Genomic DNA, 84532 nt, shown 5'->3' with positions numbered 1-84532 from the left:
AGAGCCGGCCGTCCGGCGAGAAGATGGTGATACCGCGGTCGTACGCCTGCTGTTGGGATTGTCCCTGCATGGTCTTGGTGTGTGTTGGGTCGGTCGTCTCCGGGGAGTGCCGCGAGAGGGTCGCAGCCGCCCCGGCAGCGGTCAGTCGGGGCCGGGGTAGTCGAGCTCCGTCGCGCCCGCGCAGCCGTCCGCCAGTTCGATGTCGACCCGCCGGCCACGGGCCGACGCCGGGCGGTCGGCCCCGGCGAACGCGACTGTTCGTTCCTCAACTACTCCGCGCGGCGGATTCAAATACTTTTCTTCACAGGCACGGACGGTGCCACTCACGCCACGCACCCGCGTCCGCACCGGCGTCCCGTCGACGCGAGTCACGCAGGCCAGCGCCGCCCGGCCGCGGGTCACCTCGTCGCGGCGCACCCGTACGATGGCGGTCGCCTCGGCGCCGGCGCTGCCCGTCCGCACGTCCGCGCCGTCCCCGCCCTCGCCCCCCGAGGACCCGTCGGGGTGTCGGAACCGAAGCACCGAGAGGTCCGCGTCGGCGCTCCCGGGATCCCCGAGCAGGTTGCCGGCCGCGTACCAGCACGCGCGCTGGAACGCCTCGCGGTCGAACGCGGCGTCGGGCGGTGATTCGACCGCGACCGCGAGATACCGCCATCGCGGCTGGAGATGCTTCGGCAGGTGCTTCACGGTCAGTCCTCGTTCATGCCGACGGGCTCGTCAGCGTACCCCTCGCCGCCCTCGTCGTCGGGGTCGAACCGGTCGGCGACGAGCACGCCGACCTGCTCGTGGACCATCTCGACGGCGGTGAGGGCAAAGCCCGCGTCGGTGACGGCGTCGGCCAGCACCCCGACGGTGGCGGGGTCGTCGACCTCGGGGCTGTAGAACGGCTCCGCGGGGTCCGGTTCGTCGAAGAACATCACGTCGCCCAGCACGACCCGGCGTGGCTCGAGGGCGGCGATGGTGTCGATGGCGTCGCGCTTCTCGTCGTCGGCGAGATGGTGCATCGCGAAGTTGGAGGTCACCAGGTCGACGGGGCCGTCGTAGGAGGGTTCGCGGAACGTGCCGTTGCCGAAGTCGGTGTTCTCGTGGCCCGCCGCGGTCGCCTTCTGGCGGGCCCGTTCGAGCATCCCGTCGCTGACGTCGCGGCCCACCACGCGCCCGGCCTCGCCGGCCAGTGCGAGCGCGATGGCCCCGGTGCCACAGCCCAGGTCCAGCACCACGTCGTCGGGGCGGAGCCGCCGGGGCCGCGGGGTGTTCGAGCGCACCTCGTCGGACCCGCGGGCGTGTGCGACGACGAGTCCCGCGCAGGCCTCGTACTCGGCCGATTTGTCCTCGTCGTAGGAGTCGGCGGCCGCGTCGAACCGCGCGGCGTGCTCGTCAATCGACTTTTTCATACCGTCCACTCTGCACCCCGGGCGCAATGAAATCCTCGCCCAGTCGGGTCCGGTTCCGCCGCGCGAGCCGGCCCCATTCGGCCAGCCCGGCCGACACGTCCCCCGGTGGCAGCCCGACCACCTCGCCGACCGCCCGGAGGGCCCGTGGGGCCCGCAGCCCGAGATAGGAGTCCGTGTCGACGCTCACGACGAACGGCGCGTCGTAGTACGAGACGATCTCCCGCAGCTTGCGGAGGTCCCGAAGCGCCTGCACCCGCTCGCCGCCGGTCCGCGCGAGCACCCGCGAGAGGTCGAACTCCAGCCGCACGCCGTTGTGCGCGGCGGCCTTCACGACCACGTGGTTCACGTCGCCCGCCCCGCGCATCGGGTGTGCCAGCACGTCGACTCGCGGGTCCTCGACGGCCCAGCGGTTCAGCGGACCGCCGTGGACGCAGACGAGGGCCCGCTCCTCCCGGTAGCGCGACAGCAGCCCGGCCGCCTGCCCGCGGTCGTCCGTCCGGATCTCGACCGCCGGTACCACGTCGACGTCGTACGCGTCGGCGACCCGCTCGGGGACGTACGCGCCGTCGGCCGGGTCCTCCCGTGACGACGGCCCGTCCTCGGCATCGGTACCGTCGTTCCCGGCCGGGAGCGGCTCCGCGTCGGCGTCACCGTGGTTCCGGACGACGAGCCCCTCGTACCCCATCTCGACGGCGGTCAGCGCCAGCCGGGCGACCGTGGCGTCGCCCTCCGGGCGGGCGTGGACGGCGGCGTACGGTCCCGGGTCCTCGTCGTTGCCGGACTGGTCGCTCATCGCCGGCATCTCGGCGCCCCCGGGCATGTGCGTGTCGGTGACGGCCGGCGGCCGGGCGCTTATGCTGACACCGACCCTGATTCGGATATGGCGACAGAGGAGGGCGACGCGAGGGGCCGGACCGAGCGGCTCGGCTTCCACTCCGTCGACCGCGAGTACGACACGACGCTACCGGTCCACGGGACGCTACCCGGATGGCTGGCGGGGACACTGCTCCGGAACGGCCCCGGCCGGTTCGCGTTCGCCGAGGGGGCCGTCGACCACTGGTTCGACGGGCTGGCGATGCTCCGCCGGTTCGAACTCCGCGACGGCGAGGTCCGCTACCGCACGCGGTTCCTCGACACAGAGGCCTACGAGGCGGCGGCGAACGGGGCCTACGCCGGGTTCGGGACGGCCCCGGACGCCGGGCTGCTCCGCCGGGTGTGGAACCGCCTCTCCCCGCCCGACGCGACCGACAACACCTCGGTCAACGTCTGGCGCTACGGCGACGAGACGGTGGCCCTGACCGAGACGACCGCCCTGACGGCGTTCGACCCGGAGACGCTGGACACCCGCCGCCGGACGGACTACCCCGACGCCGTCGACGGGCAGACGACGACCGCCCACCCGCACCACGACCGCGAGCGCGGCGAGACGGTCAACGTCGCGACCCGGTTCGGCCGTCAGTCCTCGTACCAGGTGTACCGGGTCCCCGACGGGAGCTGGGACGTCGAGTCGATCGCGCGGGTCTCGACCGACCGTCCCTCGTATCTCCACAGTTTCGGCCTCACCGAGCGGTACGTCGTCCTCGCGGAGTTCCCGCTGGTGGTCGCGCCCTGGCGGCTGCTCGCGCCGACCGATGAGTCGTTCATCGAGCGGTTCAACTGGCGCCCCGAGCGGGGCACCCGATACCACGTCCTCGACCGCGGGACCGGCGACCGCGTCGCCCGCATCGAGGGCGACCCGCTGTTCTGCTTCCACCACGTCAACGCGTACGAGGGGGGTGCGGAAGGGGTATCGGCGGCCGACCCGTCGACGCTCGTCGTCGACATGATCACGTTCAGCGACGCCGCGGCCATCGGCTCGCTCTACCTGGAGGACCTCGTCGGCGAGGACGACCCGGTCGAGGGCGGGTCGCTGACCCGCGTCCGCCTCGACCTCGACGCCGGTCGCGCCAGCGCCGAGACGCTCCACCCGGGTGGCATCGGGCTGCCCCGAATCGCCCCCGCGGCGCGTCGACGGCCCTACCGCTACGTCTACGGGCAGGACACGGGCGGACAGCCGGTCACCGGCCTCCCGGGTGGCGTAATGAAGGTGGACGTCCGGACGGGGGAGGCGACCCGGTATCGCCGCCCGGAGTGTGCCTTCCACGAGCCGGTGTTCGTGCCGAACCCGTACGCCCGTGACGGTGCAACGGGGGGTGCCGCGGCGGGCGGCGCCCCCGAGGACGCCGGCGTCGTCCTGACACTGTGCCTCGACCGTGCGGCGGGGCGGTCGGAGTTCCTCGTGCTCGACGCCAGGGATCTGACGGAGCTCGCGCGGGCGCCGCTCCCGCACGCGCTCCCGCTCGACTTCCACGGCCAGTTCCTGCCGGCGTGGCGCCACGACTGACGGCCCGGTATCGACGGTCGTGACCGTCGAACCCGCCGGTCACGGAGCCGGACGGGGCCGAGGTAGCCGAAGCCTATAGAACGGTCCGAGCCCCGCCGACTGGTATGCGACGGCTCACGGTGGCCCTGTTCGTGACGTTGGGACTCGTGGCGGCCGGTGTCGCCGGCCAGGCGGGCGCCGTCGGGCTGCTCGCGGTCCCCGCGCCGCTGCTGACCGTGGTCGAAACCGTCCCGCTGCCGGTGGCCGCGCCCGCCGCGGTGTCGCTCGGGATGTCAGGGTTCACGATGCTCGTACTCCGGCGGGAGACCGACCTGCCCCTGACAATCAGCGGGATGATCGTCCCCGTCGTGGTGTTCACGGGGTTCGGCATCGCCGTCCTCGTCCACCGGTACACGACGTTCTCGCTCGTCGAGTCCGCGCTCGGGCTGGGGCTGGTGCTGTTCTCGCTCGTCTTCGCAAAGCGGATGATCGCGCCGGAGCCGTAGCCGCGGGCGACCCCGTCAGTCCCCGAGCAGTGACCCGCCGTAGAACTGCTCGACGAACAGTAGCCCGACGAGACCGAGGATGAGGATGGTGTAGGCCACGGCCGCCAGGAGCGCGTCCATCTCGGTCGGGTACTCGCCGGTCCGGAAGATGATGGCCTTCCGCACCATCGCGATGACGCCGGTGTAGATGACCAGCCGGACGATACGGCGGGTATCGTTCTCCTGGACGTACGCCAGGACGGTCTGGTACACCTCGACGATGATGAGCAGCAGCAGCCCCGTGTCGATAAAGCCGATGACGACCAGTGGGTCGGTGATGGCGCCGCTCCGGACGGCATCGATGATCTGCAGCGACAGGTCGACGACGCCGATGGCGAAGAGGACGGCGAACACCGTCGCCGCCGCCATCTCGACACCGTGGACGAACATCCCCATCACCTCGGCGTACCGGTCGACCAGCGGCATCCCGTCGGCCGCGGGGATGGGCCCTGCCTCCTCCGCGCCGCCGTCCGGGGTCGGTGTTCCGGAGTTCGCCGCCCCGGCGCCAGCGGTACCGGCGGTCTCGTCCGAACCGCCGCTCCCGTCGGGGGATGGCACCATCACCACTCCCCCCGGTGGCCGGACGCTCGCACGGTGTACATACACCCCGCTAGCGTGCCGAGACACTAAACGGCGTTCCCCATCACCCCCCGTCGTCGCCGCGCAGCGTCTCGTGGACCCCCACGACGAACGCCGGGACGACCAGCATGAACAGGTGCTCCTCTATCGGGATGCCGAGCAGCTCGACGCCCGTCCGCAGCGGGATGGCGAACACGCCGACCGTCAGGGTGTACCAGTCCCAGAGGTAGGCCAGCGGGTAGCAGACGGCGACGGTGCGGGCGGCACCCGCCCACGCGCCGGCCCGCCACAGCAACAGGAGCGCGCCCGTCCCGAACGCGACCTCCGTCGCGAGGTACGTGTACCCCCCGAGGGCGCCGATGTCCGGCAGCGACACGGCCGCGAACGGTTGCAGCCACACCGCGGCCACCAGCACCGCGAGGAACAGGTACGCCCCCCGGATGAGCAGCATCGTCGCGAGCTCCGGGTCGGCGCGCGTCGCCAGCGCCGCGACCGCGACGAACGGGACCGCTGCCAGCGCGGCACTCGGCGGCAACAGCCCGTCGACCGCCAGCGCGACCACGAGGAACATCCCGACGCTCATCAGCCCGAACGCGACCTCGCGGGCCCGTCGGGGCCCCAGCGCGACCGCGACGGTCCGCTTCCCGATGGACCCGTCGTAGGCCACGTCCGTCGTGTCGTCGACCACCTTCACGCCCGAGAGCGCGACCAGGAACACCGCCGCCAGGCCGACGATGGCCGGCGCGAACGTCCCCGCCTGGACGTAGAACCCGCCGACCAGCGCCAGCGCCACGCCCGCGGGGTAGCCGCCCGTCACCGCCACCGGGTTGGTGTCGAACTGCGGCGCGTGGAGGTAGCCGATGACCCACCCCGGCAGCGTCACCACCCCCGCGACGGGGCCGGCGACGGCGACGACCGCCGCGAGCGCGATGACGAAGCCGACGGTCGCCCCGGCGAGCGCCAGCCGGCAGCCCCGCGCCGTGAGCGAGTGGTCCTCGTCCTCGTCCCGGACGTGGAAGTCGACGTAGCCGTCCTTCAGATGGGCCGTGTAGAGGCCGAAGAAGACCGCGACCAGATGGCAGGCCAGCCCGACCGGGGCGAACGCCACGTCGCCTCCGAACCGTGGCGAGACGGCCAACACCGCGCCGAACGCGCTGGCGGCCACCGGCGGCAGCATGAACACCGGATGGACCTGCGACCCCAGCGCCCGGAGGTCCGCGGCCGGCCCGGCGCCGTGGCGGGCGAGCGACATGTAACCTGTCTTCATGCGACAGCGACAAAAGCGTACCCCGGTGGGCGGACCGGGAGCCGACATCGGGCCGAGACTGTTTCCGTCCCGAATCCGGACCTGTCGGAATATACCGGATTCGCCCGGACTGTGCTCCGTGTAAGCTAACCCACGGCTAAAACCGTGGGCTTTCAGCGTGGACTCCCGCTCTGGCCGAATCATCGGCAGGAGGTTCATACTCTCCGTTCGCGTTCAGCGTCCCGCTGTTCAAGCGCACGCCTACGGGTGCGCCTCCACCGGAGCCAGTTTGGTTCCGGCGGAGATACCGCAATCCAATATTCTTCGCGGCGTTGTAATCCGCGTGGTTTTCATAGCCGCACTTCAGGCAGTTGAACGAATCACTCTCGCGGTTCTCCGGGTGCGTGAACCCACACTCAGAGCAACGCCGTGAGGTATTCTCCGGGTCAACCTGTTCTACTGTGATACCATACTCGGCGGCCTTGTATTCGACGTACTCGTAGAGGCGGTTGAACGCCCACTTATGGCCCCACGATGCACCAGTGCGGTCACGGATGTCCATCAAGTCCTCGAACGCTATCACCGAACAGCCGTGGTCGCAGGCCTCCTCGATCAACTCGTTCGCCATCCGGTGAAGCGTCATTTTGAATCGATCTTCCTCTTTGCGACCGACCGCCTGCATATTCTTGTGTGCCCACCGCGTGCCACACGCTTGCAGGTCGCCACGCCGGGTTTCGTATTCCCGTCGCCAGTGTTCGAACTCGTCACCCGTCCAGAACGTGCCCGTCGAAGTCACGGCGAGGTTGTTCACGCCGAGGTCAACCCCGAGAACCGTTCCGTTCTCGGTGGTCGCCTGTTCCGGCGTGTCAGACTCCACGTCCCGTTTGCAGTGAATGTGGAGCATCCAGTTGTCGTTCGAGTAGTGTAGCTCCGCCCCTGTGGTTTCGTACTCGTCGGAGAAGAAGTATTCCGCGTGGGGCGTGTCTCGCTCATCGTCGGGCAGCATGTAATCGGCTTCGATACGACCGTCAACAGTTGCCAGAGACACGTACTCGTCGTGGAACGTGGCGGTACGATGGTCGTAGACGACGTGTGGACTGGTAAAGTGGGGCATCGACGCTTTCTTGCCCCGCTTCCACTTCTCAACCACGCTCTTGCAGGCTTCAGCGGCCTTGTTGCGAGCGGCTTGGACGTGGTTGCTGTGCAACGCCGTCTCGTCGCGCACGTCCTCGTAGGTGTCGTCGTTGAGCGTGGTTTTGCTCGTCGTGACGTATTCGCCGTCGAAGGCGTGACGTGTCACGTAGTTAGCGGCCCACAGAAATTCGTCTACGGTATCACGGAGAAGTGCGGCGTCGTCACTATCCATGTCGAGTTTCACGGGGACAGTGCGCCGCTTCTCCATACATCATACGTATGCTTAGTGGTTCAAAAGCGTCGGGGAGTCGGCCCTGTCGTCGTCGGTGGATTGTTGCACGGAGCTTACGCGCTTCCTCCCACCCGTGAACGGGTGGGTTTCCGCGCTGCTACCCTTATGATAGATGCGAAATCGTGGTAACTGGCCCGAACTGTATTTGAACCGAAACGACGTGGCCCTCCCGGTCGCACGTGGCAGGGCTCGACTCCGATCGAACGCGGCCACGTCCCCCACGCTCGTTCAAACCGGTCCTGCTCTTCGCTCGGTCGCTACGCTCCCTCGCTCAGTGCGCGGGACCGGATTCGAACCGGAGCAAGACGGACCTGCTCGCTCCGCTCGCAGGTTGCGACTTGCAGGGTTGCAGATCCGGCCGTGCGCAGACACGTCTCTCACGTCCGTTCGAGACGGTCATGCGCGGGACCGGATTTGAACCGGAGCCACTTCGCTCCCTCCGGTCGCTCGTAGCAGGGTTCAAATCGGTCCTGCTCTTCGCTCACTGCGTTCGCTCATGCGCGGGACCGGATTTGAACCGGCGGACTCCTACGAGACAGCGTCCTAAGCGCTGCGCCGTTTCCTGGCTTGGCTACCCGCGCGCATCCACGTCTCGGCCGGAGGACGGCAAGAACCTGACGCCTTCACTCCACCCGCCGTTCGGTGTTCTCGGCGGCCCGTTCGCGCATGGCCCGCGCGATGCTGGCCGGCTCCGGGTTCGCCGGCTCTGAGCCCCGGAACTCGTCGCCGACGGACAGCTCGCCCCCCTCGACGACGTCCGCACAGATACCGCCCCGGCCCTCCGTCAGCGCCTCCATCACGCCCTCCTCGTCGGCGACCCGCTCGACGTGGACGCAGGGCGGACGTGGGCGGGTCCCCTCGAACGTCACCTCGCCGACCCGGAACCGGTGGTCGAGCAGGTCGTGGAGGTCCACGCCCCGGGTGACGACGTTCCGGCGGTGGCGCCCGTCGGTCAGGTCGATGTCGTACGCCTCGCGGATGTGGGCCAGCGCCTCGCCAGCGACGAAGGTCACCTCGCAGACGTCGTACGGGGAGTAGTAGCCGGTCCCCTCGTAGTAGCGGTCGCCGACGAGGCCACCGGGGCGGGCCGTGACGGCGCCGACGGCCTCCATCGGCGCGGAGTCCTCGGTCGCGATACGGATGCGTTGCACGTGTCCCTCCATGGGCGAGCGAGGGCGAGCGACGGCAAAAGCGTTCGCCGGGGGCGACTCAGTCCCGGAGCGACGCGGCGTACGCGCCGACCGCGTCGTCGCCCGCCAGCGCCTCGACGACTGCCGCCTGGTCGACGGTCAGGTCGTAGCCCGGGCGCCCCTTCCCGACGGGCGAGGAGACCTCCGTCTCGGTCAGGAGGCCCGCATCGGCGAGTGCCTCCAGCGCCTGCAGCACGGCGGCGCGCTCGACGCCACCCTCCGCACAGGCCACGTCGGTCGTGCGGTCCACGCAGCGCTCGCGGACGTCGAACGAGTGGAACGGTGCGTCGTCGTGCATCGCCAGGTCGGCGGCCGCCAGCAGGACGAACCGCTGGAACGGGCGGTCGGGCAGGTCGTGCATATCCATACGGGACCGTCGTGGGCCGGCAGGAAAAACACCCCGGGGATTCGGTCGCCCCGGCACCCCCTCGGGCGGAGGTTGAAGTGCGCTCGCGACGGACGGATACCCGTGTACCGGGCGTCCGACGAGGTGGACAACGAGGAGTGGCTGGCCGAGCTGGAGTCCGCAGCGGACCGGCTCGGCCTCGGCACGGACGCGCGGTCCCGGGCGGCGGACCTGTTCCTGAGCGCGAACCCGGAGACCGACCGGTCGAAGCGGGCGGTGCTCGGCGCGGCGGTGTACGCGGGCGCGCTGATGGCCGGGGACCGCCGCTCACAGTCCGACGTCGCCGAGGCCGTGGGCTGCTCGCGACTCACCGTCCAGGGACGGTGGAAGGAACTCGTCGAGGCGGCGGGGTTGGAACCGCCCGGCTGGTGAGCGGGCCCCGAGCCGGGCCGCCTACTCCGACCCCGCGTCGGCGGGGGGCGCTCGCCCGTCGCGGTCCGGCGTGAGGTTGCCGTGCTCGTCGATCTCGCCCTTCACCACCCGCGTCGAGGAGATGTGGTCGCCGTCCTCCGCGGGGACGTGGTCGACGACCTCGATGTCCAGCGGCTCCAGCCCGCGTTCCTCGCGGATCTCGTTGACGCGCTGACCGCCGTCCTCGGTCTCGGGGGAGACGATGAGGACGTCGAAGCCCGGCTCCGTGGCGACACCGGTCGGCTCGGTCAGCTCCCGGACGGTGTACTCCCGGTCGTAGCGCTCGGCGAAGGCCGCGAGTTCGGCCGCGAGGTCCGCGCGCCGGTCGCCCCACGGGCGGACGTAGCGGTCCTCCGAGCGCGTCGCCGGCGCGAGGTCGTCGCCCGTCAGCCCGACCGTCACGTCGCCGAGTTCGAACGCCCGCTCGAACAGCGCCCGGTGGCCGTCGTGGATGGGGTCGAACGTGCCGCCCAGCACCACCTGCATGTCCCGGGCGAAGCGTGCCGTGGGTTTAGTCGTTCCCCACCGCGGGCGGCGGTCAGTCGTCGTCCGCGCCGGCGTCGTCCTCGACCTCGACGTTGATACTGACGGGCTCCCCGTCCTCGCTCTCGGCCCGTCCCAGGTGCCGGTCCAGGTTGAACACGGTGTTGAGCTCGTCCTGGACACCGTCGACGATGCTCGTGACGAGCTCCGCGGGTGCCTGGGAGGTGTACTCGTACGGGTTGTTGCCGGCGCCGCTGGCCTCACGCTTCCGGCGCTGGACCTTCCCCTCCTCGTGGAGTTCGGCCAGCGCCTCGCGCACGGTCGAGGGGTAGAGGCCGGTTCCGGTGGCGATCTCCTCGGACGTGCTGTCCGGATGCTGGCGGAGGAAGAGGTAGATGCGGGCGCGGGTCTCCGTGTCCAGCACCCACGACAGGAGGTCGACGATGCCCTCGTCGAACGACTCGGGGGCCTCGTCGGCTACGCGCTCGCGGATCGCCATCTCATCTCCCTCCTCGGAGATTTCGGCATCGTCGGAGCTGTCTTCGGCAGACATCTCGTATCTATCGCGAGCGGAGGGAATGGGGGGACAAAAAGCCAACGTCTCCCGGAAACGCCCGTGAAACCCCCGCATCACGTCGGATTCGACGCCGGCTCGGCGTCGAATCGACGACCGGCGGCTGCCCGACTACTCCGACCGGAGGACGAGCGACTCACAGAGCGCGTCGAGCCCCTCCGCCTCGCGGAGCCGACGCTGCCGGGCCGATCCACTCTCCGCGTCGTACACCGCCCGGATGCCCTCGACCCCGAGACGGTCGGCCAAGCGGTCGGTGGCCTCCCCGAGGTCGACGGTTCCCCCGCCGTCGCGGCCGATGAGCGAGGCGTCGTGCCCGTGGCGGATGGCCCGCCACTTGTTCTCGTCGAGCGTCTCGCGGCGGTGCCCCGGCGCCTCGTCGCTTACGCCCACGCCGCCGGCGTCGCCAGTCTGCCCGCCGCCACGGTAGTCCGCCCAGGGGTCGGCCCGGTCGACGTACCGCTCGGCGAGATCGAGCACCAGGGCGTGGACGGCCTCCGCGAACGCCATGACCCGTTCGGGGTCGGCCTGGCCGTCCGGCGTCCGGACCTCGACGGTGCCGTGGGCCGAGTGCGGCCGCACGTCGTACCAGAGTTCGCCGCGGTCCTCGATGCTGTCGAGCTCGACCATCCGCCGCTCCAGGTCGAGGTACTCGTCGAAGCTCCCGAACGCGGTCGGGATACCGGTGTTCGGCAGCGCCTCGAAGACCTTTGCGCGGGCCGAGGCGAGCCCGGTGTCGAACCCGTTCCAGAACGGCGAGTTCGACGACAGCGCCAGCAGTACCGGCAGGTACCACCGGAGCTTGTTGGCGACCCACGTGGCCTTGTCCGCGTCGTCCACGCCGACGTGGACGTGCAGTCCGGCGGTCGTGTTCCGGTGCTGTGGGTACTGGATGCGGTCCAGCTGGGACCGGTAGCGGGGCTTGGTCGCGTGCTCGAGTTCGCGCCATTTCGCCGCGGGGTGGAGCCCGGCGGCGGCGATGCGGTAGCCGTTGCGTTCGGCGTGGTCGACCAGCGCACCCCGGACGGCCCGGAGCTGCTCGCCGGCCTCCGCGAGCGACTCGCAGGTCGGGGTCTGCGTCTCGATGACGCATTTGAACAGCTCGTGGTCGAGACGCCCGTCGAGGATCGCCGGCGGCTCCGCCTCGTAGACCAGTCGGTCCGTCCCCGAGGTCGGACGGCCGTCGTCGTCGACGATGTAGAACTCCTCCTCGATGCCGAGCGTCCCGAGCCGGTCGAACGCGTCGGCCGACCCCGTCGCTCCCGACTCGGCATCCGCCGCGGCGTCGTCGCCCGTCTCCATCGGCCAACACGAGAGCACCCGGAGGGTTAAATCTCACCGTCGGCGCGTCCGTTCGGCGGGGCTCGTGCTCCGTCCCCGCCACCGCGGTCGCCGGTGCGCCGTCGGCTGTCGCCCGAACCCCGGCTCGAGCGGCCGGTATCCGTAGGCATTTCCGGTCGTCGCCCCTCGGTTGGTCCATGCGAACCGTCGACGCTGCAGGCCTCGCCATCGGCGACGACCACCCCACCCGTATCATGGGCGTGCTGAACGTCTCCAAGGAGTCGCCGTACAAGCCGAGCGTCTACGACGACCCCGCGGCCGCCGCCGGGTACGTGGACGAGGAGCTCATCGGCGAGGGTGCGGACATCGTGGACGTCGGACTCGAGTCGGCGAACAAGGACCTGGACGTGCTCTCCGCGGCGGCGGAGCTGGACCGGCTGGACACCGCCATCGAGACCATCGAGTCCGTCTCCGGCGACGCCGTCTTCTCCATCGAGACCCGCTACCACGAGGTCGCCGAGGCCGCCCTGGACCGGGGCTTCGACATGGTGAACGACATCTGTGGCTTCGCGGACCCGGAGATGCCCCGCGTCTGCGAGGAGTACGACGTGGCCGTCGGCAAGATGGCCTCGCCGCCGGACCTGGAGCGGCCGGGCGCCGTCGAGGACCCGGACGACATCTACGACGCGCTCGCGATGAACGGCTTCACCGAGAAGACCATCATCGACCCGGCGTTCGGCGGCTGGTCGGCGGCGAAGACCCTGGCCGACGACCGCGAGACGTTCCGGCGGCTCCGCGAGTTCCGCGGCTACGGCCGGCCGATGCTCGTCTCGATCAACCGGAAGAACTTCCTCCGCGACCTCGCGGGCCGGGACACCGAGGGCGCGCTGCCGGTGTCGCTGGCGGCGACCGCGATGGCCATCGAGCGCGGCGCACACGTCGTCCGTACGCACGACGTGGCCGAGACGCGCGACGCCGCCGTCATCGGCGACGCGTTCACGCCCGACCGGCTGCGGGCGACCGAGGCGGGCGCCGAGGAGCTGGACGCCCGAACGCCGGCCGAGGTCCGGCGCCATCTGGACCGGCTGGGCGCGCCCGCCGACCTCGACCACGCCGCCCGGGCCGCGACCCGGGTGTTCGAGCTGACGGGCCTGACCGAACGCGACCGCGCGACGCTTTCGGCGCCGCCGGTCGGTGCCGGCTTCGCCCCCGGCGCCGCCGAGGGAAGCGGCGTGCTGTACGGGACCCCGGCGGCGCTGCGGTCGGTCATCGAGGAGACCGACGGCTCCGACCGGCTCACGGCGGCGCTGGAGCGGGTCGAGGACACGCTGGACGCGAGCGGATAACCCGGAACGGCTACCGTTTCGCCCGGTATCCGGGCAGTAGCTCCGGAGGACCGGACAGTACCGGCGAACGCGCTGTCCAGTCGCGGAACCGGCTCACCCGACCAGCAGTCGGAGGTTGTACGCCGTCGCGAAGGCGCCGACGACGGCGAGGAAGACGGGCGGCGTGTAGTAGAGCAGCCGGTCGTCCTCCCGGGTCGCGTAGCAGCTGACGCTGATACCGAACAGCATGGCGGCCAGCTTCAGCCCCATCAGCCCGGCCCCGCCGAAGGCGTCGACGGCCGCGGCCATCGCGGCGTTCCCCTCGGTGACCGTGGCAGAGTGGTTGATGATGGCCAGGGTGGTGACGCTGTCGCCGACGACGTACGTCGCCGTCGCGACGAGCCAGAGCTGTGCGAACTCCTCGGCGGAGAACCGTCCGAGCGTCAGTGCCCGCGACAGTCGGTCGACCAGTTCCCGCCCACCTTCCGTCTCGACACCCGGGCTCATTCACTCACCCGTTGCAGGCCGGTACTTGAAACACCCCCGGCCGTTCTCCGGGCGTGAAAACGCCCGTCAGACACGGGTCCGACAACTGACAGCCGATTCAGCGCGGTCCGACGAGAAAGCTTATGACACGTCCACCGCAATCCGCGAGCGGATGCTGAAGGGCCCACCGGGTAGGGGTACCTTGGTGCCCTTCGGCCCGCATCTATCACCGGGAGTCACATCACTCCCCAGCCACGGCCATCAGTATGGAGTTCACCGACTGGACCCCCGTCTACGAGCGGGTGCTCGCCGACCTGGGCTACGAGCGCGGCGCCGACGAGCGCGCCCGCGACCGGCTCGCAGCCCTCACGGAGCCGTTCGACCTCGGGCCGCTCTGCGAGCTGGTCGACGGCGCCACGGTCGCGGTCGCCGGCGGGGCCGACTGTCTCGCGGCCGAACTGCCACTCGCCCGCGACGCCGACGTCGTCATCGCGGCCTCGGTCGCCGCCGACACCTGCCGGGCGAACGATATCGCCGTGGACTGCATGGTCACCGACCTCGACAAGAACCCCGGGACGGCCCGCGCGCTGACCCACGAGGGGACCCCCGTCGCCGCCCACGCCCACGGCGACAACGTCGACCTCGTGCGGGACGTGGTCCCCGACTGTGCGACCGACGCCGTCCTCCCGACCACGCAGGCCGCGCCGGCCGGCCCGGTGCGGAACTTCGGCGGTTTCACCGACGGCGACCGGGCCGCCTTCCTCGCCGACCAGCTCGGCGCGGGGACGCTTCGCTTCCCGGGCTGGGAGCTGGTCGACCCGGACGTCACCCCGGAGAAACGAACCAAGCTCGACTGGGCCGCCCGGCTGCTCCGGTGGCTGGAGCGACGCCGCGAGGAGCGGTTCGGCCCACTTGAGGGCCGGCGCGCCGCCCTCGACGAGGACCCGCTCACGCCACCGTACGGGGACTGAGGCCGGGCGCGTCCGCTCGGCTGCCCACTCCGGTGAACGATCCCGTCTCCACGAGACGCATAGCTTAACAACGGTAACCCCGAAGCAGGGCTGACGTCGATGGTCGAACAGGGTGGCGACGTGGATGGGACGCCGGACGCGCCCACCGCAGGGTCCGGCCCCGATAGGGGGGATAGCGGCGACCACTCGGTCAGAACCGTCGCGGTCGCGGTCACGGGCGGGGTCTTCCTCGGCGGCGTCGCCACCGGGGTCGCCTTCCCGACGCTCCCCCTGCTAGACCAGGTCCTCGGCATCTCCGCGGTGATGCTGGGCGTCATCCTCGCGGCCAACCGCATCGCCCGCCTCATCATGAACACGCCCGCCGGGCAGGTCATCGACGAGCGCGGTGCCCGCACGCCGATGATCGCCGGCCTGTTCGTCCAGGGGCTGGCCCCCTTCGGCTACGTTGTCGGGCTGTACACGCCCGCGGTCGACCTGACGACGCTGCCGGTCGTCGGCACGGTGTCGGCGCCCGGGCTCGTCTTCGTCCTATCGCGGGCGTTCTGGGGCGTCGGCTCCGCGTTCGTCTTCGTCGGCGCGTTCGCCATCATCACCGGCGTCACCACGGAGTCGACCCGCGGGAAGTGGACCGGCTACATGCGCGGGGGCCAGTCGCTCGGGTTCCCGGCCGGCCTGGTCGTCGGTGGCGTCCTCACGGACGTCTACGACGTCCAGACCGCCTTCCTCGTCGCGGGGACGCTCGCTCTCCTGGCGGGGGTGGTCGCCGTCGTCGTGCTGCCGGACGTCCGAGCGAGCGCCGGCGCGCGGGTCCCGTTGCGCGAGCTGCCCGCGCTCGCCCGCTCGACGCCCGGCGTCGTCCCCATCGGCGTCGCCAACGGGACCATCCGGCTCCTGTTCGGCGGCGTGCTCCTCACGACGGCGGTCAAGTACGCCGCCGAGCTGGAGCTGACGGCCGGGTCGCTCACCGCGGCCGGCGTGAGCGGCCTGATGATGGGCGGCGGCGTCGTCGTCGCGTCGGTCGCGACGGTCGTGAGCGGCCGGCTCTCGGACCGCGTCGACCGCCGGGCCCTCGTCACGCTGCCGGCGTTCGCGCTGCTTGCGGTCGGCTTCGCCGCGCTCGCCTTCGTCCCCTCCTTCCTCGGCGTCGCCGCCGGGGTCGCCCTCGTCGGCGCCGGGACCGGCGGCTCCGGGCCCGCCCTGCTGGCCACGCTCGGCGACATCGCCCCGGCCGGCGAGACCGGGAAGTTCGGCGGCCTCTACAACGTCTTCGGCGATATCGGCCTCTCCATCGGCCCGCTGATCGCCTTCCCCGCCGTGGCCGCCGTCGGCTACGGTGCCACCTACCTCGCCTGTGCCGGGCTGGCCGTCGGCTGCCTGCTGCTGGTGAACGCCACGCTACTGGGTACCGGCACCGATGGCGACCCGACCCTCGACGCGGACGCCCCCGGCCCGGCCGCGACGACCCCCGACCCCGACCCGAACACCGACGATGACTGACCACCCCACCCCACCGGACGGGACCGACCGCGACGACCAGCGCGCAGAGCCAGGCGACGGCGCGACCGGCCCGCCGGTCCACCGCATCGAATGCACGGTCGACTGGCCGCCGGGTCACGTCGCCTGTTACCTCGTCGACGCCGCCGAACCCGTCCTGGTCGACGCCGGCGCGCCCGACGAGCGCGGCGAGACGGAGCTCCGCGAGGGCCTCGCCGACCACGGGCTCACCCCCGCCGACATCGAGCACGTCCTCGTTACCCACCCGCACACGGACCACGACGGGCAGGTGTCGACCCTCCTCGACGTGGGCGACCCGACCGTCTACGCCCCGGACGCGGCGATCACGCGGCTGGAGCGCGATCCCGACGAACTGGAGGCCGTCGTCGAGTCGAACGCCGAAGTCGTCGGCGTCCCGGAAGCGTTCCGGTCGTACGTCGTCTCCCAGGCCGTCGAATCGCTGAAGCGCAACGCCCGCTACTGCCCGCCCGATGCGGTCGACGTCCGGCTGGCCGCGGGCGAGGCGTTCGACGCCGGCGGCGTCACCTTCGAGGGCGTCCACTGCCCCGGGCACCAGGCCGACCAGTTCGCGTTCGCCGCGACGCTGGGCGACGAGCGCGTCCTCTTCTCCGCGGACGCGGTCATCGAGCCGTTCCGCGCGGCCGCGCTCCACGCCGGCCTCGACAGCGGCACCTTCGACTCCGTCGGGGCCTCCTACCGCTGCTACGGCGCGCTGGAGGCGTACGACTTCGACCGCGTCTACCCCGGCCACGGCCCCGTGTTCACGGACTACGTCGGCGCCGTCGAGCGGTCCATCGAGAGCCTCGACGACCTGCTGGACGACGCCGAGGCGACGCTCGCGGAACTCGGGTCCGCGCCCGCCTTCGAGGTGGCGAGCACGCGGGCGGACATCACCGAGCAGCCGTACGTCCTGTTCGAGACGATCGGGGCCTGTGCCGAACTGGTCGAGCGCGGCCGTGCGACCGACCGGATGGCCGACGGCGTGCGACTGTTCTCGGTCTGAGCGGGCTACTGTGACCGCCACGGCCACCGGAGCACGCCGGGTCGTTTTCAGAACCGTTTTGCGTACCCGTAGCACACGGGATGGTAATGACGACGAAGGTTGGCATCCTCGGCGCGACCGGCGCTGTGGGCCAGCGCCTCATCCAGCTGCTCGAACCGCACCCCGACTTCGAGATCGCCGCGCTCACGGCGTCGGCGTCCTCGGCCGGCGAGACCTACCGGGACGCCGCCAAGTGGCGCGTCGACTCGCCCATCCCGGCCTCCGTCGCCGACAGCACCGTCCGCGAGACCGCGCCGGACGCCGTCCCGGACGACGTCGCGCTCGTCTTCTCCTCGTTGCCCTCGGACGTCGGCGCGGAGGTCGAGCCGGCGTTCTGCGAGGACGGCTACGTCGTCTCCTCGAACTCCTCGAACGCCCGGATGGCCGAGGACGTCCCGCTGATCATTCCGGAGGTCAACGGCGACCACGTCGGCCTGCTGGAGGTCCAGCGTGACGCCCGCGGCTGGGACGGCGCGCTCCTGAAGAACCCCAACTGCTCGACCATCACGATGGTCCCGACGCTCGCGGCGCTCGACCGGTTCGGCCTCGAATCCGTGCGGGTTTCGACGCTCCAGGCCGTCTCTGGCGCCGGCTACTCCGGGGTCACCTCGATGGAGATCATCGACAACGTGCTGCCCCACATCGGCGGCGAGGAGGCGAAGATGGAGACGGAGACGACGAAGCTGCTCGGGAGCTTCGATGGCAGCACCGTCGAGACCCACGATGTCGACGTGCAGGCCTCCTGCAACCGCGTCCCCACGCTGGACGGCCACCTGGAGAACGTCTGGGCCGACACGACCGAGGACGTGACGGCCGAGGCGGCCGCCGAGGCGATGGCGGCCATGGAGGGCGCGGACCTACCATCCTCCCCGGAGCGGATGGTCCGGGTGTTCGAGGAGCCCGACCGCCCCCAGCCCCGTCTCGACCGGATGCTCGACAGCGGGATGGCCGTCTCGGCCGGCGGAATCAAGGAGACCTCGACCGGCATCCAGTACGACTGCCTCGCGCACAACACGATGCGGGGCGCCGCCGGCGCGAGCGTGCTCAACGGCGAACTGCTCCGGTCCGAGGGCTACCTGTAGACCCGCGGAGCACCTCCCCCGGCGATCGTCGCGACCGTCAGCGGGGACAGTGGCCGACGACGCCGGCCGCGCAGGTCTCGACCGCCTCCGGGGTCCCCGCCGAGGTGGTGGTGAACGCGAGGCCGTCGCTGACGGCGACACTACCGGTGGTTCCGGACCCGTACCGGTCCGTGACGAACCCGACGGAGTCGCCGCTGGCGGCGTCCAGCGCGACGACCCCGTCATCAAGCACCGAGCAGTAGACCGCCCCGTCCGCATACGCGGGGGCGAACGTCCAGCCCCGCTCGTCGGCCGGCACCTCGTAGCGCCAGCGTTCGTCACCTGAGCCGGTATCTAGGGCGGAGAGCCCCTCGACCGCGTCCGTATTGGCTCGCCGTCGGGGCGAACACGGTCCCATCGACGACCACCGGATGGCCCGTCGAGAGGATGCTGTTCGAGGGGGCACCGCCGAGCGACCGGTGCCAGCGCTCGCTCCCCTCCGGGGGGAGGGCGTGGACACCGTCGAACGCGAGGGCGTAGACCCCTCCGTCGGCCTACACCAGCGAGTCCCAGACGACCGCACCGCTGGTGGACGGACGCGGGTCACGACCGTGTCGCGCTCGACGCGGCCGCTCGCCGGGTCCAGCCGGAGGAGCCGTATCGGTATCAGGTCGTCACCGCCGTCTACGTCCGGCGCTGTGAGGACGTGCACGCCACCATCCACGAGCACCGGCGAGAGCTCGTTGCCGGTCCGCGGGATCTCTGTCGACCACCGCCGGGTCAGCGCCGGTCCCGGGCCGTCCCGCTCGCGGCCGCACCCGGCCCGTTGCCGGTCGCAGGCGCTCCGGTACCACTCCCCAGTCAGGTCGACGGGGCGCCGGACGCCGGCGACACGTGCCGCGCCGATACCGCCGACGACGCCGGCCGTGCCGAGGGCCGCGAGAGCCGTGCGTCCGGAGGGCACCATCCCGAGGTCCGACCGATGGGTAACACTCTCCTCCCTTCCCCCGCCGTGCCGGCACGCTATCATCTCGGAAATGAAGGTTTTTCTGCTGGAAATTGCGGTGTTATTCGATGAACTGGGTTCTGTCTCGTCTATCCGCGGCGTAGCCCGCGTAACTCCCCAACAACGCGATCGCCGTCCCGCCCGCGAGTGCAAGGGCGCCCGCGGCCCGGCCGGGGTACCGCGCGATGAGGGAGACGTCGCCGGCGCTGTACGCGAACGTCAGTTTCGCGGCGTAGAAGGCGCCGCCACGGCCCAGCGGCGTGACGGTGTTGAATCGGGCGACGGAGACGATATGCCAGAACGCCGCCACGAACACCAGTCCCGTCAGCGCGCCCGCGGCCAGTCCGTAGCGGGTGCTCTCGGCGGGCCCGCCGGGCGACAGGCGGCCGGCGGCCGCGCCCGCGAGCGGACCCGCCCCGAGCGCGAGCGGCACCGCGACGACACCGACGGCCTCCAGCGACGGCAGCAGGTAGCAGCAGGCGAGATAGCCCACGCCCCACGCGACGCCGGCGACGACCGCTCGCCAGTACATACGCCGCGGTTGGCGGGTGAGCGGCTTGGCTCCTCCGACATCGGACGCCGCCGGGACCCGAGGGCCCGACCGACACGGATTTGCCCGCGCCGCCCACCGGCTTCGGTGATGGCGATACTTCACACCTGCCTGAACGTGACCGACGCCGAGCGCGCGGTCGAGTGGTACGAGACGAACCTCGGCTTCGAGGAGAGCTGGGGGTTCGAGAGCGGCGACACGACCAACCTGTACGTGGCCGACGAGGACGGCGTCGAACTCCAGCTCTCGGAGACCGAGGGGGTCGAGCCCGACACCGCGGGCGACCTCTGGGACCACCTCGCCGTCGGGGTCGAGGACGTGGACGCGGCGTTCGCCGAGGTCGACCACCACGGCGTCGTCCAGGAGCCGAGCGACCAGCCCGCCGCCGGCGCCCGGACGGCGTTCGTGAAGGACCCCGACGGCCACGTGGTCGAGCTCATCGAGCCCCTGGAGGACTGACGCCCGCGGCCGCCGCCGCTACTTCGGCACGACGAACACCGGTCCCTCGACGTTGTTGAGCACGGTCCGGGTCGTCGTGCCGATGGTGCCGAACCCCTCCCCACCCCCGCGACGCGGCCCGATGATGACCTCGTCGATGTCGTGCTCGCGGACGAAGGCGAGGATCTCCGGGGCGGGCGAGCCCTCGCGTCGGACCGTCCGGACCGTCGCGATGCCGGCGAACCGTTCCTGTGCGTCCGAGAGCGCCGCCCGGTCGACGTCGACCCCTTCCTCCTCGACGGTCAGCACGTACACCTCGTCGTCCGCGTCCAGCTTCGGTGCCAGATAGTCGGCCGCGGCCGCCGTCGTCTCGGTGGTCGCGGTCGCCACGAGGTACCGGGTCATCCATCGGCCACTTCGACGGCACCCGGATAAACGTATGTGACGCTCCACCACGGCCGGTCGTGGTCCGGCGCCGTCACGCGGGGTCCGATTCGAGCGCGTCCAGAGGGACGACGACCGCGGGGACGGGCGAGCGGGCCAGTACCGACCGGGCTGTCGACCCGAGGTCGGCCGTGGCGCCGGGCGCGCCGGACCGCGGGCCGAGCACCAGCACGTCCGGGGCGAGGTCGTCGACGGTCTCCAACACCGACGCCGCGGGGTCGCCGCCGCGCGTGGCCGTCTCGACCGTCGCGCCGCCGACGAGGCGAGCGCGCGCGACGTTCGCTGCGTCGTCGGCGTCCCGGCCCACCGCATCGCCGGCATCGCGCCCGTCCGGGGCCGTGACCGTGAGGAGGGTGACGGTGTCGGCCGCGGGGCCGTCCAGCCGGTTCTCGAGGTAGTCACAGGCCGCCGCCGTCGTGTGGACCGACGCGGTCGCGACGAGGTAGTGCATGGGCCACGGTGGGCGCTCCGAGGGCCTGAACCCACCGGTCGGCGGTGTCCGACCCCCTCGTCCGAGGGGGAACCGCGGCGCTCAAGTCCCGCGCTCACCTCCGCGGGGACGTGTTCCGGTCGGACCGTTCCCAGTGGCTGCTGCTCGCGACGGCCGCGGTCTCGCGCTTCGGCGGCGGCGTCCTGATGGGGACCGCGATGGCCGTCTACGTCGGGCGCGAGGGCTCGCCGCTGGCGGTGAGCGCCGTCGCGACCGCCTACTTCGCCGGGCTGATGCTCGCCTCCCCGGTCTGGGGTGCGGTCGCGGACGTGACGGGTCGTGGCCGCGCGGTGATGATCGTCACGGGGACCCTCGCGACGCTGGCGGCCGCGCCCCTGGCGGTCGCCGACGGCGTCTGGCTCCCGGTCGGCCTGCGCGGGCTGTACGCCGTCTTCGCCGCCGGGTTCGCCCCGGTCGCGCTCGCCATCGCCAGCGAGCGCGGCGGCGAATCCGGCCGCGGCCGGTCGCTGGGGACGTTCAACTCCGCTCGGTCTGGCGGGTTCGCCGGCGGGCAGTTCGCCGCCGGCATTCTCCTCGGGGCCGTGGCCCGGCCGGAGCTCTACCTCGTTGTCGCCGGACTGTCGGCGGTCTCGACGGTCGCCGCCGCCGCGCTCGTCGACCCGGGCCCGCCCGGCGGGACCGAGGGCGCGGTCGTGGCCGACGGCGGTGCGGGCCCGGCCGATGCCGACGACCGACCGACGCGGACGGAACTCGCCCGCGAGGTCCGCGCCCGGCTGTTCCCGGCGGCCGGCGACCGCGGCCACTACCGGACGAACGGGCTGCGCTGGCTCTACGTCGCGCTCGCGGTGCGGAACGTCACCGTCCTCGGCGTGATGGCGCTGATGGCCCCGTATCTCGTCGACATCGTCGGCGTCGCGGAGGCCGTCATGGGTGCACTGCTGGCCGTCAACCACGGGACACAGGTGGCGGCGATGTACCTGCTCGGCGTCGCTGCCGACCGGGTCGGCCGGAAGCCGCTCATCGTCGCCGGGATGACCGGGAGCGGCGCGTTCGCCGTCCTCACGGCCGCCGCGACCGTCCCGGGGGCCACCGTGGGCGTCCTCGGCGTCGCCGGCCCCACCTGGCTCGGGACCGGCCTCGCCCGCGTCCTCGCCGCCGGCGGGGCGCTGTTCGTCCTCGGGGTCTCCTTCTCCGCGATGACGACCGGCGCCGTCGCCTTCATCGGGGACGTGGCCCCCGCCGGCCGGGAGTCCGAGCTGATGGGGCTTCGCTCGACCGCGAAGGGGCTCGGCGGCGTCGTCGGCCCGACGCTCGTCGGCGGCGTCGCGACGCTGGCGGGCTACCCCGCGGCGTTCGCCCTCGCCAGCACGCTCGCGTTCGCGGCCGCCGGCCTGGCGGGACTGGCGCTCGTCGAGAGCCGCCCGACCGGCGCGTCGGGCGTGCCGGCAGACGACTGAGCTGCAGGGCCGGCCCGACGAGCTACGCCCCCTCGAACTCCGCGTCGCCCTCCCCCATGAACGACTCCAGCCCGCGGGCGAAGTCCTCGCTCGCGGTGAGTTCGGCGATGGTCTCGGCCTCCGTCGCGAGCTGTTCGTTCAGCGACCGGTCGAACGAGCCGCGCAGCAGCCCCTTCGTCGCCGCATGGGCGAGCGTCGGCCCCTCTGCCAGCCGGGCGGCCTCCTCGGCCAGGCGCGCCTCGAACTCGTCGTCCCCGACCGTCTCGGTCGCCAGCCCCAGGTCGACGGCCTCGGCCGCGTCGATCGGCTCGTCCCGGAAGGCGATACGCTGGGCCTCGCGGAGCCCAACCAGTCGCGGCAGGAAGTACGAGGAGCCCCCATCGGCCGAGAGGCCGATACGGGGGTAGGCGAACTCGAAGCGTGCGGACTCCGTCGCGATGACGATGTCACCACAGAGTGCCGGCCCGACGCCGCCGCCGGCCGCGACGCCGTTGACCCCGCAGACGACCGGCTTCGGCGCCCGGGCGAGCTGGCTCACCAGCCCGTGCAGATCGCCCGCCACCCGCCGGATGATCGCCGCGTCCGTCCCATCGCCCGAGAGCATCGTCAGGTCGGCGCCGGTGTTGAACGCTCCCTCGGTCCCCGTCAGGACGATACAGCGGACCGTCTCGTCCTCCACGAGGTCGATGGCGGCCCCGTGCAGCTCGTCGGCCGCTTGCCGGTTCATCGAGTTGTTCCGCTCCGGGCGGTCGAACGTGAGCCGCCCGACCGCGCCGTCGGCCGCGTGGGTCACCGTGACGTGTTCGTGCGTGGGCATACGCGGAATCACACGCGGCTCCGATATATGGCTGCGGGTGTCCCCGTGACGGGGGACGACAGGGCTTTGACCGCGGCGGCCGCAGCCGGACCGATGACAGCCGGGCCGCCGACCGCCTTCCTGCTCGCCGCCGGGGCCCTCGTGCTCGCGCCGGGGCCGGACACGTTCTACGTCCTCGACCGCGGGCTCGGCGGCGCCCGCCGGCGGGTCGGGCTGGCGGCGGCCGCGGGGGTCACCACGGGTATCCTGGTCCACACCGCCGGCGTGGTGCTGGGGCTGGCGGCCCTGCTCCGGGCCTCGCCAGCGGCCTACGACCTGCTCCGCTACGTCGGGGCCGCCTACCTCCTCGCGCTCGGCGCCCACACGCTCTGGCGGCTCGCCGCCCGTGGCCCCGAGGCCGTCGTCGCCGACCGACCCGACGCCGCCCGTGACGGGGAGTCCACGGGCGCCGTCCCCGCCTACCTCGAGGGGGTCGCGGTGAACGTGCTCAACCCGAAGGTAGCGGTGTTCTTCCTGGCCTTCCTCCCGCAGTTCGCCGGGCCCGCGGCGGCCGACCTCGCCGTCCACGGGGGCTGGTACGCCGTCCTCACGATGACCTACCTCGGCGCCGTGGCGCTCTCGACCCACCGGGCCCGCGCGCTCCTGACGGGCCGGCCGCGTGTCGCCGGCGGCCTCCGGGCACTCTCGGGGCTCGTCCTCGCTGGCTTCGGTGTCGAGTTGGCCCTGCTCGGCGTACTCTGACTCAGTCCACGTCGTCCAGTTTCGTCCACTTCTTCTCGATCTCCGCGTTGCCCCGGACCATCGTGTCCCCACCGATGGTGATGCGGGTCTTCCGGAGCTCGATCCGCTTGACCTCGCCCACGGTACCGCCCACGTCGACGCGGTCGCCCGGCGCGAAGTCGGGGTCGCGCAGCAGGTCGACCCCGGCGACGGCGTCGGCCAGCATCTCCGAGAGCGCGTAGGAGACACCCAGCGCGAGGAAGCCGGTGGCGGTGCCGAGCGACGCGGCGATAGCCGGGAGGCCGACGATGGAGAGGAAGCTGAGCGCGACGCCGAAACAGAGGACGGCGAACACGATGGTGGCGACGAACTGGCGGTAGACCGCCTGTGACTCGGGGACGCTGCGCCGCAGCGCGAACCGGACGACCGCCATCATGACCTTGACCAGCACCGCCGCGATGGCGAGGAACACCAGCCCGGTCAGCAGGTCCGGCAGGGCCGTCGCCACCCCGTCGACGAACTCGTTCACCGCGGTACTGACGATGGAACCCTGGATAGGGACGGATACGGGCACGGCTCCGCGAACGCGGCCCCCCGGGTTAACTCCACGTCCCCGATTCCCGACCCCCGGACTGCGCGACGGTGGACCGCCCGATACGGATACCCGGGATAGTCGTGGTTCTCATGGCCGGAACGGCCTACAAGAGTGATACCACGGCGATAGTGGCTCAGACCGACCGGTAGGCCCCGAGCCGGGTTCCGTCGAGCAGGTACGCCTCCCCGTCGGCGAGCCCGCCGGGGAGGAACGGCGAGAGGAACTCCTGCTCCTCGTTGACCCAGGTCCCGCCGGTGAGGTCGTTGAACGCCGGAAAGACGACGAGGTCGCCGTCGACCGTCGGCGGCTCGATGCCGGCGTCACCGGCGTGGCCCTCGAACGGGCCCGGGGCGAGTCGCCCGCGAAGCCACGCGCGCTCGGCGCGGTGGCCGCCGACCTCGTCCTCCAGCCGGACGACGGGATGCTCGTGGGCGGTGCAGACGACGGGCGCCTCGACCACCGCGGGCGCGGGCCAGGTGTGCCCGTGCGCGAAGCCGACGCCGCCGATGCGGGTGCCGGCGGCGTTGCTGACGGTCACGGGGTTGGGCCCCTCGTCGTGGCCGAGCGCCGCGACGACGTCGGCGAGTCCGCCGTCGTGATTGCCCGGGGTCACCGTCACGGGGACGCGCTCTGTCAGCGCGTCGAACAGTTCGTCCAGCTCCCGGCGCTCGGTCTCGCCGGGGTCGCCGATGGCGTTGGCCACGTCGCCGAGCAGGACGACGCGGTCCGCGCCGCTCTCGGCCAGGAGGCGGAGGGCGGCCTCGCGGCGGTCGTCGGCCCGGTTGCCGAGTTCGACGCCGTCGCGCCGGAGCGCAACCTCCAGCCCGGCGTGGTAGTCGGCCAGCACCAGGACACGTCCGGCGCCGGTGTCGGCGACGGCCGCCGGCTCGCCGGGGAGCGGTTCGACACTCGGCCGCCCGCCTGACGGATCACGCGCCACCGGTCAGATGGGCTTGAGCCGGCCGTCCTCGGGCTCGTAGCACTGTCCGCCCATCAGCGCGTCCTGGACGGCCCCGTCGACCGCGTCGGGCGTCGCGCCCGTGCGGTCGACCACGCGCTCGACGACGGCGTCGGTCGGGGCCCCGTCCCCCTCATCGAGCGCCCGCATCGCGTCCATCACGGCCTCGGAGAGGTCCACGTCCTCGTCCGCGGGCTCGTCCCCCTCGTCGACCGCCTCCGTCGACTCGGCGGGTTCCGGCTCGGTCTCGCCTCCGGATCCGGCCGTCTCGTCGGCCTCCTCGGCCTCCGGTTCGAGGTCGGGTTCGGGCTCCACCTCGGTCCCGGTCGAGAACTCCGTGCCGTACTCCTCCTCGACCTGCTCGCGGACGTCGTCGCCGAGCGGGTCCGCCTCGGGGTCCTCGTCGAACTCGCCGGGCTCGAACTCGCCGAGGTCGTCGCCTGACCCCTCGGTGGGCGCTGCCGCCGTCTCGGCGGTGGTGCCCCCGACCTCACCGCTCGCTTCGGCGGTCGCCGGCTCCGACGGTTCCCCGGTCATCGGCGCCTCGGCGGCCGACTCCGCCGCGCCGGCCGCCTCGCTCGTCGGGTTCGTATCCGACTCCGTGCTCGCGTCGGAGTCCACGGCGCTGGAGACGTCGGTGGTGGTCGACGGGGACTCGGCGGCACCGGTCGGCTCTGCCCCGGTGTCCTCCGTCCCAGTCGTCGCCTCGACGGACACGTCCTCGGTCGCCGCCTCCGCCGTCTCGCCGGCGGTCGTGGCCCCGGCCGAGCCGTCGGCCGTCCCGGCGACCGCCGGGCCGGCGGCCTGCAGCGCGTCCAGATCAGCCGGTCCCCCCTCGTCGGGTGCGAGGTCCAGCGTGCCGGCCTCGTCGCGCTCGTCGGCGACGACGCGGGTCGCGTCCAGCGCGAGGTCCCGCAGCGCGCCGAGGTACGCGGGCGTCGTCCCGTAATGATCGCGGGCGAGCGTAACCCCCTGCGCGAGGGCGGGGTCGACCCCCTCGGACTCGAGGTGCTCGCGGAGACGCACACCGGACAGCCCCCTCTCGATGGCCGCGGCCATCGTGCCGACCCGGTCGAGTGTCTGCTCGGCGGTCGCGACGACCCACCGGTCCCGGGTCCCGGCGTCGACCTCGCTGATGCTCTCCGGGCGGACGGAGGAGTAGACCACGTCGGTGTCGTCGGGCTGGTAGGTCCGGGCTTTCCCGGTCACGGCGAGGAACGCCGGTGGGTCCGTCCGCTCGAGGAAGGAGAGCGCCTCGGGCTGGTACTGCCCGGCGTACACCACGAACGCGCCCGTCGGGTCCACGATGCGCGCCCGCAGCATCGACTCGTTTACCTGCTCGAGTTCGGTGAGGACGCCGACGAGGAACAGCCGGTTGACCCGGCCGCCGGTCGGCGTGATGACGAAGTTGGGGGCGCGCTCCTCGTCGCTCTCGGAGAACTGGAAGTCGCAGTCGTCGAACTCGGCGGCGAACAGCCGGTAGGCGACCTCCCGCGTGCCCGGGCCGCTGTCGCCGTCGTCGCCGTCGGTGCTCACGCCTCACCACCCGGCTCGCCGGCGGCGGACTGCAACAGTGCGCGCGCCCGCTCGGTGGGGTCGTCGTCGACGGCCTCGAACGCCGTGGCGTCCAGGTTCGCGCCGTACTCGTCGACGGAGAGCGTCCCCCGCACCCGGAACTCCCGGCCGACGAGGTCCGCCGCGATGTCCTCGGCCACGACCTCCCGGTCCATCGCGTCGCGGGCGGCCTCCAGCGCGTCCTCCAGCGTGCCGCCGTAGATCGCCTCGGTCATCTCCCGGTCCAGCACCGCCGTCGCCGTCCCGGTGCCGTCGTCGAGGATGGCCTTCACCCGCATGTCGTCCTCGGCGTCGACCTGGCCGTGCGAGCGACACTGACCGTTCTGGACCACGCGCCCACAGTCGGGACAGCGCTGGATGAGACCGGAACCGTCCCGGACCTCGATGACGTTGCCGACGAGTTCGACGTCGAACGCGCCGCCCCCGTCGACGGCCTCGCCGATGGGGAGCCGCCGGGCCTCCTCGTTGGCGGCCACCTCGCGGTCCAGCGGGGCGACCAGCGAGAACTCCGAGACGTTCACCGACGGGACGCCGCGGAACTCGCGGACGTAGACGTCCTCGATGCGGACGGAGCCGCCCTCCTGCAGTTCGGGGTGCGGGTCCCAGTCCGTGAACGGGAGCCGGGTCGACTCGTCGGCCAGCACGCCGCTGAGGATCTCCGTCTCCCCATCGCGGCCGTCGATGACCTTCGACTCGACCTCCATCACCCGGACATCGACGTTGCGCCCGCGGTCGCCGGGGGCGAGGTCCGCGAGGGCACGGTCGCCGCCGACCTCGTACGGCACGTCGAGCGGCTCGTCCTCGAACGCGAGCGTGGTCGACTCCCCGAGGTTGAGCTCGGCCTCGCCCTCCCACTCGCGGACGCCGGCGTTGCCCGCGCGGACGATGTCGCCCTCTGCGAGGCCGAACTCCTGCCACGCGGTGAAGTCGATGACGCCGGTCCCGTCGGCCAGCTCGCCCTCGCGGATGACCTGGTCCTCGCCGTCGTAGCGGATGGACCGCTTGCCCACGGTGAGGACGCGTCCGGTGACGGTGACGTTGCCCGAGTCCGGGGTCACGTCGGCGATGTCGGTGGCGGTCGGCTCGCTGCCGCCCCCGTCGCCGCCGTACTTCCGCCGGAGCGAGCTCCTGGCCTCGTCCACCGGCACGCTGTACTGTACCAACCGCTCGAGATCCTCGAGGACCTCCGCTCTGTCGACGCCGAGGTCGGAGGCGAGCTCCTCGGCATGGTCGTCTAGCTCCATCGGTCGCCGGTTGGGCGCAATCGAACAAAAGAGTGCGCCCTGTCGCGAGCTCCCGTCGCCGAACGCTTAACCCGACCCCGCCCGCGGCCCTGGACATGACGGACGACACCGAAGGCGTCGCGGTCCTCGGCGCCGGCACGATGGGACGTGGTATCGCCCACGCGGCCGCCGTCGTCGGGCACGACGTGACGATGCGGGACGTGGACGAGTCGGTACTGGACGAGGCCGCCGCCGCGGTCGACGGAACCATCTCCGGTGCCATCGAGCGCGGCAAGCTCGACGCCGACGCGGCCGACGCCGCCCGCGACCGCGTCCGGACCACGACCGACCTGGGCGACTGCGCCGACGCGACGGTCGTCATCGAGGCCGTGCCCGAGGATCTGGACCTGAAGACGAGCGTCCTGGGCGAGGCCGAGGCGGTCCTGAACGGGGATGCCTTGCTCACCTCGAACACCTCCTCGCTCCCCGTGACCGAACTCGCCGCGTCGCTGGACGAGCCCGGGCGGTTCTGCGGTCTCCACTTCTTCAACCCGGCCTACGTGATGGGGCTCGTCGAGGTCGTGACCGCCGAGCAGACGGCCGAGGGCGCCCGCGAGCACGCCGTCGGCTTCGTCGAGTCCCTGCGGAAGGAGGCGGTGGTCGTCCGGGACGCGCCCGGGTTCGCCTCCTCACGGCTGGGCGTGACGCTGGGCGCCGAGGCGATGCGGATGCTGGAGACCGGGGCCGCCAAAACGGCGGACATCGACGCCGCGATGGAACTGGGCTACCGGCACCCGATGGGCCCGCTGCAGCTCTCGGACGTCGTCGGGCTCGACGTCCGGCTGGACATCCTCGAACACCTCCGCGAGGATCTCGGCGAGCGGTTCCGCCCGCCCGAGGTCCTCCGCCGGAAGGTCCGCGCGGGCCACCTCGGCCGGAAGTCCGGACGGGGCTTCTACGTCTGGGAGGACGACGAGGCGGTCCGGCCCGTGGACGGGGAATGAACGAACAGTGCGAGGCGGTTACTAGAACAGGCATACAATAGAATTAGCCACTCACCATTCGGAAAATCGGAGATATTAACGGATTATTGGCATCCACGCGAGCGAAGCGATCGCGGTTCGGGCAGTTGCATACCGCGCCGCAGGCGCGGTTTCACTCGTCCGAGGCGAGTGGTGAGTCGGCCGAAGGCCGACGAACCCGAGCCGAGGACGAGCCCTCTTTCTGAACTTTTTGCTGCGAGTGATTTCTCGGCTCCGCCGAGAAATGGATAGCGGGCCGGCGGAGCCGGCCCGCCGGTTCCCGCGGCGCTCGCCTGTGGCGAGCGCGAGGAAACCCGAGCGGCAAAACGCTCGACTGAAAGCTCTCGTCAGTCGTCGGCCGGCGCGGCCGCGAACCCGACGTCGATCTCGCCGGCGTCGAGTTCCGCCTCCACCTCGCGGACGGCCTGGACCATGTTCCTCGTCTTCCCGTACGCGACGTCGCGCGGCAGGAGCTTCAGGCCGCAGTCCGGCGAGATGGTGAGCCGTTCCGGTGGGACGATCTCGAAGCCCTTCTTGATGTTCTCCTTGATCACCTCGACCGGTTCGACCTCGGCGGTGTGGGCGTCGACGACGCCGAGCGCGAGGTCCTTGGTGAACTCGGGGTCCTGGAACACCGGCACCTGCTCGTACTCCCCGTTGGCGAGTTCGAGGTCGAACTCGTGGACGGGGAAGTCGAGCACCTCGGGGTAGATGCGGGAGTAGTCGCCGTAGCAGACGTGCAGGCCCAGCCGGACGTCCGCGGGCACGTCCTCGACGATGCGTTCGAGGCACTCGCCGACGATGGCGTGGTCGTCGGGGGTCGTCGCGAGCGCGGGCTCGTCGATCTGGATGTAGCGCGCGCCGGCCTCGACCAGCGCCTCGACCTCCTCGTTGACGAGGTCGGCCAGCTCGTAGGCCAGCGTCTCCTCGTCGTCGTAGTGCTCGTTGAATGACCAGTTCGCGAGCGTGTACGGCCCCGTGATGGGCACCTTCACGGGGTGCGAGGCGACGCCGTCGGTGAACTCGAACTCCTCGACCAGCCACTGCTCGCCGTAGGAAACCTCGTCCACGACGGAGGGCTTGTCGAAGTAGTTGTGGCCCCAGACCTTGACGGGGCCGTTGAACTCGTAGCCGTCGATGCGGTGGGCGAAGTACTCCACCATCTCGTTGCGCCGCATCTCGCCGTCGACCACGACGTCCAGCCCCGCGCGCTCGTGCTCCCTGGTGATGAGCCGGGCGGCGTCGTCGTGAGCCTCCGTCAGGTGGTCCTCGCCGAAGTCGTACTCGTCGTCCTCGACGAGCTCCTCCGCGCGGTTGAGCCACTTGGGCTTGGGGTACGACCCCACGACCGTCGTCAGGAGGAAGTGGTCGTTGGAGTGGTCGTCGGGGCGGAACTGCTCGCGCACGTCGGCGCCGCCGTCGGCGGCGGTCCGGCGCGTCCCGCCGTCGCCGACCTCGGGCCAGCCGTCGGTCATGCCGTCACCTCCTCCTCGCCTGCGGCGGCACGCGCGAGCACGGCCAGCTTCTCGCGGGCCCGGTTCACGGGCAGGTAGAACAGCTCCGTGTTCGCGGTCAGATACGTCGTGTCGAACGACTGGGCGGGAATCTGCTCCCCGACCCACTCCACGCGCTCCCGGACGGTTTCGACGCCCTCGACGCGGGTGTTCTGGCCGTCGACCAGCCCCAGCGCGATGTCGTCGGTAGTGCCGTACTCCGTGATGTTGTACAGGTTGGCCTCGTGGTCGCTGACGAAGTCGAACCCGACCGCGTCGAGGTCGGCGTCCATCAGGTGCGCGTACGGCTTCTCCGGAACGGCGCCCCAGTAGGTGTGGCAGACGACGTCGGCCTCGGTTGCGGTCGCGACCCGGTCGATGGCCGCGCCCGCGCGCTCGTCGATGCCCGCCTCGGGCGGGTTCTCGACCAGCGATGGCTCCAGCAGGAACAGGGTCGCCACGTCGGGGAACTGCTCGACCTCGTCGACGAGGAAGTCGGCGACGGCGTCGAGGAACGCCGCCTCGTCGCCGTACTGCTCGTCGGTCGCGAGGTCGGCCAGCGAGTACGGCCCCGGGAGGACGGCCTGCAGGTCGCCGGCCCCGTCGTCGAGCGCCTCGGCCGTGGCGTCGAGTTCGGCGGCCACGTCGCCGGTCGCGGTCAGTTCCCCGACGACCACCGGCTCGCGGTAGAAGTTGTTGTTGTCGTAGTAGCGGACGATGCCACGGGTGTCGACGGCGTCGGCCATGGACAGCGGGTGGGCGATGTTGTCGTCCCAGCGGGCCTGCCCCCCGACCACGCGGTCGAGGCCGGCCTCGGTCTGCCAGTCGAGTTCCTCCGCGCGGACGCGGTCGTACGCCTCCGTCACCGCCTCACCCTCCGTCCCGTCGATGAGGTCGGACTTCTGGTGTCCCTTCAGGTCCGAGAGCTCCCCCTTCGCCCAGTCGGGCAGCGGCAGGAGTCCCGGTGTCGTCGCGACGAGTTCGGTCATCAGTCGGCGTTACGTGACCACTCGGAATAATATTTGCTAATCGTCCTGATGCCCAACGGTAATTCAACGCGGGCCTCGCCCGCCCGTCGGGACCAGCTCCAGGACGACCAGTCGCTCCGAGGGGTAGCTCTCGTCGGCGGCCTCCTCCGTGACGAGCCCCGCCGCGCGGGCCGTGTCCCGGACCGTGTCCAGCCCGGTGAGCGAGGAGACGAGCAGCAGCGCCCGGCCGCCGGGGGCCAGGACGCGCCGGACCGACGCCAGGAACGGGTCCACGACGGCACGGCCGTCCGCACCGCCTGATAGCGCCCGCTCCATCCAGTCGTCCCACTCCTGATCCTCGGGCGTGGGGAGGTACGGCGGGTTGAACAGGACCCAGTCGAAGCTCCCGCCCCGGAACGGCGCGACCATGTCCGCCCGGACGGCCTCCAGCCCCGCATCGCGGGCCCGGCGACAGGCGTGTGGGTTCAGGTCCGAGGCGACCACGCGGGCGCCACAGGCCTCGTCGACCGCGCGGCCGACGTGGCCGGAGCCGGTCCCCAGGTCGAGCACGCGGTCGCCCCGGCCGACGCGGCTCACGGCGGTCGTGGCGAGCAGCTGCGAGTCCTCCGCCGCGCGATAGACGTTCGGCTCGCCCCGGAGGTCGGCCAGCCGCGGTCGGTCGCGGTCAGTCATCGTCGTGGTCCATCGGTTCGACCGGGTCCGAGAGGTCGTACGCCGACTCGACGCGCTCGACCGCGGGGATGTACTCCCCCTCGACACTGCGGGGCTGTGTGTCCCCGGTCTGGCCGGACTCGATCGCGACCGTCGGGTCCGTCACCGCCGTCGCGGGCGTGCCACGGTCCGCCTCCGCCCCGTCGACGCGGCGAACGGCCCGCTCCACGTCGTCGTTCCCGTTGTCGGCGGCCCGGGCGCCACGCCCCTCGCCGGCGAGGCGGAAGCCGTCCGCCTCCTCGCGGGCCATCAGCTCGCGCTGCGGGAAGGGAATCTTCACCGCCTCGCGCTCGAAGGCACTCTTCACGGCGTCGATAACGGCGTTCTGTGCGGCCCACTTGCGCTCGACCGTCGGGTCCGGGATCCAGAACCGCAGCGTCAGCACCACCGATGAGGTGCCGAACTCGTCGATGACGACGTCCGGGGCCGGGTCGCCGAGCACCTCGTCCAGCGCGTACATCGCCTCGCGGGCCAGCTCCATCGCCTTCGCGACCTCCACGTCGTAGTCAACGCCGACGTCGACCTGGATACGGAGCTTCCCGTTCCGCGAGCGGTTGATGATCTCGTCGTCCGTGATGCGGTCGTTCGGGATGACGACGACCTCGTTGTCGAAGGTCCGGATCTCCGTATTGAACATGGAGATATCCGTGACGATTCCCTCCTGCTCGTCGACGATGACCCACTCGTTCACCTCGAACGGCCGCGAGAGGAGCAGCACGAACCCGGTGACGATGGCGCCCAGGGTCTGTCGGGCGGCGAGCCCGACGATGAGCCCCGCCGCGCTCGCGCCCAGCAGCAGACTCTGTGGGTTCACCCCGTACAGGGCGAGCGAGAACAGCCCCGCCGGCGCGAACACGAGGAACTGGACGATATGGTGGGCCACTTCCTTCTGATGGGCCGTGATGGCGTCGGCCTCGGACCCCCGGCGTATCACCCGCTTCGTGATGCGGGTGACGGTGAACGCCGTCCCGAACACCGCCGCCAACACGAGCACCCGGACGCCGTCCGTCGGCCCGACCCTGATGAAGGTGAACGCCTCCGACAGCTCGGCCCGGAGCCGCCAGACCACGACGATACCGAATGTGATGGCCAGCCCCATCAGCGTGAGCAGCAGCGACTGGATGGCCTCGACCGCCTCGTCGTCCCCGACGCGCCGCTTGAGCGGGCGCCCGAGCGCGTAGACGACCCCCGCCACGACGGCGAAGAGCGCGAACAGCCCGATGCTGATGAGATACTGCTCCGTCCGCGTGAGCGTCCAGGTCCACGGGTTCAGCACGGGCTCCGTCTGGAGCAGCCACGCCGCGGCCGGCGCCCCGGTCACGGCGGGGTCACCTCCGTCGTTTCGGTCGCGAGCCGGGCGAGTTCGGCGAACTCGGCGGGCCTCACGTCGCCGGCACGCCGCCCCATCAGCTCCTCGTCGGCCGCGTCGACCACGGCGTCCGCGTCGGCGATGCCGCTGATGTGGACGGTGTTCCGGACGGCGTTGCGCATCGTCTTCCGGCGCTGCGTGAACACGCCCCGGACGAGGGCCATGAACACCGCCTCGTCGACCTCGTACGAGGGTGCCCGTGGCAGGCACCGGACCACCGCGCTCTGGACGGCGGGCTCCGGGTCGAACGCGGCCGGCGGGACCGTCTCGACCACCTCCACATCGGCGTAGTGGCCGGCAGTGACCGAGAGGCGGCCGTAGTCGTCCGTACCCGGGTCGGCGGCCATCCGCTCGGCGAACTCCCGCTGGAGCATCAGGACCAGCGGCACCCCACGCGGCAGGAGCCGGAAACAGAACTCGCTGGACGCCCCGTACGGGAGGTTCGAGACGGACCCGGTGAACCCCGGGAGGTCGCACTCCAGCGCGTCACCCTCGATGACCTCGAGACGTCCAGTCTCGATGGCCGCGGCGAACTCCTCGCGGAGGAACCCCGCGAGGTCCGGGTCACGTTCGATGACGGTGACGTGCCCGTCCGTATCCGTGAGGAGGCGGTCGGTCAGCCCGCCGGTCCCGCCGCCGATCTCCAGTACGTGGTCGGCGGCGTCGGTGGGGAGGTAGCCGGGGAGACGGTTCAGTACCCGGTCATCGACGAGGAAATGCTGGTCGCGCCCTGGGTCGCCGCGGACCCCGGCCCGACGGCGGAGGGCGTCCGGGTCCCGTCGTGTCATACGTTCTATCTCATGGTCGACGCTGTGGTGATAAAGCGTTGGCGCCCCGCTCCGGCGGACGACCCGCTCACTCGCCCGGGTCCCGGGCCGTGAAGATGCGGTACTTCATCTCCTCCTCCCTGATCTCCTCGACGATACGGTCGATGAGCGCCCCTCGCGGGTCGTGGAGACCGGAGACGCGGTCCGTCAGGTCGTCGAACGACTCGAACGGCTGGCGCTTGCGCTGGTCGAGGACGTTGTTCCGGAGCTTCTTGCCGATGCCGGGGAGCAGATTCAGCGCGTGGAGCCGGGTCGTGATGGCCTGGGCGTCGTTGAAGAAGTCGACGAACCGCCGCTCCTCGCTGTCGACGATATCGCCCACCCCGTACTCCAGTTCCGACTGTGCGGCCCCGGGGAGGTCGTCGTGGTCGATCCGCTGGACCCGACTCACCGCCTCCCCGCGCGGGTCGATATCGACGCGGTCGCCGACGTCCATGTCCGTGTCGGCCTCGAACCGGACCAGATAGCACCGGAAGTCCTCGAGTCCCAGCGCGTAGGCGACCGGAGTCGTCGTGCGCTGCTCGTCCGGGACCCCGGTCGGCAGGTAGTCGAGCACCACCGCCTCGCGCGGGGCGTCCGAGTCGCCGGACCCACCCGTCTCGTCGCCGGCGTCAGTCATACCCCGAAGCTAACGGGAGGCGATATTTAAAATGCGCCCACGGCGCGGCTGGTCACGGCGGCCCCGTCGGCCACGGCGCAGGCTGGCGAGCGGGCGGGGCCGCTCCCGGCACCGGACCGTGGCACCGCGCTCGCGGAACCGATCGGACGGTGGCGTGCCGCCCGGCCGGGTCGGCGGTCCGGCGACGACGTGTCAGGTCACACGACCGGGTGCCCGCGGCATCGCAGTTGAACCTCAGTGCTGGCGGCCCCCTGCCTCGTTCTCGTGCTATCCGTGCGCACAGTTCGGACGTGAGACGCGGCTATATTCCGGGGGAGGCGAGGAGAAACCGAGAGGGGGACGAACTACCGGGGCGCTCTCAGTAGGAGCGGACCTTCGGCTCGTAGGCCTTCTCGGCGCCCTCGAGGATGACGTCCGTGTAGTAGATCTCGGGGCTGCCGTCCGACCACTGGACCATCGTGTGCTTGAGCCACTCGTCGTCCTTGCGCTTCTGGTGCTCCTTGCGCCAGTGGGCGCCGCGGAACTCGTTGCGGGCGAGCGCGCTGAGGGTCATGGTCTCGGCCACGTCGATGAGGTTCCGCGTCTCGATGGTGTGGATGAGGTCCGTGTTGTAGGTGCTGGAGGGGTCGGAGACGGCGACGTTCCGGTACTCCTCGCGGCACTCCTTGATGACCTCCAGGGCCTTCTTCAGACCCTCCTCCTCGCGGAAGACGTTGACCCAGCGGGTCATGGCCTTCTGGAGCTTCTGCCGGATCTCGGCGTGGTTGCGACCCTCGCGGCTCTTCAGCTCCTCGACGCGCTGGCGACAGCGCTCGGCGGTCCGCTCGACGGTCGCGGACGGGTTGAGCAGCTCCCCGCCGTCCGGGGCCGCCTCCCCGCCGTCGGCCGCCACGTCCTCGTCCGCAGGCCCCAGCGCGCCCGGCTCGACCGGGGCGCCGAGGTCGTCCTCGTGCTCGATGGCCACGGAGGGACCGGTCTCGACGAGCGCCTCGCCGTAGTCACGCCCGGCGGCGTGGTAGCCGGCGCGGGCGCCGAAGACGATGAGCTCGGGCAGCGCGTTCCCGCCCAGGCGGTTGGAGCCGTGGACGGAGACGCAGGCACATTCCCCGGCGGCGTAGAGCCCGGAGACGCAGGTCTCGCCGTGCTCGTTCGTCTCGATGCCGCCCATATGGTAGTGCTGCCCGGGCTTGACCGGCATCGGCTCGGTGAGCCCGTCGACGCCCTCGAAGTCCTCCGCGAGGTGGAGGATGTTCTCCAGGCGGTCGGTGATGCGCTCCTCGCCGAGGTGGCGCATGTCGAGGTAGACGTACTCGTCCTCGACGCCGCGCCCCTCGTTGACCTCCGTCAGCTCGGCGCGGGAGACGACGTCACGCGAGGCGAGCTCGCCGGCGTTGTTGGCGTACCCGCCCTCGAACATGAACCGCTCGCCCTCGGCGTTGTAGAGGATGCCCCCCTCGCCACGAACCCCCTCGGAGATGAGCACCCCCGTGGAGGGGAGCGTGGTCGGGTGGAACTGGACGAACTCCATGTCCTCGACCGGGGCGCCCGCGCGGTAGGCCATCGCGGGGCCGTCGCCGGTGTTGGCGACTGCGTTGGTGGTGTGGTCGAACGCCTGTCCGTCGCCACCGGTCGCGAGAACGACGCCGTTCGTGGCCTCGAAGCCGACGACATCGCCGCTCTTGATGTCGTAGGCGACGCAGCCGTGACACTCCCGGTCCTCGGGGTCCGGCTCGTCGGTGACGGCGAGGTCCATCACGTAGAACTCGTCGTACACCTTGATGCCCCGTTTGACGACCTGCTCGTACATGGTGTGGAGCAGGTGGTGGCCAGTCTCGGCGCCGGCGTAGGTGGTCCGTGGGAAGCTCAGGCCGCCGAAGGGCCGCTGGGAGACGCGCCCGTCGTCCTCGCGGCTGAAGGGCATCCCCCAGTGCTCGAGCTGAATGACCTCCTCGGGGGAGGTCTCACAGAGGGTCTCGATGGCCGGGGCGTCCCCCAGGTAGTCCGAGCCCTTCATCGTGTCGTATGCGTGGTCGGTCCAGTCGTCGCCGTCCCGCAGCGCGGCGTTGATGCCGCCCTCGGCCGCGCCCGTGTGGGAGCGAACGGGATGGAGCTTCGAGACGAGCGCCACGTCGGCGCCCTCCTCGTGTGCTGCGATGGCCGCTCGGAGGCCGGCGCCGCCGGCGCCGACCACGATGACGTCGTGTTCGTACATTGTGTGTGAAAGGGTCGCTGTGTTCTAAATCCGTGTTGGAGTTCGACTGACTTGATGCTGTCGTGCGATAGCGCCCGCAAGCGCCCGGATCCGGCAGAACATGCCGGGTCCGAGCGCTCCGGGAGCGCCGACCGAGGCTCACCAGAACTTCAGGTTGTTCTTGACGGCCTCGCGCTTGAGCTCCTGGATGTGCTCGGTGAGCGGGATGTCCTTCGGGCAGACCTCCGTGCAGGAGAACTGGGTCTGACACCGCCAGACGCCGTGCTCCTGCTCGATGATCTCCAGTCGTTCCTGCTTGCGGTTCTCGCCCTCCCGCTCGTCCATCGCGAACTTGTAGGCCTTGTTGATCGCCGCGGGACCGAGGTACTCGTTGTTCCCGGCGGCCACGTTGCAGGAGGACATGCAGGCGCCACACCAGATACAGCGCGAGGACATCTTGATTTTCTCGCGGTTCTCCCGGGTCTGGCGCTGCTCCTCCATCCCGTCGGGGAGCTCGTCGGCGTCGAAGTACGGCTCGACGGCCTCCATCTGGTCGTAGAAGTGCTCCATATCCACGACGAGGTCCTTGACGACCTCCTGATGGGGGAGCGGTTCGACGCGGATCTCGCCGGGGACGCCGCCGTCGTCGCCCAGGTCGACCACCTGGGTCTTGCAACCCAGATGCTGGGTGCCGTTGACGAACAGCGCGTCCGAGCCACAGACGGCCTGCCGACAGGAGTGCCGGAAGGTGAGCGAGGAGTCGTAGTGGTCCCGGGCGTACATCAGCGAGTCCAGGACGGTCATCCCCTTCGTGAACGGCACCTCGAACGTGTCGAAGCGGGGCTCCTCCTTCTCGGGGATCTCCGGGTCGTAGCGGAACACCTTCAGCGTGAACGTGGTGTCCGCCTCGTCGAGGTCGTTCTCGGCCCGCTCGCGCATCCGGTCGCGGCTCGCGGCCCGCTCGGCCTTCTCCTCCAGGCGGCGGCGCTGGTGGCTGGACTGCTCTTCGGTCTCGGTCTCCTGTTCGGTGACTTGTGTGCTCATTATGCTGCGGGTCCGATGATGAAGCCGGCCATCGCCATCGCGACGCGGATGCCCTGTGCGACCAGGAGCACGCTCGCGAGGATCAGCCCGTACTTGACGACGGTCTTCGGGGTGCCGTCGAGCCCCTGGTTGACGAGTGCGTTGTAGACCCCGTTGACGCCGTGGAAGGTGGCGGTCACGAGGAAGGCGACCATCGTGAGGAAGTAGCCCGGCTGGCTCATCCGCAGGTTGGTCTGCATGAAGGTCACCTCGGCGGCGTGGTTGACGAAATGCAGCAGCATGAAGTGGAACGCCAGCACCACCACGAGGAACGCCGCGGTGAGCCGCTGGAGCAGCCAGCGCGTCCCCTTCGGCTCGAACGAGGAGTAGTAGTCCGCCATCACACCGCCCCCGCGAGGAAGGTCGGGACGCTCGCCACCACGATGGCGCCCGTGAGGGCGAGCGACGCGTAGAAGCTCTTGTCCTGTGCCTCCAGTCCGACCCCGAGGTCGACGAACAGCAGTCGCAGTCCGTTGAGGATGTGGAAGACCGCGACCGCCAGCAGGCCGACCTCCAGGAACCGGATGACCAGCAGGCTCTCCAGGCCCACGATAGTCTGGGTGTAGGCCTCGGCGCTGATGGTGGCCGTGCTCAGCACGGCGATATGCGTGAACAGGTAGCCGACGAGCACCCAGCCGGTGAACTTGTGGAACACCCAGGCCCACATGCCGGCGGAGAACTCCCGCCACCGCCCGAAGTCCTCCACCAGGCCCCGGTCGTACGATTGACTCATTACGGGAACGTGTGGGAACCGGTCGCGTATAGAAGTTGCCTTTGCGCGCCAGCGGACTGCCACGAGGCGGCTCTCTCCGGGCGGTTCCCGACCGGGCACCGGGCCGGTCGACCCGGCGCCATCTGCCGGCAGTTCGACGGCCTCGAACGGCGGGCGCTCAGTCGACCAGCGAGGCGATGACGGCCCGCGCGGCCGCGACCTCGTCCGCGTTCACCGTGTGGCCCATCCCCTCGTAGAGCCGCATGTCCACGTCGGCGCCCATCGCTTCGAGGGCGTCCCGCGTCGCGACCACCCGCTCCTCGGGGATATGCGGGTCCACGTCCGAACAGCCCAGGAAGACCGGTGTCCCCGCCAGATCCCCGGGATACGTCCCGTCCAGTTCCTCGCCGATGAGACCGCCGCTGAACGCGATGACCCCCCCGTACCGGCGCGGGTTGCGCGCGACGTACTCCGCCGCGAGGCAGGCGCCCTGCGAGAACCCGCCGAGGACGATGCGCTCGTGCGGGATGCCGGCCTCGACCGCCCGGCCAACGGCGTCGTCCAGCGCCCGCAGCCCCGAGGACCGGCCGGGTTCGTTCGCCTCGACCGGCGCCAGGAAGGAGTTGGGGTACCACTCGTTGCGCGCGGCCTGCGGGGCGAGATAGGCTACGCCCTCGACCGCGAACTCATCGGCCATGCCGAGGATGCCCCGCGCCGAGGCGCCCCGGCCGTGAGCGAGGACGACCGCGGCGGGCGCGTCCGCCAGGTCCGCTCCCGCGGTCGTGATGCCCTGCCCCTGATGTGGCCCGACCTCGTCGTCGGTGCGGTCGCCGCTCATCGGCCGTCCTCCGCTCGCCGTTCGACCAGTAGTGTCACCATGTCACCTGAGTTCGTCCCCGAACCTACTTATGCGTTCCCTGACAACGATGGCGGTAGGTGACGAAGATGTCCTCTGGTACGGATAACCCGACAGCGGAGACGGTCGCCGACGACGGCCCCTGTGCCGTGGTCGACTCGCTCGAACAGATCGGCTCACAGTGGCGGCTCATCGTCCTGCACGACCTGCAGGACGGCGAGAAGCGTTTCAACGAGCTGAAACGGTCGACCGACGCCTCCTCGCGGACGCTCTCGCGGGTCCTCGACGACCTCCAGGAGATGGGCTTCGTCGACCGCCGGATGGAGGAGGACGCCCCCGTTGCGACCTACTACTCGCTGACGCGGAAGGGGGAGTCGCTCTGCCCCGTCTTCGACGAGATCGAGCGGTGGGCCGACGAGTGGCTCCAGCCCCCGGCGGGCGAACCGGACGTCGCCGCCGAGTCCGCGGACTGAGCCGTGGACCGGCTCTGTGTCTACTGTGGTTCCAGCCCCGGCCACGACCCCTCGTACCGCAAGGCCGCCCGCGCGCTGGGCGGGGAACTGCTCGCCCGCGACCTGGGACTGGTCTACGGCGGCGCCAGCGTCGGTCTGATGGGCACCATCGCCGATACCGTCATCGAGGGTGGCGGCGAGGTCATCGGGGTCATCCCCGAGGCGCTACAGGACCGGGAGGTCGCCCACGCCGGGCTGACCGACCTCCAGGTCGTGGACTCGATGCACGACCGCAAACGGCGGATGGTCGACCTGGCCGACGGCTTCGTCGCCCTGCCCGGCGGGCTGGGCACGCTGGAGGAACTGTTCGAGGTGCTGACGTGGGCCCAGCTCGGCCTCCACGACGACCCATGTGGGCTCCTCAACGTCGAGGGGTTCTACGACGGGGTCGTCGCGCATCTGGACGGCGCGACCGATGCCGGCTTCGTCTCGGCGGCCCACCGCGACCTCGCGCGGGTCGAGCGCGACCCGGCCGCCCTGCTCGACGCGTTCGAGGCGTACGAGCCGCCGACCGAGCCCAAGGTCGGCCCCGACGACGTGTAGCTCAGAGGGCCAGCAGGTCGCGGGCCTCGTCCGGGGTGGCCGGCTCGCGCCCGAGCGTTCGGGCCACGCCCGCCACGCGCTCGACCAGCTGGGCGTTGCTCTCCGCCAGCTCCCCCCGTTCGGAGTAGACGTTGTCCTCCAGTCCGACGCGGACGTGGCCGCCGAGTATCGTCCCCAGCGTCGCGAACGGGAGCTGGTGGGGCCCGAACCCGAGCGTGTTGAACGTCGCGCCGTCGGGCAGGTTCCGGACCGCGTTCAGCAGGTTCCGCGGCCGCGCCGGCGTCAGCGTGCCCCCGCCGAACACCAGCGTCGTGTGGTACGGCGGCGCGAGGTCGCGCCGTTCTAAGAGCCCGTGGATCTCGTTGACGTGGCCGTCGTTGAACGCCTCTAACTCCGGCTTGATGCCGCGGTCGTCCATCTCGTCGTAGAGCGCGTCGACCATGGCGCGCGGGTTCTCGCTCGTCAGGTGCCGGTAGCGGTTGAGCGGACCCATGTCGAGGCTCGCCATCTCCGGGGCGGGGTCGGTCCGCAGCGGCTGGCGCCGAGCCTCCAGTGGCGCGCCCGTCCCGCCGGTCGAGTGCTGGATGACGAGGTCGGTCGTCTCGCGGACCGCCTCGGTCAGCTCCTGGAACCGCTCCGCCGAGAACGACCGCTCCCCGTTGGGCTGTCGGGCGTGCAGGTGAGCGACGCTCGCGCCCGCGGCCTCCGCGTCGGCCGCGGCCGCCGCCACCTCCGCCGGCGTCTCGGGCAGGTTCGGGTTCGCCTCCTTCCCGTGGACCCCCCCGGTCAACGCGACCGTGATGACGACGGGTTCGCCCGAAAGGTACTCCTCGTACCCCGTCACGGGTCGGCCTCCCCGGCGTCCAGGCCCTCGGCCTCCCGGTAGAACTCGCAGTGGGCGGCGTGCGAGAGTTCGAACCGGTCGTTGCAGATGTCAGCGCGCATCGGCTCGGCGAACTCCTCGAGGACGGTGCAGTAGGCACGCTCGGTCGCGGCGTGGTCGCCGTCGCGGTAGTCCAGGTGGGGACAGCTCATGGACGCAGCTTCTGGACCCGTCGTGTTAACCGTTCGCGGGCATCCGTGTCGGGTGGTGACACCGGTGTCCGCCGGTCGGTCTCCGGGTGATAACGCGGATACGTTCGGCTCCCGAGCGGAACGCGGACGTCCCGGCCCGAGACTACGATATTAGTCAGTTATGACTCGTTATCCTCGGATCCCAGCCCGACGCCGAGCCCGAGGGTCTCCGTCGCCGCGTCCAGTCGGGTCAGATTGTCGGTGATGGCCGCCCGGGCGGCGTCGCCGATGCCGGGGTGGAAGCCGACGACGACGGTGCCCTCGTAGTCGTGTGCCTCCAGCTGCGAACGGGCCTCGAAATGGCGCCCGTAGCCGTCCGACCCCCACTCGACGTCGCTGTCGAACACCTTCTCGCGGAAGCCGGTCCCGTAGTTGGCGCGAGCCTTGGTGTCGAGGGTGTCGAGCCGCTGGGCGGCGGCCGACCCGTCGCGCCGGAGCGCCAGCAGCAGGTCCGTCACCGGGTACGGGGGGTCGGCGTCCAGCGCCGGCGCGTACGCACCCGGGACCCGGTCGAGGTCGCCGTCCGACTCGACCGTGTAGGCCAGCAACCGCGGGACGCCGTCCTCGTGGAGGTGGGCGATATGCGAGGCGTCGAGGCCCCCGCCGAGCGGCGGCCGGTCGCCGAGGTGGATGACGGCGGTGAGGGTCATACCGTCGATACGGGCGGGCGGCCCCTGAACGTTCGGCCGGGCGGTTGTGTGCGGCGGGCGACGCCACCGCACGCGCTTGGCCGCCCGAGCACGGACGGATGGGCACGACCGGCGGTCGCGGCCACAGGGACGAAGCCGGCGCGGGCGGTGGCAGTCACCGGGGGTTCCCCCGTGCGGGCGCCGTCGTCCCCGACCCGCGGCTCCCGGCTCGGACGCCGGTCCTCGGGGTCGCGACCGAGGGCGCGGCGGTCGCCTACCCACAGGGCTACGTCACCGGGAGCGAGGTTATCAACGACCGCGTCGGCGACCCGGCGGGGACGTTCGCCTCCGACCGCCGACTCGACGGTCGGCCGCTGACGCTCGGGGCCACCGCGACGGCGGCCGGTGACGTGTTGCTGGCCGACGGTTCGCGCTGGTCGGTCACCACCGGCCGCGCGCTCGGCGGGCCACACGGGGGGCGCCGCCCGGAGGCGGTCCCGGGGACCGCCGAACTGTACTGGTTCGCCTGGTCCCCGTTCCACCCGGGGACCCGCGTCTGGCGGCCCTGACGCGAACCGGGCCGCGCCCTTCAGAGCAGCGCGCCCGGGTTCATGATGCCCTCGGGGTCCAGTGTCCGCTTCATCGACCGGAGCGCGTCGAGGTACGACTCCGGCACCTCCTCGTGGTAGTGGTCGCGGTGGACCCGCCCGACGGCGTGGTGGTGGGTGATGGTCGCGCCGAACTCCATCAGGGTGTCCGAGGCCGCCTCCTTGATCCCGCGCCACTGCTCCAGCTCGCGGCCGACCGTCGCCGGCGCGAGCAGGGTGTAGTACGGGGCGGGACCGTCCTCGTACGCGTGGGTGAACCGACAGGAGAGGAAGCCGGCGCCGCATTCCTCCTCCATCGCGTCGGTGACGCGCTCCCGGATCGCACGATGCAACGCCGGGAACTGGTCCCAGGTGACGGCCGTCTCGAACGTGTCGACGAGGACGCCCATGCTCACGAGCGAGTTGAACATGTACGGTGCCTCGACGAAGGCGTCACGCCACTCCCCCGAGTCGCCGCCGTCGTCCTCGGTCATCCCCTCGGTCCCGTCGCTGCCGTCCTCGGCCGTCCGGTCCTCGGTGGTCGGCCCCTCCGACACCCGGCCGCCGTGTGACTCGGCGATCTCGACCGCGCGGTCCAGATCGGCCGCGATGGGCGGGAGGCTGTCGGTCGACTCGAAGCCGAGCAGCAGCACCGAGGAGCCGTCGAACGCGACCTCGTTCAGCATCGCCTCGTTCGCGTCGAGCAGGCGGCAGTTCGCGGGCGTCAACCGGGCCTGAACCACCTCGCGGCAGGCCGCGACGGCGTCCCAGTAGTCGTCGAACCGGACCGTCGCCCTCGCGCGGTACGGCGGCCGCGGCTGGACCCGCGCCCACCCCTCCGTGACGACGCCGAAGGCGCCCTCGCTGCCCAACAGGAACCGGTTCGGGTCCGGGCCGGCGCCAGAGGCGGGGAGCCGCCGCGTCTTCAGGCTGCCCGCGGGCGTCACCGCCCGGACGCTCTCGATGAAGTCGTCGATGCGTGTGTAGCGGGTGGCGAAGTGGCCGCCGGCACGGGTAGCGACCCAGCCGCCGAACGTGGAGAACTCGTAGCTCTGCGGGTAATGCCGGAGCTGGAGGTCGTGGTCGGCGAGCTGTGCCTGTATCTCCGGGCCGGTCGCGCCCGCCTGGATGCGGGCTGACCGGGAGTGCTCGTCCACCTCGACGACGTCGTCCATCCGGCCCATGTCCAGCGAGCAGACGCCGGCGAACCCGGTCCCCTCGCACTCGACGCCGCCGACGACGCTGGTGCCGCCGCCGAAGGGGACCACGGCCACCTTCGCCGCCTCGGCCCACGACAGCACGGCGGCCACCTCGGACTCGTCCTCCGGGTAGGCCACGACGTCGGGCGCGTCATCGAAGCGGCCGTGGAACCCCCGGACGAGGTCCCGGTAGGCGCTCCCGTAGCTGTGGGTGACGCGGTCGCGCTTGGCCGTCGTCGCCTCGCACGAGAGGTCGGCGGGCGGCTCGACGGCCGGCGGCGGCAGCTCGATGTCGGCCAGCTCCGGCAGGTCGAGCAGCGGGCGCTCCGGGAAGCCGAGCATCCCCTCGATGCGACCCTTCAGTTCGCGCCGCTCCGCATCGGTCGGGAGCCGGTCCGCCCAGCCCCAGGCCCAGAACGACTCCCGGCGCTCCTCGGCGCCGTCGTCGCTCGCCGCGTCGGTGCTCATGCCCTCCCAACCGGCAGGGGATACAAAGTAGTACCGGGCGCCCGGGACCCCGCCTGTCGGCGCCAGGCAGGGTCGGCTTCGGTTCCTTTTAAACAGCACGTCATGCGCCGGGACAGCTTTTTTAACAATTGGTCACATGCACCGCGGGAGCACGGATGTCGGCCGATAGCTACAAACTCATCGACCAGCGCGTCGGCCTCTGGGGCGCGGTCGCGCTGCTCGTCGGAACGGCACTCGGGATGAGCATCTTCATCGTCCCGACGCAGATGGCTGCCGCTGCGGGGCCGAGCATCACGCTCGCCATCGTCGTCTCCATCGTCCCGATGGTGCTCGGCGTCCTGCTGCTCCTGCAGCTCGGCGGCGCGATACCGGTCGCCGGGGGTATCTACGTCTACGGCTCCAGACTGGTGGGGCCGTTCTGGGGCGTTCTTGGCGTCTCGGTCCCGATATTGGCGGTCTGGTCGTACCTGCTGTTCGCGGCGATCGGGTTCGCCGACTACCTCAACGGGCTGCTGGACACGCTCGCGGGCGCCTCGGTCCCGACGGTCGTCGCCGCCTGGGTGCTGTTGGGCTCGTTCCTCGTGCTCAACTACGTCGGCGTCCGCATCGTGGCGAAGGTCCAGCTCGCGTTCGTCGGGCTGCTCGTTATGGGGATGCTGGCGTTCGTCCTCGGCGGTATCCCGCATATCGACGCCGCGAACTTCACGCCGCTGTTCCCCGCGGACGAGGGCGAGCCCTTCGCGGACGGGTTCGCACCGTTCCTGCTGGCGGTCGTCACGCTGTACATCCCGTTCCAGGGGTTCGGGATGATAATCGAGATCGGCGAGGAGCTGGAGAACCCGGTCGAGAACATCCCGCGGGTGCTCGGTATCGGGATGACCATCGTGACGCTGCTGACACTTGCCATCGTCTTCACGCTGGTCGGGGCCATCCCCATCGAGAACATGACCGTCTCCGGCCGGCTCGGCGGCGAGCCGGTCGAGGGCGGACTGGCCGCGGTCGGTGCCGGGGTGCTGCCGGACCCGCTACTGCTCGTCATCGGCGTGGCCGCGCTCGTGGCGGCGGCGACGACGGTCAACACGCTCTACACCTCCTACTCCCGAACGGTGATGCGGGCGGCCCGCGACGACGTCCTGCCGGACGTGTTCGCGGCGGTCCACGACGACTACCGCACCCCCCACCGCGCGGTCCTGCTGTTCGGCGTCCCGCCGATACTCGCGGCGCCGTTCATCGGCCAGCTCGATGCCGTCACCGGCCCGGCGGCGCTGGACTGGCTCGTCACCGTGGTCGTCACCGGTATCTTCGTCGCCTTCCTCATCGGCGGCGTCGCGCTGTGGAACCTGCCGAAGGTGTTCCCGCAGCGCTACGAGCACTCCATCTACAAGCTCCCGATGCCGGTGCTGAAGACCGTCGCCGTCGGGAACGTCATCGTCTCGGCGGTGTTCACGCTGCTGGTCGTCCGGAGCGCCCCCTCCGCGTTCGGCGTCGTTCTGGCGTGGATCGTCCTCTCGGCGGGGCTCTACTGGTACCGCGTCCGTGCCTACGACCGGAAGGGCGTCGACCTGCGGTCGCGGATGGCCGCGCTTCACGCCCACGAGCAGGGCGGCGAGGCCGACGACTGACCCGGCCGGGTCATTCTAGCAGGTCCTCACGCGAGAGCTCCGTACCGTCACCATCGTCGAGTCCGTCGAGCCCCCAGCCGACGAACGACTCCTCGGGTCCGACCGCCAGCGCGTCGAGGAAGCGCGCGAGACCGGTGTAGACCGCGGCCAGCAGCGTCACGCCCACGACGGTCCGGTCGTCGACCCGCTCGACCAGCGCCCGGTGGAGGGCGTCGTCGACCGAGGCGGTCGCGACGGCGGCGGCGTAGCTCGTCAGCGCCTCCCGGCGGCTCCCGAGGTCGCCGTACCGGCCCTCGCGGACCGCCCGCACGTCCGCCTCCGGGAGCCCCGCGTCGAGCGCGAGCGGGACGTGCTGGTGCCACTCGTAGTCGGCGTGGGTCTGCCGGGCGACCGTCAGCGCGACGAGTTCGCGTTCCGGTTCGTCGAGGCCGCACTCGTCCCAGCAGGTCCGGGCGAAGTCGACGAACGCGTCGAGCAGCGGCGGGTTGTTCGCCAGGGCGCCGTACAGATTGGTGGCGCCCGCCCGGTTCCGGTCGAACACCGCGCCGTACGCCTCGGGGACGTCCTCGCCGTCGAGATACGGGACGCGTGCCATATCCCCCGGCTGGCGTGGCGACGGGTTAAGCGGCCGGTTCGCGGTCGGGGCTACTCCCCGCCCCAGGCCCCTCGCGTGTCGCTCCCACCGGTCTTGAACGTCCCCCGGCCCAGCGCGACCGTCTCGCCGTCGCCCTCGCGCTCGACGAGCACGTCGACGGTCCCGACGCTCGTCCCGTTCCTGACGACCTCCGCCTCGCCGACGAGGTCGTCGGTCCCCGGCGCGAGGTAGTCCAGCCGGAGGTCGACGGTCGGCGTGAGGCCGCCGCCGTTGGCGCTGCTGACGGCCCAGTAGCCCACGGAGTCCGCGAGCGACGCGACCGCGCCGCCGTGGGCCACTTCGGTCCCGGGCGCCGCGCTGTGCTGCTCGGTCACCGCCATCCGCCCGGCGGCGTAGCCGTCCGCGACCGTCTCGATATCGATGCCCAGCAGGTCGTAGTACGGGACCCAGGCGTCCTCGGCGTCCATATGCCTCCCCGCGGGCGCCTCCGGCAAAGCCTTCGGGGCGATTCCCCCGTCGTGACGGCCCCCACCCCGGACCCGGGAGTTATGTCGCCGGGCGCCGACACCGGAGGCATGGCTGTAACCGAGTTCGAGGCCGAGACGGTCGCCCTGGACTGGAACGATGCCGGCACGGTCGCCACGCTCACCATCGACCGCCCGGACAAGTTGAACGCGCTCAACGCCGCCACCCTGGAGGCGATCCCGGAGGCGCTCGACGCCGCGCGCGAGGACGCCCGGGCGGTCGTCGTCACCGGCGCCGGGGAGAAGGCGTTCGTCGCCGGGGCCGACATCGCACACATGTCCGACCTGTCGGTGGCCGAGGCGTACGACTACTGCGAGCTGGGCCACGCCATGACCGACGCCGTCGAGTCGTTCCCGGTCCCGGTGGTGGCGGCGGTCGACGGCTACGCGTTCGGCGGCGGCTGCGAGCTCGCGCTCGCCGCCGACATCCGGGTCGCAAGCGAGGACGCCCTCATCGGGCAGACGGAGATCGACCTCGGCATCGTCCCCGGCTGGGGCGGCACCCAGCGTCTCTCCCGGCTGGTCGATGACGAGACCGCCCGCCGGATGGTGTTCCTCGGCGACCGCCTGGACGCCGCGGCCGCCGAGGAGGCCGGCATCGTCGGCGAGACCTGTCCCCACGAGGAGACGGTCGAGCGCGCCCACGAACTGGCCGAGCGCATCGCCGAGAAACCCCGCTTCGCGCTCCGGGGCGCCAAATCCGCGCTCAACCAGGTCCACGAGGGCCCGCAGTCGGCCGGCCTGGAGTACGAGAAGCGCGTCTGGAGTGGCCTGTTCGGTACTCCCGACCAGCGCGAGGGGATGGCGGCCTTCCTCGAGGACCGCGACCCCGAGTTCGAGGCGTAGGCTCGGACAGGTCGACCCGGATTTTTATCGACGTGTCCCGCGGATAGGTGAGCGACTCGGTAGTCCCTCGTCTCCTGCGGAAGGGACGTCGGAAACGCGCTCATCCCACCGAGCTCACAGCTCGGACTGGTCGACGCGGAGGACGGCCACACCGCCCTCACCCCCCGACTGGTGGACCACCGTCACGGCCGAGTGACCTCGGAGCTGCCCGACGGTCGGGCGGTCGTACTTGTTCCGCTCGGCGGGGCCGTAGTAGATGTACTCCACGTCGTACTCGTCGAGCAGCCGCAGCTGCTCGGACCGCTCGCCGGTGTAGATAGTCCGCACGTCCGAAACCCGTTCCTGGTAGGGTTCGTCCCCGCGATAGCCGATCTCGTGGAACCAGCCGGCCACGGTCGGGACGCCGGTCAGCGAGGCGGGCGCGGCGGCGCCGTCCCCGTTGCTGGGGGTCCAGCGGTAGCCGGCCGGCGCCGCGGTGACGATGGTGGGCTGGCCCTCCAGGTCGTCGATGTAGCCGATGGCGCTGGCCTCCTCGGGGTGCGAGTCGGCGACGAAGGCGGTCCCGTCGAGCGTGGCCGCCCCGCCGGCGCCGAACTGCGCGGGGAGGGCGAACCCGCCGTAGAGCGCCGTCAGGAAGACCAGCCCGGCGGCGAGGCCACGCCCAGCCGTCCGCCAGGTCGCGGCGTTGGGGGCGTCGAACGAGGAGCGACCGGCGTCGACGAGCCGGGCCAGCGCGACGCCGGCCGCCGGCGCCCAGAGCACCCACACCTGCGCGTAGGTCTTGAAGACGGTATTGAACCGCTCGGGTCCCGCCTGCTCGACGACGTAGACGAACTCGACGAGCAGCGTCAGGCCCAGCCCCGCGACCACGAGGACGGTCTCGTAGCCCACTTCGCGACCGGTCCGGAGGCAGACCCAACCCGCGGCCAGCAGCGGGCCGAACAGGGCCAGCGCCGCGAACCCCATCGCGTACGCGAGGACGACGAGATACGGGGCGAACAGGACGCCCCGCGAGAGCCCCTCGAACGGCTCCAGCCGGGTCGCGCCGGCCAGTGCGACGCCGAGGACGACGAAGGAGAGCGGCAGCCCCGCGTTCGCCGGGAGCGGGATGACGTACAGTGGAACCGACAGTGCGGCCAGTGAGAACAGCGTCGAGACGAGCGCCGTCAGCGCCGGCTGCTCGACGGCCCGGAGTCCGTAGCCGACCCGTCGGCCGAGGTAGGCGCCGAAGACGAGCACGAACGCGCCGTGGACCAGCAGCAGGCCACCGAGCGAACTCCGCCCGGGCAGGACGCCGATCGACCGCCCGCTCGCAGTGCCGAGCCAGAACGGGAGCGCCCAGACGACACCGACGACGAGCATGGCGGCGGCGAGCCCCAGGGCGACACCCGACCGGAGCGCCTCCTCGCGGAGCCGGTCGCCGAGCGGCGGTGTCTCGTGGGGGCCGGACTGGCCCGGCCCGGTGACCGTGCCGCCGTCGGAGCGACGGTCGCCGGCCTCCGGTGCCGGTTCACCACCGTCGGGGTGGGCGAGGTCCGGGAGCCGCCGCCGGGCCTCGTCCGGCAGCAGGGTCGTCGGGCGCGCGGGGGCGAAGGTGAGCGCCAGGAAGGCCAGCCCCGCCGCGGTCGGGAACGACCAGGTGTTGACGACGGCGATGAAGCCGGCCAACGGCGGCAGCAGGCCGAAGACGAGCAGTCGGCGCCGCGTCAGCTCCGCCTCCGGCGTCCGCCAGTAGGCGAACAGGATCGCCGCCAGCAGCAGCATAAAGAGCGTGCTCATCATGTGTGCGTGGAGGTCGCCGTTGAGCCACGCGAACAGGGGGAACTCGTTGATGGTGCCGGGGATGACCCGCGAGGCCGTCCAGTAGGAGAACTCGGCGGGCGTCCAGTTCAGGAGGTCGCCCGGGAGCCCGGCGGCGGCCACGACGGCCCGCGAGAGCCCGTCGGGGAGGAGCCAGAGGCCGACGATGGCGGCGGTCTGGAGGTTGGCGGCGACCCCGGTGAAGAAGGCGCCGAGCGCCGCCCCGAGCCGGCGGGGCGCGCCGTAGCTGGCCGCGACGTTCCCGGCCAGGCCCCAGGCGGCGACGACGAGCGCGCCGAAGAAGCCCGCCAGGGCGAGGTTGTAGGCGAACCGTGCCGCCGTGCTCGTCAGCGTGGTCAACAGCGCAGCGAGCAGGTGACCGCCGTAGTAGTACTGCACCGGCTCGCCGGCGAACCACATGTCCTCCGGCGGGAGCGGCGCGAGCGCGCTCCCCGTCCGGAGCAGCGACTGCAACAGCCCGAAGTCGAGGAACTTCTCGCCGCCGATGGGGTGGACGGCCGGGTCGACTGCCCGGATGCCGACGAGGAGGAGGAAGCCGGCGGTGAAGACGGCGGCAGCCTCGACGGTGGCTCCGCGGTCGATCTCCACGTCGCCCGCGAGGTAGGAGGCGCCGACCAGCGCGAGGAGCCCGGCGACGAGCGCCGGCCAGCCGAAGGCGAACTGGCCGACGAGATAGCCGACGACGCCGAGGACCGCCAGCGCAAGCGGGAGGGCGAAGGCGGCGCCGCGGTCGGCGAACCGGGGGAACAGCGCCGCCGCCGCGGGCAGCGCCGCCAGCCCCAGCGCCAGATACGTCACCAGCCAGACGACGACCAGCAGGTACTCCATCCGACCGTGGGACGGGAGGCGGTGATTATACGTCTTTCCCACCGGCTCCGACCGTTCGTACCGTTGTAACGGCGACGTATCCGCGGTGAACGGTTCGAACTAGTGCATCGGGTTATACCAGCGCCCCCCTCGACCCTGACATGACAACCGGCCGTCCCCCGATGGCTCCCGGCGGCCCCGGGCTCGCGTTCAGAACAGGTGGTCCGACCCGGCCCGCGGACGAACTCCCGGCGGACGTCGACCACACGGTCGTCGATGCGGCCGCCGCCGCGGACGTGCTCGTAGTGGACCGCCGGCGGGAGGGCGTCCGGACCGCGGCTCCCGGTCGCGCGGAGATCGCCGGCCGGCAGGTGGTCGTGGTCCCCAGACGCCCGGGGGCCCGCCCGAGCGTCGCGTGCTACAGTCGCGACGCTCCGGGGACGGACCCCGCGGTCGAACTGGTCCGTCGTACCGTCGCACTCGATGCGACGGTTGCCGCTCATTACGACCTGGCCGCGGCCCTCGCGGTCGCGGGTGGCGACGGGACCGGCGAGTCCGAGGGGTCGTTCGACGACCTCTTGGACGGCGGGGCGGGCGGTGAACCGGCCACCGACGACGCCGACTGGACCCGGACGCCGACCGACAGCCGGCTGGCCGACGGCGGGCGGTCGGTGGATGCCGCGGACGGGAGCGTCTCGCCCTCGGCCGCGGAGCTCTCCGCGCGGCGTGATTCGGTCGACACCGCGACCCACCGGGTGCTCGAGGGCGCCCCGGAGACGGCCGCGCCGCTCGCGTTCTGCGGGCTGGCCGGCGTCGTCGAGCCCATCGCCGACGCATCGCCGTAGCGAACCCCTTTTGCCCCCCGGCTTCTCACCGGTGAGCGATGGCCGACCGGTCGCTGGGGCTCGTCGTGCCCGCCTACCAGCCGGACGTGGACCGACTGGTGTCGTACGTCCGCTCCTGTCGGGCCCGGCTCGACCCCGCGACGGTCCGTATCGAACTCGACGCCCCCGACCCGGGTGTCACCGAACGGCTCCGCGAGGCGCTGCCCGAGGCTGTCGTCGCCGTCGCCCACGAACGCCGGGGGAAGGGAGCCGCCATAACGGCCGGCTTCGAGGCGCTCGCATGTGGTCGGGACACCGCCACGACCCCGCCGGGCGGCGACGCCGACTCGCGTGACGGGGTCGGCCTCCTGGCGTTCGTCGACGCCGACGGCTCCACGCCGTCCGAGAGTCTCGCGGCGATCATCGCGCCGGTCGCCGACGGCCGGGCGGACCTCGCGGTCGGGTCGCGGCGCCATCCGGACGCCGAGGTCGCCGGCCACCAGACGCTCGCCCGACGCCGGCTGGGCGACGCCTTCGCCTGGCTCGCCCGCCGACTGCTGTCCGCGGACTGCTACGACTACCAGTGCGGCGCCAAGGCCGTCTCGGCCGACGCCTGGCGGACGGTCCGACCGCATCTCTACGAGGCCGGCTTCGCGTGGGACGTCGAGCTCATCGCCATGACCGCCGCGCTGGGGTTGCGCGTCGAGGAGGTCCCCATCGAGTGGGAGGACCAGCCCGGGTCGACGGTCGACCCGGTCGACACCGCCGTCTCGCTGGGGACCGCGCTGCTCGTCGCGCGCCACCGCGCCAAGCGCCTGCAGGACAGCCGGCTGCACGACGCCATCGCGCGAACCCGTGCGGACGAGACCGCCCTCGTGAACCGCGGGGCCGACCCCGGCGAGCGCCGCCGATGAGCGTCGCCGACCTCCTGCGGGCCCGACTGCGGGCACTCGCGTCGGCCGGCCGCATCGGCCAGTTCGTCTCCGTCGGCGTCGCCGGTGCCTCGGTGGAGACCGTCCTCGTCGCGCTGCTGACCGCTGGCTTCGTCCTCGACCCGCCGTTCGCGGGCCGGCCGCTGCTCGCGAAGGCCGTCGGCGCCGAGGCCAGCATCACGCTGATGTTCCTACTGAACGACAGCTGGACGTTCGCCGACCACGGTGGCGCGGGGCCGGCCGCGCTGGTCCGCCGCTGGGTGACGTCCCACCTCGTCCGCTCGGTCGGGCTCGCGGTCGCCTTCGGGACGCTGTTCGTCCTCACCTCGTGGACGGACGTGCGCCTGGTCGTCGCGGGCGGCAACGTCTGGCCCACCATCGCCAACGGCATCGGCATCGGCGTCGGGCTGAGCATCAACTACGTCGCGGAGAGCCTCGTCACCTGGCGCGTCCAGGACGACTGAGGTAACGTCGGCCCTGCGCCCTGTACGAGTTCGCTCCGTGACGGGAGCGATAGCACAACCCTTAACCGGGGTAGTGGATTACGAAGGGGTAGCGGGATGGGATAGCCAGGAGATTCCGCCGGGCTCATAACCCGGAGATCGGACGTTCAAATCGTCCTCCCGCTACTCCTCGCGTGTCTCCGACGTTCCACTCCTGAGTCGACTCTCCGCCCGAAATCGGTGGAATACTCCTCGAAGAGTTCCGATATCCGCGTTGTGTGCGTCGCGCGGTTCAGTCGTCGCCGTCCTCGTCCACGACGACGACCTCGCCGTCGACCACGTCGACGTTGATGAGCGTCTTGGCCTCGTAGGCCGTGGTCTCCAGTTCGTTCTCGCCGCCCACCTTCTTGATCACCGCGACCACGTCGGCGATCTCGGCGCCGATCTCGTCGAGGGCGCCCGTGATGGCGGTGAGCGTGCCGCCGGTCGAGAGCACGTCGTCCAGCACCAGCACGCGGTCGCCGGGCTCCACGTCGTTGATGTACATCTCGGACTCGGAGTAGCCGGTGACCTGCGAGAGCGGGACCTCCCCTTCGAGGCCGTACTTGCGCTTGCGGACGACGACCAGCGGGATGTCCGTCATCAGGGAGACGGCCGTGGAGATGTGGATGCCCATCGCCGCGGGCGTGACGATCTTATCGACGTCGAGGTCGGCCTTCCTGATGATGCTGATGACGATCTCGCGCAGCAGCTCCGGGCGCAGCATCGGGACCCCGTCGCTGATGGGATGGACGAAGTAGTGGTAGCCGTCCTTCTCGATGATCGGCGCGTCCAGCAGGGACTGACGGAGCCGGTCCATGACGCGGGTTCCGCGGGGTCGAACGAAAACCTGGCGAAGCCGCTCGCCACGGGTTCCGACCGGGGAGCCTACTGTTCACCGACGGATACGGGCGCGACCGCCACGCGACGGAACGATGGGGTGTCATCCCCTGCCCCCCGCTGCACTCCGGTCGGGGCCAGCTACGCCCCATCACCGGCCACGCGCCCCGGGTAGATATTTCTGAGGCCCTGATCGTCGATCAATACCGGATCTACCGCTGTAGGCGTCGGCTAGTCGCCGACGCGAACCGTCACGGTCGACTCGTGGACGAACTCGGTACCGCGGTCGCTCCGGGTGATGACGCTGAGTTCGCCGACGTAGCTGTCGTTCCCGACCCGGTCGGCCTCGATCTCGGTGGGTTCGAGCGTCGCACTGAACCGTCCCTCCTGGGCGCTGCTCAGGACGTGGGCGGTCACGCGGGTGTGGCCGACCTCGGCGATCTGGAGTCTGTAGGTGAGTGCGGGCCGGCCGGTGACGTTCGCGATGTCGACCGTCACCGCCGGGACCAGCAGCCGGTAGTAGTCGGTTCCGTTCTCCTGTACCCGGTCCAGCCGGACGGTGTCCGGCGTCTCGAGCACGGTGGCCTCCATCGACCCGGTGGCGTAGGCGTCGGTCCCCCCCTCGGCCGCCAGCGAGCGGATATCGGCGCCGTACGGGCCGGCCGCGAGTGCGACGCCGAAACAGGCCGCGAGGACGAGGGCGGCGGCGACGTGACTGCGCTCCATCCGACGCTGATGCGGGCCGGACGGGGATACGTGTTCGGTGGCTCAGCGGCTCGACACGAGGGGCACAGGCACCAAGCGAGCCGGACCACGACGCTCCCGGGGAGAACCAGCCAACGCCGTCGTCCGTACGGCCCCTCCGAACTGGAATCGGCCGCGAGGCGCTCACTGGCTGGTAGATGGAGGGCAGTTCCACGACAGCCCGAGTGGGGAAGCCGGACAACTGATGCTTCCTATCCCGACGGCACCCCGCCCGACCACCGCGTACCCCCACTGTCGCCATCGTTCGCCGGGGTTACCCGCACAATCGGCAACCCTTATTGCCCGTGCGGGCCCGATTCCGAACCGTGCAACCGGACGCCGCCGTCCTCGTCGCGGCGCTCGCCCTCCCGTTCGTAGCGGTGCCGTTCGTCCCGGCACTGTTCCGTGTCGTCGGGCAGCGGGTCGCGTTCTTCGCCGCCGCCGTCGCCGCGGGGAGCTTCGGTCTCCTCGCGACGCAGTACGGCGCCCACGGCGCGGTCCAGCTCCCGTGGATCCCCTCGCTCGGCGTCAGTCTCACCCTCTACGTCGACGGGCTGGCGCTGCTGATCGGCTTCCTCGCCAGCGGCGTCGGCGTCCTCGTCTTCACCTACTCCTACGGCTACATGGCCCACGAGCACGGCCATGTCAAGTACTACGCCACGCTGCTCGCGTTCATGGGGTCGATGCTCGGGGTCGCGTTCGCGGCCGACCTGCTGGCCCTCTTCGTCTTCTGGGAGCTGACGTCGGTCACCTCCTTCCTCCTCATCGGGCATCACCAGCGCGAGGACGCCTCGCAGTACGCCGCCCGGAAGTCGATGCTCATCACGGTCGCCGGCGGCCTGTTCATGCTCGCGGGCTTCCTCGTCCTCGCGTTCGCCTCCGGGGATACGGCCGCCGGCCGGACGTTCGTCCTCATCGGCACGGAGAACTCGCTCATCGCCAACGGCGAGGCGGTGCGGGAGGCGCTCCGGGCCGCCGGCCTGTTCGTCCCCGCGCTCGCGCTCGTCGCGGTCGGCGCCATCACGAAGTCCGCACAGGCGCCGTTCCACGTCTGGCTGCCGAACGCGATGGAGGCGCCGACACCCGTCTCGGCGTTCCTCCACAGCGCGACGATGGTCAAGGCCGGCGTCTACCTGGTGGGCCGGTTCCGGCCGCTGTTCGCCCCGGAGCTCCCGAGCGTGCCGGAGTGGACGCTCCTGCTCGCCACGCTCGGCCTCGTCTCCATGACCATCACCGCCATCCTCGCCGTGGGTGCGACCGATATCAAGGAGCTGCTGGCCTACTCCACGGCCTCGCACCTGGGCCTCATCATCGCGGGCTACGGCCTCGCCGGTCCGGCTGCAGTCGAGCTCGGCGCCGAGACGGGGGCCTTCCATATATTCAACCACGCCGTGTTCAAGGCGACCCTCTTCCTCGTCGCCGGCATCATCGCCCACGAGGCCCACACCCGGAAGCTCGAGGAGTTGGGCGGGCTCGCGGGTGACCTCCCCATCGTGGCCGGCATCACGGGCATCGCCGCGCTCGGGATGGCGGGGGTCCCGCCGTTCAACGGCTTCTGGTCGAAGGAGCTCCTCTTCGAGACCACCTACTTCGTCGCCGTCGAGCACGGCGGGCTCTACTGGCTCTACCCCGCCATCGCCGTCTTCGGTAGCGTCTTCACCTTCCTCTACTCCATCCGCTTCCTGATGCTGTTCTTCGGCGACCGCCCGTCCGGGCTCGCGGACGACATCCACCGGCCGCCGCTGGCGATGCTCGCACCGCCCGCACTCCTCGCCGCGATCGCCCTCGCGACCGGCATCGTCCCGCAGCTCGGCATCGACGCCGTCGTCCAGTCGGCCTTCGAGGCCAGCCTCCCGGTCGCCGCCGAGGCCCACTCGCTGACGCTCTCCATCCCGAAGCTGTTCTCCTTCACGCCGTACCTCGGGATGAGCCTGCTCACGGTCGGCCTCGGCGCGGTCGCCTACCCGTTCTACGGCCGACTCCACGCGGGCGTCCGATGGGCCCGTGCGGTGGACTACACCAGCCCCAACTGGTACTACGACGGGCTGACGGAGGGCGCGAACGGCGTCTCCCGGCGGCTCGCCGTCGGGCTCCACGGCGGCGCCTTCCGGACCTACGTGGCGCCGCTCCTGCTCGGGACGGCGGTCCTCGCGCTCGCGGGCTACGCGGCCGCCGGGTCCATCTCCGTCGACGGCGTCGGAGCCGTCCCGCCGGTCCCGCTCATCGTCGTCCTCGGCGTGGCCGTCGTCGGCGCCGGCGCCGTCGCGCGGGCGCCCTCCCACATCGCGGGTGTACTCACGCTCTCGGTTCTCGGGTTCATGGTCGCCATCGTGTTCATCCTCGCGAACGCGCCCGACCTCGCGCTGACCCAGCTCGTCATCGAGACGCTGGTGCTGGTCCTCTTCCTGCTCGTGCTGGACAGGCTCCCGGCGTACTACGGGGAGATCCGCAGCCGTGCCCGGGGTATCGCCGACGCCGCGCTGGCGTCGCTCGTCGGGTTCACCGTCTTCGCGACGGTGCTGGTCGCCACGAGCGCGTCGCCGGAGGAGCCAATCTTCCAGTACTTCCTCGCCCGGGCGGGCGTCCCGGCGGAGCACGGGCCGTTCTTTTCGGACTTCGGCGGCGGCTCCAACGTCGTCAACGTCATCCTCGTCGACTTCCGCGCGTTCGACACGCTCGGCGAGATCGCGGTCGTGGCGATGGCCGCCCTCTCGGTGCTGACGCTGGTCGGGATGCGGGCCCAGACCGAGACCGAGATGGCCGAACGGCCCGAGTCCGACTCCGCCGACGACCCCGCCGCCACCCCCGCGACCGACGGGGGGCGGGGGCCGCCCCCGGCATCCGCCGACGACCCGGCCCCATCGGACGGCACGGACGGGTCCGGAGGTGTGGACCGATGAGCGAGGACCGCGAGCCGACCGTCATCGTCAAGACCGTGACCCGGACCGTCGTCCCCCTCATCGCACTGACGGCCATCGCGCTGCTCATCAAGGGACACAACCTCCCGGGCGGCGGCTTCATCGCGGGCGTCCTCACCACGACGGCCTTTGCCCTCCTGTACGTCATCTACGGGCTGGACACCGTCCGCCGCGACCTCGTCACGAACGCCGGGGGGGTGGGACTCCTTTCGGGACCGACCCAGTCATACACCCGGGCGTTCGCCGGCGGCCTCGCGCTCGCCTTCGGCTCCGGGGTCGCCGCGATGCTGTTCGATGTCCCGTTCCTCACGCAGGCGGTAGTGTTCGTCGATGGGATCCCTCTGTACGGGGAGCTGGAGTTCGCCTCGGCGCTCGCCTTCGACCTGGGCGTCTACTTCGTCGTCGTCGGGTCGCTCCTGACGATCATCGCGGTGGTGGGCAAGGAATGACGGGCGCACGTCCGACGTTCCGACGGTCGCCGCGGTCGCGACCCGACAGCGTCGGCCGACCGTCGCCGACGGGTCCTGCCGACTCGTGGCGTCGCACGGGGGTGTGTTGCTGATGGCGGAGCTCGTCCTCGCGCTGGCGCTGGGGACACTGTTCGCCATCGGGACGTTCCTCGTCCTCCGCCGGGACATCGTCCGGGTCGTCTGGGGCGTGGCGATCATCTCGCAGGCGGCGAACCTGTTCCTCGTCACGATGGGCTTCGGGCTCACCGGTGACCCGGCGGCCGACGCGCCGGTGCTGACGGCCGGCGAGGGCGCGATGTACGCGGACCCGCTGGTCCAGGCGCTCGTCCTCACGGCCATCGTCATCGGCTTCGGGACGACGGCCTTCGCGCTGGTGCTGAGCTACCGCGTCTACGAGGAGAACGGCACCATCGACCTCGTGGACCTCGCGTCGAGCCCCTTCGAGGGGCCCGCCGCACGGGCCGGCGAGGCGCGGGCGGACGGCGGGGAGCCGACGGCCGACGACGGTCGCTCGGAGGTCGCCGACCGGCCGGCTGCCGACGATGCGGCCGACGGGGGTGACCACTGATGACCTCGACGGTCGTCATCGCGCCGCTGCTGGTCGCGCTCGGGACCGCCATCCTGGCGCTGTTGACGCGGCGGGTCCCCCGCCTCCAGCGGGCGCTCTCGGTGGCCGGCGCCGGGGCGTACGTCGTCGGTGTCGCCGTCCTCGTCCGGGCCGTCCGGCTCGACCCCGACGGCCGGCTGGTCTACCGGGTATCGAACTGGGACGGCCCCTTCGGTATCGTCCTGATCGCGGACCCGCTGTCGACGCTCATGCTCGCGCTCGCGGCCGTCGTCTCGCTGGTCGCGGCCGTCTACAGCGTCCGCTTCGTCGGGCGCGAGGGCCAGCGCCTCTCCTACCACGCGCTCTACCACCTGATGGTGGTCGGGGTGACCGGCGCCCTCCTCACCGGCGACGTGTTCAACCTCTTCGTCTGGTTCGAGGTGATGCTGATGTCCTCGTACGTGCTGGTCGCCTTCGCCAGCGACTCGGATGCGACCCGCGCCGCGCTCCAGTACGCCGTGCTCAACCTGCTGGGGAGCGCGGTGATGCTGCTCGCCATCGGCGGCCTCTACGCGACCACCGGGACCCTCAACATGGCCGACATGGCTCGCCGGCTCGCCGACCCCACGGCCTTCGGCATCGACCCCGCGCCCGTGCTCGGGCTCTCGGCGCTCCTGCTCGTCGTCTTCCTGCTGAAGGCCGGTGTCATGCCGTTCCAGTTCTGGGTGCCCGACGCCTACCGCGCCGCGCCCGCGCCAGTGACGGCCGTCCTCGCCGGCGTCGTCAAGAAGGTCGGCGTCTACGCGGTCGTTCGGCTCTACTTCACCGTCTTCGCGGCCGCGCCACTGACGGTGTCGCTCCCCGGCATCAGCGGCGGTCCGGAGCTCGGCTTCCTGGCCTTCTTCGGGCCCGTGCTCTTCCTCATGGCGACGGCCAGCGCCATCCTCGGCGGCCTCGGTGCCATCGACCAGCCGGACATGGAGGGGCTGCTGGCCTACTCCTCCATCGCCCAGATCGGCTTCATCATGCTCCCGCTTGCGGTCGCGGCCACCGCCGCCGCCCCCGCGGTCCGGACGGTCGGCATCGCGGCCGCGCTGGTCTACAGCGTCAACCACGGGCTCGCGAAGTCGCTCCTCTTCCTCGCCGTCGGGGCCGCCGAGGACGCTATCGGCTCGACCCGGCTCTCGGACCTCGGCGGGCTGACCGAGGTCGCGCCGGTGCTCTCCGGGGCCTTCCTCATCGGCGCGCTGTCGCTGGTCGGGATCCCGCCGCTGACCGGCTTCTTCGCGAAGCTGCTCGTCTTCGACACCGCCGTCCGCGCGGGTGCCCCCCTCGCGCTGGCCGTCGCCCTCGCCGGGGCCATCCTCACCATCGCGTACGTGACCCGCGCCTGGAACAACGCGTTCTGGGGGTCGCCCGGCTCCCGCGTCCACGCGGCCGCGACGGCCGCCCGAACCGGGCGCGACGACGGGCCGGCGGTGGCCGACGGCGGCCACGCCGACGCGGCGGACGACGCTCACGGCACCGCAGGCGACGACCTCGCGACAGTGGCGAGCATCGCCGACCCCGTGCTGGTCGGCTGCACGCTCTCGCTTGCGGTCCTGCTCGTCGCGCTGGGCATCGGCTTCGACCCGTTGTACGCCGCCGCCACGGACGCCGCCGCCGCGGCGCTCGACACCGAGGCGTACGTCCGCGCGGTCGACCCGGCCATCGCCGGCGACGCCATCGCCGACGGCGGCGGGACCGGCGGCGACCAGGACGTGGCGGAGCAGCTCCGGGCGCTCCGGGGTGATGGCCGATGACCCGCCGCTGGCTGCCCGTCGGCCTCGCGCTGGCGGTCCTCTGGCTGTTCGTCCGCGGCGTCGACCCCACGCCGCTCCCGGGCGGGGTGACGACCATCGCCGAGGAGTTCCTCATCGGTCTGCTGGTCGGGCTCCCGATGGCGTTCGTGCTCCGGCGGTTCTACGAGCCGGAGTTCGCCGTCCGCCCCTCGCTCCGGGCCACCCCATACGCGGGGCTCTACCTCGCGGTCTTCCTCCGCGAGGTCATCACGGCGAACATCGATGTCGCCTACCGGGTGCTCGCGCCGTCGATGCCGATAGAACCGGACGTCATCGCGGTGCCGCTCCGCGTCGAATCCGACGCCGCCATCACCACCATCGCGAACTCCATCTCGCTCACCCCCGGTACGCTCACCATGGACCACGACGCCGAGACCAACACGCTGTACGTGCACGGCATCAACTGCGAGGACGAGGAGGCGCTCCTGGCCCCCATCCGGACCTGGGAGGACTACGCGCTCGTCATCTTCGAGGCTCGGGACCCGTCGACGCCGGTGCCCGACCGCCCCGGCCGTCCCTCTGCCGACGGCGGTCGCCCCGCCGACGGCGCCGGACCGGGCATGGCCGCCGACACCGAGGCCGACATCGGGGGTGAGGCCGATGGCGAGTGAGCCGGCGTTCCTCGAACCCGTGTTGCTGGGCGCGCTGGTGCTCTCGGCGGTCATCACTCTGGTCGCGGGCTACCGGACCATCGTCGGCCCGACGACGCCGGACCGGGTCGTCGCGCTGGACGTCATCGCGACGAACGTCGTCGCCATCGCCGCGCTGTACGCCATGTTCACCGCCCGCGGCCTGTACGCCGACGTGGCCCTGGTGCTCGCCATCATCGGCTTCATCAGCACCATCACCGTCGCACGCTACGTGACGGAGGGGGACGTCATCGAATGACGCCGACACCGCTCGCCGCGCCCGACACGGTCGTCCTCGTCGCAAAGGGCGGCGGCGCGCCGACCGTGGGACCCGTCCGCGGCGCGGTCGTCGTCGGGCTGGTCGCGATCGGGGCCTTCTTCCTCCTCGTGGGGACCGTCGGCCTCGTCCGGCTGCCGGACATCTACAACCGGATGCACGCGACCAGCAAGGCGACCACCATCGGCGCCGCCTCCATCCTGCTGGCGAACACGGCCTACTTCGGTCCCCGGGGCGCGGGGCTGGTCTCGCTCGTCGGCATCGTCTTCCTGTTCGTCACGGCCCCGACCGGCTCGCACATGATCAGCCGGGCCGCCCAGCGGATGGGCGTTGACTTCGTCGGCGACGTGACCTGGCCCGCCGGCGACGACGGGGTCGATGACCCCACCGAAGCCGACGCCGCCGAGCCGGTCGACGACTGACCCACGGACACGGCCGATTCCGCACCGTGCTCACGCCCTCGCTGCCCCGAGCGCCGGCACGTCGCCGGTCGCCTCAGATAACCGATTCCACTCCCACCGGGTCAGTACCACGTCCCGCTGGCGTCGATGTCGATCTCCTGTGCCGTGACGTGGCGCCCCCGCTCGCTGGCGAGGGAGGCCACCTCCTCGGCGTCGATCACCTAGTCCGCCAGGGTGAACTCCTCGGGGCCGATATCGGCCAGTTCGGCCTGCTTGGCGACCATCTCCTCGATGCGCGGGCCCTCGACCGGCCCCGGGAGGAGGGTGTTGGCGGTGACGCCGTCGCGGGCGAGCTCGTAGGCCAGCGTCCGGGTCATCCCGACGAGCGCCGCCTTCGAGGCCGCGACGCGAGCCGGCTGGCGTAGGGCCGCCTCCCGCCGATGGACCCGATGTCGACGACGCTGCCCCGGTCGGACTCCCGGAGGTGACGCTCGGCGTGCTTGGCACAGAGGAACGGGCCGACGACGTTCACCTCCTGGGTCCGGCGGAACTCGTCGGCGTCGATGCGGTGGACCGGCTGGACCGGGTCGCCGATGCCGGCGTTGTTGACCGGACAGTCCAGGCCGCCGAACGTCCCGACGGTGGCCTCGACGGCCGTCTCGCCGCCCGCGGCCTCGACCGCCGCGGCGGTCTCCTCGATGGCGTCGGCGCTCCGGGCCGCACAGACGACGCTCGCGCCGTAGCCGCCGAGCGTCGTCGCGATGGTCTCCCCGATACCCTGCGAAGCGCCCGTCACGAGTGCGGTGGTGTCTTCCAGCACGCCCTCCCCGTCGCCCGGTCGGCTGTCAGGGGTTCACCACCGTCGGACCGGACGCCAGCGACGGGTCCTCCTCCGGAGGCGGTCGGCGGATTGCTGGGATACGATGCTCTTGCGGGTCGAAAGACCCGCAGAAGCCGACCTATCACGGGATAACCCGTAAACACCGACGCACTGGCGGGTGCGATTCCCCTTGCCCTTCCCCTATGCCCCGTCCAGTTCGTCCGCCAGTTCCGCCGCGATGCGGAGCCCGAGTTCGTCCTTCGAGCCGACGAACTCCGTCGTCCCGGACTCGCGGACGAACAGGGTGCGGGTCTCCTCGCTGCCCAGCACGGTTGCGTCGTTGCCGACGACGAACGCGAGCCCGGCCCGTTCCAGGGTCCTCCGTGCCCGTGCGACGAGTGCCTCGTCGTCGCCGGCGGTCTCCAACTTGAAGCCGACGACGGTCAGGTCCGGGTGCTCCTCCCGGACCGTGTCGATGAGCTTCGGCGTCGGCTGCAGTTCCAGTGTCAGCTCCTGCCCGGAGCGGAGCTTCCCGTCGCTCTCGGCGACGGTGTAGTCGCCGATGGCGGCGGCGCTCACGAGGGCGTCGGCGCCGTCGGCGTGTTCCAGCACGCCGGCCAGCATCTCGGCGGCGCTCTCGACCCGCTCGACGGTCGCGTACGAGACGTCCGGGCCGTCGTGCACCAGCGTCACGTCCGCGCCGTGGGCGTAGCAGGCCCGGGCGACCGCACGGCCCGTCCGCCCCGAGGAGCGGTTGGTGAGGACCCGGACGGGGTCGATGCGCTCGGTCGTCGCCCCGCTCGTGACGACCACGTGACGCCCGTCGAGCGGGTCCGGCCCGGCGGCCCGGGCGGTCTCGGTGACGATGTCGGCCTCGGTCGCGATCTTCGCCTTCCCCTCCTCGACGCGGGGGTCGACGAACGAGACGCCCCACTCCTCCAGCCGGTCCAGCGATTCGAGGACGCCGGGGTGGTCGTACATCGGCTCGTGCATCGCAGGCGCGACGACGACGGGGACGTCGGCGCCGAGCGCGACCGTCGCGCAGGTCGTGACGGGGGTGTCATCGACCGCGGCGGCGACCTTCCCCACCGTGTTGGCCGTGGCGGGGGCCATCAGCAGCACGTCGGCCCAGCCGTCCCGGCCGCAGAGCTCGACGTGCTCGACCCGGCCGGTGATCTCCGTGACGACGTCGTTCTCGGTGGCGAACTCCAGCGCCCACGGGTGGATGATGCCCGTCGCGGCGTCGGTGGTGACCGCCCGGACGGCCGCCCCCCGGCGACGCAGCTCGTGGGCCAGCTCGACCGTCTTCACGGCCGCGATGGAGCCCGACACACCCAGCGCGACGTTCACGCCCTCCAGCATACCCCGCCCTTGCCCCGTGGGGGTATTGAGTCCCCCGCCACGCGCGCCGTCACGGCCGGCCGTTCACCCTCCGTCCTCGTCCCGCCGCTCCACCACGCTCGGATGCATCGTCGGCTCGCCGGGATGGGGGTCGGCGAACGCCTCGCGCATCCGCTCGCGGGCGGCCCGCTCGCGTGCCTCCCACTCCGCCTGCGGGATCTCCTCGCAACCGGGCGGGACCTCGCGCCCGCGCTCGGTGAAGTAGCCCTCGGGCGCCACCCAGTCGTAGAAGTAGGGCCGTCCGCCGTCCTCGAGTATCGCCAGCCCGACCTCCGCGCCGTGGCCCGCGCAGACGACCGCCTGGTGGGCCTTGCCGGCCAACCGCCCGGCCGCGTACAGGCCGTCGACGGCCGTGCGACCGCAGTCGTCCGTCTCGACGTAGGTCTTCGACCCCCGTTCCAGCAACACGACACCGCTCCCGTCCAGATACGAGGCGTCCGACCAGGAGGCCGCCACGACGGTCGGCGCCGTCAGCACCCGGTCCTCGCCGGGCCGCTCGACCCGGACCGCGTGGTGCTCGTCGCCGTCGCCGGCATCGAGGGCCGTCACCCGGCCGTCGAGGAACGCGGCCCCGGCCTCGCCGGCCTGCTCGGCGAGGAGGTCGAGGAACAGGCGCGCGTTCACCCCGGCCGGGAAGCCGGGGACGTTCTCCAGATGGGCGTTGCGCCGGAGGATGGACTCGCCGTCGTCGACCACCAGCGTCTCCAGCCCCGCCCGCCCGGCGAACGTCGCCGTGGTCAGGCCTGCGATACCGCCGCCGACCACCAGCACGTCCGCCGACTCGTGGCTCGCCCCCGACCCCGTCCCGGGGGCGACCGCCCCGTCCCGCTCGGCCCCATCGACGCCATCGCTCATGGCTCCGCTCGGTGACGGGCGGACAGGAAGCTGACGGTTCGACCCGGACCGCGGAACGCTTACCAGCCGGGGGGTCGAACCGCCGGTAGTGGACACCGTCGAGGTCAGCACCGTCGTCTACATCCCGCCGCCGGAGACCCACGACTTCCTCGTGGACTTCCCCGGCTACGCCCGCTACTCGGAGTACCTCGAACGCGTCGACCAGCACGGCGACGGGGGTCCCGGTACGGAGTACGACCTCCACTTCGCCTGGTGGCGGATCAGCTACACGGCCCGCTCGCGGGTCGTCGACGTCGAGCCGCCGACGCGGCTCGACTGGACCGTCGTGAAGGACATCGACGCCAACGGCCGGTGGCTGGTCGAGGACGTCAGCGACGAGGCGCCCCCGGGCCGCGAGCACGCCACCCGCGTCCGCCTGCAGATACAGTTCTTCCCCGGCTCGGCCGACGAGAGCGCCATCGACCTGCCACGGTTCGCGTCGTTGAGCTGGGTCATCGGGAAGGTGAAACCGCTCATCCAGGAGGAGGCCGAGCGGGTCGTCCGCCGCATCGTCGCGGACATCGAGGGCGAGGACCGCGAGGTGGACCTGGAGATCCACTCGACGCCCGACTCCGTCTGAGCCGCGGCCCGACCGCGCCGCGGTTCCCGGCTCGCTGGAGTCAGCGCAAGGGTGAGGCTCCCTCCCGGTGTAACACCGACATGGACATCACGAACCGCCCCGAGGCCGAGCGGGTCCGCGTCCGGCTGGTCGAGCGGACCTACTCCGACGACGAGCAGAACCTCATCATCAGTACCTACGCCACGCCGGACGGGCGGCGGTACTACCGGCAGGAGCGCGCGCTGACGACGTTCTCGGGGGCGGAATCGGGAACGCCGGTCGCCAGGACGGTCGAGGGGTCGAACCTCGGCCGGACCGGCGACGAGGACCGCGAGCGGTACGCCGCCGAGGCCGCGCGGATGGCCGCGCGGTACGACCCCGACGACCGGCTCTGAGGGCCGTCGATGGCCGCCCGAGAGCGCGTCGGGGCGGCGGCGCCGATGTCGGGAAACGTGAGCATATCTCGGATACGTCGAACTCTTGACCGCTGTTCCCCCGATACGCATAGGAAAATCCACGTTCTATGGAAATCAACGCGCGTACAGCAGTATAGCTTCTCCCGACGGCGTCCGTAGCCATCCGATGCCGAACGACCTGCCCGACGCCGACGCCCGCCCGAGTCGCGTCAGGTCCCCCGCGAGTTCATCCGGGAACGGCCCCCACGACGGCCGGGAGGTCCTGCGTGGACCCCGGATGGACGTCACCGACACGACCCCGGCCGACCTCCTCGCGGGCGACGAGACGGGGCGTGTCGGTGTCGGCCGGCCGGTCGAGGGCGCCGCGGGCGGTCGTCCGGTGGGTACAGCGGGTCGGGGCGACCGCGTCGAGCAGTTCTACCAGCACGCGGAAGGGCCGACTCGCCGCCCGGCGGTCGACGTGTTCGGTGGCGACGCCGAGGTGTCGCTCTGCGATCTCCTGTAGTGAGTGGCGGGTGGGACGGGTCTCGCCGGCGCCGGACACGGTGATGCGGACGTGTTCGGGCCGGCCGCCGTCGACGACCGGGGCCAGCGCGTCCCGCAGCCGGTTCTTCTCCGGGTTGCGATGGACAATCTCCCGGGGCACCCAGTCGGCCTGGAGGACGCGGGCGTTGGTGATCATACGCGTGGTGGCGGGTGGACGGAACTAATACGGAAGGGTCGGGCTTCCGGGGTTCCGGGATAGCTGTCGCTGGTCGTGCGGCGGCGCGAAAAAATGTGATCAGTGGTCGTCAGAAGCTGGTCGTGAACGTGCCGAGCGTGGCCGTTTCGCCACTGCTGGACGAGGAGAACACGATGCGGACCTCCTGGTCGTCTCCAATCTCTACATCCGTATCTATCTCGGTAGTTGCATCACCAACGTCCTCAGTTATATCTAACCTGTTGCTGGGTGTGTCATCCTGATTAAAGAAGTCGGAGCCGGAGTCCTCCTCCGTATCGACATCTACGCTGGTGACACCGACGATTTTAGTTCCGCTGCCGGCTGTTAAGCTTGTATTGAACGGGTTGACAACCTTTTGATTTGCCGAGCCGTCGGTCGCGTAAGCTTCAGTCCCGTCAACAAGAACGTTCAGATTTGTTCCATCGATTTCATCGCCACCGTCATGCGTAATCTCAACTGCATTGAATTCAGGTGCAGGTCCTGTTGGTGAGTATGTCGTCGTGTCAAACGTGAAGCTGGCCTGCGGCGTACTGTCCGAGACCTGATTGCCCAGTCCGAGGACGAACGTGCCGATCACGGCGGCGAGAATCACAGTTATCGCAACCATGAGGATCACGCCGATGACCGGCGAAACCGCGTCATTGCCGTTGAGGAGTTGGTTTATTGCATCGGTGTGGGTGAATCGTGTGTTTGAATGTCGATGCGTCGTTAGCTGGACCACTCGGCCTGTCCGAGCGTGGCCGTCTCGCCACTGCTGGACGAGGAGAACACCACGCGGATATCCTCGCCGTTGCAGTCGGTTCCGTCGGCGCCGTCGTCAAGCGTCAGCGTAGATCCCGCAGTGACATCGCCGTCCCATCCGTCGGTCCCGTCATCAAGTGCGTTCCCGCCGCAGACGCTATTCGATGTTGAGTCCGACGTGCTACCGGTACCGTCGTAGGCCGTCGTCCCTGAGATAATAATATCAAGGCTACTGTCCTCGATGGCGTCCCCACCGTCGTGCGTGATGGTTACCTCACCACCGTCAGCGAAGTCGAAGTTGAAACTCGCCTGCGGCGCACTGTCCGACACCTGGTCGCCCAGTCCGAGCACGAACGTCCCGATGACGGCGGCGAGGATCACGGTGATCGCGACCATCAGGATGACCCCGATGACCGGCGAGACCGCGTCGTCGTCGCCGAGTAGCTGTTTGAGTTGCATTGTCGTTGGTGCGCGCCCGAGTCGCACCTCGGCCCGACCGCCCGCGGCGAGTGTATCAGCCCGATCTCGCCGCGCCGGCCGGACCCAGTCTGCCCTGGTCGCGTGTCTGTCCCGTGCCGAGACACACATATAAAAATGCATGCCGATTGCCGCTCGTTCGAGGGTTTAATCGGACGTTAGGAGCGCTGAACGGTCGCTTTTCCGGCTCTCTGGCCGGTCCACCGGTAGCCGAGTGATTGATAAGTCACCTCCGGAACGCCGGTCTCGTCGGCTGATGACGGCGCTCTCGGCCGGCTGCGGGTTCGGGTGGTCGAGCCGACCGTTCGGACTCGCCGATAACGGCCGATTAACCGGCTGTCATGACGGCTCACGACTCGCGGCGTCGACCATCGTATTTGAACCTGCTGGCCAGTTCGAGCCCCGTACATAACCGTTGAGTTCACCGCCGCCGCCGGCGCGCGCCCCGGCTATATCCGGCTCTGCCCGGCTTTTATAACGGCCGACGCCGGGGGGACCCGGGCAGGAGTGCCCCGGCGCCACCTCCCCACCGAGCGCATCGGGCTGAGTGCGCGGCGATGGGTGGCTTGCACTACCGACCGCCGGTTGATAAATCGCCCCGACGGTTTGCATGCGCTGAGACGACCTGACGACCCGCGGGACAGCGGCTCGCACAGCCCGAGGGTGCGCCCGACGGCTCGGCGGCCGACCGGTCGAGCGTGGCGACCGGGGCGTCGGGTGCTCCGCTCGACTCCCACGGCCGTCGAGCACGTTCCGGGGGACCCGGCCGGCCCCGGCGATGGCATCCGGGGCTCGACCCACCCGTCGCGGCCGTCATCGCGGGCGGTGCCCACCTCGCCGGGCCGGCGTCCGAGGGCGTGCTCCCGGCTGGCCGCTCGCTCGACGCGAGTAGCCTCGCGGCAGGGGCGACCACCTCGCGGGGTGAGTCGAGCCCGTCGCGGAGCTGCTCGCAGCCCCCGGCTCGTGTCGTGGCACCCGTCTGCGACGGTGACCCGGCCAGCGGGCTGCTCGTCGTCCGACTCCGGGACACGGACGGAGGCCGTCGAACTGACGGGCGATGGCCGAGGCGCCGGGGTCGCCGCGGCCAGAGCGTTCCATGTCGCCATCGTCGAGCGCCGTCACGCGTCGACGCCTCCGCTCGACGGGGCAACGACTACAGGCGATGAACCGGACCCGGGGACCCGCGAGACGGAGCGTCGGGCGTCGAACCGGGCGCTACTACTCGGACGCGCCGTAGTCACCGCCGTACTTCATGAAGAAGTAGGCGAGGCCGAGCGTCGAGAGCATCCCGAAGACGGTGGCGATGCCGAGCGTCTTCGCCGAGTCGGGGATCTCCGGCGGGCCGCTGGCGGGTTCGGGCGTCGGCGAGGAGCCGTCCTCGTTGACGACGACCTTGCCGGCCATCCCGGGCGAGTGGGGGAAACAGACGTACTCGTACTGGCCCATCGTCTCGAACGTGTGCTCGTAGGTGTGGCCCTCGTTGTACGTCTGGGTCTCGGGGCCCTCGGTTCCCTCCCAGCCGGCGCCGTCGGGCTGGGCGTTGACGACGATGTTGTGGTTGTTGGAGTCCCACTCCCACTGCACCGTCTCGCCCTGGGCCACGTAGACGGTCGCGGGTTCGTAGACGAGGTCGCCACCCGGGCCGACGGTGACGGTGGCGGCCTGTGCCGCGGCGCTCCCACTCGTAGCGGCCACGCCGCCCGCGGCCGCCGCGCCGCCGGTCGCCGCACGGAGGAAGCCGCGACGGCTCACGCCCCCGGCCGACGAATCGTGTCCTGACATGGCCGGAGCTAGCCGCCACCCGCTCCTGAATATGTCGGTTCCGAGTGGCACCCGGCGGCCGCGTCGCCCGTCGGGCCTACCGCTCGGGCGGGGTCGTGGCCTGCGCCCCGGACGGGGAGCGGCTCCCGGGTCCCGAGACCGGGCGAACCGTATCGACGGGCCGGAGCCGGATGTCCGCTTCCGGCTTGACCCGGCCGGCGTCGCCACGACCACCCCGTCGGCGCGGAACCGGCTCACCCTCGTCTCGCCCGACCGGGCCCACCGATGGCACCGGCAGTTCGATGCCCTGGCGCGCCAGCGAGACCAGTGCGGCCTCACCCACCGCGACGACCGCGCTGAGGCCGTCGTCGGCCGCCATCGCGCGGGTGCTCCCCCCGACGGTGGCGAGGCCGGCACGCTCGGCCGCCTCCAGCGTCGCCTCGGCCACGGCCCCCTTCGCCGACCACGCCTACTCGCCGGAGGACGCCCTCGTCGCTCATCTCCGGAACGGTCGGACAGTGGCGTCATACCCTCCCGGAGAGGTCGCCCCGTGGACGACGGTCTCCTCGATGTGTCGAGGCCGACGCCGAGCGGCGGGCGGGGACGCTCCGGTCAGACCACCGCGTTCCAGACCGGCGCGATGACGAAGAACAGGGTCTGGTACGCGATGTACAGCAGCGCGAGCATGGAGGCGGCGATGGCGCCCTTCGGGCGCTCGACCTCGATCTGCCGGCGGGCCTCCACCTTCCGGGATTCGAACTCGAACAGGTCGGTCAGGAACAGCCCCAGCACGAGCGTCGAGAACACCAGCCCGCCGTGATGATGGACGGTCATGTAGTAGAACGCGCCGACGATGAGCAGGAAGTTGGTCCCGACCCGGAGTGGATGCCGCGTGACGGCCCCGGCGCCGCCCTGCGCCACCTGGCTCTTTATCTGCCCGTACTCCAGCGCCCGGCCGCCGATGTTGACGACCAGTAGCGCCAGCAGCACGTACTCGATGTACGGTCCCAGGAGGGTGTCCACGGGACCGAACAGGTTGACGAGTGGCTCGGCCATATCCGGTGTTCCGTCGTATGCGCGTTTCAAACTTTCCAATCGCCCGCAGTCGGGGATCACCGTCCCGCGGGCGCCCGGCTTCCGGAGCGGGCCCGCTCACCGCAGGTCCGGGAACGGCTCCGGCCAGTCACCCGTCACGCGCAGCCCCTCGGCGAGGTCCTGCTCGGCGGCGTCGGCGGCAATCTCGGCCGGCGCCCGCCGCGGCAGGTCACGGCCGGCCCGGGCCAGGTCGACGACCAGTTCGGCCAGGAGGACCGCCGACTCGCGCATGTCACGTGACTCGAGCTTGTCCAGCGTGTCCGCCGCGGTGTGGCCCCAGCCGCGGCCGCGCCCCTCCGTCTCGGCGTGGACGTGGGTCCCGGGAATCCCGCGGGTGACGTACGGCCAGTGGTCGCTGTGCGGGCCGAGCTCCGGGTTCAGGCTGACGGGGTGGTCGAACCGCTCCGCGACCCGCTCGAACGCCGCCTCCAGCTCCGGGAACCCGTGCGTGTACGCCGCCAGCGTCCGGCCGCGGACGACCCCGTCGTTGTTGACCACCGCACGCACGGAGTCGGGGTCGACCCGGTCGGCGTGGCGATGCGACCCCAACAGGCCGACCTCCTCGGCCCCGAAGCAGACGAACTCCACCCGGGTCTCTATGTCGGCCTCGCGGCTGGCGAGCGCCCGCGCCAGCTCCACCACCATCGCGGTCCCCGCGCCGTTGTCCATGGCGCCCTCCGCGATGTCGTGCGCGTCGATATGGCTCGTGACGAGGACGCGCTCGTCGGTGTCCGGCCCGAGTTCGGCGTGGACGTTCCCAGAGGTGGCGTCGCCGACCGTGCAGTCCGTGCTGACGGTCACGCGCTCCCCGTCGGCCCGGCGCGCCAGCCGCGCCCCGACCTCCTTCGAGACGCCGACGGCCGGGATCGCACCGATGGGGTCGTCCGGGGTCCCGACGCTCCCGGTCGGCGCGAGACAGCCCTCGACGTGGTTCCGGAAGACGAACCCGGCGGCCCCGCCCTCGACGGCGTGGTAGTACTTCTCGCGCCGGTGGACGGTACGGTCGTACCAGTCGGGGACGTGGCTGTCGGCCATGACGACCCGGCCCTCCACGTCGGCGTCCTCAAACGTCTCGGGCAGCCCGTGGCCGAGATCGACCAGCTCGCCGGTCGCCACTCCGGACGGCGAGCGCGGCAGCGCGATGACCTCGTGCCCCTCGTGCGTGGTGTGGTCGGTCTCGACCGCGCTCGTCCCGCGCTCCCACCCCTGTATCCCGAACTCGTCGATGCGGGCGTTCCGGGCGTGCTCGGCCAGCGCGTCGCGGGTGGCCTCGGCCGCCCGCCGCTCCCCGTCGCTGCCGGCCATCCGGTTCCCGATGTCGACCAGCCGCTCTATATGTCTCCAGCCGGCATCACTGACGAACGTCTCCCCGATCCAGTCGGTCGCGCCGTCGTACTCCATGCAGACGTGGCGGCCGCGTATCGCTTGACGGTTTCGGCGCGTGGCTCCCGGTCGGCTACCGGTGACGCGCAAGGGTTTAGTCCGGTCCCGGATTTCGTTGTCCATGCGCGAGGCACTCGCGGAGTGGCGGCCGGTCATCGACGAGACCATCGAGGAGCTGCTCCCCCGCGAGATCGACGACGACTACCTTTCGGACTACTTCGGGGCCGCGGCCTACCGCTACGACCCGGAAGCGGTCCAGCGCGCGCTCGCCGACCCCATCTGGGACCTGCTCGATCGCGGCGGCAAGCGCTGGCGTGCCGTCCTCCTGCTCGTCCTCGTCGACGGGTTCGGTGAGGCGCCACGGGACTACCTCCAGTACGCCTGCATCCCCGAGATACTCCACAACGGCACCATCATCGTCGACGACGTGGAGGACGGCGCCACGATGCGCCGTGGCGAACCCGCACTCCACCACGAGTACGGCGTCGACGTCGCGCTGAACGCCGGCAACGCGATGTACTTCCTCCCGCTGAAGCTCATCACCCGGGACCCGGCCGGGCTCGACCCCGAGACGCGGCTCGCGGCCTACGAGATGCTGATGCACGAGCTCAACCGGACCCATCTCGGCCAGGGGATGGACATCCGCTGGCACAACGCCCGCGAGGTCGGCATCGACGAGGACGAGTACCTCGAGATGTGCGCCTGCAAGACCGGCGCCCTGGGCCGCATCGTCGCCCGTCTCGCGGCCATCATCACGGACAACCGCGAGGACGAGGTCGCCGTCGCCCGCTTCGCCGAGGAGCTCTGCGTGGCCTTCCAGATCGCCGACGACATCCTCGACGTCGAACACGCCATGGAGGCCGGCGGCGACTTCGGCAAGGGCGTCGGCAACGACATCCGCGAGGGCAAGAAGACGCTGATGGTCATCCATGCCGTCAACAACGCCGCCCGGGCCGACGCCGAGCGGCTCACCGACATCCTCTGGGCCGAGGACAACACCGACGCCGAGGTCCGGGAGGCCATCGACATCCTCCAGGCCACCGGGAGCGTCGGGTACGCCCGCGATCAGGCCGAGGGCCTCGCCGTCGCCGCCCGGGACCACCTGGACGACGCCGACCTCGACCCCGAGGTGGCTTCGCAGCTGGCCGAGTTCACCCGGTTCGTCGTGGAGCGCGAGACCTGAGCCCCTCGATGACGAATGATCTCGCTGGCCGGCCGCCCTCGGCCATCGACCGGTCGGCGGGGCTGACGGTCCGCTCGCTGACCCCCGTCCGTCCCTCGCCCGACCCTGCCGGCTCCGACCGAGGGGGAAGCGAACCCGCGCCGCAGACGTGTGTGCGGTCACGATCACGCTTGCCGCGTTCTCACGACGCAACGGCCGAGGTAGATGGCTAAACCGTGCGGTGTTCTGATTACGTCGGAAGTAGATGAAGAATGCGGGCTCCAGCAGTTCTACGTCCCGTCCCGTGACGGCCCGTCCTCAGTTCTCGGCCCGGCCCTCGTACGCCTCGCGGGCCTGCCGGATCGCCGGGATGACGATCCAGAAGGTGAGCGCGCCGAGGATGGCGAACCAGAACAGGCCGTCCTTCAGCAGGATGGCCACGGTGTCGTAGAAGTTGGCCGCGGCCGGGTCCGGTGCGATGAGCTGTGTGTCCTCGAAGCCGGGCGTGTTGTACCAACCGGCCAGCGTCAGCCAGCCCAGCCCCGCGGTCACGAGGATGCCAAAGCCCTTGGCGAACTCGTCTGCCATACCCGCGCTTAGCTTTCGCCGTCTTTAGGGTTTCCCATTCCCGGCGTCCGGAAACGCGTCGAGAACGCGTAGACCGCCGCCCCGGCCCCGATACTCAACAGGCCGGCCACCGCCAGCCCGGCGTTCACCTCGCTCAGCTGGCGGCTCGCGCGTCCCGTCGCCGCGTCGAGCATGAGGAAGCCGGCCAGCACCGCGACCACGGCGAACAGCGTCGAGAAGACGGTGATGCGCTTGTACAGCGCCAGCGGCACCACCACGTCCCGGCCGCCGGCCCCCTCCGGGTCGACCTCCGCGTCGCCGACGGACGGGCCCGCCTCGGCCTCGGGGTCGGGCGCGTGGTCAGGCGCCGGTTCGCCCTCGGCCGCGGCCGCCGCCTCGGTTCCGGCCTCGTCCTGCTCGGTCATTAGCGCCCGTAGACGAGCAACGCACTTGAGGATTGAGAGTTCGGCCCGCGTGAACGGTCACAGGACTACGGATGGAGCGCACGGAGAACGGGAAGACGCCGACCGCGGGTCGGCGTTACTTCGGCGGTCGAAGCCGGTAGTAGCGCCGGTTGAGCTCGAACATGTACCCCTCCCGCATGGACTTCAGCACCGCGTAGGTGAGGAAGCCGCCGACGAACGGCAGCAGGAAGGTCAGGTCGAAGAGTAGATGCGAGTCCATCGGGATGAGGTTCTTCACCGACAGCGCGCTGATGGTGGCGGCGAAGATGACGCCGAAGACGCCGACCGCGGCCCAGAACGGCTGCTCGACGGGGCGTCGGGCCGCACCCTTGTTCAGGAACGGCACGATGGCGATGAACCCGACGACGACCAGGTTGGCGACGACGCCGTACGTCCGGTCGGCCATCAGCTTCTGGCCGCCCAGCAGCGCCAGGTCCGGGTTCAGCGGCCCCAGCTTGAGCAGGCCGAACGACCAGTAGAGATACCAGTCCGGCAGGATGACCGCCGGGGTCTGGGACGGGTTCGCCGGCGCCCCGATATGAGGCGGTAGCGCCGCCGCCAGGAAGATGATCATGCCGACGAAGAAGCTCGTCAGCGCCAGGTTCCGGATCATCTCGTGGGGCCAGACCGGGAAGGCGAGCACGTCGCGCTCGACGTAGTCGCTCTCGGTCCGGAGGTCCTGGTCCTCGCGGCGGGCCCGCTCGAAGTACTCGTAGGTGAGCTGCGAGAGCCCCTGCGTGCGCTCCTTCCGCTCGCGCCACGTGGGCGTCTCGTCGTCCGGCGCGACGATGCCGCTGCCGTCGGCGGCCTTCCTCCCGCCGTCCGTGGCGGCCTCTCGCTCGGATCCGGTCCCGTCCGTGGTGGATTCGTTCTCGCTCATTGTCTTAGTGTGGCTCCGCGATGCCCTGCATCCAGACGATGCCGATGTGGATGGCGATCAGCGCCGTCGCCACGAACGGCAGGAAGAACACGTGCAGGATGTACATCCGCTGCAACGTGGACTGGCTCAGGGTGAACCCGCCGAACAGCAGCTGGGCCACCCACTCACCCGCCAACGGCACTGATAACGCCATCTCGACCCCGATCTGCCCGGCCCAGAAGGCCAGCTGGTCCCACGGGAGTAGGTAGCCCGTGTAGCCAAAGACCATCGTCAGCGAGATGAGGACGATGCCGATGATCCAGTTGAGTTCGCGGGGCTCCTTGTACGCGCCCGTGAAGTAGACGCGCAGCATGTGCAGGAACACCGCCGCGACCATCACCTGTGCCGACCACCGGTGGAGGCTCCGCAGGAAGAAGCCAAAGCGGAGGTCGGTCATGATGAACGTGATGGAGTTGTACGCGGTGCTCGGGTCGCCCGTGGTGGCGGGCGAGTAGTAGAAGCCCAGCAGCGCCCCCGAGATGGCGGCGACGACGTAGGCGATGGTACTGAAGCTGCCGAGCGCGTACAGGGGGTACCAGTACCAGAACTTGTTGTCCAGGTTGTACTGTTCCGTGTGGCTCTTTGGCATCTGCATGTTGATCTTGTAGTACAGGTCCTCGAGCAGTTCGAGGTAATCAACGATGCGGAGCCGCTTGTCGAGCCACATGAGGGTGGTGAGATAGATCGTCTCTATCGGAGTCAGGTCCCGCTCCTTCATCCAACCCTCGTGGTCGAACTCGTCTTTGCGTTCCAGGCTCATGTTGTGTTCCTGTCTCCCGTTTTCCGTGGTTCTCGTCTGCCGCCCGTTACGTGCTGACCCGACTTATAGCCGTGGTTCCCGGACCCGTCAGCTCTCCGGGCGCGGCAGCGCCACGAAGGACTTCCGGACGATACTGTGCGGGTCGTAGACGGACTGGTGGCACTGGCAGTAGACCGCGTCCTCGCCGCCGAACTTCGCGCTGCCCTCGTAGGCCTTGAACGCCGGCACGCAGCAGAAATGCGTGCACTTGTCGACCCAGGCCATGAACCCGTCCTCGGTCGTCGAGGCCCGCAGCCAGTCCCCGTCGATGCCCTCGGGCGGGTCCTCCCGCATCTCGATGATCCGCGGCGACCGGAGCACCTGCACCGGGATGGTCGAGGCCGGCTCGACGTCCTCGGAGCGCCAGTTGGCCATCGCGGGCTTGCCGAGCCCGGCCTTCCCGATACCGCCGTTCCACTCCTCGAAGTCCTCGAACAGGTCCGCCGTGATGGGGTCGCCCGGTTCCAACTCGTCCTCCTGCCAGTCGTACGGCGGGGAGGCGGCGGCCTTGAACACGTTGTTCTGGTCGGCGCCGGGATCGACCCCCGGGTAGGTCTGGACGCCACAGTACTGGAACGCCGCCGACGAGTAGGTCGACCCGCCCAGCTCCATCACCGCGACGCCGTCCTTGACGGTGTCGGGCCAGATCCCGGCCAACTCGCCGTCGGAGTTCTTCTCGACGGGCACCTGCGGCATCCCCCGCGGCGCGGGGCCGTCGGTGTTCTCGATGGCGAAGTACTGCGTGATACCACCACCGGCACCCGACGCGGAGGTTGCCGTGTTGACCGCGACGGCCGAACCGGTCCCGATACCGGCCAGCGTCGCGCTCCCGACCACGCCCTTGACGAAGCGCCGTCGGCCGCTCTCTGCGGGGTACTTGTCGTCTGCGCTCATTATTTCTTGTAGTAGGGGTAGACCGCGCGCTTCACCGAGTCCCAGGCGTCGGGGAGCGAGTCGGTCCCGTACATGTCCTCCTCACGGATGTAGAGGTCCTCCCACTTGCGCCGTCGCTTCTTGACGATCATCACGTCCGGGAGGAACTCCTTCCGGTAGAGCAGCAGGATGAACGCCAGGTCGATGAAAATGACCGCGAGCATCCCGCCGAGGAACATGTTTCCGAACTCCGAGGCACCCCAGCCGGCGACCAACCCGTAGGTGAACAGGCCGACGAAGACGACCTCCACGACCGTCAGGAGGACGATTCCGATGAGGGCTGCGGTGCTCTCGCGGGGCGGTTCGTACCGATGGATCGCGCCGTAGGTGTTGTTGCCTGAACTCATCTCAGTTCCCTCCGCTTGCGTGCGGGCTCTCGCCGTATTTCAGCAGGAAGAACGTGAACATCAGCGACACGAAGATCGCCAGGATGGTCGCGATGCCAACGAAGTGTGCCTGGATGGGGACGCCCATGTGCTTGGGGTCGGCCTCCTTGTTCGCGCCGCCGGAGGGTGCCTCGCCGCTGTCGTTGACGACGACCTGTCCGGCCATCGAGGGGGCGTGCGGGAAGCACTGGTACTCGTAGGTGCCCTTCGTCTCGAACGTGTGCTCGTACTCGTGACCCGTGTTGTACGTCTGGGTCTTCGGTCCCTCGGTACCCGCCCACTCGGCACCCTCCGGCGTCGAGAGGACCTGGACGTTGTGGTTGTCCGACTCCCAGACCCATTTGACGGTGTCGCCGGGCTTGACGTACACCTTCGAGGGCTCGAAGACGAGGTTGCCGCCGGGGCCGACGGCGACCTCCGTCGTCTCGGCCGCGGCAGCCGTGCCCGCGGTGCTCGCGGACGCCGCCGCGGCGACCGCCGTCGCCCCGGCACCGGTCCGCAGAAACTCCCGTCTGTTCATATACGCGTCGCCATCGGGTTCGTACAGGTATAAACTCACCGAACCCGGCGCCGTCGGCCTCGCTTCGTGCGGTTCCGGGGTATCCTCAACACCGCGGTAACGACCGGATTCCGGCCCCCCGGAGCGAACGGGTCGGAGCCCCGCTCAGGCCGCCCGCTCCCCGTCCTCCTCCCCGGCGCCGCCCCCCTCGACCAGTTCCGGGTGGTCCTCGACCAGGTCGTCCATGAACTCGGGGCGGTCGTCGCCATCGAGTCCGACCGCGCGCAGTCGGTTGCGGTACTCCTCGGCCCGGAACTTATCCGAGAGCCTCGCGTTCGCGACGGTGAAGAAGAGGAGGAAGGTGATGACGAGGAACCCCAGCCCCGCGACCACGAGCAGCGGGCTCCCGTCGAGAACGCCCGCCCCGAGCAGGACCAGCCCGGCGATACCCTGCGTGGCGGCGATCAGCTGGAGCATCAGGTTGCCCTGCTCGCCGCTCCCCTCGGGTACCTCCATGGGGTCCGGCAGCAGGTCCCCGTCCGGCATCGCCGAGGGCTCGTACTCCTCCATCGAGCACAGCGCCACGACCGGCTTCACGTCCCGCAACACCGTCCCCGACCCCTCGATACCACCGTCGCCGTAGACGACGGCGTAGCCCTCGTCGGAGTAGGCCACGATGCGGTCCGGGTTCGACAGCCGCTCGACCCGGGCGAACACGTCCCGCCGGACGACCGCCGCCTTCACGTCGGCCTCGACCCGGTCCATCAGCTCCTCGCCGGTGATCCACGAGTCCGGGTCGAAGGCGGCGTCCCACTCCTCCGGGGACATCCGCTTCATGTCCTCCGGGCTGAACTCGTCGAAGTCGTACCGGTCCTCGACCTGGGCCCGGAGCTCCTCCGTACTGAGTTCGCCCGCCGGGGCCTCGTCCCCCTCGCCGTCCCACTCGTCTCGATTCCCCTCCCCCTCGCCGTCCGCCGCCGACTCCGGCTCCCGGGCCTCGGTCGCCACCCCGGCCTCGGGGTCGCCGTCCTCGCCCGCCGCCCGCGACTCGTCGGCGTCAGTCGCCTCGTCAGGGGTCGACCGGGAGTCAGCCATTGCTCCTGCATACGCGTCGCCCGGTGTAAACAGTTTCCGACGTGGCCGGCGGTTACCGGCTGGCTTCCGGCATCGGGAGCCTGAAACGACCGCCCCCCGTACCGAGAGGTGATGGTCTCGGACGCGCTCGTCGCCACGCTGGTCGCCGTCGCGGTGACGCTGTCGCTCCCCTGCTTCCTCTACGGCGCCTGGATCATGATCGACAACGAGCAGGTGACCTGGGGCGTTCTCACCTACCATCTCAGGTTCATCGTCACCGGTTTGACGCTGACGACGGTCCCGCTCGTCGGCTGGATGTTCCCCCGCCTGTTCGGCATCTGGGGACACAGCGCCCAGTTCGGCGGCTACTCCGCCGTCCACGCGTTCATCGGCCTCACCGCGTACGCGTTCCTCCTCTTCGGCTTCACCGGCATCGTCCGCATCTTCCGGGCGAAGTGGCAACACGACCTCTACCATGACTACGACGAGGACGTCCTGCTGGAGGAGATCGGTTCCGACCGGATGTCCCACTGGCGCTCGCGTCTGCGGGTCGGCGTCTTCGGCTACACGCTCTTCTGGTTCATCGCCTGGCTCACCGGGCTCTCACGCTACGTGCTCCGGTACGTGGTCACGTAGTGCCATTCCCCAGTTATCTTCCCGATTCGCTATATATGTCCGCGATTGGAAAAATAGGCCACAGTACGAGCCATTATGGACCGATCCGGGCGGATACGACGAGGCGACCACGAACGTCGGCCGGCAGTGCCAGACAGCGGCCGACCCCGACCGGCACGATCGGACACGTCAGGGCGTGGTGATGCGGTCGGCCCCGCCGAGGAGGTCGAACAGCCCCTCGGGATAGCACGGCTCGCCGTACACCCGCAGTTCCGCGGGTGTGTGCCAGGTGGCCTCGCGGGTCGAGCCATCGCTCTCCTCGGTGACGGTGATGGTCTCGGACTCGTACGGCTCGTCCGCGAGGAAGGCCACCTCGTAGACGAGACTCACCTCGTGGCCGGACGTCCCGTCGAAGGTGAAGACGTTCTCCGAGACCCCGAGGAACGCCCGGGGCTCGACTGCGTAGCCGGTCTCCTCGCGGAACTCCCGGACGACCGCCTCGTGGCTGTGCTCCCCGAACTCGATACCGCCGCCGATGGGGCGGTAGAACGGCCCGTCCCTGGTGTACCGCTCGACCAGTAGTTCCTCGCCGCCGTCCCGGGGCCGCCGTGGAATGCCCACGGTGTGGGCTCGCGGGCGCCGACTCTCGTCGGTCATCCCCACGGCTCGCCGCTGGCGAGGTCGACCTCGCTATCGCCTTTCTCGGACGGACAGACGTCCGCGAGGCCGCAGTCGGCACAGTCCGGGTTCCGCGCCGTGCAGGTCTCCCGACCGTGGCTGATGAGCAGGTGGGTGAACTCCTTCCAGTCGTCCTCCGGGACGATGCCCATCAGGTCCTGTTCGATGGCCTCGGGCCGCTCCGCCTCGGTGAGCCCGAGCCGCCGGGAGATGCGCTGGACGTGCGTGTCGACGACGATGCCCTCGACGACCTCGTGACCGTGCTGGAGGACGACGTTCGCGGTCTTGCGGCCGACGCCCGGGAGGTCCGTCAGCGCCGACATCGTGTCGGGCACCCCGCCGTCGTGCTCCTCGGCGAGAATCTCGCCGATGCCCTGCAGGTAGCCACCCTTGTTGTTGTGGAACGTGATGCCGTAGATGTCCTCCGCGAGCTGCTCCTCGCTGGCCGCGGCGTAGTCCCCGGCGGAGTGGTACTCCTCGAACAGCTCCGCGGTCACCTCGTTGACCCGCTCGTCCGTGCACTGCGCGCTGAGGACGACGGCGACGAGCAGTTCCAGCCGGTTGCTGAAGTTCAACGAGATCTCCGGCTCCGGATACCGGTCGTACAGCCGGTCGACGACCTCGACGGCCTGCGCCTCGCGTGAGTCGAGTGGCGTTCCCATACTGTATCCGGGAGCGCCCGACCTTTCGGCGTATCGTTTTTGCCCAGCCGGCCGGTTTCCGAGCGCCCGGGGCCCGCACCAGGTGACCCCCCGCTCCCCGGTCGCTCCCTCCCGCCTCCGATCCCCGAGTGGGGTAGCTGGAGGGCTCGAGACACCTGCCGACGGCGCTCCACGCATGCAACGGCCGTCGTTCACGGTCCGGTACCCGGAGTACGGCCATCTCGAGGCCACCATCGCGTTCGCGCTGGTGGCGCTCGTGGTCCACCGGGCGACGCCGGTGCTCGCGGGACCGCTGGCCGGTGCGGCGGATGTCGCGCCCGAGCGGGTCCGACTCGGCTCCGCCGCCCTGCTCTGGCTGGCGCCGGCGGTCGCGGTGGCCGTCTCGTCCGTCCGCCAGCGCCGGGGCCGAGCCCCGGAGTTCGGTGCCCGGGACGTGCTCGTGAACTTCCTCGAACACCACCGCCCGGACCCGGCACGGCACGCGGTCCACGGGCTCGCCGCACTGCTCGGGGGGCTCATCGTCGGCCTCGGCCACCCCCGGTTCGTCGACGCGCTCGACGGTGCCGTCATGATCGCCCGGCGGCTGGTGGCCGGCGCGCCACCCGGCTCCGCCGCGCTCATCAGCGTGGCGTGGCTGCTCTTCCTCGCCGGGCTGGTCGGTGTCGCGGTCGGCGGTGACCGCTTCCTCGTCGGACTCGCACGGGAGGCGCTCTACCGGTACCACTCCACGAAGCTGTGACGCCGTCGTGCCGGGCGCCGCGCTTCCATGTGAACAATTCGCATGCAACCCGAACCGACAAGCCCCCGCCGACCCGTCGTCCGACTATGGGTTCCGGTTATCTCACCGGCGACGCCGTCGACCTGCGACCGCCGGCCCCCGAGGACCTGCCGTTCCTGTGCGAGACGGTGAACGACCCGCGCGTCTGGCGGACGGTCTCCCACCGCGACCCCGTCACGGAACACGCGGAGCGCGAGTGGTACGAGTCACTGGACGAGCGCGACGGTGTGGACCTCGTCATCGTGACGACGGGGGACGACCGGCAGCCGGTCGGCGTCATCGGCTACGGCGACGTGAACGAGAACTGGGGCGTCGCGGAGGTCGGCTACATGATCCACCCCGACCACTGGAACCGCGGCTACGCCACCGAGGCGACCGGACTGCTCACCGAGTACGCCTTCGGAGAGAAGCGGCTGGCGAAACTGGCCGCGAGCGCATACGCCCACAACCCGGCGTCGATGCGGGTGCTGGAGAAGGCGGGCTATCACGAGGAGGCGGTTCTGGAGCGGGAGGCGTTCGTCGCCGGCGAGCGCGTGGACCTGCACCGGTACGCCGCGTTCGCCGACGACTGGGAGCGACCGGAACGGACGGAGTGACCGGCTGGCGGTGGGACGGGCCGGGGCCGTCGCTCGCGGGTCGGAGACGGCGTGCGGGCCCTCCCCTACCCGGACCCGCACACCAGCGTTCGCCGGGGGTCGGGAAAACCTCTTGTGGCTACCGATGCCATCGGTTCACACGGACCCGAGGACCGGAACGGCGACGCCGGAGGACGCACCCGTACTGGTGACTGTGGACGCGACTCCCGGGCTCATCGAACGATACCGCACCCCGAGAACGACGGTCGGCCCGAGTTGGCCGTTACAGGCCGAGCTCCCGGCCGATGACGAGATGCTGGATCTCGCTGGTCCCCTCGCCGATCTCCATCAGCTTGGCGTCGCGGTAGAACCGCTGCGGCGAGAAGTCCTCCGTGTAGCCGTAGCCGCCAAGCGTCTGGACGGCCTCCTCGGCGACCTCCCGGCTGACCTCGGAGGCGTCCAGTTTGGCGAGCGAGGAGATCCGCGTGACGTTCTCGCCGGCGTCGTACTTCGTGGCGGCCTTGTGGGTGAGCAGGCGGGCCCGCTCTATCTTCCGGTCCATGTCGACGACCTTGTCGCGGATGGCGTCGAACTTCGAGATGGGCCGGCCGAACTGCTCGCGCTCGGTGGCGTACTCCTTTGCGGCCTCGAAGGCGCCCTGTGCGAGGCCGGTCGAGAGGGCCGCGATACTGATGCGGCCGCCGTCGAGCGTCTTCTTCGTCTGTATCCAGCCCTCGCCCTCCTCGCCGAGCAGGCGGTCCTCCGGGACCCGGAGGTCATCGAACTGGAGTTCACAGGTCGGCGAGGCGTTCAGCCCCATCTTGTCCCAGACGGCCGAGACCTCGAACCCGTCGTCGTTCCGCGGGTCGATGATGAACGTGGAGATGCCGTCGTAGCCCGCACCGGGTTCCGTGACGGCCTTGACGAGCACGGAGTTGGCGACGTTGGCGTTCGTGATGAACTGCTTCGTCCCGTTGATGACGTACTCGTCGCCGTCCTTCTCCGCCGTCGTGTCCATGTCGGAGGCGTCGCTGCCGGACGAGGGTTCGGTCAGTGCCCAGGCGCCCATCTCCTCCCCCTCGGCGAGCGGGCGGAGCCACTCCTCCTTCTGTGCCTCGGTGCCGAACATCTCGATGGGCTTGGCGCCCAGCGAGGTGTGCGCGACGTAGGAGAGTCCGATGGCACCCGACACCCGACCCAGCTCCTCGGCCACGAGCGCGTACATGAGGTAGTCGCCGCCGGCGCCGCCGTACTCCTCCGCGACGGGGACGCCCATCAGGTCGAGCTTGCCGAGCTCCGCGAACACCTCCTCGGGGAACCGGTGTTCGTCCTCGATCTCCTGGGCGATGGGTTCGATTTCGGCCTCGCAGAACTCCCGCACCGTGTCCCGGATCATCCGGTGCTCGTTCGGCAGCTCGAAGTCCATATCCTACAGTTCGCTCCGATGCTCATAAACCTCACCCAACGGCGAACGGCGTGCGCGCCGTGGTCGGCGGCTGTCCCCCGGATACTGCCGGCCGGGGGCGGTCCGCGCGGCCGTTCCGGTGCGGTCACCCCTGACTCATCCCGTCGTGTTAACTTTGGCATCGATTCCACCAGACGGCGAAGGTTTGCAGCCACG

The 84532-nt window shown here is 70.8% G+C and carries 93 protein-coding genes, 2 tRNA genes and 2 pseudogenes; 34 read left to right on the top strand and 63 right to left on the bottom strand.

Annotated elements, in window-relative coordinates:
- Positions 1-141: 141 nt before the first annotated feature.
- Genes DP107_RS00485 through DP107_RS00475 form a run of 3 tightly spaced genes read right to left on the bottom strand, consistent with a single transcriptional unit; the run spans position 142 to position 2187 of the window.
- The gene (locus tag DP107_RS00485) at positions 142-687 is read right to left on the bottom strand and encodes an Rpp14/Pop5 family protein (protein WP_144260174.1); all 546 of its coding nucleotides are present in this window, start codon (positions 685-687) and stop codon (positions 142-144) included.
- A gap of 2 nt (positions 688-689) precedes the next feature.
- Positions 690-1394, bottom strand: a complete 705-nt coding sequence (locus DP107_RS00480) for a class I SAM-dependent methyltransferase (protein WP_144260173.1) — start codon at positions 1392-1394, stop codon at positions 690-692.
- Positions 1378-2187 (bottom strand): RNase P subunit p30 family protein, encoded by an 810-nt coding sequence (locus tag DP107_RS00475; RefSeq protein WP_144260172.1) that lies wholly within the window; start codon positions 2185-2187, stop codon positions 1378-1380. The genes DP107_RS00480 and DP107_RS00475 overlap by 17 nt, the downstream gene beginning before the upstream one ends.
- A gap of 87 nt (positions 2188-2274) precedes the next feature.
- Between DP107_RS00475 and DP107_RS00470 the strand changes: the two genes are divergently transcribed.
- Both DP107_RS00470 and DP107_RS00465 read left to right on the top strand, forming a co-directional pair.
- Positions 2275-3777: a carotenoid oxygenase family protein gene (locus DP107_RS00470; RefSeq protein ID WP_144260171.1), complete on the top strand. Its 1503-nt coding sequence runs from the start codon at positions 2275-2277 to the stop codon at positions 3775-3777.
- A 104-nt stretch (positions 3778-3881) separates the two neighbouring features.
- Complete coding sequence (locus DP107_RS00465; protein WP_144260170.1) at positions 3882-4262, top strand: hypothetical protein; 381 nt, start codon at positions 3882-3884, stop codon at positions 4260-4262.
- Between the two features lie 15 nt (positions 4263-4277).
- Here the strand turns inward: DP107_RS00465 and DP107_RS00460 are convergent, their stop codons facing one another.
- From DP107_RS00460 to DP107_RS00435, 6 genes are all read right to left on the bottom strand, one after another.
- Complete coding sequence (locus DP107_RS00460) at positions 4278-4727, bottom strand: phosphate-starvation-inducible PsiE family protein (RefSeq protein ID WP_144260772.1); 450 nt, start codon at positions 4725-4727, stop codon at positions 4278-4280.
- Between the two features lie 217 nt (positions 4728-4944).
- Positions 4945-6132, bottom strand: a complete 1188-nt coding sequence (locus DP107_RS00455) for a lycopene cyclase domain-containing protein (protein ID WP_144260169.1) — start codon at positions 6130-6132, stop codon at positions 4945-4947.
- 151 nt (positions 6133-6283) lie between these two features.
- Complete coding sequence (locus tag DP107_RS00450; RefSeq protein ID WP_144260168.1) at positions 6284-7528, bottom strand: RNA-guided endonuclease InsQ/TnpB family protein; 1245 nt, start codon at positions 7526-7528, stop codon at positions 6284-6286.
- A gap of 521 nt (positions 7529-8049) precedes the next feature.
- A tRNA-Leu gene (locus DP107_RS00445) sits at positions 8050-8133 on the bottom strand.
- A gap of 42 nt (positions 8134-8175) precedes the next feature.
- Entirely contained in the window at positions 8176-8715 is a 540-nt protein-coding gene (locus DP107_RS00440; protein ID WP_144260167.1) for an MOSC domain-containing protein, read from the bottom strand.
- A 46-nt stretch (positions 8716-8761) separates the two neighbouring features.
- Positions 8762-9109 carry a hypothetical protein gene (locus DP107_RS00435; protein WP_144260166.1) on the bottom strand — a complete coding sequence of 116 codons (348 nt, stop codon included), beginning with the start codon at positions 9107-9109 and terminating at the stop codon, positions 8762-8764.
- Positions 9110-9211: 102 nt separating this feature from the next.
- Between DP107_RS00435 and DP107_RS00430 the strand changes: the two genes are divergently transcribed.
- The gene (locus DP107_RS00430) at positions 9212-9520 is read left to right on the top strand and encodes a transcription initiation factor IIB family protein (RefSeq protein ID WP_144260165.1); all 309 of its coding nucleotides are present in this window, start codon (positions 9212-9214) and stop codon (positions 9518-9520) included.
- Between the two features lie 21 nt (positions 9521-9541).
- Here the strand turns inward: DP107_RS00430 and DP107_RS00425 are convergent, their stop codons facing one another.
- From DP107_RS00425 to DP107_RS00415, 3 genes are all read right to left on the bottom strand, one after another.
- Entirely contained in the window at positions 9542-10045 is a 504-nt protein-coding gene (locus DP107_RS00425) for a phosphopantetheine adenylyltransferase (protein WP_144260164.1), read from the bottom strand.
- Positions 10046-10097: 52 nt separating this feature from the next.
- Positions 10098-10595, bottom strand: a complete 498-nt coding sequence (locus tag DP107_RS00420; RefSeq protein WP_144260163.1) for a winged helix-turn-helix domain-containing protein — start codon at positions 10593-10595, stop codon at positions 10098-10100.
- Positions 10596-10727: 132 nt separating this feature from the next.
- Complete coding sequence (locus tag DP107_RS00415) at positions 10728-11915, bottom strand: glutamate--cysteine ligase (protein WP_144260162.1); 1188 nt, start codon at positions 11913-11915, stop codon at positions 10728-10730.
- Between the two features lie 176 nt (positions 11916-12091).
- On the opposite strand from DP107_RS00415, the gene DP107_RS00410 reads away from it, so the two are divergent.
- Positions 12092-13240, top strand: coding sequence for a dihydropteroate synthase (locus DP107_RS00410; RefSeq protein WP_144260161.1), 1149 nt, complete (start codon positions 12092-12094; stop codon positions 13238-13240).
- A 93-nt stretch (positions 13241-13333) separates the two neighbouring features.
- Here the strand turns inward: DP107_RS00410 and DP107_RS00405 are convergent, their stop codons facing one another.
- Positions 13334-13726 (bottom strand): hypothetical protein, encoded by a 393-nt coding sequence (locus DP107_RS00405; RefSeq protein WP_202877304.1) that lies wholly within the window; start codon positions 13724-13726, stop codon positions 13334-13336.
- 245 nt (positions 13727-13971) lie between these two features.
- Here DP107_RS00405 and DP107_RS00400 point away from each other — a divergent pair, with 245 nt between their 5' ends.
- From DP107_RS00400 to asd, 4 genes are all read left to right on the top strand, one after another.
- Positions 13972-14676 (top strand): 6-hydroxymethylpterin diphosphokinase MptE-like protein, encoded by a 705-nt coding sequence (locus DP107_RS00400; protein ID WP_144260160.1) that lies wholly within the window; start codon positions 13972-13974, stop codon positions 14674-14676.
- Positions 14677-14775: 99 nt separating this feature from the next.
- A complete protein-coding gene (locus tag DP107_RS00395) occupies positions 14776-16173 on the top strand; it encodes an MFS transporter (RefSeq protein WP_144260159.1) in 1398 nt (465 codons plus the stop codon).
- Complete coding sequence (locus DP107_RS00390) at positions 16166-17194, top strand: MBL fold metallo-hydrolase (protein WP_185977107.1); 1029 nt, start codon at positions 16166-16168, stop codon at positions 17192-17194. Before DP107_RS00395 ends, DP107_RS00390 begins: the two co-directional genes overlap by 8 nt.
- Positions 17195-17280: 86 nt before the next feature.
- Positions 17281-18315, top strand: a complete 1035-nt coding sequence (asd, locus tag DP107_RS00385; protein WP_144260157.1) for an aspartate-semialdehyde dehydrogenase — start codon at positions 17281-17283, stop codon at positions 18313-18315.
- Between the two features lie 37 nt (positions 18316-18352).
- Here asd and DP107_RS00380 read toward each other — a convergent pair whose 3' ends face one another.
- Positions 18353-19258: a PQQ-binding-like beta-propeller repeat protein gene (locus tag DP107_RS00380; RefSeq protein WP_185977106.1), complete on the bottom strand. Its 906-nt coding sequence runs from the start codon at positions 19256-19258 to the stop codon at positions 18353-18355.
- A 103-nt stretch (positions 19259-19361) separates the two neighbouring features.
- Positions 19362-19832 (bottom strand): hypothetical protein, encoded by a 471-nt coding sequence (locus DP107_RS00375; protein ID WP_144260155.1) that lies wholly within the window; start codon positions 19830-19832, stop codon positions 19362-19364.
- Between the two features lie 108 nt (positions 19833-19940).
- On the opposite strand from DP107_RS00375, the gene DP107_RS00370 reads away from it, so the two are divergent.
- Positions 19941-20309 (top strand): VOC family protein, encoded by a 369-nt coding sequence (locus tag DP107_RS00370; protein WP_144260154.1) that lies wholly within the window; start codon positions 19941-19943, stop codon positions 20307-20309.
- 18 nt (positions 20310-20327) lie between these two features.
- Here the strand turns inward: DP107_RS00370 and DP107_RS00365 are convergent, their stop codons facing one another.
- Positions 20328-20693: a universal stress protein gene (locus tag DP107_RS00365; RefSeq protein WP_144260153.1), complete on the bottom strand. Its 366-nt coding sequence runs from the start codon at positions 20691-20693 to the stop codon at positions 20328-20330.
- A gap of 73 nt (positions 20694-20766) precedes the next feature.
- Positions 20767-21183: a universal stress protein gene (locus tag DP107_RS00360; RefSeq protein WP_144260152.1), complete on the bottom strand. Its 417-nt coding sequence runs from the start codon at positions 21181-21183 to the stop codon at positions 20767-20769.
- Positions 21184-21293: 110 nt separating this feature from the next.
- On the opposite strand from DP107_RS00360, the gene DP107_RS00355 reads away from it, so the two are divergent.
- Complete coding sequence (locus tag DP107_RS00355) at positions 21294-22640, top strand: MFS transporter (RefSeq protein ID WP_202877303.1); 1347 nt, start codon at positions 21294-21296, stop codon at positions 22638-22640.
- A 22-nt stretch (positions 22641-22662) separates the two neighbouring features.
- Here the strand turns inward: DP107_RS00355 and DP107_RS00350 are convergent, their stop codons facing one another.
- Positions 22663-23457 (bottom strand): enoyl-CoA hydratase/isomerase family protein, encoded by a 795-nt coding sequence (locus DP107_RS00350; RefSeq protein ID WP_144260151.1) that lies wholly within the window; start codon positions 23455-23457, stop codon positions 22663-22665.
- 93 nt (positions 23458-23550) lie between these two features.
- Between DP107_RS00350 and DP107_RS00345 the strand changes: the two genes are divergently transcribed.
- A complete protein-coding gene (locus tag DP107_RS00345) occupies positions 23551-24198 on the top strand; it encodes a LysE family translocator (RefSeq protein WP_144260150.1) in 648 nt (215 codons plus the stop codon).
- Between the two features lies 1 nt (position 24199).
- On the opposite strand, the gene DP107_RS00340 is transcribed toward DP107_RS00345, so the two are convergent.
- The 4 genes from DP107_RS00340 to DP107_RS00325 all read right to left on the bottom strand — a co-directional run bounded on the left by DP107_RS00340 (position 24200) and on the right by DP107_RS00325 (position 28549).
- Positions 24200-24733: a mechanosensitive ion channel domain-containing protein gene (locus DP107_RS00340; RefSeq protein WP_144260769.1), complete on the bottom strand. Its 534-nt coding sequence runs from the start codon at positions 24731-24733 to the stop codon at positions 24200-24202.
- 172 nt (positions 24734-24905) lie between these two features.
- The gene (locus DP107_RS00335) at positions 24906-25712 is read right to left on the bottom strand and encodes a metallophosphoesterase (protein ID WP_144260149.1); all 807 of its coding nucleotides are present in this window, start codon (positions 25710-25712) and stop codon (positions 24906-24908) included.
- A 3-nt stretch (positions 25713-25715) separates the two neighbouring features.
- Positions 25716-27266 (bottom strand): hypothetical protein, encoded by a 1551-nt coding sequence (locus DP107_RS00330; protein ID WP_144260148.1) that lies wholly within the window; start codon positions 27264-27266, stop codon positions 25716-25718.
- Positions 27263-28549, bottom strand: a complete 1287-nt coding sequence (locus tag DP107_RS00325; protein ID WP_144260147.1) for a Single-stranded DNA binding protein — start codon at positions 28547-28549, stop codon at positions 27263-27265. Before DP107_RS00325 ends, DP107_RS00330 begins: the two co-directional genes overlap by 4 nt.
- A 95-nt stretch (positions 28550-28644) precedes the next feature.
- Here DP107_RS00325 and DP107_RS00320 point away from each other — a divergent pair, with 95 nt between their 5' ends.
- Positions 28645-29532: a 3-hydroxyacyl-CoA dehydrogenase family protein gene (locus DP107_RS00320; protein WP_144260146.1), complete on the top strand. Its 888-nt coding sequence runs from the start codon at positions 28645-28647 to the stop codon at positions 29530-29532.
- A 365-nt stretch (positions 29533-29897) separates the two neighbouring features.
- Here DP107_RS00320 and DP107_RS00315 read toward each other — a convergent pair whose 3' ends face one another.
- The 11 genes from DP107_RS00315 to DP107_RS00265 all read right to left on the bottom strand — a co-directional run bounded on the left by DP107_RS00315 (position 29898) and on the right by DP107_RS00265 (position 40382).
- Complete coding sequence (locus tag DP107_RS00315) at positions 29898-31025, bottom strand: methionine synthase (RefSeq protein ID WP_144260145.1); 1128 nt, start codon at positions 31023-31025, stop codon at positions 29898-29900.
- On the bottom strand, positions 31022-32032 hold the full coding sequence (locus tag DP107_RS00310; protein WP_144260144.1) for a 5-methyltetrahydropteroyltriglutamate--homocysteine methyltransferase: 1011 nt from the start codon (positions 32030-32032) through the stop codon (positions 31022-31024). The genes DP107_RS00315 and DP107_RS00310 overlap by 4 nt, the downstream gene beginning before the upstream one ends.
- 63 nt (positions 32033-32095) lie before the next feature.
- Positions 32096-32704, bottom strand: a complete 609-nt coding sequence (locus DP107_RS00305; RefSeq protein ID WP_144260143.1) for a HemK2/MTQ2 family protein methyltransferase — start codon at positions 32702-32704, stop codon at positions 32096-32098.
- Positions 32697-34064, bottom strand: coding sequence for a mechanosensitive ion channel family protein (locus tag DP107_RS00300; protein ID WP_144260142.1), 1368 nt, complete (start codon positions 34062-34064; stop codon positions 32697-32699). Before DP107_RS00300 ends, DP107_RS00305 begins: the two co-directional genes overlap by 8 nt.
- Positions 34061-34900 carry a 16S ribosomal RNA methyltransferase A gene (locus DP107_RS00295; protein ID WP_144260141.1) on the bottom strand — a complete coding sequence of 280 codons (840 nt, stop codon included), beginning with the start codon at positions 34898-34900 and terminating at the stop codon, positions 34061-34063. Before DP107_RS00295 ends, DP107_RS00300 begins: the two co-directional genes overlap by 4 nt.
- 67 nt (positions 34901-34967) lie before the next feature.
- A complete protein-coding gene (locus DP107_RS00290) occupies positions 34968-35558 on the bottom strand; it encodes a DUF655 domain-containing protein (protein ID WP_144260140.1) in 591 nt (196 codons plus the stop codon).
- A gap of 358 nt (positions 35559-35916) precedes the next feature.
- Complete coding sequence (locus DP107_RS00285) at positions 35917-37770, bottom strand: FAD-binding protein (RefSeq protein WP_144260139.1); 1854 nt, start codon at positions 37768-37770, stop codon at positions 35917-35919.
- A 138-nt stretch (positions 37771-37908) separates the two neighbouring features.
- On the bottom strand, positions 37909-38793 hold the full coding sequence (locus tag DP107_RS00280) for a succinate dehydrogenase/fumarate reductase iron-sulfur subunit (RefSeq protein WP_144260138.1): 885 nt from the start codon (positions 38791-38793) through the stop codon (positions 37909-37911).
- The gene (locus DP107_RS00275) at positions 38793-39173 is read right to left on the bottom strand and encodes a succinate dehydrogenase (RefSeq protein WP_144260137.1); all 381 of its coding nucleotides are present in this window, start codon (positions 39171-39173) and stop codon (positions 38793-38795) included. The genes DP107_RS00280 and DP107_RS00275 overlap by 1 nt, the downstream gene beginning before the upstream one ends.
- The gene (sdhC, locus tag DP107_RS00270) at positions 39173-39565 is read right to left on the bottom strand and encodes a succinate dehydrogenase, cytochrome b556 subunit (protein ID WP_144260136.1); all 393 of its coding nucleotides are present in this window, start codon (positions 39563-39565) and stop codon (positions 39173-39175) included. Before sdhC ends, DP107_RS00275 begins: the two co-directional genes overlap by 1 nt.
- A gap of 157 nt (positions 39566-39722) precedes the next feature.
- Positions 39723-40382, bottom strand: a complete 660-nt coding sequence (locus tag DP107_RS00265; RefSeq protein ID WP_144260135.1) for an alpha/beta hydrolase — start codon at positions 40380-40382, stop codon at positions 39723-39725.
- A 107-nt stretch (positions 40383-40489) separates the two neighbouring features.
- Between DP107_RS00265 and DP107_RS00260 the strand changes: the two genes are divergently transcribed.
- Together DP107_RS00260 and DP107_RS00255 are read left to right on the top strand one after the other, a co-directional pair.
- Entirely contained in the window at positions 40490-40873 is a 384-nt protein-coding gene (locus DP107_RS00260; protein WP_144260134.1) for a winged helix-turn-helix transcriptional regulator, read from the top strand.
- Positions 40874-40876: 3 nt separating this feature from the next.
- On the top strand, positions 40877-41455 hold the full coding sequence (locus tag DP107_RS00255; protein WP_144260133.1) for an LOG family protein: 579 nt from the start codon (positions 40877-40879) through the stop codon (positions 41453-41455).
- A gap of 1 nt (position 41456) precedes the next feature.
- On the opposite strand, the gene DP107_RS00250 is transcribed toward DP107_RS00255, so the two are convergent.
- The 3 genes from DP107_RS00250 to DP107_RS00240 all read right to left on the bottom strand — a co-directional run bounded on the left by DP107_RS00250 (position 41457) and on the right by DP107_RS00240 (position 43179).
- Entirely contained in the window at positions 41457-42299 is an 843-nt protein-coding gene (locus DP107_RS00250; RefSeq protein ID WP_144260132.1) for a BKACE family enzyme, read from the bottom strand.
- Positions 42296-42490, bottom strand: coding sequence for a hypothetical protein (locus DP107_RS00245; RefSeq protein WP_144260131.1), 195 nt, complete (start codon positions 42488-42490; stop codon positions 42296-42298). The genes DP107_RS00250 and DP107_RS00245 overlap by 4 nt, the downstream gene beginning before the upstream one ends.
- A 158-nt stretch (positions 42491-42648) precedes the next feature.
- Positions 42649-43179 carry a hypothetical protein gene (locus DP107_RS00240; protein WP_144260130.1) on the bottom strand — a complete coding sequence of 177 codons (531 nt, stop codon included), beginning with the start codon at positions 43177-43179 and terminating at the stop codon, positions 42649-42651.
- A gap of 98 nt (positions 43180-43277) precedes the next feature.
- Between DP107_RS00240 and DP107_RS00235 the strand changes: the two genes are divergently transcribed.
- Positions 43278-43727, top strand: coding sequence for a DUF3179 domain-containing (seleno)protein (locus DP107_RS00235; protein WP_144260129.1), 450 nt, complete (start codon positions 43278-43280; stop codon positions 43725-43727).
- Between the two features lie 20 nt (positions 43728-43747).
- Here the strand turns inward: DP107_RS00235 and DP107_RS00230 are convergent, their stop codons facing one another.
- Positions 43748-45412: an FAD-binding oxidoreductase gene (locus DP107_RS00230; RefSeq protein WP_144260128.1), complete on the bottom strand. Its 1665-nt coding sequence runs from the start codon at positions 45410-45412 to the stop codon at positions 43748-43750.
- A gap of 155 nt (positions 45413-45567) precedes the next feature.
- Here DP107_RS00230 and DP107_RS00225 point away from each other — a divergent pair, with 155 nt between their 5' ends.
- Complete coding sequence (locus DP107_RS00225) at positions 45568-47034, top strand: APC family permease (protein WP_144260127.1); 1467 nt, start codon at positions 45568-45570, stop codon at positions 47032-47034.
- 10 nt (positions 47035-47044) lie between these two features.
- On the opposite strand, the gene DP107_RS00220 is transcribed toward DP107_RS00225, so the two are convergent.
- The gene (locus DP107_RS00220) at positions 47045-47629 is read right to left on the bottom strand and encodes a carboxymuconolactone decarboxylase family protein (RefSeq protein WP_144260126.1); all 585 of its coding nucleotides are present in this window, start codon (positions 47627-47629) and stop codon (positions 47045-47047) included.
- Positions 47630-47679: 50 nt separating this feature from the next.
- Positions 47680-48096: a PaaI family thioesterase gene (locus tag DP107_RS00215; protein WP_144260125.1), complete on the bottom strand. Its 417-nt coding sequence runs from the start codon at positions 48094-48096 to the stop codon at positions 47680-47682.
- Positions 48097-48204: 108 nt separating this feature from the next.
- Here DP107_RS00215 and DP107_RS00210 point away from each other — a divergent pair, with 108 nt between their 5' ends.
- The gene (locus DP107_RS00210; protein WP_144260124.1) at positions 48205-48999 is read left to right on the top strand and encodes an enoyl-CoA hydratase/isomerase family protein; all 795 of its coding nucleotides are present in this window, start codon (positions 48205-48207) and stop codon (positions 48997-48999) included.
- 114 nt (positions 49000-49113) lie between these two features.
- Here the strand turns inward: DP107_RS00210 and DP107_RS00205 are convergent, their stop codons facing one another.
- Complete coding sequence (locus DP107_RS00205) at positions 49114-51648, bottom strand: DUF2298 domain-containing protein (protein WP_144260123.1); 2535 nt, start codon at positions 51646-51648, stop codon at positions 49114-49116.
- A gap of 140 nt (positions 51649-51788) precedes the next feature.
- Here DP107_RS00205 and DP107_RS00200 point away from each other — a divergent pair, with 140 nt between their 5' ends.
- From DP107_RS00200 to DP107_RS00185, 4 genes are all read left to right on the top strand, one after another.
- Entirely contained in the window at positions 51789-52472 is a 684-nt protein-coding gene (locus DP107_RS00200; RefSeq protein WP_144260122.1) for a hypothetical protein, read from the top strand.
- Between the two features lie 38 nt (positions 52473-52510).
- A complete protein-coding gene (locus DP107_RS00195; protein ID WP_144260121.1) occupies positions 52511-53365 on the top strand; it encodes a glycosyltransferase family protein in 855 nt (284 codons plus the stop codon).
- Positions 53362-53847, top strand: coding sequence for a GtrA family protein (locus DP107_RS00190; RefSeq protein ID WP_144260120.1), 486 nt, complete (start codon positions 53362-53364; stop codon positions 53845-53847). Before DP107_RS00195 ends, DP107_RS00190 begins: the two co-directional genes overlap by 4 nt.
- Before the next feature lie 90 nt (positions 53848-53937).
- Positions 53938-54012, top strand: a tRNA-Met gene (locus tag DP107_RS00185).
- A 106-nt stretch (positions 54013-54118) separates the two neighbouring features.
- On the opposite strand, the gene hpt is transcribed toward DP107_RS00185, so the two are convergent.
- Together hpt and DP107_RS00175 are read right to left on the bottom strand one after the other, a co-directional pair.
- The gene (gene hpt / locus DP107_RS00180; protein ID WP_144260119.1) at positions 54119-54685 is read right to left on the bottom strand and encodes a hypoxanthine/guanine phosphoribosyltransferase; all 567 of its coding nucleotides are present in this window, start codon (positions 54683-54685) and stop codon (positions 54119-54121) included.
- 251 nt (positions 54686-54936) lie between these two features.
- Positions 54937-55431, bottom strand: coding sequence for a hypothetical protein (locus DP107_RS00175; RefSeq protein ID WP_144260118.1), 495 nt, complete (start codon positions 55429-55431; stop codon positions 54937-54939).
- A 344-nt stretch (positions 55432-55775) separates the two neighbouring features.
- On the opposite strand from DP107_RS00175, the gene mbhE reads away from it, so the two are divergent.
- The 7 genes and pseudogenes from mbhE to mnhG all read left to right on the top strand — a co-directional run bounded on the left by mbhE (position 55776) and on the right by mnhG (position 62553).
- Positions 55776-58349 carry a hydrogen gas-evolving membrane-bound hydrogenase subunit E gene (mbhE, locus tag DP107_RS00170; protein ID WP_144260117.1) on the top strand — a complete coding sequence of 858 codons (2574 nt, stop codon included), beginning with the start codon at positions 55776-55778 and terminating at the stop codon, positions 58347-58349.
- Complete coding sequence (locus DP107_RS00165; protein WP_144260116.1) at positions 58346-58816, top strand: MnhB domain-containing protein; 471 nt, start codon at positions 58346-58348, stop codon at positions 58814-58816. Before mbhE ends, DP107_RS00165 begins: the two co-directional genes overlap by 4 nt.
- 112 nt (positions 58817-58928) lie before the next feature.
- Positions 58929-59273 (top strand): annotated as a pseudogene (locus DP107_RS00160) (sodium:proton antiporter); the annotation flags it as partial.
- 131 nt (positions 59274-59404) lie between these two features.
- Positions 59405-61186, top strand: a complete 1782-nt coding sequence (locus DP107_RS00155) for a complex I subunit 5 family protein (protein ID WP_144260114.1) — start codon at positions 59405-59407, stop codon at positions 61184-61186.
- Positions 61183-61836 (top strand): Na+/H+ antiporter subunit E, encoded by a 654-nt coding sequence (locus DP107_RS00150; RefSeq protein ID WP_144260113.1) that lies wholly within the window; start codon positions 61183-61185, stop codon positions 61834-61836. Before DP107_RS00155 ends, DP107_RS00150 begins: the two co-directional genes overlap by 4 nt.
- On the top strand, positions 61826-62113 hold the full coding sequence (locus DP107_RS00145; RefSeq protein ID WP_144260112.1) for a monovalent cation/H+ antiporter complex subunit F: 288 nt from the start codon (positions 61826-61828) through the stop codon (positions 62111-62113). The genes DP107_RS00150 and DP107_RS00145 overlap by 11 nt, the downstream gene beginning before the upstream one ends.
- Positions 62110-62553, top strand: coding sequence for a monovalent cation/H(+) antiporter subunit G (gene mnhG / locus DP107_RS00140; protein WP_144260111.1), 444 nt, complete (start codon positions 62110-62112; stop codon positions 62551-62553). The genes DP107_RS00145 and mnhG overlap by 4 nt, the downstream gene beginning before the upstream one ends.
- Before the next feature lie 200 nt (positions 62554-62753).
- Here the strand turns inward: mnhG and DP107_RS20430 are convergent.
- The 3 genes and pseudogenes from DP107_RS20430 to DP107_RS00125 form a co-directional block, all read right to left on the bottom strand.
- A pseudogene (locus DP107_RS20430) lies at positions 62754-63328 on the bottom strand (SDR family NAD(P)-dependent oxidoreductase).
- A 225-nt stretch (positions 63329-63553) separates the two neighbouring features.
- Positions 63554-64714 carry a bifunctional phosphopantothenoylcysteine decarboxylase/phosphopantothenate--cysteine ligase CoaBC gene (coaBC, locus tag DP107_RS00130; RefSeq protein ID WP_144260110.1) on the bottom strand — a complete coding sequence of 387 codons (1161 nt, stop codon included), beginning with the start codon at positions 64712-64714 and terminating at the stop codon, positions 63554-63556.
- A gap of 63 nt (positions 64715-64777) precedes the next feature.
- Entirely contained in the window at positions 64778-65608 is an 831-nt protein-coding gene (locus DP107_RS00125; protein ID WP_144260109.1) for an FAD-dependent oxidoreductase, read from the bottom strand.
- An 88-nt stretch (positions 65609-65696) separates the two neighbouring features.
- Between DP107_RS00125 and DP107_RS00120 the strand changes: the two genes are divergently transcribed.
- Positions 65697-66227 (top strand): SRPBCC family protein, encoded by a 531-nt coding sequence (locus DP107_RS00120; protein WP_144260108.1) that lies wholly within the window; start codon positions 65697-65699, stop codon positions 66225-66227.
- A gap of 80 nt (positions 66228-66307) precedes the next feature.
- Positions 66308-66601 (top strand): hypothetical protein, encoded by a 294-nt coding sequence (locus tag DP107_RS00115; RefSeq protein ID WP_144260107.1) that lies wholly within the window; start codon positions 66308-66310, stop codon positions 66599-66601.
- 247 nt (positions 66602-66848) lie between these two features.
- Here DP107_RS00115 and DP107_RS00110 read toward each other — a convergent pair whose 3' ends face one another.
- From DP107_RS00110 to DP107_RS00080, 7 genes are all read right to left on the bottom strand, one after another.
- A complete protein-coding gene (locus tag DP107_RS00110; RefSeq protein WP_144260106.1) occupies positions 66849-67304 on the bottom strand; it encodes a Cdc6/Cdc18 family protein in 456 nt (151 codons plus the stop codon).
- A 109-nt stretch (positions 67305-67413) separates the two neighbouring features.
- Positions 67414-68064: a type IV pilin gene (locus tag DP107_RS20425; protein ID WP_394348506.1), complete on the bottom strand. Its 651-nt coding sequence runs from the start codon at positions 68062-68064 to the stop codon at positions 67414-67416.
- Positions 68052-68543, bottom strand: coding sequence for a type IV pilin (locus DP107_RS00100; RefSeq protein ID WP_144260105.1), 492 nt, complete (start codon positions 68541-68543; stop codon positions 68052-68054). Before DP107_RS00100 ends, DP107_RS20425 begins: the two co-directional genes overlap by 13 nt.
- Positions 68544-69779: 1236 nt before the next feature.
- On the bottom strand, positions 69780-70343 hold the full coding sequence (locus DP107_RS00095) for a plastocyanin/azurin family copper-binding protein (protein ID WP_144260104.1): 564 nt from the start codon (positions 70341-70343) through the stop codon (positions 69780-69782).
- A 76-nt stretch (positions 70344-70419) separates the two neighbouring features.
- A complete protein-coding gene (locus DP107_RS00090; protein ID WP_144260103.1) occupies positions 70420-70770 on the bottom strand; it encodes a hypothetical protein in 351 nt (116 codons plus the stop codon).
- Between the two features lie 164 nt (positions 70771-70934).
- Positions 70935-71378 (bottom strand): DUF7313 family protein, encoded by a 444-nt coding sequence (locus tag DP107_RS00085; RefSeq protein WP_144260102.1) that lies wholly within the window; start codon positions 71376-71378, stop codon positions 70935-70937.
- Positions 71379-71474: 96 nt separating this feature from the next.
- The gene (locus DP107_RS00080) at positions 71475-72818 is read right to left on the bottom strand and encodes a M28 family peptidase (protein WP_144260101.1); all 1344 of its coding nucleotides are present in this window, start codon (positions 72816-72818) and stop codon (positions 71475-71477) included.
- A 103-nt stretch (positions 72819-72921) separates the two neighbouring features.
- Here DP107_RS00080 and DP107_RS00075 point away from each other — a divergent pair, with 103 nt between their 5' ends.
- Positions 72922-73983 carry a polyprenyl synthetase family protein gene (locus tag DP107_RS00075; RefSeq protein WP_144260100.1) on the top strand — a complete coding sequence of 354 codons (1062 nt, stop codon included), beginning with the start codon at positions 72922-72924 and terminating at the stop codon, positions 73981-73983.
- A 297-nt stretch (positions 73984-74280) separates the two neighbouring features.
- Here DP107_RS00075 and DP107_RS00070 read toward each other — a convergent pair whose 3' ends face one another.
- From DP107_RS00070 to DP107_RS00035, 8 genes are all read right to left on the bottom strand, one after another.
- Entirely contained in the window at positions 74281-74550 is a 270-nt protein-coding gene (locus DP107_RS00070; RefSeq protein WP_144260099.1) for a DUF7314 family protein, read from the bottom strand.
- Between the two features lie 8 nt (positions 74551-74558).
- Positions 74559-74954, bottom strand: coding sequence for a DUF7315 family membrane protein (locus tag DP107_RS21345; protein ID WP_394348505.1), 396 nt, complete (start codon positions 74952-74954; stop codon positions 74559-74561).
- Positions 74955-75069: 115 nt separating this feature from the next.
- The gene (locus DP107_RS00060; RefSeq protein WP_144260098.1) at positions 75070-75873 is read right to left on the bottom strand and encodes a cytochrome b family protein; all 804 of its coding nucleotides are present in this window, start codon (positions 75871-75873) and stop codon (positions 75070-75072) included.
- Positions 75874-75877: 4 nt separating this feature from the next.
- Entirely contained in the window at positions 75878-76672 is a 795-nt protein-coding gene (locus DP107_RS00055) for a cytochrome b (protein ID WP_144260097.1), read from the bottom strand.
- 87 nt (positions 76673-76759) lie between these two features.
- Complete coding sequence (locus DP107_RS00050; RefSeq protein WP_144260096.1) at positions 76760-77605, bottom strand: Rieske (2Fe-2S) protein; 846 nt, start codon at positions 77603-77605, stop codon at positions 76760-76762.
- Complete coding sequence (locus DP107_RS00045) at positions 77605-77991, bottom strand: DUF7318 family protein (RefSeq protein ID WP_144260095.1); 387 nt, start codon at positions 77989-77991, stop codon at positions 77605-77607. The genes DP107_RS00050 and DP107_RS00045 overlap by 1 nt, the downstream gene beginning before the upstream one ends.
- 1 nt (position 77992) lies before the next feature.
- Complete coding sequence (locus DP107_RS00040; protein ID WP_144260094.1) at positions 77993-78550, bottom strand: plastocyanin/azurin family copper-binding protein; 558 nt, start codon at positions 78548-78550, stop codon at positions 77993-77995.
- Between the two features lie 144 nt (positions 78551-78694).
- Positions 78695-79624, bottom strand: coding sequence for a DUF7319 domain-containing protein (locus DP107_RS00035; RefSeq protein ID WP_144260093.1), 930 nt, complete (start codon positions 79622-79624; stop codon positions 78695-78697).
- 111 nt (positions 79625-79735) lie between these two features.
- Between DP107_RS00035 and DP107_RS00030 the strand changes: the two genes are divergently transcribed.
- Complete coding sequence (locus DP107_RS00030) at positions 79736-80239, top strand: DUF7321 family protein (protein WP_144260092.1); 504 nt, start codon at positions 79736-79738, stop codon at positions 80237-80239.
- Positions 80240-80407: 168 nt separating this feature from the next.
- Here DP107_RS00030 and DP107_RS00025 read toward each other — a convergent pair whose 3' ends face one another.
- Positions 80408-80875, bottom strand: a complete 468-nt coding sequence (locus DP107_RS00025) for an NUDIX hydrolase (RefSeq protein ID WP_144260091.1) — start codon at positions 80873-80875, stop codon at positions 80408-80410.
- Positions 80872-81558: an endonuclease III gene (nth, locus tag DP107_RS00020; protein WP_144260090.1), complete on the bottom strand. Its 687-nt coding sequence runs from the start codon at positions 81556-81558 to the stop codon at positions 80872-80874. Before nth ends, DP107_RS00025 begins: the two co-directional genes overlap by 4 nt.
- Positions 81559-81733: 175 nt before the next feature.
- Here nth and DP107_RS00015 point away from each other — a divergent pair, with 175 nt between their 5' ends.
- Both DP107_RS00015 and DP107_RS00010 read left to right on the top strand, forming a co-directional pair.
- On the top strand, positions 81734-82297 hold the full coding sequence (locus tag DP107_RS00015; RefSeq protein WP_144260089.1) for a hypothetical protein: 564 nt from the start codon (positions 81734-81736) through the stop codon (positions 82295-82297).
- Between the two features lie 86 nt (positions 82298-82383).
- The gene (locus DP107_RS00010; protein ID WP_144260088.1) at positions 82384-82932 is read left to right on the top strand and encodes a GNAT family N-acetyltransferase; all 549 of its coding nucleotides are present in this window, start codon (positions 82384-82386) and stop codon (positions 82930-82932) included.
- Positions 82933-83194: 262 nt separating this feature from the next.
- Here DP107_RS00010 and DP107_RS00005 read toward each other — a convergent pair whose 3' ends face one another.
- On the bottom strand, positions 83195-84337 hold the full coding sequence (locus tag DP107_RS00005; RefSeq protein WP_144260087.1) for an acyl-CoA dehydrogenase family protein: 1143 nt from the start codon (positions 84335-84337) through the stop codon (positions 83195-83197).
- Positions 84338-84532: the final 195 nt, after the last annotated feature.

Source organism: Haloglomus irregulare, assembly GCF_007421925.1.
Classification (GTDB): Archaea; Halobacteriota; Halobacteria; order Halobacteriales; family Haloarculaceae; genus Haloglomus; species Haloglomus irregulare.
Note: the sequence above shows the minus strand (reverse complement) of the source record. Positions and strands in the feature narration are given on the sequence as shown.

What these genes read in the sequence shown, in the direction of transcription:
- DP107_RS00480 (WP_144260173.1), bottom strand. Translation starts at nt 1,394, where the DNA reads ATGAAAAAGTCGATTGACGAGCACGCCGCGCGGTTCGACGCGGCCGCC.
- DP107_RS00475 (WP_144260172.1), bottom strand. Translation starts at nt 2,187, where the DNA reads ATGAGCGACCAGTCCGGCAACGACGAGGACCCGGGACCGTACGCCGCC.
- DP107_RS00470 (WP_144260171.1), top strand. Translation starts at nt 2,275, where the DNA reads ATGGCGACAGAGGAGGGCGACGCGAGGGGCCGGACCGAGCGGCTCGGC.
- DP107_RS00465 (WP_144260170.1), top strand. Translation starts at nt 3,882, where the DNA reads ATGCGACGGCTCACGGTGGCCCTGTTCGTGACGTTGGGACTCGTGGCG.
- DP107_RS00460 (WP_144260772.1), bottom strand. Translation starts at nt 4,727, where the DNA reads ATGCCGCTGGTCGACCGGTACGCCGAGGTGATGGGGATGTTCGTCCAC.
- DP107_RS00455 (WP_144260169.1), bottom strand. Translation starts at nt 6,132, where the DNA reads ATGTCGCTCGCCCGCCACGGCGCCGGGCCGGCCGCGGACCTCCGGGCG.
- DP107_RS00450 (WP_144260168.1), bottom strand. Translation starts at nt 7,528, where the DNA reads ATGGAGAAGCGGCGCACTGTCCCCGTGAAACTCGACATGGATAGTGAC.
- DP107_RS00440 (WP_144260167.1), bottom strand. Translation starts at nt 8,715, where the DNA reads ATGGAGGGACACGTGCAACGCATCCGTATCGCGACCGAGGACTCCGCG.
- DP107_RS00435 (WP_144260166.1), bottom strand. Translation starts at nt 9,109, where the DNA reads ATGGATATGCACGACCTGCCCGACCGCCCGTTCCAGCGGTTCGTCCTG.
- DP107_RS00425 (WP_144260164.1), bottom strand. Translation starts at nt 10,045, where the DNA reads ATGCAGGTGGTGCTGGGCGGCACGTTCGACCCCATCCACGACGGCCAC.
- DP107_RS00420 (WP_144260163.1), bottom strand. Translation starts at nt 10,595, where the DNA reads ATGTCTGCCGAAGACAGCTCCGACGATGCCGAAATCTCCGAGGAGGGA.
- DP107_RS00415 (WP_144260162.1), bottom strand. Translation starts at nt 11,915, where the DNA reads ATGGAGACGGGCGACGACGCCGCGGCGGATGCCGAGTCGGGAGCGACG.
- DP107_RS00410 (WP_144260161.1), top strand. Translation starts at nt 12,092, where the DNA reads ATGCGAACCGTCGACGCTGCAGGCCTCGCCATCGGCGACGACCACCCC.
- DP107_RS00405 (WP_202877304.1), bottom strand. Translation starts at nt 13,726, where the DNA reads ATGAGCCCGGGTGTCGAGACGGAAGGTGGGCGGGAACTGGTCGACCGA.
- DP107_RS00400 (WP_144260160.1), top strand. Translation starts at nt 13,972, where the DNA reads ATGGAGTTCACCGACTGGACCCCCGTCTACGAGCGGGTGCTCGCCGAC.
- DP107_RS00395 (WP_144260159.1), top strand. Translation starts at nt 14,776, where the DNA reads ATGGTCGAACAGGGTGGCGACGTGGATGGGACGCCGGACGCGCCCACC.
- DP107_RS00390 (WP_185977107.1), top strand. Translation starts at nt 16,166, where the DNA reads ATGACTGACCACCCCACCCCACCGGACGGGACCGACCGCGACGACCAG.
- asd (WP_144260157.1), top strand. Translation starts at nt 17,281, where the DNA reads ATGACGACGAAGGTTGGCATCCTCGGCGCGACCGGCGCTGTGGGCCAG.
- DP107_RS00375 (WP_144260155.1), bottom strand. Translation starts at nt 19,832, where the DNA reads ATGTACTGGCGAGCGGTCGTCGCCGGCGTCGCGTGGGGCGTGGGCTAT.
- DP107_RS00370 (WP_144260154.1), top strand. Translation starts at nt 19,941, where the DNA reads ATGGCGATACTTCACACCTGCCTGAACGTGACCGACGCCGAGCGCGCG.
- DP107_RS00365 (WP_144260153.1), bottom strand. Translation starts at nt 20,693, where the DNA reads ATGACCCGGTACCTCGTGGCGACCGCGACCACCGAGACGACGGCGGCC.
- DP107_RS00360 (WP_144260152.1), bottom strand. Translation starts at nt 21,183, where the DNA reads ATGCACTACCTCGTCGCGACCGCGTCGGTCCACACGACGGCGGCGGCC.
- DP107_RS00350 (WP_144260151.1), bottom strand. Translation starts at nt 23,457, where the DNA reads ATGCCCACGCACGAACACGTCACGGTGACCCACGCGGCCGACGGCGCG.
- DP107_RS00345 (WP_144260150.1), top strand. Translation starts at nt 23,551, where the DNA reads ATGACAGCCGGGCCGCCGACCGCCTTCCTGCTCGCCGCCGGGGCCCTC.
- DP107_RS00325 (WP_144260147.1), bottom strand. Translation starts at nt 28,549, where the DNA reads ATGGAGCTAGACGACCATGCCGAGGAGCTCGCCTCCGACCTCGGCGTC.
- DP107_RS00320 (WP_144260146.1), top strand. Translation starts at nt 28,645, where the DNA reads ATGACGGACGACACCGAAGGCGTCGCGGTCCTCGGCGCCGGCACGATG.
- DP107_RS00315 (WP_144260145.1), bottom strand. Translation starts at nt 31,025, where the DNA reads ATGACCGACGGCTGGCCCGAGGTCGGCGACGGCGGGACGCGCCGGACC.
- DP107_RS00310 (WP_144260144.1), bottom strand. Translation starts at nt 32,032, where the DNA reads ATGACCGAACTCGTCGCGACGACACCGGGACTCCTGCCGCTGCCCGAC.
- DP107_RS00305 (WP_144260143.1), bottom strand. Translation starts at nt 32,704, where the DNA reads ATGACTGACCGCGACCGACCGCGGCTGGCCGACCTCCGGGGCGAGCCG.
- DP107_RS00295 (WP_144260141.1), bottom strand. Translation starts at nt 34,900, where the DNA reads ATGACACGACGGGACCCGGACGCCCTCCGCCGTCGGGCCGGGGTCCGC.
- DP107_RS00290 (WP_144260140.1), bottom strand. Translation starts at nt 35,558, where the DNA reads ATGACTGACGCCGGCGACGAGACGGGTGGGTCCGGCGACTCGGACGCC.
- DP107_RS00285 (WP_144260139.1), bottom strand. Translation starts at nt 37,770, where the DNA reads ATGTACGAACACGACGTCATCGTGGTCGGCGCCGGCGGCGCCGGCCTC.
- DP107_RS00280 (WP_144260138.1), bottom strand. Translation starts at nt 38,793, where the DNA reads ATGAGCACACAAGTCACCGAACAGGAGACCGAGACCGAAGAGCAGTCC.
- DP107_RS00275 (WP_144260137.1), bottom strand. Translation starts at nt 39,173, where the DNA reads ATGGCGGACTACTACTCCTCGTTCGAGCCGAAGGGGACGCGCTGGCTG.
- sdhC (WP_144260136.1), bottom strand. Translation starts at nt 39,565, where the DNA reads ATGAGTCAATCGTACGACCGGGGCCTGGTGGAGGACTTCGGGCGGTGG.
- DP107_RS00265 (WP_144260135.1), bottom strand. Translation starts at nt 40,382, where the DNA reads ATGAGCGGCGACCGCACCGACGACGAGGTCGGGCCACATCAGGGGCAG.
- DP107_RS00260 (WP_144260134.1), top strand. Translation starts at nt 40,490, where the DNA reads ATGTCCTCTGGTACGGATAACCCGACAGCGGAGACGGTCGCCGACGAC.
- DP107_RS00245 (WP_144260131.1), bottom strand. Translation starts at nt 42,490, where the DNA reads ATGAGCTGTCCCCACCTGGACTACCGCGACGGCGACCACGCCGCGACC.
- DP107_RS00240 (WP_144260130.1), bottom strand. Translation starts at nt 43,179, where the DNA reads ATGACCCTCACCGCCGTCATCCACCTCGGCGACCGGCCGCCGCTCGGC.
- DP107_RS00235 (WP_144260129.1), top strand. Translation starts at nt 43,278, where the DNA reads ATGGGCACGACCGGCGGTCGCGGCCACAGGGACGAAGCCGGCGCGGGC.
- DP107_RS00230 (WP_144260128.1), bottom strand. Translation starts at nt 45,412, where the DNA reads ATGAGCACCGACGCGGCGAGCGACGACGGCGCCGAGGAGCGCCGGGAG.
- DP107_RS00225 (WP_144260127.1), top strand. Translation starts at nt 45,568, where the DNA reads ATGTCGGCCGATAGCTACAAACTCATCGACCAGCGCGTCGGCCTCTGG.
- DP107_RS00220 (WP_144260126.1), bottom strand. Translation starts at nt 47,629, where the DNA reads ATGGCACGCGTCCCGTATCTCGACGGCGAGGACGTCCCCGAGGCGTAC.
- DP107_RS00215 (WP_144260125.1), bottom strand. Translation starts at nt 48,096, where the DNA reads ATGGACGCCGAGGACGCCTGGGTCCCGTACTACGACCTGCTGGGCATC.
- DP107_RS00210 (WP_144260124.1), top strand. Translation starts at nt 48,205, where the DNA reads ATGGCTGTAACCGAGTTCGAGGCCGAGACGGTCGCCCTGGACTGGAAC.
- DP107_RS00205 (WP_144260123.1), bottom strand. Translation starts at nt 51,648, where the DNA reads ATGGAGTACCTGCTGGTCGTCGTCTGGCTGGTGACGTATCTGGCGCTG.
- DP107_RS00200 (WP_144260122.1), top strand. Translation starts at nt 51,789, where the DNA reads ATGACAACCGGCCGTCCCCCGATGGCTCCCGGCGGCCCCGGGCTCGCG.
- DP107_RS00195 (WP_144260121.1), top strand. Translation starts at nt 52,511, where the DNA reads ATGGCCGACCGGTCGCTGGGGCTCGTCGTGCCCGCCTACCAGCCGGAC.
- DP107_RS00190 (WP_144260120.1), top strand. Translation starts at nt 53,362, where the DNA reads ATGAGCGTCGCCGACCTCCTGCGGGCCCGACTGCGGGCACTCGCGTCG.
- hpt (WP_144260119.1), bottom strand. Translation starts at nt 54,685, where the DNA reads ATGGACCGGCTCCGTCAGTCCCTGCTGGACGCGCCGATCATCGAGAAG.
- DP107_RS00175 (WP_144260118.1), bottom strand. Translation starts at nt 55,431, where the DNA reads ATGGAGCGCAGTCACGTCGCCGCCGCCCTCGTCCTCGCGGCCTGTTTC.
- DP107_RS00165 (WP_144260116.1), top strand. Translation starts at nt 58,346, where the DNA reads ATGAGCGAGGACCGCGAGCCGACCGTCATCGTCAAGACCGTGACCCGG.
- DP107_RS00155 (WP_144260114.1), top strand. Translation starts at nt 59,405, where the DNA reads ATGACCTCGACGGTCGTCATCGCGCCGCTGCTGGTCGCGCTCGGGACC.
- DP107_RS00150 (WP_144260113.1), top strand. Translation starts at nt 61,183, where the DNA reads ATGACCCGCCGCTGGCTGCCCGTCGGCCTCGCGCTGGCGGTCCTCTGG.
- DP107_RS00145 (WP_144260112.1), top strand. Translation starts at nt 61,826, where the DNA reads ATGGCGAGTGAGCCGGCGTTCCTCGAACCCGTGTTGCTGGGCGCGCTG.
- mnhG (WP_144260111.1), top strand. Translation starts at nt 62,110, where the DNA reads ATGACGCCGACACCGCTCGCCGCGCCCGACACGGTCGTCCTCGTCGCA.
- coaBC (WP_144260110.1), bottom strand. Translation starts at nt 64,714, where the DNA reads ATGCTGGAGGGCGTGAACGTCGCGCTGGGTGTGTCGGGCTCCATCGCG.
- DP107_RS00125 (WP_144260109.1), bottom strand. Translation starts at nt 65,608, where the DNA reads ATGAGCGATGGCGTCGATGGGGCCGAGCGGGACGGGGCGGTCGCCCCC.
- DP107_RS00115 (WP_144260107.1), top strand. Translation starts at nt 66,308, where the DNA reads ATGGACATCACGAACCGCCCCGAGGCCGAGCGGGTCCGCGTCCGGCTG.
- DP107_RS00110 (WP_144260106.1), bottom strand. Translation starts at nt 67,304, where the DNA reads ATGATCACCAACGCCCGCGTCCTCCAGGCCGACTGGGTGCCCCGGGAG.
- DP107_RS00100 (WP_144260105.1), bottom strand. Translation starts at nt 68,543, where the DNA reads ATGCAACTCAAACAGCTACTCGGCGACGACGACGCGGTCTCGCCGGTC.
- DP107_RS00095 (WP_144260104.1), bottom strand. Translation starts at nt 70,343, where the DNA reads ATGTCAGGACACGATTCGTCGGCCGGGGGCGTGAGCCGTCGCGGCTTC.
- DP107_RS00085 (WP_144260102.1), bottom strand. Translation starts at nt 71,378, where the DNA reads ATGGCCGAGCCACTCGTCAACCTGTTCGGTCCCGTGGACACCCTCCTG.
- DP107_RS00080 (WP_144260101.1), bottom strand. Translation starts at nt 72,818, where the DNA reads ATGGAGTACGACGGCGCGACCGACTGGATCGGGGAGACGTTCGTCAGT.
- DP107_RS00075 (WP_144260100.1), top strand. Translation starts at nt 72,922, where the DNA reads ATGCGCGAGGCACTCGCGGAGTGGCGGCCGGTCATCGACGAGACCATC.
- DP107_RS00070 (WP_144260099.1), bottom strand. Translation starts at nt 74,550, where the DNA reads ATGGCAGACGAGTTCGCCAAGGGCTTTGGCATCCTCGTGACCGCGGGG.
- DP107_RS21345 (WP_394348505.1), bottom strand. Translation starts at nt 74,954, where the DNA reads ATGACCGAGCAGGACGAGGCCGGAACCGAGGCGGCGGCCGCGGCCGAG.
- DP107_RS00060 (WP_144260098.1), bottom strand. Translation starts at nt 75,873, where the DNA reads ATGAGCGAGAACGAATCCACCACGGACGGGACCGGATCCGAGCGAGAG.
- DP107_RS00055 (WP_144260097.1), bottom strand. Translation starts at nt 76,672, where the DNA reads ATGAGCCTGGAACGCAAAGACGAGTTCGACCACGAGGGTTGGATGAAG.
- DP107_RS00050 (WP_144260096.1), bottom strand. Translation starts at nt 77,605, where the DNA reads ATGAGCGCAGACGACAAGTACCCCGCAGAGAGCGGCCGACGGCGCTTC.
- DP107_RS00045 (WP_144260095.1), bottom strand. Translation starts at nt 77,991, where the DNA reads ATGAGTTCAGGCAACAACACCTACGGCGCGATCCATCGGTACGAACCG.
- DP107_RS00040 (WP_144260094.1), bottom strand. Translation starts at nt 78,550, where the DNA reads ATGAACAGACGGGAGTTTCTGCGGACCGGTGCCGGGGCGACGGCGGTC.
- DP107_RS00035 (WP_144260093.1), bottom strand. Translation starts at nt 79,624, where the DNA reads ATGGCTGACTCCCGGTCGACCCCTGACGAGGCGACTGACGCCGACGAG.
- DP107_RS00030 (WP_144260092.1), top strand. Translation starts at nt 79,736, where the DNA reads ATGGTCTCGGACGCGCTCGTCGCCACGCTGGTCGCCGTCGCGGTGACG.
- DP107_RS00025 (WP_144260091.1), bottom strand. Translation starts at nt 80,875, where the DNA reads ATGACCGACGAGAGTCGGCGCCCGCGAGCCCACACCGTGGGCATTCCA.
- nth (WP_144260090.1), bottom strand. Translation starts at nt 81,558, where the DNA reads ATGGGAACGCCACTCGACTCACGCGAGGCGCAGGCCGTCGAGGTCGTC.
- DP107_RS00015 (WP_144260089.1), top strand. Translation starts at nt 81,734, where the DNA reads ATGCAACGGCCGTCGTTCACGGTCCGGTACCCGGAGTACGGCCATCTC.
- DP107_RS00010 (WP_144260088.1), top strand. Translation starts at nt 82,384, where the DNA reads ATGGGTTCCGGTTATCTCACCGGCGACGCCGTCGACCTGCGACCGCCG.
- DP107_RS00005 (WP_144260087.1), bottom strand. Translation starts at nt 84,337, where the DNA reads ATGGACTTCGAGCTGCCGAACGAGCACCGGATGATCCGGGACACGGTG.